Raw genomic sequence first — 115,343 nt, 5'->3', positions numbered from 1 at the left:
TTTGCTTTTCCCAATAAGAGGAATTGAGTTCCTCTTCACTGAGCTCAATAATGGGCTTTTCGGGTACAAAAGGCGTGATAACTGAACTCATCAGTTGTGCGACACCACGACCATGAGAAGCTGCAATACCATAAACTTTACCTAAAGCTAATGAATAAAAATCAGTCAATGCAGTGTCAGAGTTCATGCCATCGATTTTATTAGCCACCAAAAAAGTGGCTTTTTTGCGTTTACGTAAATGTTTAGCTATTTCTAAATCTGCTGGCAGCAGACCAGCACGGGCATCCAGTATAAAGAGCACAACGTCTGCTTCTTCAATCGCTAAAAAAGACTGATGTGTCATGTGTTTTTGAATATTTTCTATTCCTTCAATTCCATTTATACCCCCTGTATCAATAATAATAAATTTATGGTTTTCAATTTCAGCGTGGCCGTATTGGCGATCTCTGGTTAATCCTGGGAAATCGGCCACTAATGCATTAGCTGTCTGGGTTAATCTGTTAAAAAAGGTAGATTTACCTACATTTGGGCGTCCAATTAACGCAATAATAGGTATCATTGTCATTCTCACGACTTATTTTCATTTAAATTCTTTGTCAAATCTTGCCAAGTGGCGTAAAAATTTGAGGGATCAGTTATTTTAAAATAATGTACCCGCTATTTTTCCTGTTTGCTGATCTCTAATCGGTCGTTTATTTTATTAGATACTAGAATTTATTTTTGTACAAATGAATAAACAGTACCATCTCTGGCTTGGATAATCAGTCTACCCGATATTTCTATAGGAGCACTTAAAAATCCAGAACGATTGACTTTTTGTTGTGTGACAAAACGTCCGTCTTCGGTATTCAACCAGTGTAAATATCCTTCGGAATCTCCTACGACTAAGTAGCCATTATAAATCAGTGGGGCCGTTAAACTACGATGCAATAAATCGCTTTGTTTCCAAACTGGAATACCAGTATCAGATTTTAACGCGAGGAGTCGATCATTTTGATCTACAAGATAGATATAACCTGCATGTATTGCAAAATCATTCACTGATCCTAAGTTACGTTTCCACAAAATTTCTCCTGAATTTAGTTGCAGTGCAACGAAATTACCATTATAGGCGGCCGCATAAACAATACCATTTACTATGAGAGGTCTCATATCAACGTCATTAAGACGCTCAATTTCTGTTGAGCCTCTCACTTCAGAAATCACCTGTTGCCAAATAAGCTGCCCTTGATCCATCGTAACAGCACTGACACGACCGTTGTCACCACCAAAAACAGCGGTGCCCGATGAGATAGCAGGAGCTGATTCACCTCGTAATGAGAGTGTTGGTATGTCTAAATTCAAGGTCCAATCAATGCTTCCATTTATTTTATTTATTGCTTGAATTATTCCGTTACCAGTATGAATTAATATTAAATCACTACTGATAATAGGACGAGACAATACTTCACCTGCAACCTGGGTTTTCCAAACAACTCTGCCATCAGAAACATTGAGCGCAAAAAGGATAGCGTGTTCACTTCCAACATAGACAAGATCGCTATCGACCGCTAATCCTCCGGATAACATGGCAGAATCATTTTTAGTAGAGATAAAACCTGTTTTTTGAGATAAATTTGTTTGCCAAATCACCTTGCCTGTATCAAGTTTTAGCGATTTAACCCATCCATTACGGTCCGCAACAAATAAGGATGTATCGTTTCCGACAGGACGTAGATGAGAATAGTATTTTCCTATCCCTCGACCAACGGATGTACTCCACAGTGGATTTAAGGTAAATTGATTTTTGACTTCTGGTAAAGGTGATAGAGTGACCACATCTTTTTCGCTATTAAAAAATGCACAGCCATTAAGTAAAAAAAGACAGAACATTCCTAACCAAAATATTTTATAAAATTGCATGAAAACTTCCTTTAATCGGATAAATTATTCAATTTAAGACGTAATAATTGTGATGAAGCAATAGATGACTCTATACTTTTTTTGTACGCCGCTCGTGCGCCTGCTATATCATTTTTTTCTAATAAAATATCTCCTCGTATATTCTCAGCCATGCCTAGCCAAAAATCAGAGTATATATTATCTAAGCTTTTTAAAGCTTTATCGAATTGCTTTAACTGTAATTGTACTCGAGCTAAACGTAGATAAATTAACGAAAGCAGATTGTTATCTTTTGTATTGAGCAATGCCGATATCAGTTGTTGCTCCGCTTTATCAAAAGCCTGATTTTCAACGAATTTTTTCGCTAATTGCAACGCGATAAATCCCGAATAATTATTGTAATTTTTTTGAATAAATTTTTCAGCCTTTGAGATGTTTGGCTCACTTATGTCTTTATCATTGAGAAAAAGCTGACTGATATCTTGATAAGAGGAAGAAGAAATTGACACGAAGCTGCTTTGATAGTTTTGCCAATAACGCCAAGCGAAAAGCGCTAGTACGCCTATTAATAGGCCCAGTGCAAGTGCTTTCCGGTTTTTACGTAAAAAAATTCGAAAAGCTTCAGTTTCAATACTTTGAGTTGAAGATCTGTTCAAAATGCATCCCTTGTAGTTAAAATTTATTCAATGAAAATTTTATTAAGAAATAAGATAAGATCTTCTTGCATTAATAAATTCTGTTCTCCTGTAAGAAGGTTTTTGATCACAATTTTTTGTTTTGCTATTTCGTTCTCACCTAATATTAAGGCAAAAGTCGCGCTGCATTTGTTAGCCGAAGATAATTGTTTAGATATTTTTTGCTTACCGTAGTGCAGCTTTAATTTTAGTTGAGGCAAACTGTCACGAATTTTTTCTGCTAATTTTATTGCCTTAGCTCGAGAAGTATTGTTTTCAGAAACGAAATAAACATCCAATTTTGGAGAAAGGTAAAAATCAGGGTTCACCTTTTTAACCAACAAAACTAACCGCTCAAGCCCAATAGCAAAACCTACTGCTGGGGTTGAATCTTTTCCTCCTAATTGTTCGACCAGACCATCATAGCGCCCCCCTGCACAAATAGCTCCTTGAGATCCTAAATGATTGGTCACCCATTCAAATACCGTTTTGTTGTAGTAATCTAACCCTCTTACCAAGTATGGATTGACACGATAAGAGATGCCCGATTCATTCAAAAATTGACAGAGTGTTAAAAAATGCTGTTTCGATTCATCATTGAGATATTCGGACAATAGGGGGGCATCTGCGAGTATTTTTTGAACAACCTGATCTTTCGAATCTAATAGCCGTAATGAATTTTTGTGCATTCGATGAATTGCTTCTTCAGTCAATTGAGCTTTATTTTTTTCTAAAAATTTCAACAAAGATTCACGATACCTTGAACGCTCTTCTATCGAACCAATTGAATTTAATTCCAATTGAACATAATTTAAAATCCCTAGCTTCTTCCAGAATCGGGCGGTCATTAAAATAAGTTCTGCATCAATATCTGGCCCATACAAACCAAATACTTCTACACCTAATTGATGGAACTGACGGTAACGGCCTTTTTGTGGTCTTTCGTAACGAAACATGGAGCCAATATACCAAAAACGTTGTTCCTTATTGTGAAAAAGACCATGCTCAACACCGGCACGAACGCAGCCTGCTGTCCCTTCGGGACGCAAGGTTACACTTTCACTATTGCGGTCATCAAAGGTATACATCTCTTTTTCTACTACATCAGTGACTTCACCAATCGCTCGTTTAAACAATGTTGTAGTTTCTATGATTGGGATGCGAATTTCGTTATAACAGTGGGTTGCAAGTATATTTTTCAAAGTATTTTCAATTTGCTCCCATAATTCGGAATCTGGAGGCAGACAATCATTCATTCCGCGAATGGCCTGTAACTTTTTCATCACATCTGTCATATTTTCATTACTTCCGAAAAGATCAAAGTTGATTTATTTGAATCCGATTTTTTTTATCTAATAAGGCTGCTTTGGCACGAATTTTGGCTTCGAGTTGATCAATGATTTGTTGATTATCAAGTCGACCTTTACGTTCACCCTCTTCGAAAAAGCCACTTTTGTTACGTGCTCCAGTGACGCCTAAAGTAGACACTAACGCCTCACCTGGGCCATTAACAACACAACCAATAATAGAAACATCCATAGGAGTGACGATATCTTCTAGACGTTTTTCAAGCGCATTAACGGTACCAATAACATCAAATTCCTGACGCGAACAGGTTGGGCACGCAATAAAGTTAATACCTCGAGACCTGATACGCAAAGATTTCAAGATATCAAAGCCGGCTTTGATTTCTTCTGTTGGATCGGCGGCCAAAGAAATGCGCAAAGTATCTCCTATTCCTTCAGAGAGAAGGATTCCTAAACCTATCGCGGATTTTATAGAGCCACTACGAGCCCCCCCCGCTTCTGTTATGCCTAAATGTAAGGGTTGATCGATACGAGTTGCTAAAAGGCGGTATGAATGGATAGCTAAAAAAACATCTGATGCTTTTACACTGATTTTAAATTGATCAAAATTGAGGCGTTCTAAAAACGAGACTTGGCGCATTGCCGATTCTAATAGTGCCTCTGGTGTCGGTTCTTTGTATTTCTCTTGAATGTCTTTTTCTAATGAACCGCCGTTAATACCGATTCGGATTGGAATCCCGTGATGACGTGCACTGGCAACAACATCGCGAATACGAAGTTCACTACCAATATTACCAGGATTAATGCGTAAGCAATCTACACCATACTCTGCTACTTTTAGAGCAATACGATAGTCAAAATGAATATCAGCAACTAATGGAACAGAAGCTTGTTGTTTGATCTGGTTAAACGCTTCCGCAGCCTCCATAGTGGGTACAGAAACCCTTACAATATCTGCACCAACAGATTGCAATGCTTTAATTTGAGCTACCGTCGCAGCCACATCTGTGGTTTTTGTATTGGTCATGGATTGAACGCTGATCGGTGCATTCTCTCCAATAGGAACTTTCCCTACATAAATGCGGGTCGATTTGCGTCTAATGATGGAGGATAAGTTATACATGATATTCCCTTAAACGCCTGTAAGTCAAAAATTGCGCCCAATGTTGCCATTTACTTGAATATTAGAGTGTACTAAGTAGTAATTTAGGATCAATTGACTTTTTATTATTACTGTCGGCGACAGACAGGTTGTTTTTTTGAACCAAACCAAAATAGAGGCATGAGGTAGTTGAACTTCAGTCATCGGTGATGTTGAGTCGTTTTTTTTATTAATGAGTCTTGTGTCAACAATTTTACTGATGATTCGATATTCATGCTGTTAATTTCTGTTTTTTGAATTTTATTATTTTGACACCACCAAGCACCAGTTAATCAAAAAATTGTGAATAAAATAAACTAAGTAGATAGAATTAGACATCTATGCCATTCTTTGCTCTTTTTATTAGATAAAAATAAAGTTTATTAGATGTTTTTATTACCTAAATTTCTTCATTGAGTTTTGATAATAATGCTTCTCTTGGTAGATTCAATAATTTTGCATAAGAACGAATATAACCGAGCTCAAAAGCAGAAAAAAACTGGGCGTAAGATTGTTTTCTTCAATTTTTTGAATGGTAGACAATCTTAGGCATAAACGATCCGCTACCGTTTGTTGTGTTAATTTTGATGCTTCGCGAGCTTTTTTTAGGCGAGCTCCAATTGTTTCTATTGCAATTTTATGTTCAATACATCTAGTCTTCATGGGCTAAATAATCTTTATACTCTTTTGAGTGTGAGAAATCTCTCGCTAATTGTTTGCCGATATTTTGTACGCTGTCCTCATCTCCAAATTTATAGGATAAATAAATTTGTAACAATAGAACTTCAGCACAAACAGGTAAAACACTTTGATGCACATTTAACAAAAATTGAGCGTGGTCGTATTTTTTAAATTCAAATTGTTTTTTTGCTTTTTCTATGAGAAATCTGCCTTTTTCTGCATCATATTTTAAGGCTCTGCTTATCAGCATTTGAGCAAATTTATATTGCTTAGCTTCAAAAAAACAGTACCCTGCATTTTCTAAGTTGTCTGCAATTTCAATATAATCTGTTGAAAGTACTGCGGCACTAAACTGTTCCTGTGCAGAAGCATAATCTCCTTGTTTACATAAAAAAGTACCGTAATGATTCATCACCGTAGCATTTAACGGTGCTAATTTCAGAATTTTTTGATAACGTTGATGGGCGGCTTTATTTTCTCCCACGTTTTGTTCGTAGAGAGCCATACCTAACTGAGCTCGATAATCCTCTTCATTCTCAAGCAGTGCTTTTTCAAAATTTTGACGCGCCGCTTTGTAATCACCTTGTTTTAAATATTCTAAGCCCAACTGTAAACGTGTTTGCCGTGCTGCTTGTTCGCGTGATTTATCTGATATATGTGTACAACCCATTAAAAAAGAGCTGATCAAAAAAATTTTCCAAAATATATGAAGGGTCATATTTTAGTCTTGACCTTTTTTCGTATTGATTTTTTAAAAAAATTTTACGGTGTGAGGGGAATACTTAAAACATTTTAATACTCAATAATATATGGATTCACCATCTATTATTTTTTTTTAATGTACGTTTGGTGCGATCAATCACATCTCCTGCTAATTGACCACAAGCAGCATCAATATCATTCCCTCGGGTTTTACGTATAATCGTCGTGAAATCATATTGCATTAATACCTTTGCAAAACGATCTATCCGACTATTGGAGCTACGTCCATAGTCAGCACCAGGAAAAGGATTCCAAGGAATTAAATTAATTTTGCAGGGAGTATTTTTCAAACAATCAGCTAACTGATGAGCTTGTTTTAAACTGTCATTCACATGATTAAGCATGACGTATTCAATCGTCACTCTGCCTTGATTGGCATTAGATTTTGTCAAGTAACGGCGAACCGCTGCTAACAAGGTTTCAATATTATATTTACGATTAATGGGAACCAGTTCGTTGCGGATATCATCCGTCGGGGCATGAAGAGAAATCGCTAGTGCAACGTCTATCATATCACCTAATTTATCTAAAGCAGGCACAACACCAGAGGTGGACAATGTGACTCGTCGTTTAGATAAGCCAAAACCAAAGTCGTCCATCATAATAGCCATGGCTGGCACAACATTATTGATGTTCAGTAAGGGCTCTCCCATACCCATCATCACAACATTAGTGATAGGGCGTTGACCTTTTGATTTTAAAGAACCGATGATTTTAGCAGCACGCCAAACTTGGCCAATAATTTCGGAGACGCTCAGGTTTCGGTTAAAGCCTTGTTGAGCGGTAGAACAAAATCGACATTCAAGTGCACAGCCGACCTGTGAAGAAACACAGAGGGTTGCACGGTCTGATTCGGGTATGTAAACGGTTTCGACCTGTTGATCTCCCACTTTTATTGCCCATTTAATGGTGCCATCAGAAGAACTTTGTTCTTTCGCGACCTCTGGCGCACGAATTTCTGCTATTTTTTGTAATTTATCACGTAACTGTTTGTTGATATCTGTCATCAAAGAAAAATCATCATAACAATAATGATATATCCACTTCATGATTTGATCAGCCCGAAAAGGTTTTTCACCTATTTTGACAAAAAAATCCCGTAGTTTTTGTCGATTAAAATCCAGCAAGTTGATTTTTTTGTTAGTCGGTTTGATAGTCTGCAGTGTGCTTTCAGATGGGATTATGCTGACAGGAATATCTGATAACGAAACAGAATACGGTCTTAATTGAGACATAAAAAATGAGCGCCTTTTTTAAAAAATAGATCACAGAATGTTTATCTTTTAAATAAATGATTTTATCTGGAAAAAATTTCGTCAAATTTAAAAAAATAAGCAATCTCACGTTCAGCAGATGCAAGGGAATCTGAGCCATGAAGTGCATTGTCTGTCAGGCTGTCTCCAAAATCTGCACGAAGGGTTCCTGCTAAGGCTTTTTTAGGATCGGTTTCACCCATGATTTCACGATTTCGTTTGACTGCATTTTCGCCTTCAAGAACTTGGATCATAACTGGGCCTGATGTTATTGATTGAATTAAATTCGTAAAAAAATCGCGATTCTTGTGCTCTACGTAAAAACCTTCTGCTTGCTCTATCGTTAGAAGTAGCATTTTTGCTGAAATTATTTTCAATTTCGCTGTTTCAAAACGGGTATAAATTGCGCCGATTACATTTTTAGTAACCGCTTTCGGCTTGATGATAGAAAAAGTACGTTCTACTGCCATAGAAAATTCCTGATGATTGAGCTGATTTTTTATATCATATAAAGATAATTCAAAAAGATTAGCATAGGTTAAAATGAAAACCTTCTTTTATCAAAGTGAATCGAACTTAAGTTTTTAATTTTGAGATCTAGCTCTCTTTTTTTTAATTTAAAGCCTCAATTTTGAGTCAAAATAATACCGATTAAAGTCATCACAGGAGTTAAATCCCAGCATCGGAGTGTTCAGCGTTTAATTATTGCGATTTTTTGGTTGCGTTGGATTAACTGCTTGTAGGGCAATATGATAAAATTGAATTATTTTTATCATAAATAAACATATTGAATACATTATCGTTTATTTCATATCAATTTATAGAAAAATTGGAGTTTAAAAATGTACTTCAGTACTGGAACACTTATATTGACTGTAATGATTTTTTTATCATGTACTAATGCGAATGCGTGCGACGTGAAAGTTGCACCACAGAAGTCCCTTGAAAAAGGGTAAGGTTGATCCGAAACCTTATTGCCACTTACTCGGTGCAAGAGGAGTAATTCTCTTGTGCTAAGCGAGAATGAAAGCCTAACTAAAGTATTAAGCTGAATAAGAAATAGGGGCAAGGCAAAACTGAAATGGGTTGAATAAAGTGAATCTCCGTTATTAAAATGTCGTAAGCAAGTAAAACACGAAATCAGATGTGACGTGTTATGGGGAAGTTTAACGACAGTTAGAAACGGGTAAAGAAGAGTGTTCGTTCTTTACGACGGATCCCGTTCCCCGGCATAGAGGAGGCAGCCCACTCAATGTATCTTCATGGTGTGAAACACGGTAACCCCATTAATCTTTTAGTGTTGATGTAAATACTAAGAGACAGTGGGCATAAGACGTTCCAAAAAGCGAAGGCAATCAGCCGAAAGGCAACTGGAAATCATAACAGGATTGATAGAGGTAATTACTTTACTCTGAAAAGAGGCTGACGTGGAACGGGTGACTTACCCATATAATCCTTTACCAAGGTTATGAATTGATTTAGAAGAGTTAGATGCCTATGGCAAACGTAATAAATCAAAACTATGAACAACAACTGGAATGGCATGCTATTAACTGGCGTGTTGTGACAGCCATGATTAATAATCTAAGGCAAAGAATATATAGGGCTTCAGCAACAGGTGACTTAAAGAAAGTCAGAAATCTGCAAAAACTCATGATGAAATCAAGAGCTAACCATCTTCTGGCTATCAGGAAAGTCACTCAGGTCAATCGGGGAAAACACACGGCTGGAGTAGATAATCAGGTAATTAATGACCATAAAGGACGAGAACATCTTTATAAGTTATTAAGCCAAACAACTTCAGAAAAGGTTTATCCAGTAAAACGAGTTTACATAGCAAAAAAGAATGGAAAAAAACGCCCTCTTGGGATCCCAACCATTCTCGACCGCTGTAGACAAGCGATAGTTAAATCGGCGCTGGAACCTTATTGGGAAGCAAAATTTGAACCAGTCAGCTACGGATTTAGACCGGGGCGAAGTGCCCATGACGCAATACAAAAAATTTTCTGTATTGCCAGAGCACGAGGGACACGGCACTGGGTACTAGATGCAGATATTAAAGGCGCATTTGACAACATTGACCATAATTTTCTCATAAAAAAAATCGGGGGATTCCCCGAAAGAAACATGATTAAACAATGGTTACAAGCCGGTGTGCTGGAACATGGCAACTATATACCCAATGTTGCAGGTACTCCGCAAGGCGGGATTATCAGTCCACTACTGGCCAATATTGCACTCCACGGAATGGAGACCTTACTGGGTATTCAATACTGGAAAAACGGCACGCCAAAACAAGGGCAACCTTATGCAGTAGTTCGTTATGCGGATGATTTTGTCGTATTCGGTAAATCCCGTGAAGAGTGCGAAACTGCCAAAATAAAGTTGCAAATTTGGTTAGCTTAGAGAGGGTTAGCTCTTTCTGAAGAAAAAACCAGTATCAAACACTTGAAGGAAGGATTCGACTTCCTGGGATTTAATATACGACATTATGACAATCGCCACAGAAAACGGGGATATATATTGTTAACGAAGCCCTCAAAGGAGTCGATGAAAAGGTACAAACAGCAAATGAGAATGACCTGGAAAGGTATTATCGGTATGCCGACACAAGAAGGAATAAGACAACTGAATGCCAAGATAATAGGATGGTGTAATTACTATCGTATTGGTGCTTCAAAAAGAACATTCAGTGCATTAGACCAATGGATGTGGATCCGCCAACGTAGATATTTGTATCGACGTCATCCCAATAAACACTGGTGGTGGCGAAGAAAACACTACTTAGGCAAGATACCAGGTAGAGAAGACTATTCAGTATTTATGGATAAATCAACCGGTGGATTTCTTTGGAAGCATGCATGGACAAAAATACAGCGTCATTGGCTAGTTCCAAAAAATGCTTCCCCCGACAATCCGGAATTGCGTGACTATTGGCGTAATAGGCAGGCACGTAAACAGCCTTTTATTTACGGTGTCAAAGTTAACCTCTATAAGCGACAGAAAGGTTATTGTCCTCTCTGTGATCAAGAGTTGGACAATGGTGAACAATTGCATGTTCATCATATTCAGCCTAAAGCTGAAGGGGGTGACAACAAGCTGGCTAATCTAAGATTGTTACATGCTAATTGCCACAGACAATTACATAGCAAAAAAGGAAAAATGTTGAAGTGAGTAAGTTGCGTGAGCCGTATGCGGGGTAACTCGCACGTACGGTTCTTGAGGGAGTGGGCACTTGCGGCCTGCTTACCTAATCAACGTGAGCCTGTCAGCGACTTGTTTCCTGAATAGAATAGCGTCATTCGAGAACGATCCCGAAGTCACTAAAAAAACGTGAGTGGCTTCTTTATCTGCTTCCAATACGCCAATCATTTCCCTTGCCACTGCGATTCCAACCTGTTCTGTTTTCCAGTGTTTACATTGTGCAATGGCTTTCATGCCGTCCTTTTGCAGGATAATATCTTTCACGTTGTCTAGACCGTACTTTGTCGTTTGGGCTTCAAACCCTTTGCTTTTGAACAACTCCCTGACAAATTCCTCAAACTCACGCCAAGAGAGCGTTCGGATAAACTCCAAAGTTTCTTTGCTTTGCGTGGCTTGCCTAATAACGCCAGTGAACATGGTTTGTTGCTTATATCGGTACAGGGAGGTTGTTGCATAGAGGGCGATCAGATATAGCGTGATGGCGTGAATCAAGCCTACTATAAAATAGCCATAGGCATTTATGTGATCGCGGTTGAAGTAGGTATTAATGATGTTTTCACTACGAAATATCGCCAGTGCATCTCTAACCTCAAAAACACCGTAATGAACTATAAGCCGTGCAAAAACATAGTCATAGCCCATAAAAAATATTGCTAATATCGTAATGATAATAATAGGTATCGTCATATACGGATTTAAAAAAGGAGATTTTATTTTAACGTTGATTGTCGCCCACTCAGGGTTCCCTTTTTTGTAAAGCCGAACGACTTTCGCATACGGGGATAGGGTTATCACCCCCAAGTAAGGGATCACCAATCCAATCAATAAAACGATAAAGTGAAAATCCATGAAAACAGCACCCGCGATATAAAGAGCACACAGAAACAGATGTATATTCAGTGGCGGTGTTTTCTTCCTGTAACGTCTTCTTTTCATTTTTTACCTTGATTTTATTGCATGAACGTCAGTGTTTGAAAAGTCAACCTAGCACTCGCATCGATCACATGTATGCCTTCATTGGTGATTATTTGTTGCCCGTTCATGTATTGAATATATTCCGTTCCTAGCACAGTCCTCATATCCGCAGAAGCGACTTTACTGTATGTTTTTGCTAGCAAATAGGTGAGTGAATATCCTATGAAAAGCAGTTTTCACATTGCTGTTGCGGATAATGCGGTGAACAATACCGTGCTGGTGATTAAGTGTTCAATTGGCATAATCACCTTCGTTTTCATCGCAACTCATGTCAAATACGGACCACATAAGACCCGATGATGTATTATGCTTTTTCAGCAGCATGGAACACGGCATAGTTGAAAGGCTTACTTTCATTATAGTTTCCTGACTCCCATCCAAAAAATAAAAGTCTTTTATTTTTTGGTTATCTAGGTTCAGTTCGTTTCTCACTATCAACAATTCATCACTTTTTTTACTGAATCCAGTAAAATCCTGATATTTGCTGTTCGCGTAAGCCAATTCGGTATTGCGGGTATTTGTGTTTGCCCCGCAGCCCGTTAACAACAGACAAACAACACCGCATATAACCGTTAAATTAGATCGGATGCCTAACTTCACTCAATAATCCCTTCATGTAGAGCTTTTTAAACTCGCTCGCTTTTATCTCCCACCAGTCATTTTCATCTAACTTTTTGTAATTTATGTCATTATCAAAAATCAGAGTTGGATAAATAAGAATAAGTTCGTCTTCCACCAACCACGCCTGACTATGCGTTTCGATGCCAATGTGCTTCGCTATCGAAAACGCATCTAAGGTGTATGTCACGGCATGGCTGAACGAGTGATTTTCCTTGTTCCCGTAAGTGTCTTTTACTTTCATCGAATGTAAGGCGGACTGACTATATTCTGAGAGTTTTTGGTAGAAGTCTGAATGTTTACCCTGTTCTGTAAAAGACATGATTGAACCGACTTTGGAAATTTCCACAAAATCATTTACATTCACAATACCCAGTGATTGTGAGCGAAAAAAGAATATTGGGATCATTAAATCAATCCCCATAAATTTACCAAACCCAGCCCCAACACATGATATTTTTGTATTGGTTTTCCAGTCGTCATAGACGTTCAGAGCGTCTTTATACCTTTCCACCAGATTTTTATTACTGGTTTTAAAGGTTAATGAAATCATTGTTACTTCTCTCCTTTTTTTTGAGCATCACCCATTATATTTAATCCCAAGCGTCCAAAATCAAAATCCTCTTTAAAAAATGGGATGTTAATCGCGGTTTCCATGTAGCGACTGATAATGTTTTTTGTCGGCAATAAGCCCCTCAATTCTTTCGGTGTACCCACTGGATTTTCCCAATAGCGAGAATCCCAAGAATTATCTCTGTTGTCTCCCATGACAAAAACATACCCGTCTGGAACGTGCCAAGTGGTGTATATAGGCTCAATAAACGGTTTATTCCTGTCGGTCATATATTGATATGTTTTACCGTCACGATCTTGTATTCCTTCGTATATTATATTGAAATTGTTTTTTTCTTTTTCAATTCTAACGGGTTTTCTGTTAACCAGTATTTCTTTGTTCGTATTAAAAGAAACGGTATCCCCCGCAACTCCAACGATGCGTTTAACATAAATAAAGCTAGGAAACGCAGAAGGATGAAATATCACCACATCTCCCCTGTATAGCTTGTCACGGCGGTCTTTGTAGGGTAAGGAGAGCGTTAAATCGCCCGAATGGATGGTTGGAGACATTGAGGCTGTCGGCACAATGTAAAAATCAAGAAAGAATGATTTAACGATGCTTACAACTGCCATGCAAACTAATAGTGCGATAGAAAAAAAATGTATTTTCTTTTTTTTCAGGTAACGCCTCATTTCAAATAGGATCACCGCAACGGCAAGCACATACATGAGAATATTTTTCAGTTGATGATTCAATCATACGATAGTACCGAATAGTTTTTTGTTTTCTGGCGGTTTACCGCTTAATCTTCGCCCTTAATGATTAGATTTCTATGTTTTGCGTAGTCAACAATATATTCAATATATTTGATGAAAAAAGTTAATATCACAGGCTTTAGGTGGATTAGATTAAGCGTTCTGATTTTTCCATTATTCTCCAGCGTCAGTGAAAAATTCCTCGCATCCTCATGTGTAGAGGCTCGAATGATATTCGGGATCTCGCGCTTAATTGGCAGCATGAAGTAGGAATAGCAACAAATTGGAGGCACAAAAGCCAGAACCAGTGTGGTGCTTTTCGCCATAAACTCAAAAATAGGCACATGAAAAATCGTACCCACACAGTATAATATCAGCGCAATATAGAATATCTGACGGGAAATGACTCTCGCGGTTGGGATAGACCAAAACGCCCCATACGAAAAAACAAATAATAAAAAATACATTTTCAAAACTTTCATGTTATTCACTCCACCACTCAGGGGAAATCAAATTGTGACCGTCCACTTGCCATCCGTGCTTAATCAGGTTTCTTTTGGTGTGGGTTGGTTTATCAAAAAACAGCGACATTTCAATAACTCTTTGTTTTTCAGATTTATTTTCAGTTAAACTTACCAGCCAGATATACTTAAGCGCCATGTTGTAGGGCGTAGGGTGTCTGTCACCGCTGATAGTGTCCACTTAAATTTTAATGGGGACACTATCAGCGCTGGATTGACGATGATCTGATAAACGTCCCACACTAGGCGCTTCCGTGTAACTTGCTATTTTTTCGACAAAAAACGGTGCTTTCAGGGTGTTAAACCGTTTCGTATGTTCTGATGCCGTCCACAACCTTATCTCTCTCATGTTTTTTTCCAAATGAAAAGTTTAGCGCAGCAGCCTCTAAACGCTTGATACTCCGTTTGTCGTATTGTTGAGTCGTTACCACGCTGGCATGACCCAGAGCTTCTTTCACTGTCAGTATATCTTCGCCATTTTCCAGTAGTAATGAAGCGTAGGAGCGCCGTAAATCATGCGGTGTGAATGATTTAAGTGACAGTTTTGTAACGAGTTGTTTAATAATAAAGCCAATTCCGTTTGTGGTAAGCCTGTCACTGGTTACATCATCGTTTTTTCTGATCCGAGTAAATAGTGGTCCACTATGATCGCCCCTCACCGAGTCTACCCACAGACACATTCGCTTAGCCGTTTCAGGCGGCATATAGTTGATCCGCTCCTTGTTGCCTTTCCCGTGTATGTCGATTTTGTTATTTTCAAAATCAATATGGTCTATATCGAGGTCAGCCACTTCTGAACGCCTCAACCCACAGCCGAACATGAGCGATATGAGCGCAGCATCCCGTATCGCAGCTCCCGTAGTCTGAATATCCAAAAAAGTAAAAAGCTGTTTAATTTCAGCACATTCCAGCATTCTACCCCGACTTATCCGTGCGCCCCTAATTCTCTTTATGTTTTTTACATCATGGTAATTGTCTGCATCCATCAGTCGTGACGCTCTGGCTTCTTCGGCAACCCCTTTAATAGCACAGAGAATGAGGTTAATGGTATTTGGGGCTTTGTGTTCGTTCAGTAGCCGTTGGAGAACCACCTGTATCATATCCCTCGTCAGCGAGGACCAGTCAAAATGCAACGGTTCGTTGCACCCGAACATCGAAGAAACGCTAGTCAGACAGGAACGCATCGTTTTTTGGCTCTTCTTCGATCTCAACCGTAACAAATAACTCAGTGCAGGATTGTTCGGTGATTTCGTTTCGTTTTTTACATGGCCGATTGTTGTTACAGCATCACATAAAATCAACTCATTCATAACGCTCTCCGTGAACCCGAAATCTTCACTCGAAAAAAAGAAAATTTTTGCCGTATAAATTCTCTAAAATTCCTCTACTACCCCCCTAAAACGCTCATAGAATTTTCCTTACTGTATTAAACGGTTCATTTACTCAGTAAATATATCTATGTTAAGATAGATTCCATTTAAACGAGTAAATTGACTATTTTTAGGGAGGCGGTGTGCTACTCGGCTATGCGAGAGTGTCTACAGACGATCAAAATTTACATTTACAACTCGATGCACTCAATCTGGCTGGATGCGAAAAAATCTTCGAAGACCGTTTCAGCGGAGCGAAATCAGAACGCCCTGGTTTGCAAAATATTTTAGATTATGCCCGCTCTGGCGATACTATCGTCGTCTGGCGTTTAGATCGCTTCAGCCGTTCGCTCAAAGATTTGATTGACATCGTGACTCTTTTGGGATCAAAAGAGATTGGTCTAAAAAGTCTTCAGGAAGCCATCGATACTTCATCGAGCTCTGGTAAGCTCATTTTTCATCTCTTCGGGGCTTTGGCAGAATTTGAGCGAAACCTTATCAGAGAAAGAACTCAGGCGGGCCTCAAAGCGGCTCGTGCTCGAGGTCGGCACGGAGGGAGACCCAAAGCCTTGAGTCAAGATAAACAAGCTCTGTCGGTGAAGCTGTACGATGATAAAAAGCATACGGTTTATCAGATTTGCGAAATGATGGGGATTTCAAAGCCGACGCTGTATAAATATATCGAGGCTGCTAAAGGCAATCAATGAGGTATGCAGATTTAAAAACAGATCCTCGGGTTCTTATGGCCAAGATGATGTTAAGCGTGTTTTTGAATAACCAAATCAACCCCTTCATTCAGTAGTTCATTGATTGAAACCCCTTGCGCCTGCGCTGTCACAGTAAGTGCTTTATGTCGCTCAGGGGTCAATCGGGTGGTTACCTTACCTTTAAAGGTTTTGTAAGGATTTACCCCATCTTTAGAGCATTCATCAAAAAAAATCGCCAGTGATTTTGTGCCCTCTTTTTTTAATTCTTCCACGCTGTAAGCGTAAAAATCAGCCCCTCCATTGAGGCCGATAAACTCACCGCGAAACATTTCGATCTCAGGGTCAAAGTTGATGACGGCAACATGGCCCTCAATTTTAAGTGTATTGTTCATGGTCTGATTCCTAAGCTATCTAGCCACACCCGAATGGAATTAACTGCCCCTTTGTCAGTAGTTGGTTTTGGGTGGGGTCTATGAAAGATTTTTTTTTGTTTTTTTAGCAATACGGCAATCCTCGAGCCTTCTCTTTCGTGAACTTCTGCACCAAGAGCGATGAAAAGAGATTCAATATCTTTCCATTTTATCGATCCGTTCACCGGACGGGCGAACACATCTGATAGTATTTTTTGGTGTCGTTTGTTCATGTGTTTATAGTATCACAATTTGATATCATTCAAAGCATTTTTTGTGTCATTTTTCTATATATATTTTAAATTATCAGTAATTTTGTTATTAAAGTTTTTATCTGTTTTAATTATTTTATAGATAGATTGAAGCAATCTTGCAGATATATATCAGCAATATAGTAACAATCTTGTTATTAGTATTTTTATATGTCTTAATGATTTTTCAGATGAATTGCAGCAATCATGCAGCATGATAAAAAGGAAAAACCTATGGCGTGGATTATTGCTTTTATCTCACAAAAAGGCGGTGTGAGTAAAAGTACTCTGAGCAGAGCATTAGCAAGAGAAGCCACAGAGGGAGGATTGCGCACAAAGATTGCCGATCTAGATATTGAGCAAGATACTTCTGTTCAATGGCACAGGAGACGTTTAAAAGCGAATATTCACCCTCGGGTTTCTGTAGAGGCATTTTCAACCGCCGCTCACGCCCTTTCAGTCTCAGAAGACTATGATTTACTTATCCTTGACGGCCCCGCTCGAGCCAGTAAAGGAACGCTCGAAATATCTCAGGTAGCTAATCTCGTTGTACAACCTACAGGGGCTTCTTTAGACGATCTTGTTCCTGCTATTAAAGTGTTTCATGGATTGGTAAAAGCAGGCATTCGAAAAGACAAACTCGTTTTTGCTTTAGGTCGAATAGGTACTGATTCTGAAGAGACTGATGCAAGAGCTTATATCGCAGAAGCGAGTTATGAAGTGTTAGAAGGTTGTTTGTTTGAAAGGCCTGCTTATAGACAAGCTCAAAATAAGGGTTATTCAGTAACAGAAACCCGTTATAAAGGACTTAATGAGAAAGCAGATCAATTAATTCAATCCTTAATTAATAAGGTAGGTGAGTATGGCTGATTTTTCAAAAATGAAACGAAAAGGATTGGGAACTCCGCCTTCTTTTGACGAAGCGGCGACTAGTTTGAATTCATCTGAAATAGCGCCTGATCCTACCTTAATTAAAAAATTTTCTTATGTAAGAAGAGATGCAAGAAGGACTAGAAGAACAAACCGAACGCTTCCTTTTGCGACGCGTGTGAGTCCTGAATTTGATGCTGAACTCCGTGATATAGCGGAAGAAAAAAATTTAAAATTGGTGGAGTTACTTGAAGAAATGTTATCTGCATATAAGAAACAAAACAATTTATAAAAAATTTCGTTAATTGAATTTAAAAAAAGAGAAAAATGTGACTGAAATATTAATAACCATCACTAAAAAATGAATCTCAATTTTATTATTAAAAATAATACTCAAATTTTATTTAATTATTTTTCTTTTTTTTATCAAAAATCATTTTTTGAATATCTTTTAATGTCACTTTTATACCTGCGCTTTCAAGTGCAGATTTAATATCTTCTGAAACGTACCCTTTATTTAAAGCTAATTTGATTATTTGCGCCTTTAAATTTTCCAAGACATCGTCTTTATTTAGTCTTATCTTTTTGAGGTCAGGTAATTCCTCTAGCATCTCTTTTGCTTTTTCAACTTGTTCGACCGTATAATATTTCTTAGAAGTCATTTCGTTTTTTCCGTTAAAAAGAAACACATTTTACCTGGTTTTTTATTTCATACTCATTGCTTATTTTTTACCACTCAAATCATACTCACTTCCCGCCTGATTATTTCAATTTCTTCGCTATAAATCTTTTTATTTTTAATAAATTTTTATCTATTAAATAAATATTTAACATTTAAAATGTTTACATAAAACTGATTTAAACTCAATCATAACGACAAAAATTTCACCTGTACAGAAGATGTATTTTACCTTCATGACATTATAAAAAAATTAAGCCATAATATCAAAATTGCTATTTAACAAAAGGATAAGATATGTTTTGAAGCACCGCTTGCAAGCAACCGGCCCTTCAAAACTCTTGGTCAGGGCTTCACCCCGACACCCCAATTAAGAAAGAATTCTTATTTACTCCATAGAAAATAACGCCATGAGCCAAAGTGAAAAACGAAAAAGAACGGCCCTTATTCCCAGTATTCGTTGCTTTCCAGAAGAAAAAGAGCATCTCAAAGAGAAAGCCCAATCGGCAGGTTTGAATTTAAGTACTTACCTCATTCGCTGTGGGTTAAATCGCAGAATAAAAACTCACTTTGATCCGGAATTAGTGATGGAATTGAGTCGATTAGGGTCTCTACAGCAACGTCTTTTTGATGAAGGGAAAGGGGTTATAAGCGAAGAATATGCACAAGTTTTCGTGGCTATCCAGGAAGCTATTTTAACCTTAGGGCGGGCAGAATAAATGATTGTGGGTAAGGCAAAAAAACGGAGGGATGGAAAATCAAGTTTTCTCACTTTATTGGCCTATACGACGACTCGTGATGACCATCATCATGATGACGTGATTGATCCAGAGAGCCAAAAAGCCCGTTTATCTCAATCAAAAGAAGCCATTTTTGAACGCTTAATGGGTTACATTCATCGCAACGGAGATGCGGATAAAAGCCTTATCACTGAGAGATTTCCTGATGGTCGGCATCAGGTTCTTTTTGATCAGGTTTTATGCGAAACGAATACACTGAGCGTGGCCACAGCGGCGGTAGAAATGTAAGCGGTGGCTTTAAAAAATACGCGTTGTAAAGATCCCGTTTATCACTTTTTTTTATCCTGGCCGGAGACGGACTCTCCGACGGTAGAGCAAATTTTTGAAAGTGCGCGTCATAGTCTTGATGCATTAGGGATGTCTGAACATCAGTATGTCACGGCCATTCATAGAGACACAGATCACCTTCATTGTCATGTTGCCGTGAATCGGATCCATCCTGTGACTTATAAAGTTGCCGATGATGCCTATGATATTTCTAAATTACATAAAGCCAGTAGAGAAATGGAATTAAAGTATGGCTGGACGAGAACTCATGGGTGCTATGTGATTAACGACCATCATCAGGTTGTTCGTTCGTACTCTCATCAAAAACCCATGCCTATTGAGGCTAAGAAACTGGAATATTATTCAGATAAGGAAAGCTTTTATGGTTATGCGGTGCGTGAATGTCGTGAAGAGATTTCAAAGATTCTGGGAGAAAAAAACCTCTATTGGGAGCGATTCCATGCTGTTTTGATTAGGGCGGGACTGGAACTGAAAAAGAAGGACCGAGGTTTGGCTATTTATGATCGCGTACATCCTGAACAGACTCCTTTGAAGGCCAGCAGTTTACATCCTCAACTCACTCTTTCGAAATTAGTGCCTCGCCTTGGCGAATTTGAAAGTGCGCCCCGAGTGATGGAATTTAAAAATGAACAAGGGGAGGTGACCTTAACAAACTATATGGTGAGTTCACATTATGATGATCGACTTCATTTGCGTGATCATCAAGCTCGAATGACTCGCCGATTAGAACGTGCTGAGGCCCGAGAAGAGTTAAAATTGCGTTATCAACATGACAAAAAAGAAGCGAAATGCCCTTCTTTTGACGCAAAAAATCGTTTCAGAACTCTTTCCATGACCTTTCGTTTCCGAAGAGCCCATGTGTGTGTTGCGGTGCGCGATCCTTTAATGAGAAAACTGGCCTATCATGTGTTGGCTTTTGAGCGAGAAAAAGCGATGGCCGAGTTGCGTTTAAAATTAAAGGAAGAGCGGGAGAACTGGTATCGTTCTCCAGAAAATAGGCGACTGTCTTATCGTGTTTGGGTGGAACAGCAGGCGTTAAAAGGGGATAAAGCGGCCATTAGCCAGTTAAGAGGGTGGGCTTACCAAGCGAAGCGGGATGAGCGCACGGCTTACCTCAGTGATACGGTCATTGAATGTGCCGTTTCAGATGATATTGCGCCGGTTGAGCTCAAAGGCTATACCCATCATATCCACCGTGACGGGGCGATTGTATACAAAAAGGAAGGAATCACCCAAATGATTGACCGAGGGGAAACCATTGAGATGGCCAGACCGTTTGAAAACGAGGGGGACAATATGGTGGCGGGGTTACATTTGGCAGAGCAAAAAAGTGGAGAGAAACGGGTTTTCTCGGGTCCGCGGGAGTACGTTGAGAAAGCGTGTTCGTTGGTTCGAGATTTCAATGAAATGGGTCAGACTGCCTTGAGGTTAACAGACCCTATTCAGCAGAAACGGGTCTGTGAAATGCGGTCTCAAGATAAACCCGCTCCCATTGTATTTGATTCTCCGAATTTGACTCCCTGAGCGCATCGCCCCTTTTTATTTTTATCATTTGTTGGAAATGGGTTGTTGTTTGTTGATATTTCGTTAAAAATGGGCAGAGATAGCGTATTTATCGGGCGGTATATTTGATAACAATTTGAAAGGATAAAGGATGAATAAAACTGAGTTAATTGAGCAAGTCCGAGACAAGTCTGGCCTGACGAAGGCGCAATCAACCGAGGCGGTCACCGCTGTTTTTTCGAGTATTATCGAAGCATTGGGGAAAAAAGAGCCGGTGCAAATCATCAGATTTGGGACTTTTAAAGTCCGCCATCGCAAAGAGCGGATATCTCGTAATCCCAAAACGGGTGAAAAAATCAAAACCCCTGCTCGTGAAGTCGCTGTGTTTTCTGCGGGGAAAAGTCTGAAAGACTCCGTTCATTTACAAGCGCCCAAACAAACTAAAGTGGCTAAAAAATCAAAAAGCGGAGCGAAGAAAAAGTCATCGTCCTTGTCATCTAGGAAAAAGTGACTTCCATGAAAATGTTTCTGCCGCACGACGCTTTGTTTAAGCAGTTTTTGGGAGATATTGCCCTCGCCCGCAATTTTTTTGAAGTGCATCTTCCGGCGGATGTTTTGAGTCAAGTCTGCCTGTCTTCGTTGAAAAGGGTGTCGGGTTCTTTTGTTGAGCCGACTTTGAAGCAATCTCATTCCGATATGGTGTATTCGTTTGAAACCCCGACGGGAAAGGACGGGTATTTATATTGTTTGCTGGAGCACGTGCGACGTGAAAGTTGCACCACAGAAGTCCCTTGAATCAGGGTAAGGTTGATCCGAAACCTTATTGTCACTTTCTCGGTGCAAGAGGAGTAATTCTCTTGTTCTAAGCGAGAATGAAAGCCTAACTAAAGTATTAAGCTGAATAAGAAATAGGGGCTAGGCAAAATTGAAATGGGCTGAATAAAGTGAATCTCCGTGATTAAAATGTCGTCAGCAACGAAAACACGAAATCAGATGTGACGTGTTAAGGGGAAATTTAACGACAGTTAGAAACGGGTAAAGAAGAGTGTTCGTTCTTTACAACGGATCCCGTTCCCCGGCATAGAGGAGGCAACCCATTCAATGTATCTTCATGGTGTGAAACACGGTAACCCCATTAATCTCTTCATGTTCATGTAAATATGAAAGAGACAGTGGGCATAAGACGTTCCAAGAAGCGAAGGCTATCATCCGAAAGGGAACGGGAAATCATAACAGGATTGATAGAGGTAACTACCTCACTCTGAAAAGAGGCTGACGTGGAACGGGTGACTTACCCATAGGATCCTTTATTAAGATTATGAATTGATTTAGAAGAGTTAGATGTCAATGACAAACGTAATAAATCAAAACCATGAACAACTGGAATGGCACGCCATCAACTGGCGTGTTGTGACAACCATGATTAATAATCTAAGACAAAGGATATATAGGGCTTCAGCAACAGGTGACTTAAAGAAAGTCAGAAATTTGCAAAAACTCATGATGAAATCAAGAGCTAATCATCTTCTGGCTATCAGGAAAGTCACACAGATCAATCGGGGAAAACACACAGCTGGAGTAGATAATCAGGTCATTGATGACCATAAAGGACGAGAACACCTTTATAAGTTATTAAGCCAAACAACTTCAGAAAAGATTTATCCAGTAAAACGGGTCTACATAGCAAAAAGAATAGGAAAAAGCGCCCTCTTGGGATCCCAACTATTCTCGAACGATGTAAACAAGCGATAGTTAAATCAGCGCTGGAACCTTATTGGGAAGCAAAATTTGAACCAGTCAGTTACGGATTTAGACCAGGACGAAGTGCTCATGACGCAATACAAAAAATTTTCTGTATTGCCAGGGCACGGGGGACAAGGCATTGGGTACTGGATGCAGATATTAAAAGCGCATTTGACAACATTGACCATAATTTTCTCATAAAAACAATCGGGGGATTTCCCGAAAGAAACATGATTAAAAAATGGCTACAAGCCGGTGTGCTGGAACATGGCAACTATATACCCAGTGTTGCAGGTACTCCATAAGGAGGGATTATCAGTCCACTACTGGCCAATATTGCACTCCACGGAATGGAAACCTTGCTGGGTATTCAATACTGGAAAAATGGCAAGCCAAAACAAGGCCAACCTTATGCAGTAGTGCGCTATGCGGATGATTTTGTTGTATTAGGTAAATCCCGTGAAGAATGCGAAACAGCTAAAATAAAGTTGCGAAGTTGGTTAGCACAGAGAGGGTTAGCCCTTTCGGAAGAAAAAACCAGTATCAAACACCTGAAGGAAGGATTCGACTTCTTGGGATTTAATATACGACATTATGAAAATCGCCACAGAAAGCGGGGATATGTGTTGTTAATGAAACCGTCAAAGGAGTCGATTAAAAGGTACAGACAGCAAATGAGAATGACCTGGAAAAGGATCATTGGCATGCCGACAAAAGAAGGCATAATGCAGCTGAATGAAAAAATAATAGGATGGTGTAATTACTATCGTATTGGTGCGTCAAAACAGACATTCAGTGCAATAGACCAATGGATGTGGATTCGCCAATGTAGATATCTGTATCGACGTCATCCCAATAAACATTGGTGGTGGCGAAGAAAACACTATTTAGGCAAGATACCAGGTAGAGAAGACTATTCAGTATTTATGGATAAATCAAACGGTGGATTTCTCTGGAAGCATGCATGGACAAAAATACAGCGTCATTGGCTAGTTACCAAGAATGCTTCCCCCGATAATCCTGAATTGCGTGATTATTGGCGTCATAGGCAGGCACGTAAGCAGCCTTTTATTTACGGTGTCAAAGTTAACCTCTATAAGCGACAGAAAGGTTATTGTCCTCTCTGTGATCAAGAGCTGGACAATGGTGAACAATTACATGTTCATAATATTCAGCCCAAAGCTGAAGGGGGTGATAACAAGCTAGCTAATTTAAGATTGTTACATGCTAATTGCCACAGACAATTACATAGCAAAAAAGGAAAAATGTTGAAGTCAGTAAGTTGCGTGAGCCGTATGCGGGGTAACTCGCACGTACGGTTCTTGAGGGAGTGGGCACTTTCGGCCTGCTTACCTAATCAGAGCAAACCTGAAAAACTGATGGCGTTTAGGCTTTTGAGGTATGCGGTGGCAGCCATGCAACGGCACCTGGAGCAGGGCAACGACACCTTGCCGGTGGTCGTGCCAGTTATTCTACCATGGAGAAACGAGTCCTTACCCGTACAGTCTGGATTGGTTCGATTATTTTGATGACAAAGAAGCCGCGCGGAGATTAGATTCTGAGCCTTTTACTTTGGTAGATGTGACGGTTATTCCCGAAGAAGACATTCTGAAGCATGGGATGATTGCCTGGCTTGAACTGGTCCAGAAACTGGTCCGAGTTCGTGACATGATGGACATCGCGCCTTATCTTATTCGTCTGGATAAGCGTTTCCCGTTAAACGATGACCTGTTTAAAAGTTTGTTGTATTATCTCTTTCAAGAGGGAGAAACGGCCTCTCGCCCGTTATTTTTTGAGGCCCTTTCTTCGACCACTCAACGGGAGAATGTGATGACGATAGCAGAAGAGCTGAGAAAGGAAGGCTTAGAAGAAGGTTTAAAACAGGGGATACAGCAGGGTAAAGAAGAGGGCCTGAAACAGGCTACCCTGACCATCGCCAAAAAGCTGATGGCCGATGGAGAAAGTCCAGAAAAAATCCAAAAATATACGGGGCTACCTGTGGAAGACATCGCTCGGTTATTTCATTGATGAGGCTTCATAAAAAAGCGCATGAACTCCATCCCCTTTGAAAAAACGCTGACCTTAGGCCCCAGAAGGTCAGAAAGCAAAACCCCCTGTTTGATGAATCCACGTAGGGGCGCTTCTCCCTGTGCACCCCTTATTGCCTTAAAAAAGAAACCGAAGCAAAAAGAGCCAGAGAAAGTGGCTGAGACCAAACGTCTTCCGTTAGTTTCCCCTAAAGTCAAAAAAAAACCGCACAAGCAGCCTAATGTCTCTTTTGAGCATGCAGTAGAGACCCTTTCTGCTTATTGGCCCGCCTTGTTTGGTCATGGGCTCAAATTAATGAAAATAGACCTCCTTGAGGATTTGTATGAGGACATCAACACACAGGAGTTACCGCTTTCAAAAAAAGGGCTCCGCCGCTGCATTAGAGCGATAGCGCGCTCTCGTGATTATCTTGAACAAGGGGTTCTGGGGGCTCAACGGTATGATAAGCACGGTCAGCCCTGTGGGCAGGTGACCGAGGAGCAATCTCAGTTTGCCCAAAAATGCCTCAAGAAAAGCTGTTTTTCTGAAGATTTGAGGGGGCCTGACCCGTGAGATTCGTCAGGGTGTTGAGTGTTCGAGTGTAATCTCTTTAGGCTCTTTGTCTGCTCTGTATTGCCCTTCGGTTATTTTTAAGGAATGACGCGCCGCTTCGAACAGGATTATTCCTCGCTCCTCGTGGGTGTAAGACAGGTCGTTACGGTGGTCCAAATTCTGTGTTATTTCACAGAGATGATGGAGTGTTTTATCGAACAGCTTGACGTTCAAAGTGCCTTTATTCTCTTGAGTGTCAGCTGTTTTTAAGCGTTGTAAAATTCCCTGTACCTCTTGTTTAAAAGCGGCTCCTTTGTGCCTGAGCTCTGGAACAACCTCACATAATGCGTCGAAATCAGGGCGTTTGAGCTCTATAAACCGGTTAATCCGCATAGGAAGCTTTGAGGACAATTTTTCCTCATCTGGAATAAAAATCGCGGCACTTCGTACCACGGCATCCTGAAATACGATGACGCCCTCCCCCTTGTTGAGGGCTTTGAGTTCCGTGAGTTCAATGTTATCGCGTTCACGAATGTGATGGGTATCGGCGTCTTCATACCGACTGCCACTGAGACTGCCTTTACGCTTAACGGAAGACAGCTCGCTGTAATACCCTTTTCCTGCGGCAGAACGAATCAGATTAAAGGTGTCCTGGGCATCCTCTAAGGCCATAAACCATTTGGTCCGCTGATTGGCGCTCACCGTCAAAAATTCGCGCATCGATTTGTCCATCATGGATTGCACATCCTGTGCGGCTATCATGAGCATGTATTGCAAAGAGCGCATTTGAGCGGCTGTTTTGTCAAGACCTGAGGCAAAATAAGCGCCCAATTCGTCAAAAATAATCGGGTAAGGAAATTTTTGAGCAAATTTTTGGCTGAGTAGCACGTCCTCTCTTTTTCCTTCTAACTGTCCGCCTAAATCTTGACTGAGCGTGTGCGACGTGAAAGTTGCACCACAGAAGTCCCTTGAAAAAGGGTAAGGTTGATCCGAAACCTTATTGCCACTTACTCGGTGCAAGAGGAGTAATTCTCTTGTGCTAAGCGAGAATGAAAGCCTAACTAAAGTATTAAGCTGAATAAGAAATAGGGGCAAGGCAAAACTGAAATGGGTTGAATAAAGTGAATCTCCGTTATTAAAATGTCGTAAGCAAGTAAAACACGAAATCAGATGTGACGTGTTATGGGGAAGTTTAACGACAGTTAGAAACGGGTAAAGAAGAGTGTTCGTTCTTTACGACGGATCCCGTTCCCCGGCATAGAGGAGGCAGCCCACTCAATGTATCTTCATGGTGTGAAACACGGTAACCCCATTAATCTTTTAGTGTTGATGTAAATACTAAGAGACAGTGGGCATAAGACGTTCCAAAAAGCGAAGGCAATCAGCCGAAAGGCAACTGGAAATCATAACAGGATTGATAGAGGTAATTACTTTACTCTGAAAAGAGGCTGACGTGGAACGGGTGACTTACCCATATAATCCTTTACCAAGGTTATGAATTGATTTAGAAGAGTTAGATGCCTATGGCAAACGTAATAAATCAAAACTATGAACAACAACTGGAATGGCATGCTATTAACTGGCGTGTTGTGACAGCCATGATTAATAATCTAAGGCAAAGAATATATAGGGCTTCAGCAACAGGTGACTTAAAGAAAGTCAGAAATCTGCAAAAACTCATGATGAAATCAAGAGCTAACCATCTTCTGGCTATCAGGAAAGTCACTCAGGTCAATCGGGGAAAACACACGGCTGGAGTAGATAATCAGGTAATTAATGACCATAAAGGACGAGAACATCTTTATAAGTTATTAAGCCAAACAACTTCAGAAAAGGTTTATCCAGTAAAACGAGTTTACATAGCAAAAAAGAATGGAAAAAAACGCCCTCTTGGGATCCCAACCATTCTCGACCGCTGTAGACAAGCGATAGTTAAATCGGCGCTGGAACCTTATTGGGAAGCAAAATTTGAACCAGTCAGCTACGGATTTAGACCGGGGCGAAGTGCCCATGACGCAATACAAAAAATTTTCTGTATTGCCAGAGCACGAGGGACACGGCACTGGGTACTAGATGCAGATATTAAAGGCGCATTTGACAACATTGACCATAATTTTCTCATAAAAAAAATCGGGGGATTCCCCGAAAGAAACATGATTAAACAATGGTTACAAGCCGGTGTGCTGGAACATGGCAACTATATACCCAATGTTGCAGGTACTCCGCAAGGCGGGATTATCAGTCCACTACTGGCCAATATTGCACTCCACGGAATGGAGACCTTACTGGGTATTCAATACTGGAAAAACGGCACGCCAAAACAAGGGCAACCTTATGCAGTAGTTCGTTATGCGGATGATTTTGTCGTATTCGGTAAATCCCGTGAAGAGTGCGAAACTGCCAAAATAAAGTTGCAAATTTGGTTAGCTCAGAGAGAGTTAGCTCTTTCTGAAGAAAAAACCAGTATCAAACACTTGAAGGAAGGATTCGACTTCCTGGGATTTAATATACGACATTATGACAATCGCCACAGAAAACGGGGATATATATTGTTAACGAAGCCCTCAAAGGAGTCGATGAAAAGGTACAAACAGCAAATGAGAATGACCTGGAAAGGTATTATCGGTATGCCGACACAAGAAGGAATAAGACAACTGAATGCCAAGATAATAGGATGGTGTAATTACTATCGTATTGGTGCTTCAAAAAGAACATTCAGTGCATTAGACCAATGGATGTGGATCCGCCAACGTAGATATTTGTATCGACGTCATCCCAATAAACACTGGTGGTGGCGAAGAAAACACTACTTAGGCAAGATACCAGGTAGAGAAGACTATTCAGTATTTATGGATAAATCAACCGGTGGATTTCTTTGGAAGCATGCATGGACAAAAATACAGCGTCATTGGCTAGTTCCAAAAAATGCTTCCCCCGACAATCCGGAATTGCGTGACTATTGGCGTAATAGGCAGGCACGTAAACAGCCTTTTATTTACGGTGTCAAAGTTAACCTCTATAAGCGACAGAAAGGTTATTGTCCTCTCTGTGATCAAGAGTTGGACAATGGTGAACAATTGCATGTTCATCATATTCAGCCTAAAGCTGAAGGGGGTGACAACAAGCTGGCTAATCTAAGATTGTTACATGCTAATTGCCACAGACAATTACATAGCAAAAAAGGAAAAATGTTGAAGTGAGTAAGTTGCGTGAGCCGTATGCGGGGTAACTCGCACGTACGGTTCTTGAGGGAGTGGGCACTTGCGGCCTGCTTACCTAATCCACTCAATGAAAAAATGCGTACTTGGCTTCGTATTGAATATTTATTAAAACAATTGCTGTATCAAAAAAATTTCAAAAATATTGCATCTGCTTTAACCTTTTTCCGCGCAGCTTCAGATTTAATAGATATACTGGAGCGCTTCGAAATTCGAGGCGATTTATTGAAAAAACTAGAACATCAACAACAAAAATTATCAAATTGGCTCTGCGCACCTAACACAGATAAAGATCTGATTGACTCTTTAATCACAAAATTAGAAGACTCTACGAACGCACTCATATCGGCACCTCGTATTCGAGATCATCTAAAAGCAGATCGCTTAATCATATCGGTTCGACAACGTTTAAGTATTGCCGGGGGATGTTGTAGCTTTGATTTGCCGGCATTACATCTATGGCTGCATTTACCTGATGAAGATCAAACTCAGTATATCGATCATATCATTCACACTTTAAAACCTTTACATCATGCACTGATGATGATTTTAGATTTCGTTCGTCAGTCTGGTTCGCTTGAGATGGTAAATAGTTCGAATGGATTTTTTAAAGGAAATACAGAAAAAGGGGAGTTATTGAGGTTACGTATTCCATTAAAACATCGTGTTTATCCAAAAATTTCGGGTCATAAAAACCGTTATGTGATTCATTTTATCCCCTTAGAGCCTGAACAGAGTCGTTCTGTAGATAATTTTTCATTTGAACTGGCGTGCTGCTAAATATGCTGAATCTGGAACAGGTTTAAAACGAAAATATTTACATACGTATGACGACGCTACGCCTTATAAGATTGGCAATCGAGTTGATTATGACGCCATTGGTCAAAAAATTATTGGAAAATAAAAAGACAGTTCAATCAAAGAAGCATTTTAAGCAAGCAGGTTAGAAATCACATTTTTTAATTTTTCTTGATCTTCTGCAAATTTACGGATGCCCTCAGAGAGTTTCTCGACAGCCATGGGATCCTGATTGTGTTGCCAGTAAAATTCAGATTCTGTAAGGGGCGTTGGCTTTTCTTTCAGGGCACCCCGAAACACTAACTTCTGCTCCACAGTACCTTGTTGCTCTGATAATTCCTGCAATAAGGCGGGTGAGATCGTTAAGCGGTCACAACCGGCCAATTCTAAAATTTCAGCTGTATTACGAAAACTAGCACCCATTACCACGGTCTCATAACCGTGTTTTTTATAATAATGATAAATTTTTTGTACAGAAAGAACACGTGCGACGTGAAAGTTGCACCACAGAAGTCCCTTGAAAAAGGGTAAGGTTGATCCGAAACCTTATTGCCACTTACTCGGTGCAAGAGGAGTAATTCTCTTGTGCTAAGCGAGAATGAAAGCCTAACTAAAGTATTAAGCTGAATAAGAAATAGGGGCAAGGCAAAACTGAAATGGGTTGAATAAAGTGAATCTCCGTTATTAAAATGTCGTAAGCAAGTAAAACACGAAATCAGATGTGACGTGTTATGGGGAAGTTTAACGACAGTTAGAAACGGGTAAAGAAGAGTGTTCGTTCTTTACGACGGATCCCGTTCCCCGGCATAGAGGAGGCAGCCCACTCAATGTATCTTCATGGTGTGAAACACGGTAACCCCATTAATCTTTTAGTGTTGATGTAAATACTAAGAGACAGTGGGCATAAGACGTTCCAAAAAGCGAAGGCAATCAGCCGAAAGGCAACTGGAAATCATAACAGGATTGATAGAGGTAATTACTTTACTCTGAAAAGAGGCTGACGTGGAACGGGTGACTTACCCATATAATCCTTTACCAAGGTTATGAATTGATTTAGAAGAGTTAGATGCCTATGGCAAACGTAATAAATCAAAACTATGAACAACAACTGGAATGGCATGCTATTAACTGGCGTGTTGTGACAGCCATGATTAATAATCTAAGGCAAAGAATATATAGGGCTTCAGCAACAGGTGACTTAAAGAAAGTCAGAAATCTGCAAAAACTCATGATGAAATCAAGAGCTAACCATCTTCTGGCTATCAGGAAAGTCACTCAGGTCAATCGGGGAAAACACACGGCTGGAGTAGATAATCAGGTAATTAATGACCATAAAGGACGAGAACATCTTTATAAGTTATTAAGCCAAACAACTTCAGAAAAGGTTTATCCAGTAAAACGAGTTTACATAGCAAAAAAGAATGGAAAAAAACGCCCTCTTGGGATCCCAACCATTCTCGACCGCTGTAGACAAGCGATAGTTAAATCGGCGCTGGAACCTTATTGGGAAGCAAAATTTGAACCAGTCAGCTACGGATTTAGACCGGGGCGAAGTGCCCATGACGCAATACAAAAAATTTTCTGTATTGCCAGAGCACGAGGGACACGGCACTGGGTACTAGATGCAGATATTAAAGGCGCATTTGACAACATTGACCATAATTTTCTCATAAAAAAAATCGGGGGATTCCCCGAAAGAAACATGATTAAACAATGGTTACAAGCCGGTGTGCTGGAACATGGCAACTATATACCCAATGTTGCAGGTACTCCGCAAGGCGGGATTATCAGTCCACTACTGGCCAATATTGCACTCCACGGAATGGAGACCTTACTGGGTATTCAATACTGGAAAAACGGCACGCCAAAACAAGGGCAACCTTATGCAGTAGTTCGTTATGCGGATGATTTTGTCGTATTCGGTAAATCCCGTGAAGAGTGCGAAACTGCCAAAATAAAGTTGCAAATTTGGTTAGCTCAGAGAGGGTTAGCTCTTTCTGAAGAAAAAACCAGTATCAAACACTTGAAGGAAGGATTCGACTTCCTGGGATTTAATATACGACATTATGACAATCGCCACAGAAAACGGGGATATATATTGTTAACGAAGCCCTCAAAGGAGTCGATGAAAAGGTACAAACAGCAAATGAGAATGACCTGGAAAGGTATTATCGGTATGCCGACACAAGAAGGAATAAGACAACTGAATGCCAAGATAATAGGATGGTGTAATTACTATCGTATTGGTGCTTCAAAAAGAACATTCAGTGCATTAGACCAATGGATGTGGATCCGCCAACGTAGATATTTGTATCGACGTCATCCCAATAAACACTGGTGGTGGCGAAGAAAACACTACTTAGGCAAGATACCAGGTAGAGAAGACTATTCAGTATTTATGGATAAATCAACCGGTGGATTTCTTTGGAAGCATGCATGGACAAAAATACAGCGTCATTGGCTAGTTCCAAAAAATGCTTCCCCCGACAATCCGGAATTGCGTGACTATTGGCGTAATAGGCAGGCACGTAAACAGCCTTTTATTTACGGTGTCAAAGTTAACCTCTATAAGCGACAGAAAGGTTATTGTCCTCTCTGTGATCAAGAGTTGGACAATGGTGAACAATTGCATGTTCATCATATTCAGCCTAAAGCTGAAGGGGGTGACAACAAGCTGGCTAATCTAAGATTGTTACATGCTAATTGCCACAGACAATTACATAGCAAAAAAGGAAAAATGTTGAAGTGAGTAAGTTGCGTGAGCCGTATGCGGGGTAACTCGCACGTACGGTTCTTGAGGGAGTGGGCACTTGCGGCCTGCTTACCTAATCAGGATCTTGAGTAGGTAAAAACTCTTTCGTATCACTATTCTTTTTATACCAGTCAAGAATACGACCAACAAAAGGTGAAATCAGAAAAACGCCTGCCTCTGCACAAGCACGTGCCTGAGCAAAAGAAAATAACAGGGTCAGATTACAACGAATCCCTAATTTTTCCAGGGCTTCAGCAGCACGGATGCCTTGCCAAGTCGCAGCCAGTTTAATCAAGATACGATCTTTATGAATATCGGCTTCATGATAAAGTGAGATTAACTTTTGAGCTTTTTCAATACTGGCGTGGATATCATAAGACAGACAAGCATCCACTTCGGTCGAAATACGACCAGGAATCAATTTTAAAATTTCTACCCCAATGTCGACAGCGAGTTTATCGGTAGCGTCAATCTGATGTTGTTTTGGATCTGAGCTTTGCCTTTTAGCCCAAGCCACGGATCGATCGATCAAGTGGCGATATGCTGGAATTTTTGTGGCATTTAAAATTAATGAAGGATTCGTGGTCGTGTCTTCGGGTTGATAAGATTGTATCGCTGAGATATCACCCGTATCCGCCACAATAGTGCTGAATTGGCGTAAAGCTTGTAATTTATTCATCATATTCACACTCTCATTCTTTTACGAGCAACATTTACGAACTATTCTGGTTTGAGTTTCAAGAAAAAAATGTATTTGATATTAACATTTTTAGGCATCAGTGAAATAAATCAATCAAAAATAAGGGGATTGCAAAAATAAAACGAGATTCAATAAAAACATTATAAATCAATTTTTTATTTATATTTAAAGTTTTTCCAGATACGATTATCTCTCAGATAATCTGTATATTTCTTGACACATTAAAAAGTCAGCCATAGAATTCTGCGTCCTCGTATTTTGCGATGACTGCATACAAAAAATTAGGAGTTCTCTAAAGAATGCCAACAATTACTCAACTGATTCGCAAACAACGCGTTAAGAAGTCTGTGAAGAGCAAGGCTCCTGCACTAGCAGCTTCTCCTCAGAAACGTGGGGTATGTAAACGTGTGTACACCACCACCCCTAGAAAGCCTAACTCTGCAATGCGTAAAGTTTGTACTGTGGTCTTTACTAACGGTTATGAATGTATTTGTTACATCGGTGGTGAGGGTCATAATGTGCAGGAACACGGTGTTCTTTTGGTTAAAGGGGGGGGGGTTAAAGATTTGCCCGGGGTTAAATATCATATCGTTCGCGGCGCCCTTGACTGTTCTGGTGTCAAAGATCGTAAACAGGCTCGTTCAAAATATGGTGCAGCAAGGCCAAAGGCTTGATAATCACTTCGTTAAGTAAGGCCAGACATTTCACTTTCATATCAAAATAAATGTTCAGAGTTTTGGGTAACCCTGAATTAACAACGGAGTTATTTTAATGCCACGTCGTCGTATTGTTGGTCAACGTAAAATTTTACCAGATCCTAAATTTTCATCTGAATTGTTAGCAAAATTTATTAATATCCTGATGGTTAGTGGTAAAAAATCCCTCTCAGAATCTATAGTATACACTGCGTTGGAAATACTAGTTCAACGTTCTTCTAAAAGTCATCTAGACGCTTTTGAAGCGGCTTTAAACAATGTGCGTCCCACAGTTGAGGTGAAGTCCAGGCGTGTTGGGGGTTCTACCTATCAGGTGCCTATCGAGGTTCGTCCAGTTCGACGTAATGCTTTGGCCATGCGCTGGATTGTAGAAGCAGCCCGTAAACGTGGCGATAAATCTATGGCACTACGTCTGGCAAACGAATTGGCTGATGCGATGGAGAAAAAAGGGTCTGCTGTAAAAAAATGTGAGGATGTTCACCGTACGGCAGAAGCCAATAAAGCTTTTGCACATTATCGTTGGTAGTGTTTCACCGCTCGAAAATTTTGCTGAAATAAGCGTATTTAATACAATATAAATGAGCAGTGAGTTTCCCTTAAAAAATCAGTAAGCGTAGGTGAAGCTCGAAGAGGCTTTTAGGAAAAATAGAGGATAAAATGGCCCGTAAAACCCCGATTAAGCACTACCGCAACATCGGTATTAGCGCTCATATCGACGCTGGTAAAACAACGACGACTGAACGTATCTTGCTTTATACTGGTGTGAATCACAAAATTGGTGAAGTGCATGATGGTGCAGCCACCATGGACTGGATGGAGCAAGAAAAAGAACGGGGTATTACCATTACTTCTGCTGCCACGACTGCTTTTTGGTCTGGTATGGCGAAACAGTTTGAGCCGCATCGAATCAATATCATTGATACTCCTGGGCACGTTGATTTTACTATTGAAGTAGAACGTTCGATGCGCGTTTTGGACGGCGCCGTGATGGTCTACTGTGCAGTAGGTGGAGTCCAACCTCAGTCTGAAACTGTATGGCGACAAGCCAATAAATATCATGTTCCACGTATTGCATTTGTCAATAAAATGGATCGTATGGGCGCTAATTTTTTACGCGTGGTGGAACAAATAAAAACCCGGTTGGCAGCAAATCCCGTTCCTATTCAATTGGCCATAGGTTCAGAAGAAAAATTTACCGGTGTGATTGATCTCGTAAAAATGAAGGCTATTCACTGGAATGAAAAAGATCAAGGTTTAACCTTTGAATATCAGGATGTGCCTGATGATATGCAGCAACTGGCTGAAAAGTGGCGCCAAAATATGATTGAATCTGCGGCAGAAGCTTCGGAAGAATTAATGGATAAATATTTGGGTGGCGAAGAGTTAACGGAAGAAGAAATAAAGCAAGGCTTACGTCAGAGAGCATTAAAAAATGAAATTATTTTGGTGACATGCGGTTCTGCATTTAAAAACAAAGGTGTTCAGGCAATGCTAGATGCCGTTATAGAATATCTTCCAGCGCCTATCGATGTTGAAGCTATAAAAGGAGTTCTAGATGATAAAGGGACTCCCGTTATACGTCATTCAAAAGACGAAGAACCTTTTTCCGCATTGGCTTTCAAAATTGCAACTGACCCTTTTGTCGGTAATCTGACATTTTTCCGTGTTTATTCTGGTGTTGTGAATTCTGGCGACACTGTATTGAACTCTGTTAAAGGACAAAAAGAACGTATTGGTCGTATCGTACAAATGCATGCCAATAAACGTGAAGAGATCAAAGAAGTTCGTGCAGGTGACATCGCAGCGGCGATTGGTTTGAAAGATGCTACTACTGGCGATACCTTATGTGATTTAGCTCACCCTGTTATTTTAGAACGCATGGAATTTCCAGAGCCTGTTATTTCTGTTGCATTGGAGCCAAAAACCAAAGCAGATCAAGAAAAAATGGGAATTGCATTAGGTCGTTTGGCGAAAGAAGATCCTTCTTTTCGTGTGTGGACAGATGAAGAATCTAGTCAAACCATTATCGCAGGAATGGGCGAACTTCATTTGGATATTTTGGTTGACCGTATGAAACGTGAATTTAACGTAGAGGCTAATGTAGGGAAACCTCAGGTGGCTTATCGTGAAACCATCCGTAAGACAGTCGAACAAGAAGGTAAATTTATTCGTCAATCAGGTGGTCGGGGTCAATATGGTCATGTCTGGTTACGCATTGAACCTCTAGAACCAGGTGGCAAAGGATATGAATTTTTAAATGAAATTGTCGGGGGTGTGATACCGAAAGAGTACATACCTGCTGTGGATAAAGGGGTACAGGAACAACTAAAAAATGGCGTGCTGGCTGCTTATCCTGTTGTAGATGTGCGGGTTGCCGTTTTTGATGGTTCTTACCACGATGTCGACTCTTCTGAGATCGCTTTTAAAGTTGCAGGGGCTATGGCTTTTAAAGAAGGTTTTATGAAGGCAAAACCTGTACTTCTTGAACCTATTATGAAAATTGAAGTGGAAACACCAGAAGAGTACATGGGCGATGTGATTGGCGATTTAAACCGTCGCCGTGGAGTGATTGACGGTATGGATGATACATCCACAGGCAAAACAATTCGTGCACAGGTTCCTTTATCAGAAATGTTTGGGTATGCTACGGATCTTCGTTCCCAGACCCAAGGGCGTGCCTCTTATTCTATGGAGTTTCTACAATACAGTGAAGCGCCTGCTAATGTTTCTAAAACCATTATTGAATCACGTAATACTAAGTAAGTTTTAAGATAATATTAAATTTCGTATTTTTTCTTCCATTTATAAAAAGCGTTATTAAAGAGCGCAAGAGTTAAGGAATATCACTGTGTCTAAAGAAAAATTTGAACGTAAAAAACCACATATAAACGTGGGAACAATAGGTCACGTTGACCATGGTAAAACAACCTTAACAGCGGCTATTACCACTGTTCTGTCTAAAAAATATGGGGGTCAGGCTCGTGCGTTTGACCAAATTGATAATGCACCAGAAGAAAAAGCCCGGGGCATTACCATCAATACCTCTCATGTTGAATACGAAACTCCAACTCGTCACTATGCGCATGTCGACTGCCCGGGACATGCCGATTACGTTAAAAACATGATAACAGGTGCGGCGCAGATGGATGGGGCTATTTTAGTCGTGGCCGCTACAGACGGCCCGATGCCTCAAACTCGTGAGCACATTTTGTTAGCACGTCAGGTAGGGGTTCCTTACATTCTTGTTTTCTTAAACAAATGCGACATGGTGGATGATGCAGAGTTATTAGAACTCGTAGAAATGGAGGTGAGGGAACTGTTGTCTCAATATGACTTCCCGGGTGATGATACACCGATAATACAAGGCTCAGCCCTGAAGGCGTTAGAGGGAGATGAGGCATATCAAGAAAAGATTGTAGAGCTGGCAAATGCTCTAGATAAATACATTCCTGAGCCACAACGTGATATTGATAAACCATTTTTACTGCCCATAGAAGATGTATTTTCTATTTCAGGGCGAGGCACGGTGGTCACAGGTCGTGTAGAAAGAGGAATGATCAAAACCTCAGATTCAGTAGAAATTGTGGGGATTAAAGATACGGTAACAACGACCTGCACAGGAATAGAAATGTTTCGCAAACTGTTAGATGAAGGGCGAGCGGGAGAAAACGTTGGTGTTCTTTTGAGAGGCATTAAGCGAGAAGAGATTGAACGAGGCCAAGTACTGGCGAAGCCAGGATCTATAAACCCCCATACTAAGTTTGAAGCTGAAGTGTATATTTTAACAAAAGAAGAAGGAGGACGTCATACTCCCTTTTTTAAAGGTTACCGTCCCCAATTTTATTTCCGTACAACAGATGTGACGGGGACAATTGAGCTTCCAGAAGGGGTAGAAATGGTGATGCCTGGTGATAACATTAAAATGCTAGTGACTCTGATTCATCCGATTGCAATGGACGACGGTCTCCGCTTTGCTATCAGGGAAGGGGGACGTACCGTAGGTGCGGGGGTGGTTGCTAAAGTTATTAAATAAATTTGATGTAGTTCTCTATAAAGGGGCATCAATCGATGCCCTTTTTTCCTTGGATACACCTTTAAGGATTTGGTTTTATGGGTGCAAATAGCGAAACTCAAAAAAATAAGCCTCGTCTAGATATGGTGAAATGGCTCATTGTTTTTTTACTATTGATAACGGCGATTTTAGGTAATTACTATTACCAAAATGTTAACTTACCGCTGCGTGCATTTATCATTGTTATTATTATTTCTATTGCAGGCGGAATGGCACTGCTCACCAAAAAAGGCAAAGCGAGTTTAGAATTTGCTCGTGAAGCACGTATAGAAATGCGAAAGGTCATTTGGCCGACTCGTCAGGAGACGCTTCAAACTACTTTAATTGTTGCATTAATAACACTAGTGATGTCACTTATTTTATGGGGAATTGATAGTATTTTAGTCCGCCTCATTTCCTTTATTACTGGCCTGAGGTTCTAAGATGTCTGAAGTAACGAAAAAACGTTGGTATGTTGTTCAGGCTTTTTCCGGATTTGAAAGCAGAGTAAAGCAATCTTTACATGAACATATTAAGTTGCATAGCATGGAGGATTATTTTGGCGATGTGATGGTTCCGACAGAAGAGGTCGTTGAAGTCCGCTCTGGGCAACGCCGAAAAAGTGAACGCAAATTTTTTCCAGGCTATGTATTAGTACAAATGATCATGAATGATGCAAGCTGGCATCTCGTACGGAGTGTACCCAGAGTCATGGGTTTTATTGGTGGAATTGTGCCTACTCCTATTACCGATAAAGAAGCGGATGCCATCATCAATCGTTTACAGCAGACCACAGATAAACCAAGACCAAAAACATTATTTGAACCCGGTGAATTAGTTCGTGTTAATGAGGGCCCTTTCGCTGAATTTAACGGTACTGTCGAAGAAGTCGATTATGAGAAAAGCCGCCTAAAAGTTTCTGTTTCTATTTTTGGTCGAGCAACTCCGGTTGAGCTCGATTTTAGTCAAATAGAAAAAGGGTAACTATTTTTTATTAAAATTTTGGCCAGTTTTAAAATATAAATCATCATTTGAATCTTGCCGAAGATATCAAATCACAATACAATTGAGCGCTTTTTATTTTTTATCATGAGTTCATGCCATTTTTTTTGGCATTAAAAGTAAAAATTTTTTAATAAAATTCCCGTAAAAATCAAAAAAATAATTGGATACTCGTTATAAAAAAAGCACAAAATTTATTGAGATGATCGAAGCTTCATATAAATACAGGGTTATGCTCGTTTTTTAAAAACGTACCAAGTCAACTAACATAATTAAATCAACGATTTAATTTATTAAATTTGTAAAACATGGGGAGCCCCAAAAAGGCGCTATAACCCAAATTAAGGAAATTATAAATGGCTAAAAAAATACAGGCTATTGTTAAGCTTCAAGTTTCAGCTGGAATGGCTAACCCAAGTCCTCCGGTCGGGCCTGCTTTAGGTCAGCAGGGGGTGAATATTATGGAATTTTGCAAAGCCTTTAATGCGAAGACTGAACCTTTAGAAAAGGGTTTACCAATCCCTGTTGTCATTACTGTCTATGCTGATCGTTCTTTTACTTTTGAAACTAAAACCGTTCCTGCTGCAGTTTTATTGCTAAAAGCAGCGGGTGTTAAATCGGGTTCTCCAAAACCAAATACAAATAAAATAGGTAAAGTCACTAAAACTCAAGTTCGTGAAATTGCGGAAACCAAGCAGGCAGATATGACGGGGACCAGTATTGATGCAAACATTCAGTCTATATTAGGCACGGCTCGATCCATGGGATTAGAGGTGGAGGAATAGTAAAATGTCAAAATTAAGCAAACGTATGCGTGTTATCCGTGAAAAGGTAGATACTGCTAAGCAATATGATCTTGATGATGCCTTCCTTTTGTTGAAAAAGCTCGCCACCGCCAAATTTACAGAAAGTGTTGATGTGGCTGTAAATTTAGGGATTGATGCACGTAAATCTGATCAAAATGTAAGAGGTGCCACTGTTTTGCCGCATGGTACAGGCCGTTCTGTCCGTGTTGCAGTATTTACTCAAGGAGCAAATGCCGAAGCGGCGAACAATGCAGGTGCAGAACTGGTTGGAATGGATGATTTAGCCGCTCAAATTAGAAATGGTGAAATGAATTTTGATGTTGTGATTGCTTCTCCTGATGCAATGCGTGTTGTTGGTCAATTAGGCCAAATTCTTGGCCCACGCGGCTTAATGCCAAATCCAAAAGTAGGGACAGTGACTCCTAATATCGCAGAAGCAGTTACAAATGCTAAGGCAGGACAAATTCGTTATCGTAACGACAAAAACGGTATTATCCACACTACAATTGGCAAAATTGATTTTGATGCTCATAAATTGAAAGAGAATTTGGAAGCTCTCATTTCCGCATTAAAAAAAGCCAAGCCAGCTACAGCAAAAGGGCTTTATATCAAAAAAATCAGCTTATCAACCACTATGGGGGCAGGTCTTATGATTGATCAAAGTGCTTTGTCTTCTCTTGTTTAACCTTTAGTGATTTTTATTATTTGTGCTCAATGTCAAGACAAATAAATTTTAGAGCTATCGTTATCGATTCAAGATGTGGGTAAAGTTCGATGCTAATGTAACCTTAGCCACTAACATTAAGTAATTGGATTTTCGGCTGAAGCTTTATCTATTAAAGCCGCCGTTCAAGATCGCTAGGTGCAAAAAAAGTGCTTAATTGCCTGCGTAGACGGTGACAGAGCAGCCATAAAAGATAAATTTTATTTTTTTGCTCGATTCTGTTCACCATGTTTCAGAACCCGTGTGAGGTTCGTTTTTTTAATGAATCTCGGGTGATGTCAATGTCGGGTTCCCCGCCTAAATTAGGAGCAAAAATTAATGCCATTAAATCTTCAAGACAAAAAAGCCATTGTTGATGAGGTCAAAGAGATTGCCAAAGGTGCACTTTCTGCTGTAGTTGCTGATACTCGAGGGGTGACTGTTGCTAAAATGACAGGCCTACGTAAAGCAGCTCGGGAGGCAGGTGTATACATGCGTGTTGTTCGCAATACTTTAATGCGTCGCGTTGTTTTCAGTACTGATTTTGAATGCTTGCAAGACACCTTTGTGGGCCCAACTTTGATTGCATTCTCTACTGAACACCCTGGCGCCGCGGCCCGTTTGTTTAAAGAATTCGCCAAACTCAATAAAGAATTTGAAATCAAAGCTGCGGCTTTTGAAGGCACTCTGATTCCCGTATCAGATATTGATCGTTTAGCCACCTTACCTACTTATGAGGAGGCAATTGCACGACTCATGGCAACATTAAAAGAGGCTTCTGTAGGTAAGCTTGTTCGAACACTCGCGGCTTTAAAAGCAAAAAGAGAAGCTATTTAACCAATTTTACTTTCATCTATTAAACATAGATTCAATTTTAGGAATACTTTTTATGTCTATCGATCAAAAAAAACTTGTAGATATTACTAATTCTATTAGAGAAATGACCATCACAAACGTACTAGATCTGATCTCCATCATGGAAAAAGAATTTGGCGTTTCTGCAGCAGCAGCTGTTGCTGTTGCAGCTGCCCCTGCAGAAGCAGTTGAAGAAAAAACAGAATTTGACGTTATATTGAAATCCTTCGGTGAGAACAAAGTGGCTGTGATTAAAGCGGTACGTGGTGCGACAGGATTAGGCCTAAAAGAGGCAAAAGAATTGGTCGAAGCTGCTCCAAAAAATGTGAAAGAAGGCATTAATAAAGAAGAAGCAGAAAGCTTGAAAAAAACGCTTGAAGAAGCCGGTGCTGATGTTGATATTAAATAAAAATCGATATCCAATACGCTAAAACCTCATATGTTCAAGGAATGTTAAGAGCAATGTTCTTCAGAAAGCCTCGATAGTTCATTCAATGAATACAGGGTGTTCGTCGTTGTTAAAAATGTGAAGCAATCTTCGTCCTTGAAGGCGTCTATTACCTATAAATTGACGTATTTTAAGATCAAAAGCCATCCTGAATTGAAGAATATGACGGGCATCAAGTATTCGAAGAGTGATAGTAAACATTAAAAGACACATTTTCGATATTTCATCGACAGTTATCCAAAAAAATCGTGTTGTATAAATCGCCCTTTTTTAAGCATTCGTTAAACATTTTTTGGGATAGCACGAATAAAAAACCATTTTGTCTGTGTTGTAATGAAAAATTTTATTCATTGCCTTAAAAGGGCAGACTAGGTCATTGAAAAGCGAGCTGAGGAACCTATGGTCTACTCCTATACCGAGAAAAAACGGATTCGTAAAAATTTTGGAAAGCGTCCACAAGTATTAGATATACCTTATCTGCTTTCTATCCAGCTCGATTCATTTCAAAAATTTATTGAGCAAGATCCCAAAGGGCAACAAGGTCTAGAAGCTGCATTTCGTTCTGTTTTTCCTATTCAGAGTTACAGTGCCCACTCTGAATTACAGTATGTCAATTATCGTCTTGGTGAACCTGTATTTGATGTTAAAGAATGCCAAATTCGCGGGGCAACCTACTCTGCACCTTTGCGAGTTAAATTACGCCTTGTTGTTTATGAAAAAGAGGCGCCCGAAGGTACAGTTAAAGACATCAAAGAACAAGAGGTCTATATGGGAGAAATCCCACTGATGACTGAAAATGGTACTTTTGTTGTTAACGGTACTGAAAGGGTGGTGGTCTCTCAGTTGCATCGTAGCCCCGGTGTTTTTTTTGACAGTGATAAAGGTAAAACGCATTCATCGGGCAAAGTTCTTTACAATGCAAGAGTGATTCCTTATCGCGGATCTTGGTTAGATTTAGAGTTTGATCCAAAAGATAATCTATTTGTACGTATTGACCGTCGCCGTAAACTCCCTGCAACGATCATTTTGCGCGCATTGGATTATAGCACCACTGACATTTTGAATTTATTTTTTGAAAAAGTACGCTTTGAAATTTGTAACGACAAATTAGAAATGAATTTAGTTCCAGAACGTCTTCGTGGTGAAACAGCTTCTTTTGATATTCAAATCAATGGAAAAATTTATGTTGAAAAGGGTCGCCGTGTTACTGCTCGCCATATTCGTCAACTTGATAAAGACCAAATTCAGCGTATTGAAGTCCCTGTCGAATACATTATTGGTAAAGTTGTCGCACAAGATTATATCGATGAAAATACAGGTGAATTGATATGTTCTGCTAATACAGAACTTTCATTTGATTTGTTGGCTAAACTCAGCCAAGCCGGTCATCAGCAAATTGAAACCATATTCACTAATGATTTAGATCATGGTGATTATATCTCTCAAACTTTGAAGGTTGATCCCACCACCGATCGCTTAAGTGCTTTGGTTGAAATTTATCGTATGATGCGTCCAGGCGAACCTCCAACACGTGAAGCAGCTGAAAATTTATTCGAAAATTTATTCTTCTCTGAAGAGCGTTATGACTTATCCGCAGTGGGTCGAATGAAATTTAATCGATCATTATTACGTGATGAAATCGAAGGATCAGGCATTTTAAGTAAAGAAGACATTATTGAAGTAATGAAAAAATTGATTGGTATTCGTAATGGTAAAGGTGAAATTGACGATATTGATCATCTAGGTAACCGTCGCATCCGTTCTGTTGGCGAAATGGCAGAGAATCAGTTTCGTATTGGTTTAGTGCGTGTTGAAAGAGCGGTTAAAGAACGTCTTTCTTTAGGCGATCTTGATACCCTAATGCCACAAGATATGATCAACGCTAAGCCCATTTCTGCGGCAGTCAAAGAATTTTTTGGCTCTAGCCAGCTCTCTCAATTTATGGATCAAAATAATCCATTATCTGAAATTACACATAAGCGCCGTATTTCTGCTTTAGGTCCAGGCGGATTGACGCGAGAACGAGCAGGTTTTGAAGTTCGAGATGTTCATCCTACCCATTACGGTAAAGTCTGTCCTATTGAAACGCCTGAAGGTCCAAACATCGGTTTAATTAACTCTTTATCTGTGTATGCGTGCACGAACGAATACGGTTTTTTAGAAACGCCCTATCGAAGTGTACATGAAGGTGCAGTCACCAATGAAATTCATTATTTATCCGCCATCGAAGAAGGCAACTTTGTTATCGCTCAGGCGAACTCAAATCTGGACGATAACGGTTATTTTATTGAAGATTTAGTGACGTGCCGTAATAAAGGTGAATCCAGCTTGTTTAGAAAAGAACAAGTCGACTATATGGATGTTTCAACGCAACAGATTGTCTCTGTAGGGGCGTCTTTAATTCCATTCCTAGAACACGATGATGCTAACCGTGCTCTCATGGGTGCGAACATGCAACGCCAAGCTGTTCCTACTTTACGTGCGGATAAACCTTTGGTCGGTACAGGTATGGAACGCGCTGTGGCTGTTGATTCAGGTGTCACTTGCGTTGCTAAGCGAGGAGGCAGTGTTCAGTATGTTGATGCATCCCGTATTGTCATAAAGGTCAATGAAAACGAAATGCATCCCGGCGAAGCCGGGATTGATATTTACAATCTCAACAAATATACGCGTTCCAACCAAAATACCTGCATCAACCAAATACCCTGTATCAATCTCGGGGAACTGGTTGAACGAGGTAATGTACTTGCCGACGGCCCTTCAACAGATTTAGGTGAACTTGCATTAGGCCAAAATATGCGAGTGGCTTTCATGCCTTGGAATGGATACAACTTTGAAGACTCCATCTTGGTTTCTGAACGCGTTATGCAAGAAGATCGTTTTACCACTATTCAAATTCAAGAATTGGCTTGTATTTCTCGTGATACCAAATTAGGCTCTGAAGAGGTCACCGCAGACATTCCTAACGTTGGAGAAGCCGCGCTGTCTAAACTAGACGAATCCGGAATTGTATACATAGGTGCAGAAGTCAATGGTGGTGATATTTTAGTAGGTAAAGTCACGCCTAAAGGTGAAACTCAATTAAGTCCAGAAGAAAAATTGCTACGCGCCATTTTTGGAGAGAAAGCCTCTGATGTAAAAGATTCTTCTTTGCGTGTGCCTAATGGTGTTTCTGCTACTGTGATTGATGTACAAATTTTCACACGAGATGGTGTAGAAAAAGACAAACGTGCATTAGAAATTGAAGAAATGGAGCTCAAACAAGTCAAAAAAGATCTCTCCGAAGAATTAAAAATTCTAGAAGCGGCTTTATTTGGGCGCATCAAAGCGGTTCTTATTTCTGGCGGTATCACATCTGAAAAACTAAGTCGATTACCTTGTGAGCGGTGGTTGGAGCTGCCTCTTTCTGAAGAACAAAAACAAGAGCAGCTTGAGCAATTGGCCGAACAATACGATGAAATGAAAGCTGAGTTTGATAAAAAAATGGAGGTTAAACGCCGAAAAATTACCCAAGGTGATGATTTGGCTCCAGGGGTCCTTAAAATTGTTAAAGTTTATTTGGCAGTCAAACGTCAGATTCAGCCAGGCGATAAAATGGCGGGGCGTCATGGCAATAAAGGCGTTATTTCTAAAATCAATCCTGTAGAAGATATGCCTTATGATGAAGAAGGCAATCCAGTCGATATCGTATTAAGTCCATTAGGTGTACCTTCACGAATGAATATTGGTCAAATTTTAGAGACCCATTTAGGGATGGCCGCCAAGGGGATTGGAAACAAAATCAATGAAATGCTAAAAAAGAATGAACGTGTCTCCAAGCTGCGTAAATTTATTCAAAAAGCCTATGATCTCGGGGATGGTGTTTGTCAAACAGTAGATTTAAGTACTTTTTCTGACAAAGAAATATTGTCTTTAGCTGAGAACCTGAAAAAAGGCATGACTATTGCAACCCCTGTTTTTGATGGTGCCAAAGAAAAAGAAATCAAACAATTGTTAAAATTGGCAGATCTCCCTACTTCTGGTCAAATTAATTTGTTTGATGGGCGAACCGGTGAACAATTTGAGCGCCCTGTGACAGTCGGTTATATGTACATGCTCAAATTAAATCATCTCGTGGATGATAAAATGCACTCTCGCTCTACCGGCTCTTACAGTCTAGTGACTCAACAGCCTCTGGGGGGTAAAGCGCAATTTGGTGGGCAACGGTTTGGTGAAATGGAAGTCTGGGCACTAGAAGCCTATGGTGCCGCTTACACATTACAAGAGATGCTTACAGTGAAATCCGATGATGTCAACGGGCGCACCAAGATGTATAAAAACATTGTTGATGGTGATCACCGTATGGAGGCGGGTATACCTGAATCCTTTAACGTACTATTAAAGGAAATTCGTTCGCTTGGCATTAACATTGAATTAGAAGAATGAATTTACTAGACCTTTTGCAAAACCTGGAGAGGGCTTTTGATTCAAGGTACCGGCAGCTCAGGTACTTTCGTTTACATAGAGTAGATGGAAATACCGAGCACCACCCAATCCTGAGGCCACATTCCGAGGTCGATTTTGAAAGAGGTCTTTTTTTTGGACCGTAGGCTTTTAAATTTTGAAGCTACGATCAGTGCGTTAGTCACAGTTGCATTCAAGCTTAGGTTTGGGTATTTCTCAGTCTTAACTCCGACAGGGGCCAATACGTGAAAGATTTAATAAAATTTATTAAGGCACAAAATAAAACTGAAGAGTTTGATGCGATTAAAATTGCCTTGGCATCTCCAGATATGATTCGTTCGTGGTCATTTGGTGAAGTTAAAAAACCAGAGACCATTAATTACCGTACCTTTAAGCCGGAACGGGATGGGCTTTTTTGTGCCCGTATCTTTGGCCCGGTGAAGGATTATGAGTGTTTATGTGGTAAGTATAAGCGTTTAAAACATCGTGGGGTCATTTGTGAAAAATGTGGTGTCGAAGTGACACAAACTAAAGTACGTCGCGATCGTATGGGCCATATCGAATTGGCTTCACCCACTGCACACATCTGGTTTTTAAAATCTTTACCGTCTCGTATTGGCCTTTTATTAGATATGCCTTTACGTGACATCGAGCGTGTATTGTATTTTGAATCCTATATTGTGGTTGAAGGTGGCATGACCAACCTTGAACGCCGGCAAATCCTCACCGAAGAACAATATCTAGATGCACTTGAAGAATTTGGTGATGAATTTGATGCAAAAATGGGGGCAGAAGCCATCCAGTTTCTTCTCAAAAATTTAGATTTAAAAGCAGAATGTCAGCTTTTACGAGAAGAATTAAATGAAACAAATTCTGAAACCAAGCGCAAAAAATTAACGAAACGTATCAAATTGTTGGAAGCCTTTATTCAATCTGGTAACAAACCTGAATGGATGGTGCTCACCGTCTTACCTGTACTACCCCCTGACTTGCGTCCATTGGTACCTTTAGACGGAGGCCGCTTTGCAACTTCTGATCTCAATGATCTTTATCGCAGGGTCATCAATCGTAATAACCGATTAAAACGTCTTCTTGATTTAGCAGCTCCTGACATTATCGTGCGTAATGAAAAACGGATGTTACAAGAAGCGGTTGACGCTCTTCTGGATAACGGCCGTCGTGGGCGGGCTATTATGGGCTCCAACAAACGCCCATTGAAATCTTTGGCAGACATGATAAAAGGAAAGCAAGGACGTTTTCGTCAAAATTTATTAGGTAAACGTGTGGATTACTCAGGCCGTTCTGTTATTACGGTTGGACCTTATTTACGCTTGCATCAATGTGGTTTGCCAAAAAAAATGGCACTTGAGCTGTTCAAACCTTTTATTTATGGAAAACTTGAGTTACATGGTTATGCGACCACCATTAAAGCCGCAAAAAAAATGGTAGAGCGTGAAGAAGCAGTAGTATGGGATATTTTAGACGACGTCATTCGTGAACATCCTGTATTGCTCAATCGTGCGCCCACATTACACCGTCTGGGCATTCAGGCATTTGAGCCTGTTTTAATTGAAGGCAAAGCCATTCAGCTGCATCCTCTGGTTTGCGCGGCTTATAACGCAGATTTTGATGGCGATCAAATGGCCGTACATGTCCCCCTGACTCTAGAAGCACAGCTTGAAGCACGTGCACTGATGATGTCGACCAACAACATTTTATCGCCTGCTAACGGCGAGCCTATTATAGTGCCTTCTCAAGACGTTGTTTTGGGCCTTTACTACATGACCCGCGACTGTGTGAACGCCAAAGGGGAAGGCATGCTTTTAAGAAGCCCTAGAGAGGCAGAGCTGGTATATCGTTCAGGCGTTGCTTCTTTACATGCTAAGGTTAAAGTTCGCATTTCTGAAGAAATCAGGAACACTGAAGGAGATGTTTTTTCGCAAACAACCCTGGTGGATACAACTATTGGGCGGGCTATTTTATGGATGATTGTACCTAAAGGTTTACCTTATTCCATGGTCAATCAACCTTTGAATAAAAAAAGCATCTCAAAAATGTTAAACAGCTGTTATCGTATTTTGGGATTAAAATCTACGGTGGTTTTCGCTGATAAAATTATGTATACCGGTTTTGCTTACGCTGCGCGATCAGGGGTTTCTGTTGGAATCGACGACATGGTGATCCCGATTAAAAAAGCAGAAATTATTTCGGAAGCCGAATCAGAAGTGGCGGAAATACAGGAGCAATTTCAGTCAGGTTTAGTCACAGCAGGTGAACGTTATAATAAAGTCATCGATATCTGGGCAGCGGCTAATGAACGCGTTGCCAAAGCGATGATGGAAAATCTGTCTGTTGAAAACGTACTAAACCGTGAGGGTGTTGAAGAGCAACAGGTGTCTTTTAACAGCATATTCATGATGGCCGATTCAGGCGCAAGAGGGTCTGCAGCTCAAATTCGGCAATTAGCAGGCATGCGTGGCTTAATGGCAAAACCAGATGGTTCCATTATTGAAACGCCGATTACAGCCAATTTCCGTGAAGGCTTAAATGTACTGCAATACTTTATTTCGACGCATGGTGCGCGTAAGGGATTGGCTGATACGGCATTGAAAACGGCGAATTCTGGTTATCTGACGAGGCGTTTGGTCGATGTTGCACAAGATTTGGTGGTCACTGAAGATGATTGTGGAACACATGACGGTATTCTAATGACACCTGTTATTGAAGGAGGAGACGTTAAAGAGCCCCTAAGAGAGCGTGTATTAGGCCGAGTGACCGCCGAAGAAGTCCTGAAACCAGGAACGGCAGATATCTTAATTCCCCGTAATACTTTACTGAGTGAAAAATGCTGTGATCTACTAGAAGAGCACTCAGTAGATAGCGTCAAAGTTCGTTCAGTCGTCAGTTGTGAAACTGATTTTGGCGTTTGCGCCCATTGTTATGGCCGAGATCTCGCTCGGGGTCATATCATCAATAAAGGGGAAGCAGTAGGTGTTATTGCCGCGCAATCTATCGGTGAACCAGGCACGCAGCTCACGATGCGTACTTTCCACATAGGAGGGGCAGCATCCAGAGCAGCGGCAGAATCTAGTATTCAAGTCAAAAGCAAAGGGAATCTGAAGTTAGACAATGCCAAATTCGTGATGAATGCCTCAGGTAAACTGGTCATCACTTCTCGTAATACAGAATTGAAATTACTCGATGATTTTGGGCGTACCAAAGAAAGCTACAGAGTGCCTTATGGTGCAGTCATGGCTAAAGGTGATGGAGCGGAAGTGACTTCTGGAGAAACGGTGGCCAACTGGGATCCTCACACCATGCCTGTCATCACTGAAGTCAGTGGTTTCATTCGCTTTGCTGACATGGTCGATAGTCAAACCATTATCAGACAAACAGATGAGCTCACGGGGCTATCATCCCTGGTTGTGCTTGATAGTTCAGAGCGTATCGGAAGTGGGAAAGATTTACGACCGGCATTAAAAATAGTGGATGCCGAAGGTGAGGGCGTCTTGATCCCAGGTGCGGATATACCGGCTCAATATTTTTTACCGGGTAAAGCGATTGTTCAATTAGAAGATGGGATTCAAATTACTGCTGGCGACACCTTGGCCCGTATTCCTCAAGAATCTGGTGGTACTAAAGACATCACAGGGGGGCTTCCAAGGGTGGCAGATTTATTTGAAGCGCGCCGACCCAAAGAGCCTGCTATTTTAGCTGAAATCAGCGGTATTATTTCCTTCGGTAAAGAAACGAAAGGCAAACTTCGTTTAGTGATTTCACCTTTGGATGGCAGTGATGCCTATGAGGAGATGATCCCAAAATGGCGTCAACTCAACGTCTTTGAGGGAGAGGTTGTTGAACGTGGTGATGTCGTATCTGATGGCCCAGAATCCGCCCACGATATTCTTCGTCTGAGAGGGGTACATGCTGTCACTCGTTATATTACTAATGAAGTACAAGAGGTCTATCGTCTTCAGGGGGTTAAAATAAACGATAAGCATATTGAAGTGATCGTGCGCCAGATGCTACGAAAAGCGACCATAGTGAGCTCAGGAAGTACAGATCTTCTAGAGGGTGAACAAGTAGAAGTATCAAGCGTTAAGCTTGCAAATCGTAAGCTTGAATCTGAGGGTAAGATCCCTGCTATTTACATTCATGATTTATTGGGGATCACAAAAGCCTCTTTGGCAACAGAGTCCTTCATTTCGGCTGCCTCCTTTCAAGAAACCACTAGAGTACTCACAGATGCGGCGGTATCAGGTAAAAGAGACGGACTTCGTGGTTTAAAAGAGAATGTCATTGTGGGCCGTTTAATTCCCGCTGGTACTGGTTATGCTTACCATCAGAATCGTAAGCACCAAAAACAAAAAGAAGAAAAAGGGGCATCAGATGATCTGCAAATCAGTGCCGATGAAGCGAGTGCTCACTTGGCTGAATTACTGAATGCAGGGTTTAATCAGGCTAACTAGAGATACTCGGCTCATTATAAAGAAACGAGTGTTTTAGCGATTTTTTATGTATTTTTTCGTGAAACCTCCCATTGATAGCCTTTGGCTTTTATAGACAAATCCCTCGATTCAATCGAGGGATTTTTTATTAATGCGACCCAACCTCATTTAAAAATGATATTTAACGCCCAGCACCCCTCGAGTATCTCTGTAGCTTTTTTTGCCTATTTGATGCGCCACATGGCCCCACAAATATAAATACTCATTCATTTTCGCTTCCACTCCGGTTTTGAATTCAGCGATGTGACGGTTGCCCTGAATCTCATGTGTTGAGTCGTTCATGCGGATGGCCACGTGTTTGAGATTATGTATCCAATTCGCTTCAATAAAGGGTTCAAACTCGCGATGTTTTCCTTCATCCTGTGGGCTGTGCCCGAGCAAATGCGCACGTAAACCGAGCCGGATCTGGAGATGTCCGCTTCGACCGGTCACCAGGGTGCCGTTGGTTTCAGTGTGGTCCTGCGGCTTGACGTCCATCCAGGTCAGCTGGGCGGTGGGCTGAACCCAAAAAGAGTGAAGTATGCCAGAGCGTGAGAGAACCTCCGCGACCTTAAAGGCATATCCGCTCTCCACAGACGCGCTTAACCCCCTGCTTTTGTACGACTCGGTGGGCAGCTCTTGCCCCGTGACGGCATTGTAAAACCAGTGATAAAGCGCCCAGGTATCGACGTAAAAACGAGAAGCGTCGTCGTCGCTCTGATACCAGGTAGCATAGGCCCCTGCGCTGTAGCCTCTGACCTTGCCTTGGGAGGACAACTCGCTGTCATCGTGATGGGCGGGTGTTCTGGTCTCGTCCATATCCGCCCATAAACCCCACATGGTAACGGTTCAGGCCGTCTGAAGACCACTGGGCGATGTCTCCGCCGAGCATCATGATATAGCGGTGAGATTGAGCGTGGGTGTCTGACATGGAGGCGGTATGATGACCTCCCACGGCCCTTATCCACATGGCGGGGGCCGGCCTTTCGCTTGCCTGAGGCTGTGTATACTGAATTTCTCCCAGACGTTCATGTAATGTCATTTGAAACATCGTATTGGCCGCGTGAAGATTGTGGGCATAGCTCAAACGCTCAGGTCGGAGTGTACCTGAGATAACAGGAGGAGCAGGAGGAGCAGGAGTGGAGAGAGAATTATTGGGGACCTCAGGTCTGGAGACAAGATACCAGCTGGTTTCATCTCTTCCCGATTGACTCCCTTTTTGCAGTTGGTAATCATAAGCCCCTGCAACAATACGCCCCTCCTGAACAAATCTTCCCTCAGATTCTTTTCCTTTTATCTCAATAATTTTAATCCCTTCTTTTGTTTTAGCCCCTTTCCCCCCCACATTGTGCACTTTGACACGGGTGGTTTCTTTTGAGTTGTTGTTTATAATCAATCTATCTGTGGGGGAATCATCACCTCCTAAGCGCGTATTAAAGGTTATTGTTCCATTATTACCGCGATAATCGTTTGTTGTTATTGTATTAAAAATGTTGTTCTGAGATGTAAATACAATATTTCCTTCATTTTTTAACTGTTCCAAAATGGAATGACCTGTGACCGACCATGTGCTGGTAGGGTCGACGGACAAATTGATCGCCTTGAACCACCCATTTAACTCACTCTCGTTTGATAAACTCACACTGGCTTTACTGACATTGTCCGCTAAAATATTGCCGTACAGTTTTGTTTGTTTCACCTCCAAATTGACCTCTCCATTATCAACGACATTAAGGGCGTATCCACTTCCGGGAGGGGAGGTAATCACATTGTTTAGAACAACTGCGATTGTTCCGCCTTTTGACAGAATGAGATCACCGCCGGCCTTTAAGGAACCCCCTTTAATTTGAAGCACACTCTCTCTTTTTTCTTCAGTGTCTGGGGGTTTTCCATAAACAATTGCTGAATCTGTTTTGATTGTTTCGATATGAGAATCATTGATTTTTAATGTACTGTTAGGGAGCAGCCTTAGCGCATGAGATAATGCTCCTGTGGTAGTCACGCTGCTGTTTTTATCAATACTTATTAAAGCCCCGCTTTGAACTGTGACACCTCCGCTGTCGTCACCATGGATGTTTATTGTCAGTTGATTGGCCGTTAAATTTGAATGAGCTCCCTTTGCCCAAAGGCCGTCAAAATTATTCCCTGTGCCGGTAATCGCGCTACCTTCGTGTATAATGCCCGTTGCGCCTCTAGAGACCCTGACACCGGCGGGAGATCTGACACCACTGCCTTTTTCAGCATTCATCGTTATTGTCATCTCATCCATCTCAAAATTTGTTCCATGTCCGCTGGCCCAAACACCGTAAATATTGTCTCCCTTACCGTTAATAGTGTTGCTACCCTTGAAAATTACTTTTGCCCCATTTTCTGCTTTGACAGCAATACTTTTTTCATCATTCACGTTGATATTTATATTATTGATGGCCAGCGTTGTATTTTTTCCCTGAGCCAAAAGGCCGATAAATTTTTTCTCTTTGCCGGTAATGGTGCCATTATTGATATCTACATTTGCACCGTCGATCACTTTGACACCGTAAGAATTTTCTTTTGTTGTTGTAATATCGATTTTATTTGAAACAATATTGGTGCCTGGTTTTGAGGCGTAAAAACCAGAAAAATCAGAATCTTCGCCGATAATGATGCTATTGTTAATGGTTATCTGTGCTTTTTCTGTCGCCATGATACCGTAATCAAAATCTACTCCTGTGATATGAATTTTATCTGCATGAATTTTTGTATTTTTATCAGAGGCATACAACCCAGCAATCCCATCTTTAACTGTGATTTGAATCGGTTTATCCTCGCCCCCTTTCAAAGTTAAAGTGGAGGCATCAGACACGTTAATTGCATCGTATTCAACAGTGAATACTGATACTTTTAGAGCCCCTTCATTTATCACTTTAGCTTGGTTCGTTATTTCTATCCCCTGAGTGTAATACGCCTTATCTTTCAGTATTGTATCTTCTTCAAAAATCTTTGGTTCTGCAAAACCGGGGCCACTTTGTATCATAAGGGTAAGCACATAAAGCGTGATGGTGTGTTTTACTATTTTTTGATATCGCATAATTTTAACTCTATTTAATGGGTCTTTCCGTTTGTTTATAGGTGATGAGGAAGGAGGTGAGAAAGTTAAAATTGATAAAGTGATTCTGAATTCATCATTCATTTTTTTATTTTTTTATTTTTTTATAATTATTTTACAATAATATATAAAAATACATATTTCATTTAAATATATATTTTTTTTACAAAAAAAAGAATATTTCCTGTTTTGTGATCAATAGGGTGAAAAATATCTTAAATGGGAGCGCGTCATCTGTGCTCTGCGGTTCTTTCAAAAGATTTTTGTCACCACGTGAGCCCAGTGATCTTTCTGACTGATACCCGGATTGAGCTTGAGTAGGTGATCAACAGGTTTAATCAGATTTTAAACGCCGTTTTGAACCTGAAGTGGTGGTTGTAGGCAGGCTCCGATGAAGCTTTTGTTCCAGTGCCTGTATTTCGTTTTCGGGGTGCAAGCGCATTTTTCGCATCACCGGTAAAATTTTTAGCAAAGAAGGATAAGATTTTGTTTGTAAAAAAATTTTCTCGGCCAAACGTAATACTTCAGGATGTTCTGGGGCTTTTTTTAAGAGAGGATAAATACCTGTTTGCGCCAAATCAATGTCGCCTCGGCTGAGCTGAATACGAACGCGAGTGATATTAAGTGTCAATCGATTTTTTTCTGCCTGTTTTCTCCCTGTAAATTTTTGTTTTATATATTGCTCTGCTTGAGCAAGATATTGGTCACTATCGGCATGACGGCTTTCTTTTTCAGTGGCCATTGCGGCGAGTAAATAGTTGAATATGGGGTTTTCTGCCTGTTTTATCTGAGACATCAGTTTCGTTTCTACCTTTTGAAAATCTCCCTCCAGAAATTTTATCAAGGCTTCTTTTTCTTGTTTTAGCGATTTTCGATGGATAAACCTACGCCGAAGATTAAAAATACTCTTTAAAAATTGCGTAATAAAAAAGAAAAAAAGAAAAAAAGTGACTAATAAAATGATCATCGCTGTCACTGTGGTTTCAATATCATAATGATCGACCCGGATGAGCACGTATCCTTGATCTGAGGAAAAAACAAGAAAGCTGACGATGGCGACCAAAGGAAAAAATACTGACAGTAAAATACGCCACATTTTTATTGCTCTTCAATAGAAGAAAAAGGAGGGCTTTGAATAAATGCATGAGACCTTTTTTTTAGTAAGGCAGGGCTTTTTAGGTACTCGGGCATTTGTATTGAAATGTCTTGTTGCTGCAAATTTTTTAAATCTTCCAAAAATAATTGGTTGTGAATATCTTTAGCGTCAAAATAGGTGTTTATCCAGGTAGAGAGAATACCAAGCGACTGATGATAGATTTTATTTTGATTTCGGGCGGCAGCTTGCGCGGCAATCAGCAGATGAGAGCGAATATTTTCTCTTAAATAAATCGTTTCATCTGGCGATAAAAATGGCTCTGCCTTAGTGTCTCGGCGACGAACAGTGATCCATGAAGATAAAAAATGATCCCAATTTTTTTGGATATTTTTTCGCCACTCAGAAAGTGAATTTGAAACAGGGGAAGGTTGCTCTTTCATAGGGTCCCCTCTTTCGGGGAGCACAGATAAAGGCAGATGATCGATTTGATCGGACATTTGATTCAGCTTAAAAATGATGCCATCAATATCAACCTGATGGAGAGCAGATAAAGCGCTGATATCTGACATCAGTGCCTGGCGTACTTGAATGAGACCCGGCTGATTAAGCTTGGCCAGATTTTCATCGGCACTTTTAAGCAAAAAAATCGCGCTGTTAATGTCTTTGTCCCTCCATAATTTACGCTCTGCCATTTTTACCCAAAAATCTGCCTCAAAAAAACGCCAAATTTGATCTGGATCCCCAGAAATATTGGCCATTTTTTTTTCTAATTCAGAAAGTTTATCTGTCGATTGCTTTGTTTGAAGCGCCAAATGTTTTAAAGCATCATCCTGTTTTTTTAGCTGTGATTTGAGATCTTTTTTTTCGTTTTCTTGATTTTTTTGTAATCTGATGAATTCTTCCTGTAATGATTGGCTTTCTTTCTGCTGCTTTTGAGCATAATAGTAAAGCGCAGCACTCAGGCAGAGAATCAGGCTATAAAACAACAGTATCCGTAACCGCCCCGTTTTTTTTTGAGATATTTTAGAGGCACTTGATCCTTCAATATAGGTATTATCTTTTTTTGTTATCTGAATTTTTTCTTGTTTCATATATAAGTGTCCTAATCATTAGGCTGGTGTGCATTAAATCGAGAGCACCGTATGAAGTAGGGATTCATTACTTGCATTTTCAGCTATCTGAATATGATGCCAACCCAGATGAGTGGCTATATTCGCCAAACGTGCACTGACCACTATTAAACGGGATTTTATGAGCCAGGCAAAACGCGCTTCTTCAGGAACCAGAGCATAGATACGATGTAACATTTCTTCGCTGGTCACCACAACAGTATCTACTTTTAACCGCTGCCATTGAATACTTTTTTGCGCGCCATCATAGTGAACAGGATGACGTTGATAACACTCGCAATAAATGATCTGAGCCCCCCGTTTTTTCAAGCGGTCACCTAATAATTCTCTGCCTCCATTTCCTCTGAGTATCAGTGCTGTTTTTTTGTTGATGAATTGTAAATTCGCTAAAGCCAATAGGCCTTCGCTGGTTTCTTGATTCAACGGATATCGAATTTTAAAGGGGTTGATCTTCTGCCATGCTTGTGCCGTATTTCGACCAATCGCATAATAAAAAATAGATGGAGGCCAAGAAAGAGGATTGTTTTTAAAAAAAGAGGCTAAGTAATCAATCGCAGTTTTTGACACAACAAATATCATATCTTCTTCTCGCATCTGTGTTATCCGTTGAGACAACTCCATCAGATCTCGCCCTTGAGAAAATTCAATTAAGGGATAATGATAGGCCGTATGTCCGTGCGCCTGAATAAATTGAACCAATTCTTCCCCCATTGGTGAAGGTCGGGTGACTAAAACAACCATAAAACCCTCTATTGTCGATTCAGTTGTGCCAAAATTGCTTCTGCTCCTCGAGATAACAACTCATTCGCTAATTCAAACCCGATCTTTTCCGCTGAATCAAAATTCCCTCGTCTTTCACCATCAATGATCAGCTGGCCATCAGGAGCACCAACAAAAGCCCTGAGCCATAACTCGTCATTTTCTATTTCAGCATAGCTACCAATAGGGGTCTGGCAGCCCCCTTCAAGACGCTTTAGTAGGGCTCGTTCACAAGAGATCTTCAATTGAGACGGTCGATGATTTAAAGTCGCCACTCGTTGAAGTGTGACAGTATCGTCTAATCGGCATTCAATCCCTATTGCACCTTGACCTGCTGCCGGCAATGATGTTTCTGGCCTGAGAATCTGAGTCATGCGATTTTCCAACCCGAGACGTTTTAAACCCGCGACTGCTAACACAATGGCATCGTAATCTCCTTGATCCAGTTTTTTCAAACGAGCCCCTACATTACCTCGTAAATCTCGAACAACGATACCGGGATAATTTTTGTATAATTGGCATTGCCTCCTTAAGCTGGACGTTCCCACTACGCTGCCTTCAGGCAATTGAGCCACATCATGATATCGCAAAGAAAGAAACGCATCTCTGGGATCCTCTCGCTCACAAACTGCGACTAATCCCAATCCCTCTGGGAAATAAAGAGGCATATCTTTTATAGAATGCACGGCAATATCCGCACGATTGTCTAAAACAGCCCGTTCTAATTCTTTTACAAAAAGCCCTTTTCCTCCTGTTTTTGATAAAGCTGTGCCGAGTATATTATCGCCTTGAGTGACCATAGGTAGTAATATCACCTTCAAATCAGGGTGAAAAAATTCTAAACCTGTTTTCACATAGTGCGCCTGCCAAAGTGCCAGGGGGCTTTGTCTTGTAGCAAGACGAATCATGTTGTTTGACATAAAAAGCGACTTTTTTTCGAAAAATGTAATAAACAAGAATACATTTTATGTAAATGAGATTTTATTCAATAATTCATGCAGTATAATCACCAGACTATGATAAAGAAAAAAACATACAAACCCGGCTCAGCCACGATCGCACAAAATAAACGTGCTCGCCACGAATACTTTATTGAAGAAGAATTTGAAGCAGGTGTAGTTTTACAAGGTTGGGAAGTCAAAGCGCTTCGAGCCGGTAAAGTCAATATCAGTGACAGCTACGTTCTCTTAAAAAAAGGCGAGGCTTTTTTATTAGGCGCCACCATCACACCTCTTAACGTGGCATCTACTCACACTGTCTGTGAATCCATGCGTACCCGAAAATTACTCCTGAAACAACGTGAAATAGATTCTTTATTTGGTCGTATCAATCGAGAAGGCTATACGGTCGTTGCTCTTTCGATGTATTGGAAAAATGCTTGGAGCAAAATTAAAATCGCCGTGGCGAAAGGGAAGAAAACACATGATAAACGAGACAGCATTAAAGATCGCGACTGGAAAATCAATAAAGATCGCATTATGAAAAATGCGAACCGATAGCGATTTTGTAAAAATCGTAGGATTCAACAGTAATAATCGATTTTGAAAAAACTTGATTGATTCATGCTCTGTCTATTTGATACACTCTGTCCACTTTTGGGGCTGATTCTGGATTCGACGGGATAAGCAAAGCCCAAGGTGCATGCCGAGGGGCGGTTGCCTCGTAAAAAACCGTGAAAAAATAGTTGCAAAAATTAATAAAAACAGACCCGCTGCTAACGGCTACATGCCTGTAGCTGCTTTAGCCGCTTAATCAGCTTAAAAAACTGAGGGTCTCCTTTCTCCCTAGCCTCCGCTCTTAGGACGGGGATCCAGAAAGGTCAAATAAAAAGAGATCGCGTTAAGACCTTGCTTAGGGTTAAATCGTTAAATTCAATTAAGCTCATCTGTTAATAGAGTGTCCCTCCTCTGCTTTCAGATAAAATTAAGGATGGACTAAGCATGTAGTGCCGACGGTGTAGTTATTTCGGACGGGGGTTCAAATCCCCCCAGCTCCACCAAATAAACGATTGGTCGTCGCAAAAAAATACTGACAAACCGAAAAAGACCCACGCATTTATTGTGTGGGTCTTTTATTGCCTGTTTCTTTCGGTTTGGCCAGGCTTTCTTGGATTTCCCCTTTTTCAGGAAGATTTTCATATGATTTCTAATCTTGCGTAAGCGACGACTAACCATTTTAATTGGTTACCAGAAAAGGCAACCTGGACACGAGCATGTTGACCACTGCCTTCTAAATCTTTGACGGTGCCTTCCCCAAACTTAGGATGTCTCACACGTTGATCTAAAGAAAAATGCCCCTCGTTTTCATTACTCTCATTTTGATGGCTGTGGATTTTATATTTTGATTTGTCTGTAAAACGGGAATGAAATGGCTGAGAAATGATTGACCCTAATCTTACCTGTTGTATGCAGTCTTTTGGTAATTCGTCAATGAAACGAGAGGGAATATTTCTCACTTCTTCTCCATAAAGTCGACGTCTTTCCGCATAAGATAAGGTCAATTCTTTCATTGCACGCGTTAAGCCAACATAAGCCAGACGACGCTCTTCTTCCAACCTTCCACTTTCATTCAAGGCCATTTTACTAGGAAACATGCCTTCTTCCATTCCAACAATAAAGATTTTAAAAAATTCCAAACCTTTAGCAGAATGCAGCGTCATCATTTGTACTGAGTCTTGGGAAGCGTCAGCCTGACCTTCACCTGCTTCCAGAACCGCATCGGAAAGAAAAGCCTGTAATGGTGACAAAGTGTCATCTTCATACTGACGATAATCATACTGTTGTGTCGCATTGACCAGCTCTTCTAAATTTTCAATACGTCCTTGCGCTCTTTCGCCTTTTTCTTCTTGATACATTAACCAAAGCCCAGAATCTTTGATGACTCTGTCTGTTTGTAAATGTAACGGCATTTCTGATGTTTCATAAGCCAATGAATCAATTAACTCAATAAAACGCCTCAAACCTGAAGCAGCTCGGCCCGCCAATATTTTTTCATGCAACAAAATTTGAATGGTTTCCCAAAGCGTTTTTTCACGATCTCTTGCAGCCTGACGCAATACAGATAAGGTGCGCTCACCAATACCACGAGCGGGTGTATTAATCACTCTTTCAAATGAGGCATCATCATGGCGATTAGAAATCAAACGCAGATATGCAAGCGCGTCTTTAATTTCTTGCCTTTCAAAAAAACGATGACCCCCGTAAATACGGTGAGGAATATTTCCTTGTAAAAACGCTTCTTCTAATACTCGAGACTGTGCATTACTACGATATAAAATGGCACAATCTTTTAATTGGCCTCCTTTCTCGTGCCACTTTTTAATTTGATGAGCCACAAAACGGGCTTCATCTAATTCATTAAAAGCATGATAAAGAGAAATGGGCTCCCCTTCTTTTTGAGCAGTCCATAAATTTTTGCCCATTCGCCCTTCATTATTGGCAATCAAGGTATTGGCTGCCGTTAAAATATGAGGAGTTGAACGATAATTTTGTTCGAGTCTTACTGTTTCAGCACCTTCAAAATCTTTTAAAAAGCTCTGAATATTCCCCACCTGCGCCCCGCGCCAGCCATAAATAGATTGATCATCATCTCCCACGATCATCACTTTTGCCCTTTTTTCAGCCAATGCACGGATCCAGGCATATTGGACAGTATTGGTGTCCTGAAATTCATCAACCAAAATATGACTCCATCTCTGCTGATAGTGATCCAGGATATTGGTGTGATTGAGCCATAACTCATAGGCACGTAATAACAGCTCTGAAAAATCGACTAATCCAGCTCTATCAGTGGCTTCTTGATAGGATTGGTAAATATCTCGCCAGGTATTTTCAATGAAATTAGAGTGATTTTTAGTATGTTGAGGGCGATGTCCCTGATCTTTTTTATGATTGATGTACCACATGGCTTGCCGTGGAGCCCAACGCTTTTCATCTAAATTCAATGATTTAATAATTTTTTTGAGCAAGCGTAATTGATCATCGTTATCGATAATTTGAAAATCTTTTGGCAAATTCGCTTCCAGATAATGCATTCTTAAAAGACGATGGGCTAATCCATGAAAAGTGCCAGTCCACATGCCATCTTGCATTGATCCCATCAAAGCCGACACACGATGACGCATTTCGGCAGCGGCTTTATTAGTAAAGGTGACGGAAAGAATGGAATAAGGAGAAACATGTTCAACTGAAAGTAACCAGGCAATTCGGTGCACCAACACTCTGGTTTTTCCACTTCCTGCGCCGGCCAGTACTAATATATGATCAGCAGATGAGGTCACCGCAGTACGTTGTTTTTCATTTAAAGTATTGATTAATTTAGAATAATCCATAAATAGCCTTTATTCATTCTTTCGTACAAAAATTGACATCTCTTGAAGTTCATGGCTTAAAGCTCATATGAATTACTCCGTCATAAACATGGTCTGCAGGCCCTGTCATATAAAGGCAATGGCCTGTTCCTTTCCAGCAGATGTCGAGATTGCCTCCTTTTTGTTCAACATGAACTTTTTCATCCAGCAGATCCTGCTGAACCCCTATCGAGACTGCAGCACAAGCCCCACTGCCGCAGGCCTGAGTTTCTCCAGCGCCACGTTCATAAACGCGCAGATGAATATGCTTTCGATCAATGATTTGCATAAATCCGACATTTGTCCCTTCGGGAAAAGACGGATGGCACCCCAATAAAGGGCCAATCAATTTAATCTGATCGGAGTCAAGCTTTTCCACCTGTATAATACAATGTGGATTACCCATAGACACAATCCCACAAAGTAGTTTTTGTTCAGCGACATCTAATTCATAAATTTTTTTTATTGTTTTTGAACGAAAAGGGATAGTTTGAGGGAAAAAATCAGGCTCACCCATATTAACGCAAATTTGATTTTTCTCTTCTAGATGAATTTGCATTTTTACGGTCTTGGTACTCACCTGAATATTTTTTTTATTCGTTAAGCCTTTTAAGTGAACAAAACGCCCCAAGCAACGAGCACCGTTACCACATTGAAATACTTCACTACCATCTGCATTAAAAATACGATAATGAAAATCCAATTCTGGACTATTAGGAGGTTCCAGCAACAATAGCTGATCAAAACCAATACCAGTATGCCGATTCGCTAATCGACAGATAAACTCTGATCGTAGATGAACATTTTGGGTTACAGCATCAATGATGACAAAATCATTACCCAGGCTGCACATTTTTGAAAACCGCATACGTTAACTCTGCTAAACCTTGATGATGAAATTTTTTTTAACCTGATGAGCGGATGTTTGAGCTGTTTCTTTTGGCAGGTGTTCTATGGGTGGAAAATACAATGGCCCTTTTAAACCACAAGAGGTGATTATCAGTGTGATTGATAAAATGAATAATTTTTTTTTCATTATTTTAAGCTCTATCCTTGATATGAAATTATTTTAATCGATCAAAATGTGAAAAGAATATCCTGGATATTTTCTATTTTTTTTAACGCTGTCTTGAGAAAGACATCTCTGTGGTATCGAAGCAATTTGTATCTTAATTACCTGTTTCATCGCTCTTTTAATGTGCTTTAATTTTAAAGAACAGAATCACAGTTCCTCTCTATTAGCTAGCAGGAGACTTTTTCGAGGTAAACCAGGCTCTGGTCTAAATGCTTCAGAAAATATTCGTCCTTATCTGGAAGAGAATGTCGAAAGAAGGGAATAATTGAAAAAAATTTTAAAGTGATACTTGAGTTTTACTTATATACGTTAACACGATCACGCAATTTTTTTCCTGGTTTAAAATGTAAAACATATTTACTCTTTACTTTCACCCCAGAATCACCCGTTTTAGGGTTACGTGCAGTGCGTGGACGACGGTATCGAAGAGAGAAACTCCCTAATCCCCGAATTTCAATTCGCTCCCCCTCAGATAATTTTTCTGACATATATTGTAAAATTCGCTTTACTATTTCGTGAATCATTTCAGGATCCGTAGAATCCAGGCGTTTAACAAGCCTTTCAACAAAATCAGATTTCGTCATATTACCTCAGGTTTTTTAGTGAGGGGGTATAATACCCCCTTTTGTTATTAATCACCTTTTGTCGCTATTTTAAAGGCTTCAGTCATAGCGTTAGGGGTGTTAGAAAAATTTGCTTCCTCTTTTTTATTATTTTTAGCTGCTGATACAGACTCTTTTTTTTCAGTTTCATCTTTCAATGGAGCCAAGGTAACAAGACGGGTTTTACGATCACAACCTGTGTATTTAGCTTCAATGGTATGACCCACTTCTATGGATCCCATAGGGAAGTCAACAGAGGTCTCAGGTAAATCTGACAGATTAATACAGCCCTTGACACCATTTTCTGTTAGTGTAACAAAAATTTTTTTATCATGAATTTCAGTAATTTGACCACTAACTAGCGTGCCTTTTTTATTTAAAGAAATATACTGGTCAAGCGGATCTTCTGATAACTGTTTTATACTCAAAGAGATCCTCTCGCGATCTGCGATCACTTCTGATAGTACAGCCTCAATTTCTTGGCCTTTTTTGTATTCACGAACCGCTTCTTGACCTGAAACATTCCATGAAATATCGGATAAGTGAACCAAACCATCAATGTTGTCTTCTAAACCAATAAAGATGCCAAAATCAGTAATGGATTTAATCTTACCTTTAACAATATCGCCTTTATTATGATTTGCATCAAATTTTTTCCAGGGATTTTCTGTGCATTGTTTTAATCCGAGAGAGATACGACGACGCTGTTCATCGATATCTAATACTTTCACTTTGACACTATCTTGAACAGACACAACCTTAGAAGGATGAATATTTTTATTGGTCCAATCCATTTCTGAAACATGAACTAATCCTTCAACACCTGGTTCTATTTCAACAAAACAGCCGTAATCAGGCAGATTAGTGACGCGGCCGGTGATTTCATCATTGACTTTGTAACGCTCTGAGATACCCACCCATGGATCTGGAGAAAGTTGTTTTAAGCCGAGTGAAATACGAATTTCATCTCCGCGGCGTTCGATTTTCAGAATTTTGACAGTGATTTGATCCGAGATACTCACGACTTCACTTGGATGTTTAACACGTTTCAATGACATATCAGTGATGTGTAATAAACCATCAATCCCACCTAATTCAACAAATGCACCATAGTCAGTCAGATTTTTAACGGTACCTGAAACTTCTTGACCTACTTTTAGCCTTTCCAATAATTGTTCACGTTCTGCGCTGTTTTCTGATTTGATGACGTCTCGACGTGAAACAACCACATTATTGCGTTTTTTATCCAGTTTAATAATTTTACATTGATGCTCTTTATTCTCAAGATGCGAAGTATCGCGTACAGGATGTACGTCAACCAAAGAGCCAGGTAGAAAGGCTCTAATACCATCCATATCAACAGTAAAACCTCCTTTGACTTTACCGGTAATCATTCCAGTCACAAATGTGCCATTGGTATAAGCTTCTTCTAATTTTTTCCATACTTCCTGGCGCTTGGCTTTTTCACGAGATAATAAAGTTTCACCAAAACCGTCTTCCATAGAATCCAGGGCAAGGTCAACTTCATCTCCTATTTGAATTTCTACTACTCCTTGTGCACTTTTAAATTGCTCTAAAGGAATAGAGGATTCGGATTTTAAACCAGCATCAATCCGTACAATGTCTTTTTCAATAGAAATGACGGTACCACGAATCATGGATCCTGGACGTATTTCAATTGTTTTTAGTGATTCTTCAAAAAGTTGAGCAAAAGATTCTGTCATATTAATGATCTTGAGGAGTGTTTAATTTAACACCCACCTGGCATCCTGCTTGATGGGGTTGTGATAAAAGGTCTGCTTCAGTTCCTTTGAGCAGATCCGAGATATTGATTTCATTTGTTCTAAAAAGTGAGCCATTTTTTTGCGTGCTCTAACACTTGTTCAACCACTTCCTGAGCTGGCATATGAGTAGAATCTATTATTAATGCGTCCGAGGCTGGTAATAAAGGAGCAATTTGTCTAGTAGCGTCACGATCATCTCGATCGTTCATTTTAGATAAAATGCTGCTGAAATTAACATTAAACCCTTTTTTTTGCAACTCGATCATCCGCCGCCGAGCACGTTCTTGGGGGGATGCATGAAGGAATATTTTGATAAAAGCATCTGGGAAAACCAAAGTGCCCATATCTCTACCATCAGCAATTAAACCAGGTGCTTTTTGAAACGCCCGCTGTCGCTTGAGCAATGCTTCTCGTACTTTCGGAAAAGAGGCCAATTGAGACGCAGAATGAGCCACTAATTCAGTGCGAATTTTATCGCTGACATCTTCTTTATCTAAAATAACCCGTAAGCATCGATTTTGTGACTGAAAAGAAACATCAAGATGAATAGCCAGAGGAATTAAATCCGCTTCCATACTGAAATCGATTTGATGCCGCAGAGCAGCTAATGCAAGTACTCGATAAATAGCCCCTGAGTCTAGAAGATGCCATCCCAGATAGTCTGCTAATGCTTGACACAGTGTCCCTTTCCCTGCTCCACTAGGCCCATCAACCGTTAATACTTGGTTTACTTTTTTCATTTTTTCTCTTCATGACCAAATATATTAAGAATTTTTATACAGTACCGCTAAGATAAGCCAGTTTTTGAAAAAAATCAGGAAAGGTTTTTGAAGTGCACCTTGGATTTAAAATGCGTATTGGCATATCTGACAGAGCCATTAATGAAAAAGACATTGCTATACGATGGTCGTTGTAGGTCTGAATTTCAGCTGCTTTTAAATTTTTTGGAGAAATAATTTCGATATAATCTTGCCCTTCTTTGATTTGTGCCCCCAATTTTCTTAATTCAGCCGACATCGCAGAAAGGCGGTCTGTCTCTTTAAGACGCCAATTATAAATATTTTGAATCCTTGTAGGGCCTTCGGAAAATAACGCCGTCGTTGCGAGTGTCATGGCGGCATCCGGCATACTGTTCATATCCATATCTATGCCTTTTAATCGTCCAGGACGACATTCAATATAATCCTCTCCCCAATGAATGAAGGCCCCCATTTTTTGTAACACATCTGCAAATTGAACATCCCCTTGTATGCTTTTTTGACCGACACCTATCACACGGACACAACCTCCTTTGATGGCTGCTGCGGCTAAAAAATACGACGCCGCTGTTGCATCCCCTTCGATTCGATAGTGTCCAGGTGATTTAAATTTTTGATGGGCCTTAATGTTGAAGGTGCGGTAATGTTTATGCGTCACACTGATCCCAAAAACACGCATTAAATGCAATGTCATCTCTACATAAGGTTTAGACACCAGAAAGCCTTGCACTTCAATAGCGGTATCTTGTTCGGCCAAAGGCGCCATAATCAATAAAGCGGTCAAAAATTGACTTGAGATATTCCCTCGGAGGGTTAAATTTCCGCCACGAAAACCGCCACGAAGGCGAAGAGGAGGAGAATTTTTTTTTTCTAAATAGGTGATTTGAGCATTACCTTGACGTAACGCGTCGACCAGAGGATCCATGGGCCTTTCTTTCATTCGTGCTCCCCCTGTCAATACTACATCAGATTGACCTAATGAAAGAACGGCCGTCAGAAAACGCATCACAGTACCTGCATTGCCGGTCATTAATTCAATCGGATGAGGGGTGTTTAACGGCCCGTTGACTCCTTCTACTTCACAGCAGGTGCCATTTTTTGAAACAGTATAACGGACTCCAAGCGCTTTGAGGGCTTCTAGCATATATCGAGTATCGTCACTGTCTAAAAAGTTGGTCAGCCGAGTTTTTCCAGCAGCCAAAGCGGATAATAAAAGAACACGATTAGAAATACTTTTTGAACCTGGTAAATAAACTGTTCCATTGATCTTTCCGATAGGTTCTAAATTGAGAGATTTTGACATATAAAGAATGATTATTTTAAATGATATAAAAGTGTTAAAAAAATTAGGCCTGTTTTTTGTATTGCTCCAAATACTGCCGTTGAAAAATACACATACGGATCGCAGTACGATATTCGCCATCAACAAAAAACTCTTCTTTCAATTCTCCTTCTTTTTTAAATCCTAATTTTTCATAAATATGAATGGCTTTTTGATTATCTTTATCCACAATAAGATATAGCTTATATAAATTGAGCACTGAAAAAGCATGTTTCATCACTAATTTCGTCGCAATAGTTGCAAAGCTTTTTCCCTCATAAGCAGGATCGATAACAATGAAAAATTCCGCCCGTCTGTGGAGATGATTTATCTCTAGTAATCCCACTAACCCGACTTTGATTCGATTATTTTCGGCCTTGTTATTTTCAATAATAAAGCGGCGCTCCGTTTGATCGTGAATATGTTTATCATACAGATCCGACAATTCCATAAAGGCTTCATAAGGCTCCTCAAACCAGTAACGCATGACGCTGGCGTTATTGTCTAATTGATGAACAAAATAAAGATCATCTCTTTCTAAAGGACGTAATCTAATGTCAGTTATGGAACACATGTTGAATCCTTTTTTTCAGTAAGAGGTTGGCCGTCTAACCAAGCGATCCCTGACCTCATTTCTAAACGTCCTTGCATAAACCAGTCGACCACTTTTGGATAAATATGGTGTTCCTGAACTTTGATACGCTCCATAAGGGTCTTTTCAGAATCATCGGGGAACACCGATATTCTGGACTGCAAAATCACAGGGCCTCCATCCAGCTTTTCAGTCACAAAGTGTACTGAAGATCCATGCTCCTTATCACCGTTGGCAAGAACCCGCTGATGGGTGTGTAACCCTGGATATTTAGGAAGAAGCGAAGGATGGATGTTCAGTATTTTTCCCTTATAGTGTTGAACAAATGTGGGAGTAAGAATACGCATATAGCCGGCTAACGCAATCAAATCAGGTTGATAAGAATCGATTTTTTGAATGAGGTTTAAATCAAACTCAATGTGATCGGGCTGAGTTTTTGCTTCTAAAATTTGAATCGGAATTTTTGCTTGTTTTGCTCGTTCTAATCCATAAGCATTAAGTTGATTACTAAAAACACCGCAAATTTTACCCCGTATTTTTCCGGCTTTTTGAGCGTTTATCAATGCCTGAAGGTTGCTCCCTTCGCCTGAGATCAATATCACTATATTTTTTTTCAACGGAATGTTTTTCATCATTTATATTTCAATTATTGAGTATGCTTTTTTTAAAAATTATTCGCTCAGAACTGGTTTTTGATGAATCTACCCTGCCTATTCTCCAGGCTTTTTCACCGACACTGGTTAAAAAATCAAGGGTTTTATCTGCCTGATTTTCAGGCAAAGCTATGATCATGCCTACGCCACAATTAAAGGTACGATACATTTCTTGCTTATTGATATTTCCTGTTTTTTGTAACCAATCAAAAATACAGGGCCATTGCCAGCTGGATTCTTCAATCAGCACGCAGGTATTTTTAGGCAAGACTCGGGGGATATTTTCAAAAAATCCCCCTCCAGTCAGGTGAGCAATAGCATGAATGTCCACGTTTTGCGTTTCTATTAACGTAAGAATAGATTTAACGTAAATTCTTGTCGGCTCTAATAAATGATCGGCCAGACTTTTTCCATTTAACATCCATGTTTCAGGATCTTTTTTGCTCAAATTCAAAACCTGACGTACTAAAGAGTACCCATTAGAATGTAAACCACTAGAAGCCAATGCCAACAAAGTGTCTCCGGATTTTACGTTTTGATGGCCATTGATCAGTTTGGATTTTTCGACAACACCCAAACAAAAACCCGCCAGATCATAATCTTTAGCTTGATACATACCCGGCATCTCAGCGGTTTCGCCTCCTACTAACGCACAGCCTGCCTGTTGACAGCCTTCAGCAATACCTGCAATAACACAGGCTGCAGTTTCAACATCCAGCTGACCTGTTGCAAAATAATCTAGAAAAAACAGCGGTTCAGCTCCTTGAACGATCAAATCATTGACACACATGGCGACCAAATCGATACCGATGGTTTCGTGGCGTTTCAAATCAATGGCCAAACGTAACTTAGTGCCCACGCCGTCAGTCCCTGACACCAAAATGGGCTCACGGTATTTTTGTGGCAACGCGCAAAGTGCGCCGAATCCTCCTAATCCTCCTATGACTTCGGGCCGGTGGGTTTGTTTGACTGCTTTTTTAATACGCTCAACCAGGAGATAGCCGGCATGAATGTCGACGCCCGCATCTTTATAATTAAGAGAAACATGATCGGTCACGGAGAGATCCTCTGAGTAAATGACGAGAGTTTGATGTATAAAACAAAATTTTAAAAGAGCTATGAAAGAACTTTCAAATAGAAATAGAGCGTTTATTATTTATGAACATATGATTTTAGATGGTTTTAAATCGCCATAATTTGTCCAAGCCTTTTTTGATGCCAATTCTTGGTGTCGCGATGTATTTGGGTTGATGCTCTGAGAGTATCACGTTCATAAAAGGTGCAAGGTAAAATAGTATTTTTCATCATTAATAAAGAGGTTTTAAATGTAAGAAAGCCATATTTATTTATATTTTATCTCCTTTTCCTACTGAAAATAGGGATTTTTGGAACATAAATGAACACAAAAACAGGATGCCATAGAAAAATATTTTGAATTTAAATCGGATAAACTTAATTTTTTTGTTGCATAGAAGGCTTTCACTCCCTAAAATGCGCCCACTTGAGCCGGTATAGCTCAGCTGGTAGAGCACCTGACTTGTAATCAGGGGGTCCCGAGTTCGATTCTTGGTGCCGGCACCATAAATAACATGATGCACCATACCATTTCATCGTTAGGCGTTCTTATTATTTTTAATACTTTGGTGGGATTCCCGAGTGGTTAAAGGGAGCAGACTGTAAATCTGCCGTCATCGACTTCGAAGGTTCGAATCCTTCTCCCACCACCATATTGAGTCTTATTTTAAATAAAACTTTCTATACCGAGTTCCGGCATGCGGGCATCGTATAATGGTTATTACCTCAGCCTTCCAAGCTGATGATGTGGGTTCGATTCCCACTGCCCGCTCCAACAAATTGTGTTGATATTGTGTTGATATAGCTCAGTAGGTAGAGCACACCCTTGGTAAGGGTGAGGTCGGCAGTTCGAATCTGCCTATCAGCACCATTTCCCCTCTCTCTGATCCTTTCTTCTGTTTGATTTTGACTTGGTGTAAGACGTTAACCTATAAGCATCATTAACCCAGACCTTTCGTTTAGAGCGAGAGCTTGATGTCTTGCTTCATAGACTTTTTTTAAATATTTATAAAGCATCATGATGATGCATTATTATAATCATTCTCATAAAGACGATCTGGGGGATTTGCCTAAAGGAAAAAAACAGGAGAATGAAGCGGGCAGAGGAAACCCCTCTTCATGGTGATTGATCTTGGAAATGGCGGTGCGGACGGGATTCGAACCCGCGACCCCCGGCGTGACAGGCCGGTATTCTAACCAACTGAACTACCGCACCAAAATGTATTTTGGTTTAGAACGGGCGCGATGATACGGTTGCACCTTAATAAGGTCAACTGTTTTTTGAATTTATTGGCTTTCTTTTTTAAATAGAGAGACAGACTGCCGATTCTTCTGTTAGGTGGCAGATCGCCATATGCAAGAGCCTTCTTTCTTTTCTAAGAGATCCAGACTTGCTTGATGCTCATCAAGCTCATCACAGCTGGCGTAAATGATCTTTAATTGAGATGAAGTTTTGACCCGCTTTGGACGCACTGTCATGTTACGAATGTCTGTCTCGTCCGTTTCGTCTGAAAAAGAAAATAACGTTTGCCCGCCGGTCATGGCTAAATACACTTCTGCTAAAATCTGCGCATCAAGCAATGCCCCGTGTAAAGTACGTTTGCTGTTATCTATCTGATAACGATCGCATAAAGCATCTAAACTATTGCGTTTACCAGGAAATAAACGGCGGGCGAGTGCTAAAGTATCGGTGACCGTACAAAAAGTGTTTGTTTTTGGGATATTTTGCTGGAGCGCCGAAAATTCATAATCCATAAAACCAATATCAAAAGCGGCATTATGGATGATTAATTCAGAACCGCGTATAAATTCAAAAAATTGAGAGAAAATTTCAGAAAAGCGCGGTTTATCGGATAAAAATTCATCACTAATACCATGAATTTGATAGGCTTCGGGATCCACCTGACGGTTGGGCCTCACATACGTATGAAAAGTCTTGCCTGTGAGGCGACGGTTAATGACTTCAACCGCCCCAATCTCGATAATATTGTGGCCCTCATAATGAGGGCCTGTTTTATTTAGTCCGGTGGTTTCAGTATCCAAAACAATTTGTCGGGTCATGGGCGTGTTCTCAGGAAGAATTTGTGCGAAAATAAAATTTTTATACAATTTTATCACACACAATGAAACAGGTAGAGATTTTCACAGATGGTTCCTGTCTTGGTAATCCGGGCGCAGGGGGATACGCCAGTATTTTACGTTATCAACAGCATGAAAAAATATTCAGCCAGGGTTATCGGCTGACCACCAATAATCGAATGGAATTGATGGCCAGCATTGTCGCCCTTCAGGCTTTAAAATCGCCCTGCACAGTGACACTTTTTACGGACAGTCAGTATGTTCGTCAGGGGATCACCCAATGGGTCGTTCATTGGAAAAAACGCGGCTGGAAAACGAGTGAGCGTAAAGAGGTCAAAAATATTGATCTATGGAAAGCATTGGATGCCGAGATTCAAAAGCATCAAATAAATTGGCAATGGGTCAAAGGTCATGCGGGTCATCCAGAGAACGAGCGCTGTGATAAGCTGGCTCGTTTAGCCGCGAGTTCGCCTACTCAAGAAGATAGGGGTTATCAGGGATCATGTTAGAAAAAAGAGAAAGTGATCGTTAAGCCGTTTCTTTTTTCGCTTCTCGCTCTGTTTGATCAATCTCAAACATAAAAAAACAACAATAAATTTTCTAATATTGTTTTTGAAATAAACGCGTTTTCCATGCCAAATAGAACAAGCCGAGAGCCGCCCATATAAAACCTAACTTCATAGAGCTGCTTTCAAGGTTAATCCATAACATAGTGACAGTCGCGACCCCTAATCCAGGTAAAATAAGATAATGCCAAAGATTAAATAGACCTCTATGGCGCTTTTCATGATAATAAAACTGAAAAATGACCGATAAATTGACAAAGGTAAAAGCAATCAAGGCCCCGAAATTAATTAATGCGGTGGCCGTGACCAAATCAAAAGTAACGGCAGATAAGGCAACAATACCAACGAATACTATGTTAAGACTCGGAGTTCGCCATTTTGGATGCACGTAGCCGAAAATTTTGTTGGAAAACACCCCATCGCGTCCCATCACATAAAGTAAACGTGAAACCCCTGCTTGAGCCGCCATTCCTGATGCCAAAACAGTCACACAAGAAAAACATAAAATGATGGATTGGAATAATTTCCCAGCCACAAACAGCATAATATCGGGTTGAGAGGCATCAGGATTGATAAAACGTGAAACATCAGGGAAATACAATTGTAAAAAATAAGCCACAAAAATAAAAATAAGGCCACCTATCATGGTCGTTAGAAAAATGGCTTTGGGGATCACTGAAACAGCATCTTTCGTTTCTTCAGATAAAGAGCTGATGCCGTCAAAACCAAGAAAAGAAAAGCATAATATGGTGGCACCTGTGATCATGGGTATCAAATAAACTTCATCTGAATAAAAAGGACGAATGCTGATTAAGGTGCCTTCTCCTTCCCCCTGATAAATTCCATTCATCAATAATCCAACGAAGATCAGCATAATAGCGATCTGAATGAATACAATAAGACTGTTAATGTTGGCGATGACGTTAATGCCGCGAAGATTGAGCAGAGTCGTTAAACAAGTTAATCCTGCAACGAACATCCAAGGGGGTACATGAGGGAAAATCGCGGAAAGATAAATTTTCGCCAACAGAATATTGATCATTGGCATAAATAAATAATCTAATAACGAAGACCAGCCAACCATAAACCCAAGGTGGGGATGGATGGATTTCTGGACATAAGTATAAGCCGAGCCCGCAGAAGGAAAACGTTTAACCATCTTGCCATAGCTGAGGGCAGTAAAAAGGATGGCAATTAACGCAATAATATAGGATGCAGGAACATGCCCCTGTGTCAAAGATGAGACGATACCAAAGGTATCAAAAATGGTCATGGGTTGAAGATAGGCCAACCCCATCATCACGACTTGCATTAAGGTCAAGGTTTTTCTGAGTTGTATACGGTTATTACTGGCTGTTTGGTTGATGCCTGACAGAGTGAGTGACATATTTTTCTCCTAAAAACCTTATCTGATATTTCATCTCAAAAATGCGTTGAGGATAATGAGATTTTTTTAAAAACTGTGTCAGATCTTTTGATCGTCTTGCCATTGTGGAAACTTCATCTCTGAGTATTGAACGAACTTTGTGCCATGTAAAAGTTTATATCCAAACCAGATAGAAAAAAATAAAGGCAAGCCAATATAAGTCGCGGTCACTGAATACCAATCAATGCTATCTGCCAAAAAAGCCTGATAGTTCTGGCCGAGTGTGATCATCAAACAAACAAAAAAAGCAAAGATGGGCCCCCATGGGAAAAAGCTCGACTGATAGGGTAATGCATTCAAAGAGCGATTTTGAAAAATGTATCCTTTTCTAAAACGATAATGACTGATGGCAATGCCAAGCCAGGCGATAAATCCCGTCATTCCTGATGTATTTAATAACCACAAATAGACAGTTTGATTTCCAAACATTGAACTGAAAAAACACAGAGCAGAGACCAAAGTGGTGGCACAAAGCGCATGACGAGGAACGCCATTATCAGATAATCGCGCAAAAATTTTGGGGGCTTTTCCTTCACTTGCCAAGGTAAACAGCATGCGTGTCGCGGCATACATCCCCGAGTTACCCGCAGATAAAACGGCCGTGAGGATCACGGCATTCATGAGGGCCGCAGCAGATAATAATCCTGCATTTTGAAAAACTAAAGTAAAGGGGCTGACACTAATGTCTTTGATGTCATTGTGTAATAAATGGGGATCAGTATAAGGAATGATCAGACTGATGATAAGAATCGCGAGGATGTAAAAAAGTAAAATTCGCCAAAACACTTTACGGATGGCACAGGGAATATTTTTAGCCGGCTCCTGAGATTCACCTGCGGCGACACCCACTAATTCAGTGCCCTGAAAAGAAAACCCCACGATCATGGCCACCCCAATCATAGCTGAGAATCCTCCCACAAAAGGCGCTTCTCCTAGAGTCCAATTATCCCAGCCTGTGACTTTGTTGCCTTTAAGAACGCCTAATATCATCAACAAACCAAGAATAATAAACACAATCACGGTGGTGACTTTAATCAAGGAAAACCAATATTCAGATTCAGCAAACCCTTTCACAGAGAGATAATTCAACATAAAAATAAGAGCGAGAAATAAAGCGCTCCAAATCCAGCTTGGGGTATCAGGAAACCAATAATGCATCACCAATTGAGAGGCCACTAAATCAACGGCAATGGTCACCGCCCAGTTGTACCAATAATTCCAGCCGAGAGCAAAACCAAAACCTTCTTCAACATATTTTGCGCCATAGGTTGCAAAGGAACCAGAAACAGGCATAAAGGCCGCCAGTTCTCCTAAACTGGTCATTAAAAAATAGACCATCAAACCAATTAAGAAATAAGAGAGTAAGGCTCCGCCTGGTCCCGCTTGAGAAATCGTTGCGCCAGAAGCAACAAAAAGCCCTGTACCAATAGATCCGCCCACCGCAATCATCGCCAGGTGACGCGATTTGAGTGCCCTTTGCAACTTTTTTGGTCGATGGGTTACCGTCTTGTTGATATTTTTTTCAAGCATTTTTAATCCCAAAAAATAATGTGTAAAAAACTTCTTGGCTCTAAAAATATAGAGGTATAAAGTCAAATTGGGGAGGGATTGTAACAATTCATGGCCTGCTGGCCAGATGAATTTGGGTTAACATTTCAAAGAAATGGCCATTCTTAAATTAATTTACGTAGCTGATTGCGACACGGCCTGTCAGTTTGCTCACCAACTCATAAGCAGTGTATCCGATATAAGACGCCACTTTTTCTAACGACAATTGATCGCCCCACAGTACAGCTCTATCCCCCACCTTATCAGTCGCATCCCTGCCTAAATCCACTGAAATCATATCCATCGACACTCGACCCACAATAGGCACTTGACGATCATTGATCCATACGGGCGTGCCTGTAGGAGCACTTTGTGGGTAACCATCGCCATAGCCAATCGCCAACACACCCAGGAAAGTGGCAGTTTGACTGATCCATTCCCCTGCGTAGCCTACGGTTTCCCCTGCCTTATGCTCACGCACTGCAATTAAAGGGGATTGCAAAGTCATCACCGGCAATAAGCCATAATCACGACCAATAAAATGTTCAAAAGGAGAGATCCCATAAAGGGCGATACCAGGGCGTACAACGTCTCGATGTGATTGAGGGCAAAGCAAAATAGCACCGGAGGCCGCAATCGATTTTTGCCCTGGTTTGCCTTGAACAAACGCATCAAAAGAACGGATTTGCTGGTCTGTTACAACAGGATGATGAGGATTCACGTCAGAAAGATGGGTGATGATATGAATGGGCTTGGCCACATTAGGACAATTTTGTAAACGTTGATAAAAGGCGTCTGCTTGCTCAAGACGTACACCTAAACGGTGCATGCCAGTATCTATTTTCATCCAAACTCGGACAGGTTCAGGTAGACGCACTTTTTCTAACGCCACCAGCTGTTCAAAATTGTGTATCACCGTTTCAATATGATTCACTTGCAATACAGCTAAATCTTCTAGAGAAAAAAAACCTTCTAACAACAAGATAGGCTTGATGATCCCACCCGAACGCAATGTTAATGCCTCTTCTATGCGAGCGACAGAAAAGTAATCTGCGTTTTTAAGCGCCTGCGCCACTGTCAGTAATCCGTGACCATAAGCATTCGCTTTAACGACAGCCATTAAACGGCTTTTAGGGGCGTATTGTTGAATTTTTTCAAGATTATGCCGAAGTGACTTAAGGTTAATGATCGCGGTGGCGCCTTTCATTGAGCACCTTGCGTTTTGTCAATGATAATCATCATATTGAGTGCCCGCATAATTATCAAATCGAGAGAACTGACCACTAAATGTCAAACGTATAGAGCCTGTCGGGCCATTTCTGTGTTTACCTAAAATAATCTCAGCAATCCCTTTCATTTCGCTATTTTCGTTATAAACCTCATCACGATAAATAAACATAATTAAATCCGCATCTTGCTCGATCGAGCCTGATTCTCTCAAATCAGAATTGACAGGCCGTTTTTCCGCTCGTTGTTCTAACCCTCTATTGAGCTGAGATAACGCCATGACCGGAACCTGTAATTCTTTTGCCAATGCTTTTAGTGAGCGGGATATTTCTGAAATTTCTAATGTTCGATTCTCCGCTAAAGCCGGGACACGCATTAATTGAAGATAATCAATCATAATGAGGCTTAAGCCATCGTTTTCACGAAAAATTCGCCGAGCACGAGAACGAATCTCTGTAGGGCTCAAAGCAGAAGAATCATCAATATACATATTCCCTTTTTCTAATAGCATTCCCATCGCACTGCTGATACGAGCCCAATCACCGTCTGCTAGTTTACCGGTACGCATACGGGTCTGATCAATACGAGAAAAGGATGAGAGCATACGTATCATCAACTGATGAGCAGGCATTTCTAAACTAAAAATCAAAACAGGTTTTTCTTGTGTCATGAGTGCATTTTCACAGATATTCATGGCAAATGTGGTTTTTCCCATAGAAGGGCGAGCCGCCACAATAATAAGATCGGATTTTTGCAAGCCTAACGTTTTTTCATCAAGATCCCGATATCCTGTTGACACACCGGTCACACCATCATGTGGATGACGAACAAGGTGTTCAATACGATTGACTGTCTCTGTTAACACATCATCAATCGTCTTGGGCCCGTCATTTTGCCTTTGTCGGTTCTCAGCAATTTTAAATACCCTGGATTCCGCAAAATCGAGCAAATCTGTACTGCTGAGGCCTTGAGGTTCATAGCAGGCATCCGCAATTTCATGTGTCACTGAAAGCATTTCACGGACGATGGCTCTCTCTCTCACAATATCGGCATAAGCAGAAATATTAGCGGTACTAGGGATATTTTTAGCCAATTCGGCTAAATAGGCGAATCCTCCTACTTTTTCTAAATCTCCCTTTTGCTCTAAAGCATCAGACAAAGTCACCAAATCAATCGGCGCATTTTTTTGAACGAGACGTTGCATGGCCATAAAGATCCTGCGATGAGGCAAACTAAAAAAATCGATGTTGCCTACACGTTCAGAAACGTTATCCCAACGTTCGTTATCTAACATCAGACCCCCGAGCACAGACTGCTCGGCTTCTATAGAATGGGGGGGCAATTTTAGCATTTCTATCTGCTGATCTTTTAGCATTGTTGTCTGTGATTTTTTAGTGGCCATTATTTTACCATTAATATCAGTAGTGCTTGAGATGGGACTTATAAAAGAAGAGGATGACATTTGATACTGATCCCAAAACACAATAGGCTGGCAATGACCCTGCCGATAAAGATGGGCACTGACTTAGACATCAATGATCTTCATGTTTTATCGGGGCATTGTTGATCACTCTCCGGAAGTTTTATTTGACCTCAACCCCTTTTGCTTGCAAATCTGCGTGATAATAAGAAGAACGAACAAAAGGGCCACAAGCCGCATGCGTAAAACCCATTGCCATGGCTTGTTTTTTCATTTCTTCGAATTTCGCAGGGCTCATATAACGCTGTACAGGAAGATGATGCCGACTGGGTTGCAAATATTGACCTAGCGTCAACATGGTCACGCCGTGCTGACGCAAATCAGACATAACGGAGATAATTTCATCATCTGTTTCACCTAAACCGACCATCAAACCAGATTTGGTCGGTATCTCAGGATTCTGAGATTTAAAACGGGCTAATAATTCCAATGAGCGTTTGTAATTCGCACCTGGCCGTACCTGCCGATAAACCCGCGGCACATTTTCTAAGTTATGATTAAACACATCAGGGGGAGTGAGCGTTAAAATTTCCAGTGCGCGATTCACCCGACCACGAAAATCAGGCACTAATATTTCAATTTTGATCGCAGGATTTTTTTGGCGAATTTCAAAAATGCAATCAGAAAAATGTTGGGCTCCGCCGTCACGTAAATCATCTCTGTCTACAGAAGTGATGACAACGTAACTTAACCCCATGTCTTGAATGGTTTGGGCTAATTTTTTGGGCTCATCTTGATCGGGGGCGTTAGGCCGGCCGTGTGCCACATCACAAAAAGGGCATCGACGAGTGCAAATAGCGCCCAAAATCATGAAAGTGGCCGTGCCATGACTAAAACATTCCGATAAATTCGGACAAGAAGCCTCTTCACAAACAGAATGCAGTCCATTTTTACGCATCGCGGCCTTGATATTTTGGATACGGGTAGAATCAGCAGGCAGCCTGATTCTTAACCATCCTGGTTTGGGCAGAATTTCTGGGGCTTCGGCGAGCAGCGTTTTTATTGGGATTAATCGTGTTTTTTCTGCATCACGGTATTTTATCCCTTGCTTCATTACTCCTTGTTTTATTAATGTACTTTTAGTCATAGTCATGTTGATTTCCAGTGAGGCAATAGGTCTGGATAAGAAAACGCCTGAACAAATTGATGGACCAAAATCGGCTGTACGCTTTTAGGAGTACAGATTTCGTTTAAATCTCGCATTTGTATCATTTTCATCCCTGCATAACCACAAGGGTTGATGAAAAGAAAAGGCGAAAGATCCATAGAAACATTCAGAGCGCATCCATGAAAAGCACAGCCTTTACGAATTCGTAGCCCTACAGAACATATTTTTTGCGGCGTGCCATCCTCTTTCATCACATACACTCCAGGTGCTCGAGGCTGTGTTTGAGCGATAATTCCAAAATGCTCTAACGTTTTTATCACTGTATTTTCAAGTTTTGTTACCAATTCACGGACTCCAATCTGTTTTCGTTTCAAATTGATCATCACATACAAAATTTGTTGGCCTGGCCCGTGATAGGTGATTTGCCCACCCCGATCACTTTGAATAACTGGAATGTTTCCGGGGTTGAGCAGGTGCTCCGCTTTGCCCGCTTGCCCTTGTGTAAAAACCGGCGGATGTTCTACTAACCAGATTTCATCAGGGGTACTTGAAGACCGCTGATCCGTAAAATCGCGCATCGCCTCATAGATAGGATAATAGGGCTGTAATCCAAGATCTCGTACCACAAGATTTTTTGGATATACCGTGCTTTTGTTGTTTAGTATTATCGTCATTTATTGATCATTTTATAACACCATTCGAACAAATTTCAGCGCTGACAGCTCTTGGTAAAGGGTTTCTACCTGTTTGATATCAGTCACCAAAACGGTTACTGATATCGAATGATAGGTCCCTTTGTGACTTGGTTGAATTTTAGGATCATAGTTACCAGGAATATAATTCTGGATGGTCGTCATCACTTGTTCCAGCAATTGAGGTTTTGAAAAACCGATGACCTTGTAGGTCAAGGCGCAAGGAAATTTGAGAAGCTCATTTAATTTGCTGTTCATTCTTAATGTCCTTTTTAAAACCGATTAACCAAACCAACGATGAAACATCAGTTTCATATAATCAAGCATGCGGCTAAAGAAGCCCCCTTCTTTCACTTCATGGAGAACGACCAATGGACGAGGTTCTTCAATAATTTTTCCGTTCAGTTCAAAATGAATACTCCCGACGATCTGATTTTTTTTTAATGGGGCACGTAGTTCTGACTGATTTAGGACAAAGCTGAGCTTAAGATGTTTGCCCTGATCTTTAGGAAGGGTTAAGTAAATGTTTTTATCGACACCCAATTGAGCCGTATTCACATCACCAAACCAAACGGGCCTGGAGGCAAATACGTCTCCTGCTTTTAATGGCTCAACGGTTTCAAAAAAACGAAAGCCCCAGGACAACAATTTTTTGCTTTCGGCTTCACGCTCTTTAAAAGTACGCCCACCTAATACGACTGAGATCAAACGCATAGGCCCCTGAGTAGCAGAAGCCACGAGGTTATAGCCTGCTGCATTGGTATGGCCTGTTTTGATACCATCTACATTAAGGCTTTTATCCCACAATAGTCCATTACGATTCAATTGCCGAATCTGATTAAAGGTAAACTCTTTTTCTTTATAAATCGCATATTCATCCGGAACATCATGAATCAATGCTCGGCCCATCAATGCCATATCACGAGCTGAAGTATATTGGCCTTCTGAATCTAGACCATGAACATTTTTAAAGTGCGTGTTTTTTAGACCCATCTCTTGAGCATAAGCGTTCATTAAATGCACAAACGAATCTTGGCTCCCTGCCACATAATTTGCCATGGCAACACAAGCATCATTACCAGACTGTAAGGTGATCCCCCTCGTCAGTTGTGCGACTGAAACCTGATCGCCGGGTTTTAAAAACATTAACGATGAGCCTTTAAATTCAGGGTTTCCTGTGGACACGGCGTCTTTACCAACAGTGACTATATCATTCACGCCAATTTTTTCTGATTTAATCGCTTGACCAATAACGTAACTGGTCATCATTTTTGTCAGGCTGGCGGGCATACGGTGTTCATCGGCATTTTTTTCTGCCAGAATTTTCCCTGAGTTGTAATCCATTAAAATATAAGAAACAGCCTTTATTTCTGGCGGAACAGGAATCAAGTTGCTAAGAAGAATACTGTCAGAATAAGCCAAAGTGGTTAAATGCATCCCCATGATCACGAGGGGAAAATGAAAAATAATTTTTTTTATAAAATGAAAAAAAATGGCAAACTTGATTATCACGAGATCGTCATCCAAAAATGATATGAGATGGAACTTACAAATTCTTTGACAACATTTTTCGATGTGTATGTATTGACATCACAATACCAAAACCTGCCATCAAAACTATTAATGCTGAACCTCCATAACTAATCAGAGGCAGAGGAACACCAACGACCGGTAAAAGACCGCTGACCATACCTATATTAACAAAAACATAAACAAAAAAAATCAGCATGAGGGAACCGACCATGACCCGTCCAAAGGTTGTCTGCGCTTGAGCTGCAATCATTAAACCGCGAATAATCACACATAAATAAAGAGCGAATAAAATTAAAACCCCTGTCAATCCTAATTCTTCGGCCAATACCGAAAAAATAAAATCGGTATGTCGTTCAGGTAAAAACTCTAGCTGTGACTGTGTTCCATTCAACCATCCTTTCCCATGAATGCCGCCAGATCCAATGGCAATTTTTGATTGAATAATATGATAACCCGCACCCAGTGGATCGCGTTCTGGATGCAATAGCATCATGACTCTATCGTGCTGATAATCATGCATCAGAAAAAACCATAAAATGGGGATAAATGCGAATAGAAATAGTAGCAAAATTCCGATTAATCGCCCGTTCATGCCAGCCAAAAATAATACAAAAAAGCCAGAGACTGCAATCAAAATGGCGGTACCAAGATCAGGCTGAGAAGCGACTAATAGTGTAGGAAGTGCTATCAAGCATACAGCTATGGCGGTATTTTTTAATGAAGGAGGGCAAATATCACGATTGATAAAACATGCCACCATAAGAGGTACGGCAATTTTAGCAATTTCTGAGGGTTGAAAACGAATTATGCCTAAATCCAACCAACGTTGAGCCCCTTTACTGATTTGTCCAAAAACATCCACCAATATTAATAAAACGATACAAATAAAGTAGAGATAAGGGGCAAATCTTTCATAAAATCGCGGGGAAATGTTCGCCATGAAGAGCATGACAAGTAAACCGATCATAATTTGTGCCATTTTACGCTCCATCATGGCAATATTTTGACCACTGGCGCTCCACATCACAAAAATACTATAAATCAAGAGTATTAAAATAAAAATCATCAGGGGGACATCTATATGAATTTTGTTCCAAAATGCCTGTTTTTTTTGCTCTAAGCGGCTCATATGATTTAAGTATCCTGGTTCGTATCTTTTAAAACTGCAGCAGTAGGTGTCGTCTTATGATTGTGTACAAAAATATGATCCAGGATATGGCGAGTTATGGTGGCTATAGGCTGCCCGACGCCTCCATTTTCAAGCACCACTGCGACGGCGACGGTAGGATTATCAAAAGGGGCAAAAGCAGTCATTAACTTATGATCACGTAAATGTTTGGCCACTTTGTTGACATTATAGGTTTCGTAGCTGTAGACCTGGGCTGTTCCTGATTTTACTGCTGGTTTATAAGACGTTCCGATAAAACTTTTGTATGCAGTCCCATTAGGTCTATTGGCAACACCATACATTCCGTCTTTTATCAGATCCCAATAATTAGAGTGAATATCGGTCATTTGGATATGATCTTTTTGACGATAGGGAAGCCATAGATGAGAGCTCTTGGTTCCAAGAAGTAAATGAGGAATTTTAACAGTACCATTATTAATTAATGTCATTAAAACTTTCACCATTTGTATCGGAGTAGCCGTCCAATATCCTTGACCAATGCCCACAGAAATAGTGTCACCTTGATACCAGGGTTTTTTATACTTTTTTTCTTTCCATTCTCGATTTGGCATGACACCCGCGTTTTCTTCTGATAAATCTATACCGGTATATTCGCCAAAACCAAATTTTTTCATCCATTCACAAAGTTTATCGATACCCATATTGTAAGCAATTTGATAAAAAAAAGTATCAGCCGACTCTTCAATCGCTTTGGTTACATTTAAATGTCCATGACCTCCTTTTTTCCAGTCACGAAAGCGTTTTTCTGATCCCGGCAGCTGCCAGACATCAGTATAAAATGAAGTGCTATTTTTATTTATAACACCAGAGCTCAGAGCAGAAACAGCGATATACGGTTTTACGGTAGACGCGGGGGGATAGACACCTTGGGTAGCGCGATTGATCAAAGGACGATCAGGATCGTTGAGTAAGCTTTGATACTGTTTACTGGAAATACCATTGACGAAAAGATTGGTGTCATAACTTGGGCTAGAGACTAAAGCCAAAACTGCTCCAGAATTCGGATCTGTGACTATGGCGGCAGCACGGCTACCTTCAATCAGTTTTTGAATATAAATTTGTAATTTGAGATCTATGGTTAAATAAATATTTTTTCCAGCTTGAGGAGGATGTTCATTCAGCTGTCTTATGGTACGTCCTCGATTGTTGATCTCAACTTCTTCATAACCTGTTTTACCATGTAATAAAGATTCATAATAACGCTCTATTCCTAATTTGCCGATATCAGGGCTTGCCGCATAATTCAACAAGTGTCCTTTTTTTTCTAACTCTTCTTTGTCTTTGGCATTAATTTTGGCGACATAACCGATAACGTGGGTTAAAGCAGAGCTATAAGGGTAATAGCGTCTTTGATAGACTTTAATTGCGACACCAGGAAAATGAAACTGATTCACAGAAAAACGAGCGATTTCTGCCTCTGTTAAAACTGATTTCACTAAAATTGGCATGAAAGCTTTTGAATGTTGACGTTCTTTTTTAAAATTAGCGATATCTTCGTCTGTAACATTGACTATTTTTTTTAAGTTTTTCAGGGTTTCATCAATATCTTTGACTTTATTCGGTGTCAATTCTAATTGATAAATCGTACGATTTAACGCCAAGGCTACGCCGTTTCGGTCATAAATCAGGCCTCTACTTGGCGCAATAGGAACTAGTTTGATCCGGTTCTCATTGGAGCGGGTACGATAATCGTGATAATTCACCACCTGCAAATGATACAGGTTCGTTATCAAAATCGATATCAGTAAAAAAACGATCACAAAAGCTATTAATATACGGCGAACGAATAACGCGGTTTCAGCTGAATAATCCCGAAAAGGGTTTAGGTTTTTTTTTATCATCATTAAAAAAGTTTACTGCCAGATGATTAAACAATAATACTTTTTGCCACGACGCAATAAAGTATATCTATCTAATAATCGATCTTCACTGGTAAAAATATATTCAGGTTTGAGTTGTTTTTTACCATTGACACTGATAGAAGAAGATTGAATTAAAGTTCGAGCCTGAGAACGTGAAGGTGCAAGCTGGGCACTAACCAGTGCTTTTTGCAGTTCAGCATCTGTTTCTAACCTCACGATTGGGATGCCATCTTGTGCCAGCTGTGAAAAATCTTCCTCTCGCATATCATGTGGGTTGCCTGTAAATAAACTAGCAGTAATGCGTTGTGCAGCAGAAAGACCTTCTTTACCATGTACCATTTCTGTTATCTCATTTGCTAACACATACTGTGCTTGAGGCGCTTTATCATTTTTTTTATCTTGCTCTTCCAAAGCATCAATGGCATTTAAATCGATAAAAGTAAATAATTTGAGAAAACGGTAAACATCCGCATCGGCAGTATTGAGCCAAAATTGATAGAACTGATAGGGGCTTGTTTTTTTTGCATCTAACCAGATTGTATTTCCTTCGGTTTTACCAAATTTGCTTCCATCCGCCTTAGTGATTAAAGGTACTGTTAAGCCGTATACAGATCGCCTGTTTAAACGATGTGTCAAATCAATCCCAGAGGTGATATTTCCCCATTGATCTGAGCCACCAATTTGAAGTTCTACCTTATGATTTTTATTTAAATAAGCAAAATCATAACTTTGTAGTAAATTATAGGAAAATTCAGTAAAAGAAATTCCGCTGTCGGTACGAGATAATCGTTGTTTTACCGCCTCTTTGTTCATCATTTGATTGACGGAAAAATGTTTTCCAATATCCCGCAAAAAAGTCAATACATTGATATGACTAAACCAATTGTGATTATTTTCTATTGTAGCGCTGTGATTACCGCAATCAAAATCAAGAAAGGGTTCGACTTGTTCGCGTATTTTATTGACCCATTGATGTACTGTATCAATATCGTTTAATTTTCTTTCGCCGGCTTTAAAACTGGGATCACCAATCAGACCAGTGGCGCCTCCAACCAATATGATGGGTTTGTGACCTACAAGTTGAAAACGTTTTAAACATAATAAAGGCACTAAATGCCCCAAGTGAAGGCTATCTGCAGTAGGATCAAAGCCACAATATAAAGAAATCTGCCCCTGATAAAGGCGTTCGGAAAGCCTTGTTTTGTCTGTCACTTGAGCTATCAGCCCACGTTGTTCTAGTTGTTCAATCAGGTTATTGCTGATCATTAAAAACTCCGATTACTTGATCATAAATTTTAAATTAGGCTTTCTCGTTTGCGCTGATACTTCGGACAAAAGATTTGAAACACAGCCTGTTATGGGCTCAAACGGTCAATTGTCCATTCATTTTCTTTTTTTTGATAGATAAAACGGTCATGCAAGCGATGGAGACCTCCTTGCCAAAACTCTACCGAATGAAAACGAACTCGAAATCCACCCCAAAAATGAGGTAAAGGAACTTCACCTTCCTGAAATTTTTGTTTGAATTCCAAAAAACGATTTTCCAACACTTCACGTGTTGCAATGATCTCTGATTGGGGGGACGCCCAAGCAGCAATCTGACTTTCTTTTGGACGACTTTGAAAATACTCGCGAGATTCTTGAGTCGATATAGGTTCTGCTTGACCTAAAAAAATCACCTGTCTGTCTAGCATGTACCAAGGAAAAAGCAAGCTAGTATTACGATTTTTTTTTAAATGTTGTGCTTTTCGGCTATTAAAATGAGTAAAAAATACCAGTCCTTCTTTATCATAATATTTTAGCAATACTATGCGTTGAAAAGGCTGGCCGCTAGAATCTACAGTTGCAACACACATCGCTGCAGGATCCGAAAGACCAGCGTCACATGCGTCTTTTAACCAATCTTTAAATAGATCCAATGGACAAGAACTGAGACCGCTACGTCTGAGTACTGTGTTTTTATATTCTCGTCGAAGATCATGAACAGGTACGTTATTTATTTTATTGTTTTCACTCATAATGATCCTTTAATCACTTAACGTGCTTGGCGGCTTCATTTGGATAATGATAAAATATCTCTGATTGAGTAATGATTTTTATAGTCAAAAAGTCATTTTTAATGGTTAAGTCTTATTTGAGTATACTATTGTGGTCAGTTAAAATGCTTTTTCAATAGGAAATAGTTATGTTAAAACCCTTATTTACCGTTTTTATTTTGGCGACAACTTTAACAGGTTGTGTTGGTCCTAGCTCTTTATCAGGAGATGTTTTTAGTGCTTCAGAGGCCAAAAAAGTACAAAATGTCAGCTATGGCGTTATCATTTCAATACGTCCGATCACCATTCAAAAAGATGGTGATCGAATCCCGTTGGGCGCTATTGGTGGTTCTGTATTGGGCGGATTATTAGGTAATACCGTTGGAGGAGGTACAGGCAGAACGTTAGCAACAGGAGCAGGCGCGGTTGCTGGTGGTGTAGCAGGTCACAGTGTTCAGAATTTTTTAAATAAATCTAAAGGGGTTCAATTAGAAATACGTAAAGAAAATAATGATATTATTTCAGTAGTACAAGAACAGGGCTCTACTCAGTTTTTTGTCAATCAGCGTGTGATGATAGCCAGCATTGGTAACAGTGTCACTGTAAGCCCTCATTATTAATATTAATAATGATATTAATGCATTATTGAATAAAAAAATTAAGCAGGGTTTTAAACGAACCCTGAGCTTATTTTTTAATCGAAAAATAACTTTAAATATCATCATATTATTAATGAATAAGTTAATTAACATAAAGACATTTTAAATTATTTTTATATACACAGTTATGTACAAAATTATTTTTGATACCTCTTTGATATCTTTGGCAAAATACCAAGAACAAAACTGCTATGTCTCACAAAGCCACTTCAGTTAAGAGTTAATAACTTCCTCCAACGCTGCTAATATTATGGCGTTACCTTTATTCTGTGTGTTAACAAAGATTATTAAATTTAATTCTACAATATTATTTCTTTTATTGTTTATATTTATATTTTTTTCTGTCTGTGGCGCTCATTATGGAAAGTATTTTTTTACCGGATGTCTGTCTGCAGTTTTATTTAATAAATATGAAATAAAAAATGATTGGATAAGAATAATTGTTTTTTTGTTAGGCATTGCTTCATTAATAAGTTCATTTTTTATAAGTGGTGATTATTATGGAAATCCTGTTTTTATTTCTATATCTACTTTCTTTTTGAGTTTAGTTTTGTCAAAACCCGTTTCTTTATCAAATAAATTGTTTATATACTGTGGTGAAACGTCATACAGTATATATTTATGTCACATTATATTAATGGTTTGTGTTAGTTACCTTGTATATTTGTTATTTGGTGTGGTAGATATTAATAGTTATACTGCTATTTTAATTTATTCAATATCTGCATTATTAATAGCTGTGATTTCATTCTTTTCATATAAGTATATAGAGTATCCTTAAATACCGTTATCACCTTCTGAACTGGTATAGGCGTTGAGCCTTACCCACTCAAGCTTAATGTCAAGATACCCCTGTTCGATAACGGTTTTACCCAGATAGCCTCTGCCAATCCGCTAAAGGTGGTGATAAGTTTTTTGTTTTTTTCATCTGAACAGGCGAACCAGTCAAAAACCTGCCGAATCACTTGACTGATTGGTCAGATAACGCGACTCACTATTTCAGCGGCTCGAATGATGCCTTTGATGATTCTACTAAATGCGTTTTCAATTTTTGGAAAATTATCAAGCAGTCTTTTGCGTAGATTTTCTATCTCGCTACTCAATCCGCCTGCTAAATTTGACCCGACTTTATCGCGAAAATACCAAATAAACTCGTCAATCCTTTCATCGAGGTCATAAACTGGTTTGACTTTTTGGCGGCAAACTCCGCATTAAATACGGTTTGCCTGGGCATAGTCTGATAGTCCGCAGAAAAGCGATTAATGTCTCCCGTGCATCGGCATCAGGTTATTTTCATCAATGTCTAACCGTTGGGCGTATTGATTGGCGCGATAATAGGGCATGGATGCCAGTTTATTACCCACACGGGTTGAAGAGGGCGCGCTCATGTCCTGTAAGTTGCCATTGGCATCACGGGTCTGCACCCCTGCTGCTCCTTAAAAACCGCGCCAGATTTTCAAGTGACCCTCTTGCGGCTTCGCTTTACTGCCGGTGAGACTGGCTGCATAGCCTAATGTTTTTATGCCGGCGACACTAGCGCCCGTGCTGTCGACATACTCCTCTTTACGTGAACCAAAGCCAATCACCATCTCAAAGAGACATAAAGAACAGGCCAACACAATTGGTGTTCAGCTTAAGCCCATTTCGCGGCTCTTTTCGGTAATGCCATTTTCACGCCTTTGCCAGCATGTCATTATCCAGTCAACCTACGCTTCCTGTTCAGGAAACAGCAAAAAAGGTACAGTCACCGGTAATCCCTAATCAATATTACGCGGGTCTGTGGTCATGCCCCAGTCAATAAATAAATTGCGCCGGTAGAAATCGGTATTTTGCTTATAGAAGTTTGATACTTTCCGGTTACTCACGAAGACGTTGTGGCCGCTCAGCGCGCCATTCAAACACCTGAACATAATCCAGTTTTTTAAAGTCAAAAGGGAACGGTAATGGCATGGGAATTTATCCGGAAAAAAGGCGCGGTAAAAAAATATATTGCACATAACTGTATATATAAAAAACAGAAAACAGGAAATTAATTCATATACTACATTTTGATATTAAAATAGTATTTTTAATTTAATATTATTCTTTTTGTGAATAAATAAACTGTTATTTATTATGTAACAGTAGTATTTTTTATATCTTGCAAATCTTTAATGTTTTTTTCAATTTTTTCTATCAAATTTGATAATAGTTTAATTTCTACTTCAGAAATTCCTTGCAAAATATCTTTGCTTGTTTCATGAATAACATTTTCTACTTTTTTAATAGTGTCACTGGCTTCACTTGTCAGCTTTATACGCTTGGCTCGTCGATCGTTCGAGCAACAATGCCTGGTAATTAAAGCTTTGTCTTCCAATTGATCAAGAGTCCTCACCAATGAAGGCTGTTCTATACCAATTGCTTTCGCTAACTGTATTTGAGTTTGAGATTGTTCAAGCGGTAAACGGTTAACATTATACAATGTCACCCAGTGTGATTGGGTTAAATCCAGTGGTTTTAGTTTTTCATCGATTAAAGCCCGCCATAAGCGCACTAATCGAGCTAAATCAGATCCTAGTGTCGATTCCAATCTCTCCTCCTTAATCATTATCATTCTGTTCTGATTCCTAAAATCAAATTCATTCTGAATGATAAAAATATAAATTTATCCACTAAAAATGTAATTTTTACATTTAATATATTAAATATACTATAAAAATAATTAAATTTCATTTAAATAAATTTAACACAAACAATCAATTTCTATTTAAAGCACGTATTCAAGTAATAATAATGTATTTTTTTTAAAAAAATCAACAATTATAATACATATTATAAAAAATTAAGTCAGGAAAAATAAAAACAAAGATGTTTTTAGTTTTTAATTTTAGAATTTTTATAGAGTAGATATATACATGAAAATTATGGCTGTTGAATTAAATGAAGATTGGAAAACCAACTGTCTTGAACGATAATTTATGAAGCCATCTGATGGTACGACTCATTTTAATGGAATAAAAAGTCAGTCAGAAAGCGCATTTAAAATGCTTTTGAATGGCTGTTTATATCATCATACGATCAGTGCCAGTAAATCTTTCAACGCTTTTATGATGATATGTTAGTCTTAAAATATGCATGTTAAGCTGGGTTTTTTAAGGATGATAAAAAATGAAAACAGACATTATCCTATCAAAAAGGGTGATTTTATAAAAACAATTGAAACTCATATGATTAAATATGATAAAGGAATCTCCCAAACAGGCCAAGAGTCACACTGGGCATTAAAGGTGTCAATTTAGTGGGCGCTTTTATGCCATGCTGGCTGACAATGACCACACTTTCCAGCGTCCACCCACTTAAATGCTGAGCACGATCCGAGTGATGACTGACAGTATATTAATGACGATTTTCTCTGTTTGATGCATTTTCTCACTCCTTTACATTTAGATAAATATTTTATTAGCCTTGAAAATTTTATTTTTCTGTTGTTTAAAATTTTTTTATTTTTATAAAGTGTATATTCTTTGTTCACAATTATTTTAAATTTAAATTAAATTGTTTTTATTTAAAAAATTAAAATGAATTTATTTAAAATAAATAAAAAACAGGATATGTATAAAAATATTACCAAGCAGTATAACTTTAATAAGTCGTACAAAAAAATAGTAAATATAATTGATAAAATCGTTGATTATATGAAATTCACTTTAATAAGAAATAATAGTACAGCTAAACTTAATAAAAAATGTGGAAAATTAACAGAAAAATTTACTTCTTTAAAGAAGTAGTTATCAAGTAAAGAAATAAAAAATACTAAAATTAAATTAAAAAAACTTTAAAAAAAGCCATTTTTACGAAGAAATTATTAAAAGCAGCAAAAAATAAGAATAAGAAGATAAAAAATATGACAGCAGAAGAAATTTTGCAGAAAAGTGTTGAATTTCGTCATAAATCTAACTTAGAAAACATAAAAAAATAGATTTTATGATTAAAGAAAATGAAATCTGTCTTTATTGGTTTTAAATTTTTGAATGTTTAAAAATTTTTCCCTTATAATTTTACATATATAAACAGTTGAGTTAAATTAATTGTGGTCCCGTGAACCGAAATATCGGGTATTTTATCTCATCTGGCTTTTATTGGATTTTTTTATTTTTTTTCAAACGCCTCTAAATATGCCCATCGGGCAAAGGCCTCTTCCAGAGCTCGTTCAGAATCCCTTAATGTGTTCAGTTTCTGTTGTGTTTCGTTCTGAGGTTTTGAAAAAAAATCAGGGGCGCTGACCTCAGATTGCAAAAGAGCGATTTTTTCTTCTAATGCTTCTAATTCCATAGGTAATTGTTCCAGTTCTTTTTTTTGCTGATAACTCAGTTTATGTACTGAAGTTTGATGTGTTTTCGAGCTTCCAGGTGTACCCCTCTGTTTTTGTATGGGCAATGGCGATGGAGGCGCCTCTATTTTTTGATGCATGGATTTGGAAGCCGCTCGTTGTTGATGAGCATCAGAATATCCCCCAATAAAACGATTGATTTGCCCATCGCCTTCAAAAATCCAACATTCTGTCACCGCATTATCCACGAATTGTCGATCATGACTGACCAATAATACAGTGCCTTGATAGGCTTCTATCATTTCTTCTAACAGTTCCAATGTTTCAATATCTAAATCATTGGTGGGCTCGTCTAAAATAAGCAGATTGCTGGGTTTTAAAAACAGTTTGGCAAGTAATAAACGATGACGCTCTCCCCCTGAGAGCACTTTGACCGGTGTCATCGCTCGTTTAGGATGGAATAAAAAATCTTGTAAATAACCCAAAACGTGACGCGAGCGCCCGTTAATCATCACTTCTTGTTTCCCTTCTGCCAAGTTGTCCAGCACCGTTTTTTGTGGATCTAATTCTGCCCGATGCTGATCAAAATAGGCCACATCAAGATGCGTACCGCGATATATTTTTCCACTTTGTGCTTTCAATTCGCCAAGCATCAACTTTAATAACGTGGTTTTACCGCACCCATTCGGACCCACAAGTGCAATTTTATCTCCTCTCAACACCTGAACAGAAAAATCATCGACCAGGATTTTGTCTGATAATGTATAAGAAACATTTTCTAATTCAAAAACCATTTTTCCTGAACGCTTTTGCTCTTCCCATTGTATTTTTGCCTTACCCATGACTTCTCTGCGTTCAGAACGTTGTTGTCTTAATGATTTTAACGCTCTTACCCGACCTTCATTGCGCGTTTGGCGGGCTTTAATCCCCTGGCGGATCCAGATCTCTTCTTGAGCCAATTTGCGATCAAATTCCGCATTTTGAAGTTCTTCAACCCGTAAGGCGTCTTCTTTTTTCTCCAAATACAAGGCGTAATTTCCTGGCCAAGAAGTCAATTTCCCGCGATCCAGATCCACAATACGGGTCGCGATGGTGCTGATAAACGAACGATCATGGGAAATAAAAACCAGGCTGCCTTCAAAATTTTTTAAAAATTCTTCTAACCATTGAATGCTTTGAATATCCAGGTGATTGGTAGGTTCATCCAATAATAACACTTCAGGAGCGCTGACGAGGGCTCTTCCTAAAGCCGCTTTACGTAGCCAACCGCCCGATAAAGAAGATAACTTTTGCTCAGCAGATAACCCTAACTGTTTGAGCACGTCATGAATGCGTGCCTCTAATTGCCATAAATCTTGATGATCTAAGATATTTTGCAATGTCGCCAATTGTTCCAAATTTTTTTCTCTGGGATCCGTTTCTATTTTATTTAAAATATCTTGGTAGGTTTTTAAATGAGCGGCCTGTTCTTTCACACCTTCAGAAATAAAATCAAATACAGTGCCCGCCACCTCTCGAGGAGGATCCTGCTGTAAGCGTGCCACCACCAGATCTTGTTGATAAACCATTTGCCCATCATCAAGTGACATTTCTTTGTTTAAAATTTTTAACAGCGTGGATTTTCCTGTGCCGTTACGTCCCACCAAACAGACCCGTTCATTGGGTTCAACATGTAATTGGGTGTGATCCAATAAGGGGGCGTCGCTGAATGAAAGGTAAGCCCCCGATAAGCTGATTAATGACATGGTTGTTTTGGTTCCTTATTTTTTTTTGTTAATAGCCAGCAATGATGCATTGGCCGATGATGAGCAAAATCCATCGATTCTGTTTGTCTTCTGAGATCTTTTGCTTCAAACCCTAAAAAGGCGATTTGAGATAAATCAAGATGAAAACCTCGTTTATTACAAGAAAAAATCAGTTTTCCTTGAGAACGCAGTAGCGTTTTGATCGTTTTTATCAGTAATAAATAATCTCGTTGAACTTCAAAAGTGCTTTTCATCCGCTTTGAATTTGAAAAAGTCGGGGGATCAAGAAAAATGAAATCAAATTGCTCATCTTTTTGATGCTGGAGCCAAGTGAAACAATCCTCCTGGATAAAACGATGCCGTGATCCCGTCAATCCATTGGTGTTGAGATTTTTTTTTGCCCATTCCAAATAAGTACGGGACATATCGACACTGGTGGTACTTCGCGCGCCGCCCAATCCCGCATGAACAGTGGCACTGCCGGTGTAAGCGAATAGATTTAAAAAATCTTTTCCTTGGCTGAGTTTCGCGAGCATTTGGCGAGTAAGACGATGATCTAAAAACAGCCCAGTGTCCAGATAATCGGTTAAGTTAACCCATAAACGTGCATGGTATTCTTTGACTAAAACGAGCTCTTCTTTTTGAGCTAATTTCACATATTGTTGTTTGCCGGATTGAGGCTGACGAATTTTGAGGATCAGCTGATTGGGCGCTAATTTCAGCACGGCCAAGCTGGCTTGAATCATATCTTGCAAGCGTCTTCGCGTTTTTTTTTCATCAATCGTTTTAGGCGCTTTATATTCTTGAAGGATAACCTTATCACCATAGCGATCTAAAGCCACGTTATAATCCGGCAAATCCGCATCATATAAACGATAACAGTCAATGCCTTCTTTTTGTGCCCATTTGCCCCGTTGACGGCTATTTTTACGCAGCCGATTCGCAAAATCTTCAGCAGGGATTGTCAGGGGATCATCTCTTAAAGAATAATTTTTTTGATAACAATCAAGCGCGCCATTTTTCGCTTTAAATTGCCGATCAGCGCGTAATGACAAAAAGCTCAGTAAATCAGATGAGCCACTGAAAATGGAGGCTTTCCAACCTCCGAACACGGTTTTCATCACGCGCCCTAAGGTGGTGTAAAGCACCATTAATTCAGGCTCACTCGAAAGCCGTTCTCCATAAGGAGGGTTACAAACCAGTGTTCCTGCCGATTTTTTATCCCACAGATTGATCAGCGGGAAATTCACCACCAGCTGGCTCACCTCTTGAACGGATAATTTGATGAGATCTTCTAAGCCTGCTTCATGAACATTGTTTTTTGCGATCCTGATCGCTTGGGGATCTTGATCTGCGCCAAAAAAATAAGGTGCTGTATTTTTCAAACCATCAGCCGCCCGAAGCTGAGCTTTTTTAAGCAAATCGCCCCATAAAACAGGATCAAATCCCTTCCAGGCTTGAAAGCCCCAATGCGAACGCTTTAACCCAGGCGCTTGATCGGCGGCCATCATGGCGGCTTCAATCAGTAATGTGCCCGAGCCGCACATCGGATCCACCAAAGGTGTGCCTTTTTGCCAGCCAGACCTCATTATAATTGCCGCGGCCAAGTTTTCTTTTAATGGCGCTTGACCGCCTTGAGCCCGATATCCCCGTTGATGCAAACCCTGTGCTCCACTGAAATCTAGTGAAATATGTGCTTTATCTCCTTGCAGGAAAACATGAATGCGGATATCTGGACGTGATGTTGAAACAGAAGGACGATCATTGTGTTCTTTCATAAAGTGATCTACAACAGCGTCTTTCACCTTTAGTGCGCCATATTGCGTATTTCGGATGGCGTCATTCATACCTTTAAAATGCACCGAAAAAGTGTTATCGATAGAAAATAAGTTGAGCCAATCAATCTCTCGAGCACCCAGATAGAGATCTTGATCACGCTGAATTGAAAATGTGGCAAGCGGCAATAAAATTCGGGAAGCAAGACGGCTCCACAATAAGCTTTGATACAAAAGCCGATCATCGCCTTGAAAATAAAGGCCTCCCTGAACAATTTGACAATCCGTTGCACCTAATTCGATCAATTCATTTTTAAGGAGTTCTTCTAAACCGTACGCGGTACTGGCAAAAAAATCAGTCATATATAAAGTGCGTTTTTATGGATAGGAAAAATGGAATATGGATATATCTTTCAAGATGATACCTTTTTATCATCGAGTAGCGAAAAATTAATCATCAATGTTTTGGAGAAAATGAGATGTCCTCCCCTCACGAAAAAAAATCAGAGCTGAGCTCAATACCTTCGATAACGGACACCACAAATCAAGTCTGTATCGAATTTAATGGCCGTTGTTTTTTGGGCAATAAGCAGCATGTGCTATTGGAACAGTTAGAAGAGCAAGGCATAGAGATCCCTTATTCTTGTCGCGCTGGGATCTGTCGTTTTTGTCAAATAAAAATAATAATAGGAGAAGTGAAAACATTAACTCAAGATGCCATGGATAAAGACGGCAATATTCTTTCTTGTTGTTGCATCCCTAAAGGAAATTTAACGCTTTCGGATTAAAGCAAAATAAAAAACGTCCAGAAAAAAATCTCTCGTTCATTCACATCAAATATGATGAATGATCTTTTTAATTAAAGCAGGCCCCTGAAAAATCAGCCCCGAATAAAGCTGTAATAAAGATGCCCCAGCAGCAATTTTTTCACGCGCGGCCATCAATGAGTCAATCCCCCCGACACCGATGATAGGAATGCGACCTTTTAATTCTTTTGATAAAAGTCGAATGGTCTCGTTGCTGCTTGGCTGTAAAGGCCGTCCGCTTAGCCCTCCTGATTGCTGGCAGTGATTCAAACCTTGAATTAAAGAATGATCTAAAGTCGTATTGGTCGCAATGACGCCATCAATCTCATGTTTGAGAAACGCATCTGCAAGTTTAATGAGTTCTTCTTCACTTAAATCCGGGGATATTTTGACTGCTACAGGCACATATCGATCATGTTGCTCGTGTAATTGAGTCTGTTTTTTTTTGACTGAAGTCAACATATCTTCTAAAAGATCGCCATATTGTAATTGACGCAATTTTTCAGTGTTAGGTGATGAAATATTCACTGCGATATAACCCGCATAAGGGTAAACTTTATCCATACAGATGAGATAATCTTCTTTGCTGACTTCTAAAGGGGTTTCTTTATTTTTCCCGATATTAATCCCCAATACACCCCCAAATCGGGAACGTTTAATATTATTAATTAAATAATCCACCCCTAAGTTGTTAAAACCCATACGGTTGATCAACGCTTCTGCTTCTGTGACTCGAAATAATCGAGGCTTTTGATTCCCTTGTTGAGGCAGAGGGGTCACAGTCCCAACTTCAATAAAACCAAATCCCATTGCCCCTAATACATCGATACAATCGCCATTTTTATCTAATCCAGCCGCTAATCCCAGAGGATTTTTAAAGGAGAGGCCCATACAATCAACCGATTTCGTCGGAACAGACTGACTGATTAAAAATTGTAATGGTGTGCCTGTAATACGTTTAAGATGACGAAAAGTAAATTCATGACTGTGTTCAGGATCTAGTTGAAACAGTATTTTTTTTAAACATGAGTAGAACATTATTTTCTCCACCGGTATGTCATATCAAATGCTTTTGAATCAAAGAAACGAAAGAAAAAAACTCTTTCATCACCTGACGATAAACATCCCGCTTAAAAGACACCACCTGGCGTACTGGATACCAAAAGCTTACCCAGCACCAGCCATCAAATTCTGGGGCTTTTGTGCATTCTACATTGATATTGCTATCGTCACAGGTTAACTCTAATAAAAACCATCGTTGTTTTTGGCCAATACAGACTGGGTCTGTATTCCATCGTACTAAATGTTTGGGTAATTTGTAACGCAACCAGTAATGAGTGGAAGTCAATATTCGAACATCTTTTTTATTTAGCCCCAGTTCTTCAAATAACTCACGATACATTGCCTCCTCAGGCGATTCAGTCAAATGAATTCCTCCTTGAGGAAATTGCCAGGAATACTGCCCATAACGCTTAGCCCATAAAACTTGCCCTTTTTTGTTACAAATTACGATACCGACATTTAAGCGGTAGCCATCATTATCAATCACTTATTACCTCAATAAGTTCATTATTCAAAAATGCCTTGATTTTCTCATACTCGATAGAAAGGGTAAACTATTGAAAAAAAATTAGCCGACCATCCTCTCTCCATGTAAGCAAAGATATCAGTTTGATCATTTCGAAAGGCTTTAGAGTGCGGATTTTAAAAAAATCAAATATCTTCTCGTAGATAAGGCTCTATTTCACCTTTCCGGCGTGTTTTGAGCAACTTTAGGCTCCAAATATATTGTGATGGGTAACGAATTAAAAAAATTTCGAGCTCTTTATTGATATGACGTGCCACCTCGGCATCCTCTGCTGCCAGCAACTGATTCATAGGGGGGCGAATAAAAATATCCATCCTGTGAGTACGATAATTATAGACCGGAAATATGGGAATAACGACGGCGTTGCATATTTTCATTAAACGTCCTAAGGTCGGTAAAGTGGCCTTGTAAGTATCAAAAAAATCAACAAAAATACTTTTTTCAGGGCCATAATCTTCATCTGGCGCATAGTGCCCCCAAAATCCTTGTTGTATCGCATGAATAAACGGTTTAATTGTATCTTTACGAGCATGCATATATGCCCCAAAACGCATTCGTGCAGAATTCCATAAATAATCAAATAGGGGATTACGTTGTTGGTGAAACATAGCGGTGATCGGTTTGCCCTCGCTGGTCAATAACATACCGGGAATATCTATTGACCAAGCGTGGGGAAGAAGAAGAATGATGTTCGTCTTCTTTTTTTCAATCTCATCTAAAATAAAGCGATCATGCCAATGTACTCGTGAGGCCAAGAATTGAGGACCTCGAAGACAAAGATCCAATATAAGCATAATCGGCTGTGTTGAATTGCAAAACATCTCATCAATGATTTTTTCACGCTGAACCTCAGTGAGATTCGACATGCAATAAATGAGGTTGATACGAGCCCGCCGACGCGCTCCTTTAGCACATTTTCCTACCAGAAAACCAATGAAAGCCATGAGGCCATCACGCCATTTAATAGGTAAATAGCTTAAAAGTACCAACAAACCAACACCGAACCAGATCCCCCAATAACGGGGATGTAAAAAAGCTTTGTCAAAACGCGGAATAAAACCAGCATGATTATTTTTTTTGTGCATAAAATTTACGGCTCGATTGTTTTAAGCACAACTTAAATAGAGTTTAACTGCGCAATGGTGTTTTGACTCATTTGTAAATAATGACGAAGCGCTGAGCCCGTTAAATTTTTTGTAGCAGGTAATTTAACCGTGATCGGGTTAACCGGTTGTTGATTAATCCAGAATTCGTAGTGAAGATGAGGACCTGTAGAGCGACCTGTGCTACCAGATAACGCAATTCGATCACCACGTTTTACTTTTTGTCCTGGTTTAACCAGTAATTTATTTAAATGCATATAACGTGTGCTGTATTGGCGGCCATGCCGGATAGTTACAAGGTTTCCCGCGGCACCAGTGTGTTTGGCAACCAAAATTTCTCCATCCCCTGTGGCTAAAATGGGCGTTCCTATTGGCATTGAAAAATCGACACCTTTATGAGGCAAAATCCGGTTTGTCACTGGATTAAGACGCTTTGGATTAAAACCAGAAGAAACCTTGAACTGTTTTAACGTAGGGAAACGCATAAAACCCTGTGCCAGGCTTTCCCCTTTTTCATCGTAAAATAAACCATCTTCATCTCGTATCGCGTAATAGTTTTTGCCTCCTGAAAAAATTCGAACGCCCAGTAATCGGCTTTGATTATTTTCGCCATTTAAGTATTCGCGCGAGAATAACGTAAAAAATGGATCGTTTTTCTGTAATTTATTAAAATCGAGCTTCCACTGTAATGCCTTTACAACAGCGTGTATTTCAGAAGCATTTAATCCTGCTTTTTTTGCACTGTTGATGAAATTACCATCTAGATGCCCGTTCAAGAGGCTAGAACGCCATTCGCCTTTCTGAAGTATTTGAGTTTCTTTGAAATGATGGTCTAGGCGATCATAAATACGAGTTTCACTCCTGGAAACTCTCCAGGTTAATTGCTCTAAATTGCCATCTCCGTTAATTTTCCAGGAGATCTCCTGGCCTGTTTTTAAATGACGTAATGCGGGATTATTGGCCGACAGCAACGCAATATCTGAAATATCAATACCATATTGTGCTAAAACAGTTCCGAGGGTGTCCCCTGATGCAATGACATGCTCCTGAACGTTGTTGGCATGAATTTCTTGATCATTTAATTCATCTTCAGGTGTCTCATCAAATTTGGATTGATCTGATTGATCAATAAAGTCCGTATCTTGAGGTAAAGACGAAGTAGAAGGGATATGAGAAACCCGCGATTCCATTTTTTTTTGAGGAGAATGCATGAGAGTTTGTAACAAAATAAAAAATAAAATAAGGAAAGCGAATGAAATGAGCATCAAACGCTGGAGGCGCCCTAAATTGTGATAAACCAAAGCGATGTTCTGAGTTAATTTTTGCAATGGAAGATCCCTATTCGTTTTATTTTAAGCAAGCATAATATTGCATTGATAACTCAAGCAGAAATTTCATATAGCTGTCTTTATTCATTGGAATTTTGCTTCCTAATGGATCTAAAACTCCTGAGCGAACGGCTGTGCCCTGAGCCAAAGCATTAATAACGGCGGGCTTAAATTGAGGATCAGCAAAAATACAGACTGCTTTTTTAGCAGTGAGCTGAGATTTAATTTGATGTAAACGTTCTGCACCCGGCTGGATTGAAGGATTGAGCGTGAAGTAGCCCAAGGGAGAGAGATTAAACTGTTTTTCAAAATAACCATAAGCATCATGAAAAACAAAATATCCTTTTTTTCTAACAGGATAGAGCATATTCGCAATTTTTTGAATAGTTTTATTTTTTTGATTTTTAAAATTTTTTAGATTTTCATCTAATCTTTTTTTATCATTAGGATGTAATTTTAGTAGCTGATGGTGAATATTGATTGCGATTAATGTCCCTATTTCAGGTGATAGCCAAAGGTGCATATTATAAAAATTTGCACGATGCTCATGGTGGCCCGAATCTTGACTGGATATCAATAAACGCTGTACTTCAGGTAGTTCAGAAATGGTTATTTTTTTATTGACGGGTATGGATTTTAACGCTTTAGCTAAAAAGGCTTCCATTGTTGGATCAACCCAAACAATTAAACTGGCGTTATTAATGGCCTGAATATCCGATGGCCGCAACGCATAATCATGCGGAGAGGCACCTATCGGTAATAAAACTTTTACAGGCATAACGCCGTCTGAAATCGCTTCAGCAATAAAACCAAGGGGGCGTATCGAAGTCACAACTGCAGCCGATACCATTTTAAAACAACAGGTTGCGATTAAAACCACCGCACAAATAGCTTGATGCAAATTTATTTTTCTTTTTAAAAAATTGAAATGGAATAACATCATGAATATTCGCTCTGGTAAATTTAGTGTAATATTATAACATTATATGTATTCTCAAAATCAAATCATATGTCTTCATTAATCACTTTAAATAAAGTATCAGTTTTTTTTGGCGCAAAAAAAGTTTTATCAGACATTTCTTTTTCTCTCTATTCAGGAAAGATACTCACTTTAATCGGCCCTAACGGCGCAGGTAAATCTACTCTTGTACGTATTATATTAGGTTTGATTTCTCCAACCGAAGGAAGCGTGATCCGTCAATCTCATCTGCAAATAGGCTATGTTCCTCAAAAATTACATTTAGATCCGAATTTGCCTTTAACAGTAAAACGTTTTATGAGCTTAAAACCAAAAATAAAATTAGAGCATGTTTTATCTGCGTTGGAACGCGTTAAATCTTTGCACTTATTGAATGAACCTATGCAAAAATTATCGGGAGGAGAAAATCAAAGGATATTGCTGGCTAGAGCGCTTCTTAATAAACCCGCAATTTTGGTATTGGATGAGCCCACTCAAGGGGTCGATTCTAATGGTCAGTTGGCCCTATATGACTTAATAGAAAAGTTAAGAAATGAACTCAATTGTGCGGTTCTGATGGTCTCTCACGATTTGCATTTAGTGATGGCGCAAACAAACGAAGTCCTCTGCCTTAACCAACATATCTGCTGTTTTGGTGTCCCCAAAATGATTTCTGTGCATCCGGAATTTATCGCGATGTTTGGCAATTCGGGGGTTGAGCGTCTGGCCCTCTATCGTCATCATCATGATGCAAAAGAAGAAAAAAAATCGCCACACTGGCACTCAACTCATGATTGAATTACTTTTTCCTGGCTGGCTGGCTGGCATATTACTGGCCACTGCCGCAGGGCCGTTAGGCTCTTTTATCATTTGGCGACGCATGTCTTATTTTGGCGATACTCTCGCTCATGCTTCTTTATTGGGTGTCGCTTTCGGGTTGTTACTTAATGTTAATCTGTTTTATGCAGTGATTTTTATTACCTTATTATTGGCGTGCTTGCTTGTGTGGTTAGAGGGGCAATATCAACTCCCTGTGGATACTTTGTTGGGTATTTTAGCACACAGTGCTTTATCTCTTGGTTTGGTCATTGTCAGTTTAATGTCCAATGTCAGAATAGATCTCATGGCGTACTTATTTGGAGATTTATTATCCGTGACAATCGCTGATATTCTTTTAATTGCATCTGGAGTCATGCTCGTATTATTGTTATTACTTTGGAAGTGGCGTCAACTGCTTTCAATCACAATCAGTGCCGAGTTAGCTTATGTAGAAGGCATTAATTTAAAAAAAAATCAAATGCTTTTGATGTTCCTTGTGAGTCTGACCATTGCCCTTTCCATGAAATTTGTGGGTGTCTTGATCATCAGCTCGTTGTTAATTATCCCTTCTGCGACCGCTCGTCGTTTTGCTCACACACCTGAACAAATGGCAGGCACAGGTATTATAGTAGGTGTTTTAGCTGTGACCGGCGGGTTGGCTTTATCTGCTTTTTATGACACCCCTGCTGGCCCTTCTGTTGTGCTCTGTGCCACAGTAATGTTTTTACTGAGTTTATTAAAAAAATCCCAAAATCTTTGATGGTTTTTTATTTTATTTAAAAAAGCATTTATTGAGCGATAAAAATAAAATTTTTAATAAAAAACAAATTTTTTACAAAATTTAACTATTTTTTATTGATTTTTTATCTTCAATAATACATATCTAACCCTTAAAATAAAAAATATATTAATTTTATGTAATTAATTTTAATAAAAATATAAATAATAAAAATATAAAAAAATCTTAATTTAAGAAAAAAAAGAAAATGAAATAAAAAATGAGCTTTAATAATAATTAATAATTTATATTCTAATATTTATATTAAAATTGGCTTGTTATAAATAATTAATACATGAGATAATCTTTATTAGAATTTTTAAATAAAAATTAATTAATAATTAATCAGATTCTAAAATTTAGTTAATAAAATAAGAGAGCCGCCATTTTTATTTTTTAAATAATTTTAATGGATGCGAAAAGGTGTTTAAATATGAAAATATTTATTACCTATAATATAAAAAATCCATATAACAGAAAATAGGTATTCATTCATATGGAGACAAGTGAGATCGCATTTAAGTTAGAAGGGAGCGTTCTTTTTCCTCCTTCAGAACGCTGTTTATATGGTGCGGATGGTTCAGTGGCGATATTAACTGAAAATAATTTAAGATTTTTATTATTGCTTCTTAATGGTGTTACAGAAAAAGAAGAAATTATTAATCAGGTCTGGAAAGAACAAAGAGGAGCAGTCAGTGAGAGCAGTTATTACGGTCAACTGTATATGTTGAGAAAAGCATTTCTACAGGTAGGATTAAAAGAGTCTCTTATTCGCACCATTCCTAGAAAAGGAGTACAATACACTGGTAACGTCACTCGAATCCTTTGGTCTGATCATTGTGAAAAAATAGAAGAAAAAAATCATATTGAAATAAAAAACAATACTCAAAAAGAAAAAAAAATCATTATGAAATAACTCAACAATATTTGATGAAAAAAAATTTCACGCAAGGAAAACAAAATTATTTTTTCAATTCAAAATGGCAGAAATTAATTTCTATATTAGCCATTTTTGGAATTTGTTGGTTATCTTTTTTATTGATGTTAATTTTAATTATTCTTTTAAAATAAAGATAAAAAACAACATTTGATTTAAATCAAAAATATTTATAAAAATAAACATTTTTTACTTTAAAATTTAACTATCATTTAAAATAGTAAAAACAAAAAAGGTTACTCAAATTATTTATTAAACTCATGCCATATATATCCCTCTTTTTTTATCATTTCTATAGATGCCTCTGGGCCCCAAGTGCCCGCGGCGTAAAATTTTGGTGTGAGATATTCTGTTTCCCAAGCCTGTACGATAGAATCAACCCATTTCCAGGCCTCCTCAACTTCATCTCTACGAACAAAGAGAGACTGGATCCCTCGCATGGCTTCCAATAAAAGACGCTCATATGCATCTGGAATTTGTTGATTAAAAGTTTCAAAAAAACTCAAATCGAGCTTGGTCATTTGTAATCGATGCTTATGATTTAAGCCTGGTACTTTATTGAGTACCTGAATTTCTATCCCTTCATCAGGCTGCAAACGAATAATCAATTTATTTTGTGGGAGCGACTGATAAGAATGATGAAATAAATTCACAGGGGGAGGTTTAAAGTAAATCACCACTTCAGAACATTTTTCTTTCAAGCGTTTCCCTGTGCGCAAATAAAAAGGAACACCCGCCCAACGCCAATTATCGATATCTACACGAATAGAAACAAAAGTTTCAGTATTGCTGTTTTTGTTTGCACCCGTTTCTTCTAAATACCCTGGTACGTTTTTGCCATGAATAAAACCTGAAGTATATTGCCCCCGTACCGTATTTTTTTTTACATTCGATGCATTAATAGGGCGTAATGATCTCAGAACTTTCACTTTTTCGTCACGAATACGGTCGGTTGTGAGATCGACGGGCGGTGCCATAGCAATCATGGCTAACACTTGCAACAAGTGGCTTTGCACCATGTCTCTCATTTGTCCTACATTATCAAAATAACCCCATCGCCCTTCAATCCCGACTTTTTCCGCGACGGTAATTTGCACCTGATCAACAGTCCGGTTATCCCAATTTGCAGAAAAAAAAGAATTCGAAAAACGCAGTGCCAACAAATTTAGCACGGGCTCTTTCCCTAAATAATGATCAATACGATAGACCTGTGATTCATCAAAATATGTCGCCACTTGATCATTAATCGCTCTAGATGAACTCAAATTGGTGCCTAAGGGTTTTTCCATCACAACTCTAGTGGGCTTATTATTGAGCTTCGCTTGTGCCAATCCTTTACAAATGGATCCAAAAGTGTCAGGAGGCATTGCGAGATAATTGAGAGTGATCCGGTTTTTTTGGTCCAACATCATTTTTAAACGCACAAAATGGTCGTTTTCTCTCACATCTAAAGTGCAAAAATCAAGACGGGATTGAAATTTTTGCCAAAGGGGGTTTTCCAAATCCTTTATTAAAAAGGTGTGCAAGGATTCTTTGACAAATTCTGAGTAAGTATTTTTGTCCCAATCAGCGCGCCCCACACCTATGATACGAGTGTCTGGATGAAGGTAATTTGCTTTTTCGAGTTGATAAAGAGAAGGAAGAAGTTTTCGACGCGCTAAATCACCTTTCGCACCAAAAATCACAAGATCACAGGCTTGAGCGGCTTTATTGACAGCCATATTTGTTTCCTTTAGAGACACTATGACGACTGAATAAAAAAATAAAAAAATAAAAACAAAGATATCATGTTTGAGGTGACCGTCACCGTAGCGCTTGGTTTTGTCAGAACCAAAGCGAGTTGATGATCAATCGTCCAAGAAACTTTTTAATACATCTGAACGACTTGGGTGGCGTAATTTACGCAATGCTTTTGCTTCAATTTGACGAATACGCTCACGTGTGACATCAAACTGTTTACCCACTTCTTCTAAAGTATGGTCGGTGTTCATGTCGATACCAAAACGCATTCGTAATACTTTTGCTTCACGAGCCGTCAAACCTGCGAGTACATCGTTGGTGGCCAAACGCAAGCTTTCTGACGTCGCTGAATCCAAAGGCAGCTCTAGTGTTGTATCTTCAATAAAGTCTCCCAAATGTGAATCATCATCGTCACCAATCGGGGTTTCCATAGAAATAGGCTCTTTGGCTATTTTTAAAACTTTTCGGATTTTTTCTTCAGGCATCAACATGCGTTCTGCTAATTCTTCCGGTGCGGGCTCTCTGCCCATTTCTTGCAGCATTTGACGAGAAACACGATTGAGTTTGTTGATGGTCTCAATCATATGCACTGGAATACGGATGGTACGAGCCTGATCTGCAATCGAACGCGTGATGGCCTGACGTATCCACCAAGTGGCATAAGTTGAGAATTTGTAACCGCGACGGTATTCAAATTTATCGACGGCTTTCATCAAACCAATATTGCCTTCCTGGATCAAATCTAAAAATTGTAGGCCCCGATTCGTGTATTTTTTAGCAATAGAAATGACCAACCGTAAGTTGGCCTCAACCATTTCTTTTTTCGCCCGACGCGCCTTGGCCTCACCTATCGCCATACGACGATTAATATCCTTGACCTGCTCAATAGATAAACCGGTTTCTTCTTCTATTTGTCGTAATTTTTGCACGTTACTTTGAACGTCTTCCAATACATCATTGAGTTTTTCTACCCAAGGTTTTTTCATCGCTAATGCCGTTTTGAGCCAGCTATTGTTGGTTTCGTTATTCAAAAATAATTCTATGAAATTTTTCTTGGGCATTTTGCATTGTTCAACACAAAGCTTAAGAATCAATCGCTCTTGAACTCGCACTCGATCCATCATGGATCGCATACTGCTCACCAAATAATCAAATTGTTTTGGTACTAAACTGAACTGTTTAAAAATTTCCGCCAGCTTTAAAATTTCAGTGGCAGTGGTCAGATGATGCCGGCCCTTTTGCTTTATCGCTGTGCGAGTGCTTTCATATTGTGCCCGTAATTCAGAAAATTTTTGCTGTGCTAACTCAGGATCAATGCTGTTATCGTCCTCAACTTCGCTTGTGTCAGAGTCCTCTTCGTCATCAATTTCTGCATCTGAAAGCTCAGAGCCAACATGAATGGCACCAGGAAGTACGTTTTCCTGAATGTTAGGATCAACAAAACCATTGATTAAATCCGATAATCGGAGGGCGCCCAGCTCAACACGATCATATTGCTCTAACAAATAAGTGATGGCTTCGGGATATTCAGCCACCGAACATTGCACTTGATGAATGCCTTCTTCGATGCGTTTAGCAATGTCAATTTCACCTTCTCGTGTCAGTAATTCAACGGTGCCCATTTCACGCATATACATGCGCACAGGATCAGTGGTACGCCCAATTTCGGATTCAACACTCGAAAGCACCTGTGTGGCTGCTTCGACAGCATCATCATGAGTTTCTCCTGTATTTTCCGCCAGCATTAAATCATCTGCATCTGGGGCTTGTTCTACGACCTGTATGCCCATGTCGTTAATCATTTGAATGATGTCTTCAATTTGATCAGAATCAACAATATCTTCTGGCAGATGATCATTGACTTCCGCATAGGTCAAGTAACCCTGCTCTTTACCGCGGGCAATAAGTAATTTGAGTTGTGACTGTGGGTTTTGTTCCATAAGGCTGTCCACACTGGTATCTGGGTTGGTATTCATCGGCAAAAAATAGCCAACAATCGTTTTTTGGGCTGATATTTATCGCCGCTGCCCAAAAAAAAGCGGCCATGATAGAGTGGGTTCTCCTTGTTTATTGCCAATGAAGCTTTTTGATGCCTCATTTTTTTTTACTGAGGGTTTCTGTAATCAAACGAACTTCTTGTCGTTCCGATGTGTTTAAACCTAAAGGCGCCCTCGCTCGAGCAATAAGTATTTCTAATCTTTGTTGCAAAATCGAATCAAAGAGATGATTTAAAGCATCTGTAAAAATGATTTGTATCATTTTCTCTTCTTTAAACTCCATGTCTCCCCAAGCAGAGAGTTGTTCTAGCTGTTTTTGGCATTCCTTGCCGCGGTAAAGCTCCAGCAAGTGTGCTGTATTCAAACCAGGACATGCAAGACAATGCTCTAATAGCTCAATAAAAAGCGGTAATCCCGCGATGCGTGCCTGTTGAATATCTTCCAAGGAAGGCACCATTTTCGCTAAGCGTGGATTTTGTATCAGTAATGCAATCAATACACGCATCGTAGTGGGCTTTAATTGTTTCGAAGAAGGCATCTTGCTCACTCCCTTTTTGGGCAGTAATCTATCTAACAGATGATCTTCCAAGATGCCTAATTTTTTACCTAATTCTTGCCTTAAATAAAGCCGTAGTGTTTCTCCTGGTACTTGATTAATTAAAGGTAAAGCTAATGAACTCAATTTTGCGCGTCCTTCCGGGCGATTAAGTTCAATACCGAGCATCACGGTATCAAATAAAAACGCTGAAAAAGACTGAGCCTGTTCAATTCGCTGTTCAAACGCCACTTTCCCTTCTGAGCGAAGTAAGGTATCTGGATCTTCGCCTTCAGGTAAGAAGATAAAACGCAATTGGCGACCGTCATTCAGATAAGGTAATGCGGTTTCGAGAACACGCCATGCCGCTTTTCGACCTGCTTTATCTCCATCATAACAACAAACAATTTGATCGGTGGTTCGAAACATTAACTGAATATGTTCTTCAGTGGTGGCAGTGCCCAAAGAAGCGACGGCATAACGAATACCAAACTGCGCTAAAGTCAGCACATCCATATAACCTTCTACCACTAATAATAGCTTAAGATCAGATTGGCTGAGTTTTGCCTCATATAATCCATAGAGTTGGCGACCTTTATGAAAAATATCTGTTTCAGGTGAATTCAGATACTTTGGCATCTCTTGGTTTATAACACGGCCCCCAAAAGCGATCACGTTCCCTCTTTTGTCACGAATAGGGAACGTAATTCGTTCACGAAATCGATCGTAAATTCGCCCGTTATCACTGGTCACCAGCATCCCCGCGTCTTTTAGCTCAGACGTATTTTCATGGCCAAAATGATCCAGCAAATTACTCCAGCCCGGTAAAGCGAATCCTATAGAAAAAAGCTCAATGGTAGAGTCATTCAATCCACGTTGGGCTAAATAATGTCGCGCTTTATAAGCGGCCGGATCTTTCAGAGACTTTTGATAAAACGCATTGAGCTTTTCCATCCACTGATACAAATTGTACCTTTGATGACGGCGTTGTTGCACCTGTTCTTTTAAGGCATCCGTTTTTTCACTCGGCACTTCTAAACCATGAATTGAGGCCAATTCTTCAATACTTTCAACAAATTCGAGGCGTTCAAATTTCATTAAAAAATCGATCACATTACCGTGTGCTCCACAGCCAAAACAATGATAAAACTGCTTTTCATCGTTCACACTAAATGAAGGCGTTTTTTCATGATGAAAAGGGCAGCAGGCATAAAAATTTTTCCCTTTTTTTTTCAGAGGTAACCGCGCGTCTATCAGAGCAGCTATATCAGTGCGTGTTAACAAGTCATTGATAAATTTACGAGGAATTCGTCTAACCATAAGCGTTTAGTCGCCTGTAAAAAACGCGAAAAAGCTGCGCATTTTTGATTTAAAATGCACAGCCTAAATTCAATATCATTTTGTCTTGATTCGATCGATATCCAGGTTCATGAAAGCGAACACCTAACTCTGCATCAAATCTCAATATTATTGATCAGAAAAACGGAACGTGATGACGAATAAAACTTTAATCTTAATAAAGTCGAGTACGGCGGGCGTTTTCTCTGGCTAATTTCTTAGCATGACGTTTTATAGCAGAAGCACGAGCACGTTTACGTTCAGTGGTAGGTTTTTCATAAGACTCACGACGACGAACCTCAGCTAAAATACCTGCTTTTTCGCAAGAACGTTTAAATCGGCGAAGAGCGACATCAAAAGGTTCATTTTCACGTACTTTAATTATAGGCATATGCCTTTTACCCCAAAATCAACATTAAACTGACTTTACACCGGCTCCTGTGCCAGCATTCTTAAAAATAGTGCGGAATTCTACTGCAAAGACCGCTTTCTTGTAAAGCAGCGCCTTGTTCTTACTTTTATTTCCTAAGTTCCTGCCTACTGGTGATTGCGCTTTTCGGTGACTGTGGTGCGCTCTATTATCTCTGATTAAAAAAGTCTTAAAGGAAACTGTGCCGGCATCACAGATGGTCAAAAAACAACTTGAGCATTTATTTGAACCATCGGCAATCTATTTTAAAGATCTAATTAACCTCGCTACAATTTAGACAGATGGCATAACGATTTAATGGATCTTTTAAAGACTGAACAAAATCAGGAGAATGTCGATTGAATATGCTCACGATATCAGACAGCGGCGACTGCATTTTAAAAGCAAAAGGCAGAGCCGCATTTATCTGATCAAATAACATATCTCTGAAGTTAAGTTGATCACCAAACTGATAGAGTTGATAATTTTTTAGATTTGCTAATTCTGCCGCTTTTTCAACAGCGTCATCAAAATCACCGAGCTGGTCTATCAAACCATTATTTTTAGCATCCAAACCCGTCCAAACACGACCTTGAGCAATAGAGTCAATCTGCTTAGGATCTTGATGTCGAGCTGCTGCGACCAATTTAACAAAAGTTTTATAGCCATTCTCAACATTCATTTGCATGATTTTAGAAAATTCAGGCGATAAATTTTTGGTGATAGAAATATCAGATAAGGGCGAGGTACTAACGCCATCAGTTGAAACCCCAATGCTTTTTAACGAATTTTCAAAGGTATTGATCACACCAAAAATGCCAATAGAGCCAGTCAGAGTGCTTGGGCTGGCAATAATATAATCCGCAGGGGTAGAGATCCAATATCCCCCAGAAGCGCCCAATCCGCCCATCGAAACCACCAGCGGTTTTTTAGCTTCGTGCAATGTGGCTAATTCAGAGCGAATCAATTCTGAAGCTGAAACACTGCCACCGGGGCTGTTCACACGTAAAATCACCGCTTTAATTTTGGGGTTTAAACGTGCTTGACGAATTTCGTAGGCAGCATCCTCTCCGCCTACGTTATTTGGTGTTTTAAGACCGTCTGTAATCATGCCATTCACAAAAATAACGGCTATCTGATGGTCATTTTTTGTGGGGTCTATTTTAAGTTTAAGATTATACTCATAAATGCTAATAAAATTAAAATCTTCATTTTTTTGATCCCATCCAAAAACACGAACCAATTCTTTTTCGACTTCTGAACGAGAAGCTAATTGATCGACCCATTTGTTATTCAAAGCATACTGAGCGGTATTTCCACCGTTGGCTTCTAATCGACTCAATAACTCTGGGATTGCAGGGAAAAATTGTTCCGCCGTTAAATGACGATTTTTCGCCACAACTTCAAGATAATTTCGCCATAACTGATGAATCCAACGTTGATCTGCCTCTCGGGCATCAGGCGACATATCATCGCGCATAAAGGGTTCAACCGCAGATTTATAAGTCCCTACACGAAAAATATGACTGTTGATCTTTAGCTTATCTATAAGAGATTTATAGTAAAGCTGATGAGTTGCAAACCCGTGTATATCTACTGTTCCTTGGGGGCTTAAATAAATTTTATTGGCGAAGCTGGCAAGATAATATTGTTCCTGAGTATAGCTATCACCTATCGCATAGATGGGCTTTCCTGTCTCTCGAAATTCGAGAAGCGCCTTCCCAATATATTGTAAAGACGGTTGATCGATCGCGATTAAATGACTTAATGATAATACTAAGCCGTTGATATTATTATCGACTTTGGCTTGACGCAACATGTCTACGATATCAAACAGAGAATTTTCTTGAAGCTTATTTTTGTCCCGTTCTAATAATTTTTTGCTCCACTGGCGAAAAAGAGTATTGGTAGCGGGTTTATCTTGTACAACACCCGTTAAATCAACCAATAGTGCCCCTTTTACCGGCTCAAGGGGTTTATTTTGAAAATGGAGATAGGTCATCACTCCAATTATAATCAATAACAAAAAGCATAAATTTAGAACCAATACTCGCATAAAATTAATTGACCGCCATATCCAGCGAATAAAACCGCCCATGAATTGCCATACAGTACGCATTTATTTTCCTCAAAAATACAATCAGTTAGTTACAAAACCGTAATTTGCTTTCATCACAACTTAAATTCAGACCAAACAGGAGCATGATCAGACGGTTTTTCCATTCCACGGATCTCATAATCAATACCACTGTTAATAGCCAAGCGCGCTAAAGGGACGCTTGCCAGTAATAAATCAATGCGAAGCCCTCTATTTTCATCAAAACCTTTTGAACGATAATCAAACCACGAATATTGATGTTCATAGTCAGGGTAAGCAACTCGAAAGAGATCAATTAATCCCCAGGATTGAAGATGTTCAAACCAAGCACGTTCTTCTGGTAAAAAAGCACATTTACCGCTGCTCAACCAACGTTTTCGATTTTGTTCGCCAATGCCAATATCTCCATCGGTGGGGCAAATATTAAAATCTCCCATGATCAGCACATGTGATTGAACAGAAAAATGCTGTGTTAAATAGCGATGTAAATCTTCATAAAAACGGGCTTTGGCAGGAAATTTCGTGGGATGCAAACGACTTTCACCTTGCGGAAAATATCCATTGATCACAGTGATTGTGCCTTGAGGGGTTTTCAAATCGGCCATAATAATACGGCGTTGCGCATCTTCTTGATCTGTTGGAAAACCTCGCCGGATCGCTAAAGGCGAATCTTTAGTGAGTAATGCCACACCATAATGACCTTTTTGTCCATGATAAAAAACATGATAGCCATGACGACGAACTTCCTCCAGAGGGAACATATCGTCATGGACTTTTGTTTCCTGCAAACCAATGAGGTGCGGATCATGTTTTTCAATAATAGCAGCGAGTTGATGAGGGTGCGCCCTCAGCCCATTTATATTAAAAGAAACAAATTTCACTTTAGGATCCACTTTGAGTCAAAAACAGGCCGGTATGCTAACAGTCAATCGAGAGTGAAAAAAGACGGAGAAGCCGCATTTTTGATCGGCTTTGATCGGCATATACCCTGTTCAACTGAATGTATGGATCTTTAATGAAAAATGCACCTCATTTTTCATTAAAATAATGATTTTAAACAGAGTTTAGCCATCTCATTTTTTGGTCATATTCCCATGGTTCTTTACGGTTACTCTTAGGGCAAATTACCGGGATAAACCCTTCTCAATTGCAAGCACCCGCGTTTCATCGCTCTTATAAGCCTTATACTCAATATAAAATACAAAACAAATTTGACGAGCAATACTCTTATCTATAAATTGCCCTTTATGAAAAGTATCATTGTCCAGGTCCAGCGTTTAAATTTTGCCATGCAATCCAAAAACTTCAGTCAGACTACCTTAGAAAAGGCATCAAGAGTTTTTCAGCCCACTATTTTCAATTGCAAATTAAATAAAGATGCCTCAAAAGGTTCTAAAAAATTGTAGACATTTCCCATGTAAAAGTGAATCCTGATTCGCTTGCGCGATATGTAGGATACACGGGGCATGTTTTCAATATGTTGAACGAGTGTTAGAAATATTCATTTCTTTTAATTAATGTTCCAGCGATTTTGTCATGCATCTCTTCAGATAGCGACGTTATCGATAAAGCGATACAAACTTATTCTTGAAATGACATGTTTGGCCCTATATGAATCTATTAAAATCGCTGGCAACCGTCAGTTCCATGACCTTTTTTTCTCGGATATTAGGATTTACTCGTGATGCAATCGTTGCTAAAACATTCGGTGCAGGGGTGGCGACCGATGCGTTTTTCGTTGCTTTTAAATTACCGAATCTGTTAAGGCGTATTTTTGCTGAAGGGGCTTTTTCTCAAGCCTTTGTGCCGATTTTAGCAGAATATAAAAATCAAAAAGGAGAAGAGGCCACACGCACCTTTGTCGCTTACATTTCAGGCTTGCTAAGCTTGGTCTTAATCGTGATCACCGCATTAGGTATACTTGTCGCACCTTGGATTATTTACGTCACGGCGCCGGGTTTTTGTGATACACCCGATAAATTTGCCTTAACTTCTTCTTTACTACGTATTACCTTTCCTTATATTTTTTTGATTTCGTTGGCTTCTTTGGCGGGAGGATTACTCAATACCTGGAATCATTTTTCGATTCCTGCTTTTACGCCTACCCTCCTCAATATCAGCATGATAGGGTTTGCTTTATTTGCTGCTCCTTATTTTGATCCGCCTATATTGGCATTGGCTTGCGGGGTGTTGTTGGGAGGGGTCCTCCAGCTATTTTATCAATTGCCTTATTTGAAAAAAATCGGGATGCTCGTCTTACCCCGTATTGATTTAAAACATGCTGGAAGTTGGCGAGTGATGAAACAAATGTGCCCTGCTATTTTAGGGGTCTGCGTCAGTCAAATTTCTTTGATCATCAATACTATTTATGCTTCTTTTTTGGTCTCAGGTTCTGTTTCCTGGATGTATTATGCGGATCGTTTGATGGAATTTCCCGCGGGGATATTAGGCGCCGCATTAGGTACCATTTTATTACCTTCCCTTGCGAAAAGTTTTGCAAATGGCGAGATACTTGAATATTCCAGACTGATTGATACGGGTCTTCGGCTGTGTTTTTTATTGGCTTTGCCTGCAGCTTTTGCCTTAATCATCATTGCCAAACCTTTGACCCTGTCCTTATTTCAATATGGCAAATTCACCGCTTTTGACGCAGAAATGACACAAAGAGCGTTAATTGCCTATTCGATTGGTTTGCCAGGATTGATTATGATCAAAGTATTAGCCCCCGGATTTTATTCGCGCCAAGATATTAAAACGCCCGTGAAGATAGCGTTGCTCACATTATTCATGACTCAAATAATGAATCTGATCTTCATTGGTCCTTTAAAACACGCAGGTTTATCCCTCTCTATTAGTTTGGCTGCCTGCCTAAACGCCGCATTACTCTATTGGCAATTACGCAAAAAAAATATTTTTCAATCACAAAGCGGTTGGTGCCCATTTATCGCAAAATTATTGATGGCAGTTTCTGTGATGTGTTTAGTTTTGTTCGGACTCCTATCGATCATGCCCCCTTGGGATTTAGGAGGAATGGCCTACAGATTGTTCCGTTTGTCAGGTATTGTGATTGCAGGGGCCATCTCTTATTTTGCTGTTTTATTGATTTTAGGGGTCAGACTCAGACATTTTTTTCAGAGATTACATTAAACTTCCTTACATTCTCTCGACCGTCTCAATACCTAAATTCTTTAGCCCCAGCTTAAGAGTTTTTGCGGTCAGCCAGGCTAATTTTAATCGGCTCTGACGAATCTGTTCATTTTTGGCATTAAGAATAGGGCAATGCTCATAAAAAATAGAAAATCGGGTGGCTAAATCATAAAGATACGAACACATCAAATGAGGCGTACCATCCCGAGCCACAGTGCTGATCATTTCTTCAAACTGTAATAAAAGAATGGCCAAACTCCTTTCTTTTTCCTCTTGAATGATGACAGGCGACATGATCTTTTTTTCATCCAAGCCTGATTTTTTAAATAATGATGTCACGCGGCTATATGCATATTGAATATAGGGGGCTGTATTGCCTTCAAATGACAACATACGATCCCAATCAAAAATATAATCAGTGGTTCGATTTTTTGATAAATCCGCATATTTAACCGCCCCTATCGCCACAGCTTGAATCAGGTTATTTAAATCGGTTTCATTCAAATCTGGATTTTTCCCCCTAATTAATTGCCCTGCACGCTCTACTGCTTCATCCAGCAAATCTGATAATTTGACGGTGCCACCTGTACGAGTTTTAAAAGGCTTGCCATCTTTTCCAAGCATCATGCCGAACATATGATGCTCCAATGAAACAGATTCAGGCACATAACCTGCAAGGCGCGTAATTGTCCAAACTTGGGCTAAATGTTGATTCTGACGAGAATCGATATAATACAGAATACGGTCTGCCTTTAAGGTTTCACACCGATATTTGACACAAGCAATATCGGTGGTCGCATAAAGATAGCCCCCATCTTTTTTTTGAATCACCACGCCCATCGGCTCGCCGATTTTATTTTGATATTCTTCAAGGAAAACCAACACAGAACCTTGATCTTTGACCGCAACGCCTTTGGCGATCAAATCTTCAACAATATTCGGCAACATATCGTTATAGAGGCTTTCGCCCATCATATCCTCAGGGGTCAGAGTCACTTTGAGCCGTTCGTAAGATAGGTGATTTTGTGTCATTGTGATATCGACCAGTTTTCGCCACATCTCACGACAATAAGGATCCCCGCTCTGTAGTTTGACGACATAATCCCGCGCGCGTTGAGCAAAAATCTCATCCTCATCATAATGTTTTTTTGCTTCGCGATAAAAATGTTCTAAATCTGATAACACCATTTCTAGCGCGTGATCATGTTGAATTTTTTCTAGATAAGCTATCAGCATGCCAAACTGAGTTCCCCAATCACCGATATGATTAGCTCGAATAACATGATGGCCAAGAAAAGACAGAGTGCGCGCCATGGCATCGCCAATAATGGTTGAACGTAAATGACCGACATGCATTTCTTTGGCGACATTAGGCGCTGAGTAATCGATCACAATTCTTTGGGGTGTCACCGGAGTCAGTCCTAATTTTGGCCCGATAAAAACCGACTCTATTTTTTGAGAGATCCATTGCTCATTCAAAAAAATATTGATGAAACCTGGCCCTGCGATCTCTACTTTTTTCGCGATATCCGAAAGGTCTAGATGCTCAAGCACTCTTTCTGCTAATTCTCGGGGTGGGATTCGTTGTTTTTTGGCGGCGGACATCACACCATTGGCCTGATAATCCCCAAATTGGGCTTTAGTTGAAGGATGCAGCTGAGCATCGCTGTCATCAGGCGCACCGGCCATTATCAGGGCATGACGTATTCTGTCTGATAAAAATAGTTGAATATTCAAGAGATA

The 115,343-nt window shown here is 39.8% G+C and carries 103 protein-coding genes, 5 tRNA genes, 1 other RNA gene and 6 pseudogenes (1 of these 115 cut by a window edge); 44 read left to right on the top strand and 71 right to left on the bottom strand.

Going from position 1 to position 115,343, the window contains the following annotated elements; translation table 11 throughout:
• The 9 genes from der to ndk all read right to left on the bottom strand — a co-directional run.
• On the bottom strand, window positions 1–559 hold the 5' end (the start) of the coding sequence (gene der / locus HDEF_RS03620) for a ribosome biogenesis GTPase Der (RefSeq protein WP_015873305.1). Its footprint begins 932 nt before the window's first position; only the first 559 of its 1,491 coding nucleotides appear in the window; its start codon is at window positions 557–559; its stop codon lies beyond the left edge, outside the window.
• A gap of 155 nt (window positions 560–714) precedes the next feature.
• Window positions 715–1,902 (bottom strand): outer membrane protein assembly factor BamB, encoded by a 1,188-nt coding sequence (bamB, locus tag HDEF_RS03615; RefSeq protein WP_015873304.1) that lies wholly within the window; start codon window positions 1,900–1,902, stop codon window positions 715–717.
• Window positions 1,903–1,913: 11 nt separating this feature from the next.
• The gene (locus HDEF_RS03610; RefSeq protein WP_015873303.1) at window positions 1,914–2,537 is read right to left on the bottom strand and encodes a YfgM family protein; all 624 of its coding nucleotides are present in this window, start codon (window positions 2,535–2,537) and stop codon (window positions 1,914–1,916) included.
• 23 nt (window positions 2,538–2,560) lie between these two features.
• The gene (gene hisS, locus HDEF_RS03605; RefSeq protein WP_044612472.1) at window positions 2,561–3,841 is read right to left on the bottom strand and encodes a histidine--tRNA ligase; all 1,281 of its coding nucleotides are present in this window, start codon (window positions 3,839–3,841) and stop codon (window positions 2,561–2,563) included.
• A 31-nt stretch (window positions 3,842–3,872) separates the two neighbouring features.
• Window positions 3,873–4,985, bottom strand: coding sequence for a flavodoxin-dependent (E)-4-hydroxy-3-methylbut-2-enyl-diphosphate synthase (ispG, locus tag HDEF_RS03600; RefSeq protein WP_015873301.1), 1,113 nt, complete (start codon window positions 4,983–4,985; stop codon window positions 3,873–3,875).
• Window positions 4,986–5,450: 465 nt separating this feature from the next.
• Entirely contained in the window at window positions 5,451–5,666 is a 216-nt protein-coding gene (locus HDEF_RS13720; RefSeq protein ID WP_048901553.1) for a helix-turn-helix domain-containing protein, read from the bottom strand.
• Complete coding sequence (gene pilW / locus HDEF_RS03590) at window positions 5,656–6,402, bottom strand: type IV pilus biogenesis/stability protein PilW (RefSeq protein ID WP_015873300.1); 747 nt, start codon at window positions 6,400–6,402, stop codon at window positions 5,656–5,658. The genes HDEF_RS13720 and pilW overlap by 11 nt, the downstream gene beginning before the upstream one ends.
• Window positions 6,403–6,499: 97 nt before the next feature.
• On the bottom strand, window positions 6,500–7,681 hold the full coding sequence (gene rlmN, locus HDEF_RS03585; protein ID WP_015873299.1) for a dual-specificity RNA methyltransferase RlmN: 1,182 nt from the start codon (window positions 7,679–7,681) through the stop codon (window positions 6,500–6,502).
• A gap of 62 nt (window positions 7,682–7,743) precedes the next feature.
• Window positions 7,744–8,169 (bottom strand): nucleoside-diphosphate kinase, encoded by a 426-nt coding sequence (gene ndk, locus HDEF_RS03580; protein ID WP_015873297.1) that lies wholly within the window; start codon window positions 8,167–8,169, stop codon window positions 7,744–7,746.
• Window positions 8,170–9,190: 1,021 nt separating this feature from the next.
• On the opposite strand from ndk, the gene HDEF_RS12995 reads away from it, so the two are divergent.
• Window positions 9,191–10,105, top strand: a complete 915-nt coding sequence (locus tag HDEF_RS12995) for a reverse transcriptase domain-containing protein (RefSeq protein WP_234809448.1) — start codon at window positions 9,191–9,193, stop codon at window positions 10,103–10,105.
• Between the two features lie 42 nt (window positions 10,106–10,147).
• Window positions 10,148–10,873, top strand: coding sequence for a group II intron reverse transcriptase (locus HDEF_RS12990; protein WP_234809447.1), 726 nt, complete (start codon window positions 10,148–10,150; stop codon window positions 10,871–10,873).
• Between the two features lie 72 nt (window positions 10,874–10,945).
• On the opposite strand, the gene HDEF_RS10890 is transcribed toward HDEF_RS12990, so the two are convergent.
• The 8 genes from HDEF_RS10890 to HDEF_RS03545 all read right to left on the bottom strand — a co-directional run bounded on the left by HDEF_RS10890 (window position 10,946) and on the right by HDEF_RS03545 (window position 15,512).
• The gene (locus HDEF_RS10890) at window positions 10,946–11,752 is read right to left on the bottom strand and encodes a restriction endonuclease (RefSeq protein WP_234809446.1); all 807 of its coding nucleotides are present in this window, start codon (window positions 11,750–11,752) and stop codon (window positions 10,946–10,948) included.
• 101 nt (window positions 11,753–11,853) lie between these two features.
• The gene (locus HDEF_RS12985) at window positions 11,854–11,982 is read right to left on the bottom strand and encodes a hypothetical protein (RefSeq protein ID WP_280632022.1); all 129 of its coding nucleotides are present in this window, start codon (window positions 11,980–11,982) and stop codon (window positions 11,854–11,856) included.
• Between the two features lie 127 nt (window positions 11,983–12,109).
• A complete protein-coding gene (locus HDEF_RS03565) occupies window positions 12,110–12,478 on the bottom strand; it encodes a hypothetical protein (RefSeq protein WP_044612266.1) in 369 nt (122 codons plus the stop codon).
• Entirely contained in the window at window positions 12,456–13,049 is a 594-nt protein-coding gene (locus HDEF_RS03560; protein ID WP_015873295.1) for a hypothetical protein, read from the bottom strand. The genes HDEF_RS03565 and HDEF_RS03560 overlap by 23 nt, the downstream gene beginning before the upstream one ends.
• A 2-nt stretch (window positions 13,050–13,051) precedes the next feature.
• Complete coding sequence (gene lepB / locus HDEF_RS03555; protein ID WP_425475050.1) at window positions 13,052–13,744, bottom strand: signal peptidase I; 693 nt, start codon at window positions 13,742–13,744, stop codon at window positions 13,052–13,054.
• Between the two features lie 110 nt (window positions 13,745–13,854).
• Complete coding sequence (locus tag HDEF_RS03550) at window positions 13,855–14,289, bottom strand: hypothetical protein (RefSeq protein WP_044612264.1); 435 nt, start codon at window positions 14,287–14,289, stop codon at window positions 13,855–13,857.
• A gap of 1 nt (window position 14,290) precedes the next feature.
• The gene (locus HDEF_RS11935; protein ID WP_148207001.1) at window positions 14,291–14,509 is read right to left on the bottom strand and encodes a hypothetical protein; all 219 of its coding nucleotides are present in this window, start codon (window positions 14,507–14,509) and stop codon (window positions 14,291–14,293) included.
• A gap of 118 nt (window positions 14,510–14,627) precedes the next feature.
• Entirely contained in the window at window positions 14,628–15,512 is an 885-nt protein-coding gene (locus tag HDEF_RS03545; protein ID WP_238526176.1) for a tyrosine-type recombinase/integrase, read from the bottom strand.
• A gap of 329 nt (window positions 15,513–15,841) precedes the next feature.
• Between HDEF_RS03545 and HDEF_RS03540 the strand changes: the two genes are divergently transcribed.
• Window positions 15,842–16,405 carry a recombinase family protein gene (locus HDEF_RS03540; protein ID WP_015873291.1) on the top strand — a complete coding sequence of 188 codons (564 nt, stop codon included), beginning with the start codon at window positions 15,842–15,844 and terminating at the stop codon, window positions 16,403–16,405.
• 50 nt (window positions 16,406–16,455) lie between these two features.
• Here the strand turns inward: HDEF_RS03540 and HDEF_RS03535 are convergent, their stop codons facing one another.
• Both HDEF_RS03535 and HDEF_RS03530 read right to left on the bottom strand, forming a co-directional pair.
• Entirely contained in the window at window positions 16,456–16,797 is a 342-nt protein-coding gene (locus HDEF_RS03535; protein ID WP_015873290.1) for a type II toxin-antitoxin system HicB family antitoxin, read from the bottom strand.
• Window positions 16,794–17,048 (bottom strand): type II toxin-antitoxin system HicA family toxin, encoded by a 255-nt coding sequence (locus HDEF_RS03530; protein ID WP_015873289.1) that lies wholly within the window; start codon window positions 17,046–17,048, stop codon window positions 16,794–16,796. Before HDEF_RS03530 ends, HDEF_RS03535 begins: the two co-directional genes overlap by 4 nt.
• A gap of 252 nt (window positions 17,049–17,300) precedes the next feature.
• Between HDEF_RS03530 and HDEF_RS03525 the strand changes: the two genes are divergently transcribed.
• Entirely contained in the window at window positions 17,301–17,936 is a 636-nt protein-coding gene (locus HDEF_RS03525; RefSeq protein WP_015873288.1) for a ParA family protein, read from the top strand.
• Window positions 17,929–18,228, top strand: a complete 300-nt coding sequence (locus HDEF_RS03520) for a hypothetical protein (protein ID WP_015873287.1) — start codon at window positions 17,929–17,931, stop codon at window positions 18,226–18,228. The genes HDEF_RS03525 and HDEF_RS03520 overlap by 8 nt, the downstream gene beginning before the upstream one ends.
• Before the next feature lie 112 nt (window positions 18,229–18,340).
• Here HDEF_RS03520 and HDEF_RS03515 read toward each other — a convergent pair whose 3' ends face one another.
• A complete protein-coding gene (locus HDEF_RS03515) occupies window positions 18,341–18,598 on the bottom strand; it encodes a hypothetical protein (protein ID WP_044612469.1) in 258 nt (85 codons plus the stop codon).
• Between the two features lie 427 nt (window positions 18,599–19,025).
• Between HDEF_RS03515 and mobA the strand changes: the two genes are divergently transcribed.
• From mobA to HDEF_RS10875, 10 genes and pseudogenes are all read left to right on the top strand, one after another.
• Window positions 19,026–19,334, top strand: coding sequence for a plasmid mobilization protein MobA (gene mobA / locus HDEF_RS03510; RefSeq protein ID WP_015873284.1), 309 nt, complete (start codon window positions 19,026–19,028; stop codon window positions 19,332–19,334).
• Entirely contained in the window at window positions 19,335–19,643 is a 309-nt protein-coding gene (locus HDEF_RS12980; RefSeq protein ID WP_048901552.1) for a hypothetical protein, read from the top strand.
• A 3-nt stretch (window positions 19,644–19,646) separates the two neighbouring features.
• On the top strand, window positions 19,647–21,227 hold the full coding sequence (traI, locus tag HDEF_RS03505) for a TraI/MobA(P) family conjugative relaxase (RefSeq protein WP_048901551.1): 1,581 nt from the start codon (window positions 19,647–19,649) through the stop codon (window positions 21,225–21,227).
• A 130-nt stretch (window positions 21,228–21,357) separates the two neighbouring features.
• Window positions 21,358–21,717 (top strand): HU family DNA-binding protein, encoded by a 360-nt coding sequence (locus tag HDEF_RS03500; protein ID WP_015873283.1) that lies wholly within the window; start codon window positions 21,358–21,360, stop codon window positions 21,715–21,717.
• Between the two features lie 5 nt (window positions 21,718–21,722).
• Window positions 21,723–22,001 carry an Rpn family recombination-promoting nuclease/putative transposase gene (locus tag HDEF_RS03495; RefSeq protein ID WP_044612263.1) on the top strand — a complete coding sequence of 93 codons (279 nt, stop codon included), beginning with the start codon at window positions 21,723–21,725 and terminating at the stop codon, window positions 21,999–22,001.
• A gap of 546 nt (window positions 22,002–22,547) precedes the next feature.
• Entirely contained in the window at window positions 22,548–22,958 is a 411-nt protein-coding gene (locus HDEF_RS12975; protein WP_234809361.1) for a reverse transcriptase N-terminal domain-containing protein, read from the top strand.
• Window positions 22,922–23,476 (top strand): annotated as a pseudogene (locus HDEF_RS12970) (reverse transcriptase domain-containing protein); the annotation flags it as partial. The gene HDEF_RS12975 and the pseudogene HDEF_RS12970, both read left to right, overlap by 37 nt.
• A gap of 105 nt (window positions 23,477–23,581) precedes the next feature.
• On the top strand, window positions 23,582–24,478 hold the full coding sequence (locus tag HDEF_RS12965; protein WP_320408678.1) for a group II intron reverse transcriptase: 897 nt from the start codon (window positions 23,582–23,584) through the stop codon (window positions 24,476–24,478).
• Complete coding sequence (locus HDEF_RS03485) at window positions 24,456–24,977, top strand: Rpn family recombination-promoting nuclease/putative transposase (RefSeq protein ID WP_234809476.1); 522 nt, start codon at window positions 24,456–24,458, stop codon at window positions 24,975–24,977. The genes HDEF_RS12965 and HDEF_RS03485 overlap by 23 nt, the downstream gene beginning before the upstream one ends.
• Window positions 24,978–24,998: 21 nt before the next feature.
• Window positions 24,999–25,550, top strand: a complete 552-nt coding sequence (locus HDEF_RS10875) for a ProQ/FINO family protein (RefSeq protein WP_015873281.1) — start codon at window positions 24,999–25,001, stop codon at window positions 25,548–25,550.
• A 6-nt stretch (window positions 25,551–25,556) separates the two neighbouring features.
• Here HDEF_RS10875 and HDEF_RS03475 read toward each other — a convergent pair whose 3' ends face one another.
• Complete coding sequence (locus HDEF_RS03475) at window positions 25,557–26,549, bottom strand: type IV secretory system conjugative DNA transfer family protein (RefSeq protein WP_193432917.1); 993 nt, start codon at window positions 26,547–26,549, stop codon at window positions 25,557–25,559.
• Window positions 26,550–27,046: 497 nt separating this feature from the next.
• Here HDEF_RS03475 and ltrA (HDEF_RS03470) point away from each other — a divergent pair, with 497 nt between their 5' ends.
• Both ltrA (HDEF_RS03470) and zapD read left to right on the top strand, forming a co-directional pair.
• Window positions 27,047–28,729, top strand: a complete 1,683-nt coding sequence (gene ltrA, locus HDEF_RS03470; RefSeq protein WP_015873279.1) for a group II intron reverse transcriptase/maturase — start codon at window positions 27,047–27,049, stop codon at window positions 28,727–28,729.
• 18 nt (window positions 28,730–28,747) lie between these two features.
• Complete coding sequence (zapD, locus tag HDEF_RS03465; RefSeq protein WP_015873278.1) at window positions 28,748–29,527, top strand: cell division protein ZapD; 780 nt, start codon at window positions 28,748–28,750, stop codon at window positions 29,525–29,527.
• A 150-nt stretch (window positions 29,528–29,677) separates the two neighbouring features.
• Here zapD and HDEF_RS03460 read toward each other — a convergent pair.
• Window positions 29,678–30,028, bottom strand: a pseudogene (locus HDEF_RS03460) (transaldolase family protein); the annotation flags it as partial.
• Between the two features lie 583 nt (window positions 30,029–30,611).
• Here HDEF_RS03460 and ltrA (HDEF_RS03455) point away from each other — a divergent pair.
• A complete protein-coding gene (gene ltrA / locus HDEF_RS03455; protein WP_012738021.1) occupies window positions 30,612–32,294 on the top strand; it encodes a group II intron reverse transcriptase/maturase in 1,683 nt (560 codons plus the stop codon).
• Window positions 32,295–32,376: 82 nt separating this feature from the next.
• On the opposite strand, the pseudogene HDEF_RS03450 reads toward ltrA (HDEF_RS03455), so the two are convergent.
• Window positions 32,377–32,979 (bottom strand): annotated as a pseudogene (locus HDEF_RS03450) (transaldolase family protein); the annotation flags it as partial.
• A 317-nt stretch (window positions 32,980–33,296) separates the two neighbouring features.
• Here HDEF_RS03450 and rpsL point away from each other — a divergent pair.
• The 10 genes from rpsL to rplL all read left to right on the top strand — a co-directional run bounded on the left by rpsL (window position 33,297) and on the right by rplL (window position 41,539).
• Window positions 33,297–33,671 carry a 30S ribosomal protein S12 gene (gene rpsL, locus HDEF_RS03445; RefSeq protein WP_015873275.1) on the top strand — a complete coding sequence of 125 codons (375 nt, stop codon included), beginning with the start codon at window positions 33,297–33,299 and terminating at the stop codon, window positions 33,669–33,671.
• A gap of 97 nt (window positions 33,672–33,768) precedes the next feature.
• Window positions 33,769–34,239, top strand: a complete 471-nt coding sequence (rpsG, locus tag HDEF_RS03440) for a 30S ribosomal protein S7 (protein ID WP_015873274.1) — start codon at window positions 33,769–33,771, stop codon at window positions 34,237–34,239.
• 131 nt (window positions 34,240–34,370) lie between these two features.
• On the top strand, window positions 34,371–36,476 hold the full coding sequence (fusA, locus tag HDEF_RS03435) for an elongation factor G (RefSeq protein ID WP_015873273.1): 2,106 nt from the start codon (window positions 34,371–34,373) through the stop codon (window positions 36,474–36,476).
• Between the two features lie 85 nt (window positions 36,477–36,561).
• Window positions 36,562–37,746: an elongation factor Tu gene (tuf, locus tag HDEF_RS03430; RefSeq protein ID WP_015873272.1), complete on the top strand. Its 1,185-nt coding sequence runs from the start codon at window positions 36,562–36,564 to the stop codon at window positions 37,744–37,746.
• 77 nt (window positions 37,747–37,823) lie between these two features.
• Window positions 37,824–38,207 carry a preprotein translocase subunit SecE gene (secE, locus tag HDEF_RS03425; protein WP_015873271.1) on the top strand — a complete coding sequence of 128 codons (384 nt, stop codon included), beginning with the start codon at window positions 37,824–37,826 and terminating at the stop codon, window positions 38,205–38,207.
• Window position 38,208: 1 nt separating this feature from the next.
• The gene (nusG, locus tag HDEF_RS03420; RefSeq protein ID WP_015873270.1) at window positions 38,209–38,748 is read left to right on the top strand and encodes a transcription termination/antitermination protein NusG; all 540 of its coding nucleotides are present in this window, start codon (window positions 38,209–38,211) and stop codon (window positions 38,746–38,748) included.
• Between the two features lie 374 nt (window positions 38,749–39,122).
• Window positions 39,123–39,551, top strand: coding sequence for a 50S ribosomal protein L11 (rplK, locus tag HDEF_RS03415; RefSeq protein WP_015873269.1), 429 nt, complete (start codon window positions 39,123–39,125; stop codon window positions 39,549–39,551).
• 4 nt (window positions 39,552–39,555) lie between these two features.
• Window positions 39,556–40,257: a 50S ribosomal protein L1 gene (gene rplA, locus HDEF_RS03410; protein ID WP_015873268.1), complete on the top strand. Its 702-nt coding sequence runs from the start codon at window positions 39,556–39,558 to the stop codon at window positions 40,255–40,257.
• A gap of 357 nt (window positions 40,258–40,614) precedes the next feature.
• Window positions 40,615–41,112: a 50S ribosomal protein L10 gene (rplJ, locus tag HDEF_RS03405; protein WP_015873267.1), complete on the top strand. Its 498-nt coding sequence runs from the start codon at window positions 40,615–40,617 to the stop codon at window positions 41,110–41,112.
• A 52-nt stretch (window positions 41,113–41,164) separates the two neighbouring features.
• Window positions 41,165–41,539, top strand: coding sequence for a 50S ribosomal protein L7/L12 (rplL, locus tag HDEF_RS03400; RefSeq protein ID WP_015873266.1), 375 nt, complete (start codon window positions 41,165–41,167; stop codon window positions 41,537–41,539).
• A 78-nt stretch (window positions 41,540–41,617) separates the two neighbouring features.
• On the opposite strand, the gene HDEF_RS13860 is transcribed toward rplL, so the two are convergent.
• A complete protein-coding gene (locus HDEF_RS13860; protein WP_158530196.1) occupies window positions 41,618–41,779 on the bottom strand; it encodes a hypothetical protein in 162 nt (53 codons plus the stop codon).
• A gap of 198 nt (window positions 41,780–41,977) precedes the next feature.
• Between HDEF_RS13860 and rpoB the strand changes: the two genes are divergently transcribed.
• Both rpoB and rpoC read left to right on the top strand, forming a co-directional pair.
• Window positions 41,978–46,003: a DNA-directed RNA polymerase subunit beta gene (gene rpoB / locus HDEF_RS03395; RefSeq protein ID WP_015873265.1), complete on the top strand. Its 4,026-nt coding sequence runs from the start codon at window positions 41,978–41,980 to the stop codon at window positions 46,001–46,003.
• 263 nt (window positions 46,004–46,266) lie between these two features.
• Window positions 46,267–50,490 (top strand): DNA-directed RNA polymerase subunit beta', encoded by a 4,224-nt coding sequence (gene rpoC / locus HDEF_RS03390; protein ID WP_015873264.1) that lies wholly within the window; start codon window positions 46,267–46,269, stop codon window positions 50,488–50,490.
• A gap of 147 nt (window positions 50,491–50,637) precedes the next feature.
• On the opposite strand, the gene HDEF_RS13480 is transcribed toward rpoC, so the two are convergent.
• The 6 genes from HDEF_RS13480 to hemC all read right to left on the bottom strand — a co-directional run bounded on the left by HDEF_RS13480 (window position 50,638) and on the right by hemC (window position 57,498).
• Complete coding sequence (locus HDEF_RS13480; protein ID WP_148207000.1) at window positions 50,638–51,327, bottom strand: autotransporter outer membrane beta-barrel domain-containing protein; 690 nt, start codon at window positions 51,325–51,327, stop codon at window positions 50,638–50,640.
• Window positions 51,293–53,575 (bottom strand): autotransporter family protein, encoded by a 2,283-nt coding sequence (locus tag HDEF_RS13475; protein ID WP_015873262.1) that lies wholly within the window; start codon window positions 53,573–53,575, stop codon window positions 51,293–51,295. Before HDEF_RS13475 ends, HDEF_RS13480 begins: the two co-directional genes overlap by 35 nt.
• Window positions 53,576–53,927: 352 nt before the next feature.
• The gene (locus HDEF_RS03380) at window positions 53,928–54,689 is read right to left on the bottom strand and encodes a heme biosynthesis HemY N-terminal domain-containing protein (RefSeq protein WP_015873260.1); all 762 of its coding nucleotides are present in this window, start codon (window positions 54,687–54,689) and stop codon (window positions 53,928–53,930) included.
• Between the two features lie 2 nt (window positions 54,690–54,691).
• Window positions 54,692–55,780 carry a uroporphyrinogen-III C-methyltransferase gene (gene hemX, locus HDEF_RS03375; protein ID WP_015873259.1) on the bottom strand — a complete coding sequence of 363 codons (1,089 nt, stop codon included), beginning with the start codon at window positions 55,778–55,780 and terminating at the stop codon, window positions 54,692–54,694.
• A 33-nt stretch (window positions 55,781–55,813) separates the two neighbouring features.
• Window positions 55,814–56,560 (bottom strand): uroporphyrinogen-III synthase, encoded by a 747-nt coding sequence (gene hemD / locus HDEF_RS03370; RefSeq protein ID WP_015873258.1) that lies wholly within the window; start codon window positions 56,558–56,560, stop codon window positions 55,814–55,816.
• Window positions 56,561–56,568: 8 nt separating this feature from the next.
• Window positions 56,569–57,498 carry a hydroxymethylbilane synthase gene (gene hemC, locus HDEF_RS03365; protein WP_015873257.1) on the bottom strand — a complete coding sequence of 310 codons (930 nt, stop codon included), beginning with the start codon at window positions 57,496–57,498 and terminating at the stop codon, window positions 56,569–56,571.
• Between the two features lie 96 nt (window positions 57,499–57,594).
• On the opposite strand from hemC, the gene smpB reads away from it, so the two are divergent.
• Together smpB and ssrA are read left to right on the top strand one after the other, a co-directional pair.
• The gene (smpB, locus tag HDEF_RS03360) at window positions 57,595–58,077 is read left to right on the top strand and encodes an SsrA-binding protein SmpB (protein ID WP_015873256.1); all 483 of its coding nucleotides are present in this window, start codon (window positions 57,595–57,597) and stop codon (window positions 58,075–58,077) included.
• Window positions 58,078–58,175: 98 nt separating this feature from the next.
• Window positions 58,176–58,577: a transfer-messenger RNA gene (gene ssrA / locus HDEF_RS11185) on the top strand.
• A 135-nt stretch (window positions 58,578–58,712) separates the two neighbouring features.
• Here ssrA and uvrD read toward each other — a convergent pair.
• The 10 genes from uvrD to purM all read right to left on the bottom strand — a co-directional run bounded on the left by uvrD (window position 58,713) and on the right by purM (window position 68,768).
• Entirely contained in the window at window positions 58,713–60,908 is a 2,196-nt protein-coding gene (gene uvrD / locus HDEF_RS03350) for a DNA helicase II (RefSeq protein ID WP_015873254.1), read from the bottom strand.
• A 49-nt stretch (window positions 60,909–60,957) separates the two neighbouring features.
• Entirely contained in the window at window positions 60,958–61,794 is an 837-nt protein-coding gene (dapF, locus tag HDEF_RS03345) for a diaminopimelate epimerase (RefSeq protein WP_015873253.1), read from the bottom strand.
• A 12-nt stretch (window positions 61,795–61,806) separates the two neighbouring features.
• Window positions 61,807–61,962 carry an LPS translocon maturation chaperone LptM gene (gene lptM, locus HDEF_RS11305; protein WP_015873252.1) on the bottom strand — a complete coding sequence of 52 codons (156 nt, stop codon included), beginning with the start codon at window positions 61,960–61,962 and terminating at the stop codon, window positions 61,807–61,809.
• Between the two features lie 335 nt (window positions 61,963–62,297).
• A complete protein-coding gene (locus HDEF_RS03335; protein WP_015873251.1) occupies window positions 62,298–62,585 on the bottom strand; it encodes an HU family DNA-binding protein in 288 nt (95 codons plus the stop codon).
• 47 nt (window positions 62,586–62,632) lie between these two features.
• Window positions 62,633–64,327: a 30S ribosomal protein S1 gene (gene rpsA / locus HDEF_RS03330; RefSeq protein ID WP_015873250.1), complete on the bottom strand. Its 1,695-nt coding sequence runs from the start codon at window positions 64,325–64,327 to the stop codon at window positions 62,633–62,635.
• Between the two features lie 119 nt (window positions 64,328–64,446).
• On the bottom strand, window positions 64,447–65,127 hold the full coding sequence (gene cmk, locus HDEF_RS03325; protein WP_015873249.1) for a (d)CMP kinase: 681 nt from the start codon (window positions 65,125–65,127) through the stop codon (window positions 64,447–64,449).
• Window positions 65,128–65,161: 34 nt separating this feature from the next.
• On the bottom strand, window positions 65,162–66,448 hold the full coding sequence (gene aroA / locus HDEF_RS03320; RefSeq protein ID WP_015873248.1) for a 3-phosphoshikimate 1-carboxyvinyltransferase: 1,287 nt from the start codon (window positions 66,446–66,448) through the stop codon (window positions 65,162–65,164).
• 43 nt (window positions 66,449–66,491) lie between these two features.
• Entirely contained in the window at window positions 66,492–67,040 is a 549-nt protein-coding gene (gene speG, locus HDEF_RS03315) for a spermidine N1-acetyltransferase (protein ID WP_015873247.1), read from the bottom strand.
• Entirely contained in the window at window positions 67,028–67,690 is a 663-nt protein-coding gene (purN, locus tag HDEF_RS03310) for a phosphoribosylglycinamide formyltransferase (RefSeq protein ID WP_015873246.1), read from the bottom strand. The genes speG and purN overlap by 13 nt, the downstream gene beginning before the upstream one ends.
• 10 nt (window positions 67,691–67,700) lie before the next feature.
• Entirely contained in the window at window positions 67,701–68,768 is a 1,068-nt protein-coding gene (purM, locus tag HDEF_RS03305) for a phosphoribosylformylglycinamidine cyclo-ligase (RefSeq protein ID WP_015873245.1), read from the bottom strand.
• A gap of 448 nt (window positions 68,769–69,216) precedes the next feature.
• On the opposite strand from purM, the gene HDEF_RS03300 reads away from it, so the two are divergent.
• The 4 genes from HDEF_RS03300 to HDEF_RS03285 all read left to right on the top strand — a co-directional run bounded on the left by HDEF_RS03300 (window position 69,217) and on the right by HDEF_RS03285 (window position 69,656).
• Window positions 69,217–69,292, top strand: a tRNA-Thr gene (locus tag HDEF_RS03300).
• A gap of 61 nt (window positions 69,293–69,353) precedes the next feature.
• Window positions 69,354–69,438, top strand: a tRNA-Tyr gene (locus HDEF_RS03295).
• Window positions 69,439–69,485: 47 nt separating this feature from the next.
• A tRNA-Gly gene (locus tag HDEF_RS03290) sits at window positions 69,486–69,560 on the top strand.
• 20 nt (window positions 69,561–69,580) lie between these two features.
• A tRNA-Thr gene (locus HDEF_RS03285) sits at window positions 69,581–69,656 on the top strand.
• A gap of 268 nt (window positions 69,657–69,924) precedes the next feature.
• Here the strand turns inward: HDEF_RS03285 and HDEF_RS03280 are convergent.
• A tRNA-Asp gene (locus tag HDEF_RS03280) sits at window positions 69,925–70,001 on the bottom strand.
• 119 nt (window positions 70,002–70,120) lie between these two features.
• Complete coding sequence (gene dnaQ / locus HDEF_RS03275; protein ID WP_015873242.1) at window positions 70,121–70,846, bottom strand: DNA polymerase III subunit epsilon; 726 nt, start codon at window positions 70,844–70,846, stop codon at window positions 70,121–70,123.
• A 62-nt stretch (window positions 70,847–70,908) separates the two neighbouring features.
• Between dnaQ and rnhA the strand changes: the two genes are divergently transcribed.
• Window positions 70,909–71,373, top strand: coding sequence for a ribonuclease HI (rnhA, locus tag HDEF_RS03270; RefSeq protein ID WP_015873241.1), 465 nt, complete (start codon window positions 70,909–70,911; stop codon window positions 71,371–71,373).
• Window positions 71,374–71,464: 91 nt separating this feature from the next.
• Here rnhA and HDEF_RS03265 read toward each other — a convergent pair whose 3' ends face one another.
• From HDEF_RS03265 to pdxH, 12 genes are all read right to left on the bottom strand, one after another.
• Window positions 71,465–72,817, bottom strand: coding sequence for an APC family permease (locus HDEF_RS03265; RefSeq protein ID WP_015873240.1), 1,353 nt, complete (start codon window positions 72,815–72,817; stop codon window positions 71,465–71,467).
• Between the two features lie 78 nt (window positions 72,818–72,895).
• On the bottom strand, window positions 72,896–74,386 hold the full coding sequence (locus HDEF_RS03260) for an amino acid permease (protein ID WP_015873239.1): 1,491 nt from the start codon (window positions 74,384–74,386) through the stop codon (window positions 72,896–72,898).
• A 148-nt stretch (window positions 74,387–74,534) separates the two neighbouring features.
• Window positions 74,535–75,611 carry an alanine racemase gene (gene alr, locus HDEF_RS03255; RefSeq protein ID WP_015873238.1) on the bottom strand — a complete coding sequence of 359 codons (1,077 nt, stop codon included), beginning with the start codon at window positions 75,609–75,611 and terminating at the stop codon, window positions 74,535–74,537.
• 18 nt (window positions 75,612–75,629) lie between these two features.
• Entirely contained in the window at window positions 75,630–77,033 is a 1,404-nt protein-coding gene (gene dnaB, locus HDEF_RS03250; RefSeq protein WP_015873237.1) for a replicative DNA helicase, read from the bottom strand.
• A 181-nt stretch (window positions 77,034–77,214) separates the two neighbouring features.
• On the bottom strand, window positions 77,215–78,198 hold the full coding sequence (lipA, locus tag HDEF_RS03245) for a lipoyl synthase (protein WP_044612463.1): 984 nt from the start codon (window positions 78,196–78,198) through the stop codon (window positions 77,215–77,217).
• A 2-nt stretch (window positions 78,199–78,200) separates the two neighbouring features.
• Window positions 78,201–78,893: a lipoyl(octanoyl) transferase LipB gene (gene lipB / locus HDEF_RS03240; RefSeq protein ID WP_015873235.1), complete on the bottom strand. Its 693-nt coding sequence runs from the start codon at window positions 78,891–78,893 to the stop codon at window positions 78,201–78,203.
• Window positions 78,894–78,905: 12 nt separating this feature from the next.
• Window positions 78,906–79,169 carry a DUF493 family protein YbeD gene (ybeD, locus tag HDEF_RS03235; protein WP_015873234.1) on the bottom strand — a complete coding sequence of 88 codons (264 nt, stop codon included), beginning with the start codon at window positions 79,167–79,169 and terminating at the stop codon, window positions 78,906–78,908.
• A 24-nt stretch (window positions 79,170–79,193) separates the two neighbouring features.
• The gene (locus HDEF_RS03230) at window positions 79,194–80,348 is read right to left on the bottom strand and encodes a serine hydrolase (RefSeq protein WP_015873233.1); all 1,155 of its coding nucleotides are present in this window, start codon (window positions 80,346–80,348) and stop codon (window positions 79,194–79,196) included.
• Window positions 80,349–80,457: 109 nt separating this feature from the next.
• Window positions 80,458–81,573, bottom strand: a complete 1,116-nt coding sequence (gene mrdB / locus HDEF_RS03225; RefSeq protein ID WP_015873232.1) for a peptidoglycan glycosyltransferase MrdB — start codon at window positions 81,571–81,573, stop codon at window positions 80,458–80,460.
• Window positions 81,574–81,578: 5 nt separating this feature from the next.
• The gene (gene mrdA / locus HDEF_RS03220; RefSeq protein WP_044612462.1) at window positions 81,579–83,471 is read right to left on the bottom strand and encodes a peptidoglycan DD-transpeptidase MrdA; all 1,893 of its coding nucleotides are present in this window, start codon (window positions 83,469–83,471) and stop codon (window positions 81,579–81,581) included.
• A 15-nt stretch (window positions 83,472–83,486) separates the two neighbouring features.
• Window positions 83,487–84,761, bottom strand: a complete 1,275-nt coding sequence (gene tyrS / locus HDEF_RS03215; protein ID WP_015873230.1) for a tyrosine--tRNA ligase — start codon at window positions 84,759–84,761, stop codon at window positions 83,487–83,489.
• 89 nt (window positions 84,762–84,850) lie between these two features.
• A complete protein-coding gene (gene pdxH / locus HDEF_RS03210) occupies window positions 84,851–85,513 on the bottom strand; it encodes a pyridoxamine 5'-phosphate oxidase (protein WP_015873229.1) in 663 nt (220 codons plus the stop codon).
• Between the two features lie 167 nt (window positions 85,514–85,680).
• Between pdxH and HDEF_RS03205 the strand changes: the two genes are divergently transcribed.
• A complete protein-coding gene (locus HDEF_RS03205; protein ID WP_015873228.1) occupies window positions 85,681–86,151 on the top strand; it encodes an outer membrane lipoprotein in 471 nt (156 codons plus the stop codon).
• Window positions 86,152–86,440: 289 nt separating this feature from the next.
• Complete coding sequence (locus HDEF_RS13715) at window positions 86,441–86,971, top strand: acyltransferase family protein (protein ID WP_015873226.1); 531 nt, start codon at window positions 86,441–86,443, stop codon at window positions 86,969–86,971.
• A gap of 478 nt (window positions 86,972–87,449) precedes the next feature.
• Here HDEF_RS13715 and HDEF_RS12410 read toward each other — a convergent pair whose 3' ends face one another.
• From HDEF_RS12410 to rlmKL, 5 genes and pseudogenes are all read right to left on the bottom strand, one after another.
• Complete coding sequence (locus tag HDEF_RS12410; protein WP_158533938.1) at window positions 87,450–87,614, bottom strand: hypothetical protein; 165 nt, start codon at window positions 87,612–87,614, stop codon at window positions 87,450–87,452.
• A 114-nt stretch (window positions 87,615–87,728) separates the two neighbouring features.
• Window positions 87,729–88,140 (bottom strand): annotated as a pseudogene (locus tag HDEF_RS11300) (TerL protein); the annotation flags it as partial.
• A 163-nt stretch (window positions 88,141–88,303) separates the two neighbouring features.
• Complete coding sequence (gene slyA, locus HDEF_RS03195) at window positions 88,304–88,759, bottom strand: transcriptional regulator SlyA (protein WP_015873225.1); 456 nt, start codon at window positions 88,757–88,759, stop codon at window positions 88,304–88,306.
• 1,559 nt (window positions 88,760–90,318) lie between these two features.
• Window positions 90,319–92,244, bottom strand: coding sequence for an ABC transporter ATP-binding protein (locus HDEF_RS03185; RefSeq protein ID WP_015873219.1), 1,926 nt, complete (start codon window positions 92,242–92,244; stop codon window positions 90,319–90,321).
• Window positions 92,235–94,382, bottom strand: coding sequence for a bifunctional 23S rRNA (guanine(2069)-N(7))-methyltransferase RlmK/23S rRNA (guanine(2445)-N(2))-methyltransferase RlmL (gene rlmKL / locus HDEF_RS03180; RefSeq protein ID WP_015873218.1), 2,148 nt, complete (start codon window positions 94,380–94,382; stop codon window positions 92,235–92,237). Before rlmKL ends, HDEF_RS03185 begins: the two co-directional genes overlap by 10 nt.
• Before the next feature lie 191 nt (window positions 94,383–94,573).
• Here rlmKL and HDEF_RS03175 point away from each other — a divergent pair.
• Window positions 94,574–94,807, top strand: a pseudogene (locus HDEF_RS03175) (2Fe-2S iron-sulfur cluster-binding protein); the annotation flags it as partial.
• Between the two features lie 45 nt (window positions 94,808–94,852).
• Here the strand turns inward: HDEF_RS03175 and pyrD are convergent.
• From pyrD to znuA, 5 genes are all read right to left on the bottom strand, one after another.
• Window positions 94,853–95,863: a quinone-dependent dihydroorotate dehydrogenase gene (gene pyrD / locus HDEF_RS03170; protein ID WP_015873217.1), complete on the bottom strand. Its 1,011-nt coding sequence runs from the start codon at window positions 95,861–95,863 to the stop codon at window positions 94,853–94,855.
• A gap of 19 nt (window positions 95,864–95,882) precedes the next feature.
• Window positions 95,883–96,374, bottom strand: coding sequence for an RNA pyrophosphohydrolase (rppH, locus tag HDEF_RS03165; protein WP_015873216.1), 492 nt, complete (start codon window positions 96,372–96,374; stop codon window positions 95,883–95,885).
• A 164-nt stretch (window positions 96,375–96,538) separates the two neighbouring features.
• The gene (lpxM, locus tag HDEF_RS03160) at window positions 96,539–97,498 is read right to left on the bottom strand and encodes a lauroyl-Kdo(2)-lipid IV(A) myristoyltransferase (RefSeq protein WP_015873215.1); all 960 of its coding nucleotides are present in this window, start codon (window positions 97,496–97,498) and stop codon (window positions 96,539–96,541) included.
• Between the two features lie 32 nt (window positions 97,499–97,530).
• A complete protein-coding gene (mepM, locus tag HDEF_RS03155) occupies window positions 97,531–98,844 on the bottom strand; it encodes a murein DD-endopeptidase MepM (RefSeq protein WP_044612258.1) in 1,314 nt (437 codons plus the stop codon).
• Window positions 98,845–98,863: 19 nt separating this feature from the next.
• Window positions 98,864–99,784, bottom strand: a complete 921-nt coding sequence (gene znuA / locus HDEF_RS03150) for a zinc ABC transporter substrate-binding protein ZnuA (protein WP_015873213.1) — start codon at window positions 99,782–99,784, stop codon at window positions 98,864–98,866.
• Window positions 99,785–99,853: 69 nt separating this feature from the next.
• Here znuA and znuC point away from each other — a divergent pair, with 69 nt between their 5' ends.
• The 3 genes and pseudogenes from znuC to HDEF_RS12955 all read left to right on the top strand — a co-directional run.
• Window positions 99,854–100,600 (top strand): zinc ABC transporter ATP-binding protein ZnuC, encoded by a 747-nt coding sequence (gene znuC, locus HDEF_RS03145; protein WP_015873212.1) that lies wholly within the window; start codon window positions 99,854–99,856, stop codon window positions 100,598–100,600.
• A complete protein-coding gene (gene znuB, locus HDEF_RS03140) occupies window positions 100,593–101,381 on the top strand; it encodes a zinc ABC transporter permease subunit ZnuB (RefSeq protein WP_015873211.1) in 789 nt (262 codons plus the stop codon). The genes znuC and znuB overlap by 8 nt, the downstream gene beginning before the upstream one ends.
• 514 nt (window positions 101,382–101,895) lie before the next feature.
• Window positions 101,896–102,217 (top strand): annotated as a pseudogene (locus HDEF_RS12955) (winged helix-turn-helix domain-containing protein); the annotation flags it as partial.
• Between the two features lie 364 nt (window positions 102,218–102,581).
• Here the strand turns inward: HDEF_RS12955 and zwf are convergent.
• The 6 genes from zwf to xthA all read right to left on the bottom strand — a co-directional run bounded on the left by zwf (window position 102,582) and on the right by xthA (window position 111,334).
• A complete protein-coding gene (zwf, locus tag HDEF_RS03130; protein ID WP_015873208.1) occupies window positions 102,582–104,057 on the bottom strand; it encodes a glucose-6-phosphate dehydrogenase in 1,476 nt (491 codons plus the stop codon).
• Between the two features lie 126 nt (window positions 104,058–104,183).
• Complete coding sequence (rpoD, locus tag HDEF_RS03125) at window positions 104,184–106,052, bottom strand: RNA polymerase sigma factor RpoD (protein WP_086934977.1); 1,869 nt, start codon at window positions 106,050–106,052, stop codon at window positions 104,184–104,186.
• A gap of 118 nt (window positions 106,053–106,170) precedes the next feature.
• Window positions 106,171–107,928 (bottom strand): DNA primase, encoded by a 1,758-nt coding sequence (dnaG, locus tag HDEF_RS03120; RefSeq protein WP_015873206.1) that lies wholly within the window; start codon window positions 107,926–107,928, stop codon window positions 106,171–106,173.
• A 193-nt stretch (window positions 107,929–108,121) separates the two neighbouring features.
• Window positions 108,122–108,337, bottom strand: coding sequence for a 30S ribosomal protein S21 (gene rpsU / locus HDEF_RS03115; protein WP_015873205.1), 216 nt, complete (start codon window positions 108,335–108,337; stop codon window positions 108,122–108,124).
• 292 nt (window positions 108,338–108,629) lie between these two features.
• Window positions 108,630–110,474: a signal peptide peptidase SppA gene (gene sppA, locus HDEF_RS03110; protein WP_015873204.1), complete on the bottom strand. Its 1,845-nt coding sequence runs from the start codon at window positions 110,472–110,474 to the stop codon at window positions 108,630–108,632.
• 53 nt (window positions 110,475–110,527) lie between these two features.
• The gene (gene xthA, locus HDEF_RS03105; protein ID WP_015873203.1) at window positions 110,528–111,334 is read right to left on the bottom strand and encodes an exodeoxyribonuclease III; all 807 of its coding nucleotides are present in this window, start codon (window positions 111,332–111,334) and stop codon (window positions 110,528–110,530) included.
• 730 nt (window positions 111,335–112,064) lie between these two features.
• Between xthA and murJ the strand changes: the two genes are divergently transcribed.
• Entirely contained in the window at window positions 112,065–113,600 is a 1,536-nt protein-coding gene (murJ, locus tag HDEF_RS03100) for a murein biosynthesis integral membrane protein MurJ (protein ID WP_015873202.1), read from the top strand.
• A 6-nt stretch (window positions 113,601–113,606) separates the two neighbouring features.
• Here the strand turns inward: murJ and argS are convergent, their stop codons facing one another.
• Entirely contained in the window at window positions 113,607–115,337 is a 1,731-nt protein-coding gene (gene argS, locus HDEF_RS03095; protein WP_015873201.1) for an arginine--tRNA ligase, read from the bottom strand.
• Window positions 115,338–115,343 lie beyond the last annotated feature (6 nt).

Source organism: Candidatus Hamiltonella defensa 5AT (Acyrthosiphon pisum), assembly GCF_000021705.1.
GTDB classification, from domain to species: Bacteria; Pseudomonadota; Gammaproteobacteria; order Enterobacterales; family Enterobacteriaceae; genus Hamiltonella; species Hamiltonella defendens.
This window is presented reverse-complemented; position numbering and strand designations above follow the sequence as displayed.

Bases quoted from the DNA above. Each gene is read 5' to 3' on its own strand.
- bamB (WP_015873304.1), bottom strand. From the start codon at position 1,902: ATGCAATTTTATAAAATATTTTGGTTAGGAATGTTCTGTCTTTTTTTA.
- ispG (WP_015873301.1), bottom strand. From the start codon at position 4,985: ATGTATAACTTATCCTCCATCATTAGACGCAAATCGACCCGCATTTAT.
- HDEF_RS13720 (WP_048901553.1), bottom strand. From the start codon at position 5,666: ATGAAGACTAGATGTATTGAACATAAAATTGCAATAGAAACAATTGGA.
- pilW (WP_015873300.1), bottom strand. From the start codon at position 6,402: ATGACCCTTCATATATTTTGGAAAATTTTTTTGATCAGCTCTTTTTTA.
- rlmN (WP_015873299.1), bottom strand. From the start codon at position 7,681: ATGTCTCAATTAAGACCGTATTCTGTTTCGTTATCAGATATTCCTGTC.
- ndk (WP_015873297.1), bottom strand. From the start codon at position 8,169: ATGGCAGTAGAACGTACTTTTTCTATCATCAAGCCGAAAGCGGTTACT.
- HDEF_RS12995 (WP_234809448.1), top strand. From the start codon at position 9,191: ATGCCTATGGCAAACGTAATAAATCAAAACTATGAACAACAACTGGAA.
- HDEF_RS10890 (WP_234809446.1), bottom strand. From the start codon at position 11,752: ATGGATTTTCACTTTATCGTTTTATTGATTGGATTGGTGATCCCTTAC.
- HDEF_RS12985 (WP_280632022.1), bottom strand. From the start codon at position 11,982: ATGAGGACTGTGCTAGGAACGGAATATATTCAATACATGAACGGGCAA.
- HDEF_RS03560 (WP_015873295.1), bottom strand. From the start codon at position 13,049: ATGATTTCATTAACCTTTAAAACCAGTAATAAAAATCTGGTGGAAAGG.
- lepB (WP_425475050.1), bottom strand. From the start codon at position 13,744: ATGAGGCGTTACCTGAAAAAAAAGAAAATACATTTTTTTTCTATCGCA.
- HDEF_RS03550 (WP_044612264.1), bottom strand. From the start codon at position 14,289: ATGAAAGTTTTGAAAATGTATTTTTTATTATTTGTTTTTTCGTATGGG.
- HDEF_RS03545 (WP_238526176.1), bottom strand. From the start codon at position 15,512: ATGCGTTCCTGTCTGACTAGCGTTTCTTCGATGTTCGGGTGCAACGAA.
- HDEF_RS03535 (WP_015873290.1), bottom strand. From the start codon at position 16,797: ATGAACAATACACTTAAAATTGAGGGCCATGTTGCCGTCATCAACTTT.
- HDEF_RS03530 (WP_015873289.1), bottom strand. From the start codon at position 17,048: ATGAACAAACGACACCAAAAAATACTATCAGATGTGTTCGCCCGTCCG.
- HDEF_RS03525 (WP_015873288.1), top strand. From the start codon at position 17,301: ATGGCGTGGATTATTGCTTTTATCTCACAAAAAGGCGGTGTGAGTAAA.
- HDEF_RS03520 (WP_015873287.1), top strand. From the start codon at position 17,929: ATGGCTGATTTTTCAAAAATGAAACGAAAAGGATTGGGAACTCCGCCT.
- HDEF_RS03515 (WP_044612469.1), bottom strand. From the start codon at position 18,598: ATGACTTCTAAGAAATATTATACGGTCGAACAAGTTGAAAAAGCAAAA.
- mobA (WP_015873284.1), top strand. From the start codon at position 19,026: ATGAGCCAAAGTGAAAAACGAAAAAGAACGGCCCTTATTCCCAGTATT.
- HDEF_RS12980 (WP_048901552.1), top strand. From the start codon at position 19,335: ATGATTGTGGGTAAGGCAAAAAAACGGAGGGATGGAAAATCAAGTTTT.
- HDEF_RS03500 (WP_015873283.1), top strand. From the start codon at position 21,358: ATGAATAAAACTGAGTTAATTGAGCAAGTCCGAGACAAGTCTGGCCTG.
- HDEF_RS03495 (WP_044612263.1), top strand. From the start codon at position 21,723: ATGAAAATGTTTCTGCCGCACGACGCTTTGTTTAAGCAGTTTTTGGGA.
- HDEF_RS12975 (WP_234809361.1), top strand. From the start codon at position 22,548: ATGTCAATGACAAACGTAATAAATCAAAACCATGAACAACTGGAATGG.
- HDEF_RS12965 (WP_320408678.1), top strand. From the start codon at position 23,582: ATGAAACCGTCAAAGGAGTCGATTAAAAGGTACAGACAGCAAATGAGA.
- HDEF_RS10875 (WP_015873281.1), top strand. From the start codon at position 24,999: ATGAACTCCATCCCCTTTGAAAAAACGCTGACCTTAGGCCCCAGAAGG.
- ltrA (WP_015873279.1), top strand. From the start codon at position 27,047: ATGCCTATGGCAAACGTAATAAATCAAAACTATGAACAACAACTGGAA.
- zapD (WP_015873278.1), top strand. From the start codon at position 28,748: ATGCGGGGTAACTCGCACGTACGGTTCTTGAGGGAGTGGGCACTTGCG.
- ltrA (WP_012738021.1), top strand. From the start codon at position 30,612: ATGCCTATGGCAAACGTAATAAATCAAAACTATGAACAACAACTGGAA.
- rpsL (WP_015873275.1), top strand. From the start codon at position 33,297: ATGCCAACAATTACTCAACTGATTCGCAAACAACGCGTTAAGAAGTCT.
- rpsG (WP_015873274.1), top strand. From the start codon at position 33,769: ATGCCACGTCGTCGTATTGTTGGTCAACGTAAAATTTTACCAGATCCT.
- fusA (WP_015873273.1), top strand. From the start codon at position 34,371: ATGGCCCGTAAAACCCCGATTAAGCACTACCGCAACATCGGTATTAGC.
- secE (WP_015873271.1), top strand. From the start codon at position 37,824: ATGGGTGCAAATAGCGAAACTCAAAAAAATAAGCCTCGTCTAGATATG.
- nusG (WP_015873270.1), top strand. From the start codon at position 38,209: ATGTCTGAAGTAACGAAAAAACGTTGGTATGTTGTTCAGGCTTTTTCC.
- rplK (WP_015873269.1), top strand. From the start codon at position 39,123: ATGGCTAAAAAAATACAGGCTATTGTTAAGCTTCAAGTTTCAGCTGGA.
- rplA (WP_015873268.1), top strand. From the start codon at position 39,556: ATGTCAAAATTAAGCAAACGTATGCGTGTTATCCGTGAAAAGGTAGAT.
- rplJ (WP_015873267.1), top strand. From the start codon at position 40,615: ATGCCATTAAATCTTCAAGACAAAAAAGCCATTGTTGATGAGGTCAAA.
- rplL (WP_015873266.1), top strand. From the start codon at position 41,165: ATGTCTATCGATCAAAAAAAACTTGTAGATATTACTAATTCTATTAGA.
- HDEF_RS13860 (WP_158530196.1), bottom strand. From the start codon at position 41,779: ATGTTTACTATCACTCTTCGAATACTTGATGCCCGTCATATTCTTCAA.
- rpoB (WP_015873265.1), top strand. From the start codon at position 41,978: ATGGTCTACTCCTATACCGAGAAAAAACGGATTCGTAAAAATTTTGGA.
- HDEF_RS13480 (WP_148207000.1), bottom strand. From the start codon at position 51,327: ATGGACGAGACCAGAACACCCGCCCATCACGATGACAGCGAGTTGTCC.
- HDEF_RS13475 (WP_015873262.1), bottom strand. From the start codon at position 53,575: ATGCGATATCAAAAAATAGTAAAACACACCATCACGCTTTATGTGCTT.
- HDEF_RS03380 (WP_015873260.1), bottom strand. From the start codon at position 54,689: ATGTGGCGTATTTTACTGTCAGTATTTTTTCCTTTGGTCGCCATCGTC.
- hemX (WP_015873259.1), bottom strand. From the start codon at position 55,780: ATGAAACAAGAAAAAATTCAGATAACAAAAAAAGATAATACCTATATT.
- hemD (WP_015873258.1), bottom strand. From the start codon at position 56,560: ATGGTTGTTTTAGTCACCCGACCTTCACCAATGGGGGAAGAATTGGTT.
- hemC (WP_015873257.1), bottom strand. From the start codon at position 57,498: ATGTCAAACAACATGATTCGTCTTGCTACAAGACAAAGCCCCCTGGCA.
- smpB (WP_015873256.1), top strand. From the start codon at position 57,595: ATGATAAAGAAAAAAACATACAAACCCGGCTCAGCCACGATCGCACAA.
- uvrD (WP_015873254.1), bottom strand. From the start codon at position 60,908: ATGGATTATTCTAAATTAATCAATACTTTAAATGAAAAACAACGTACT.
- dapF (WP_015873253.1), bottom strand. From the start codon at position 61,794: ATGCGGTTTTCAAAAATGTGCAGCCTGGGTAATGATTTTGTCATCATT.
- lptM (WP_015873252.1), bottom strand. From the start codon at position 61,962: ATGAAAAAAAAATTATTCATTTTATCAATCACACTGATAATCACCTCT.
- HDEF_RS03335 (WP_015873251.1), bottom strand. From the start codon at position 62,585: ATGACGAAATCTGATTTTGTTGAAAGGCTTGTTAAACGCCTGGATTCT.
- rpsA (WP_015873250.1), bottom strand. From the start codon at position 64,327: ATGACAGAATCTTTTGCTCAACTTTTTGAAGAATCACTAAAAACAATT.
- cmk (WP_015873249.1), bottom strand. From the start codon at position 65,127: ATGAAAAAAGTAAACCAAGTATTAACGGTTGATGGGCCTAGTGGAGCA.
- aroA (WP_015873248.1), bottom strand. From the start codon at position 66,448: ATGTCAAAATCTCTCAATTTAGAACCTATCGGAAAGATCAATGGAACA.
- speG (WP_015873247.1), bottom strand. From the start codon at position 67,040: ATGTGTTCCATAACTGACATTAGATTACGTCCTTTAGAAAGAGATGAT.
- purN (WP_015873246.1), bottom strand. From the start codon at position 67,690: ATGAAAAACATTCCGTTGAAAAAAAATATAGTGATATTGATCTCAGGC.
- dnaQ (WP_015873242.1), bottom strand. From the start codon at position 70,846: ATGACCCGACAAATTGTTTTGGATACTGAAACCACCGGACTAAATAAA.
- rnhA (WP_015873241.1), top strand. From the start codon at position 70,909: ATGAAACAGGTAGAGATTTTCACAGATGGTTCCTGTCTTGGTAATCCG.
- HDEF_RS03265 (WP_015873240.1), bottom strand. From the start codon at position 72,817: ATGTCACTCACTCTGTCAGGCATCAACCAAACAGCCAGTAATAACCGT.
- HDEF_RS03260 (WP_015873239.1), bottom strand. From the start codon at position 74,386: ATGCTTGAAAAAAATATCAACAAGACGGTAACCCATCGACCAAAAAAG.
- alr (WP_015873238.1), bottom strand. From the start codon at position 75,611: ATGAAAGGCGCCACCGCGATCATTAACCTTAAGTCACTTCGGCATAAT.
- dnaB (WP_015873237.1), bottom strand. From the start codon at position 77,033: ATGGCCACTAAAAAATCACAGACAACAATGCTAAAAGATCAGCAGATA.
- lipA (WP_044612463.1), bottom strand. From the start codon at position 78,198: ATGACTAAAAGTACATTAATAAAACAAGGAGTAATGAAGCAAGGGATA.
- lipB (WP_015873235.1), bottom strand. From the start codon at position 78,893: ATGACGATAATACTAAACAACAAAAGCACGGTATATCCAAAAAATCTT.
- ybeD (WP_015873234.1), bottom strand. From the start codon at position 79,169: ATGAACAGCAAATTAAATGAGCTTCTCAAATTTCCTTGCGCCTTGACC.
- HDEF_RS03230 (WP_015873233.1), bottom strand. From the start codon at position 80,348: ATGCATTTAACCACTTTGGCTTATTCTGACAGTATTCTTCTTAGCAAC.
- mrdB (WP_015873232.1), bottom strand. From the start codon at position 81,573: ATGAGCCGCTTAGAGCAAAAAAAACAGGCATTTTGGAACAAAATTCAT.
- tyrS (WP_015873230.1), bottom strand. From the start codon at position 84,761: ATGATCAGCAATAACCTGATTGAACAACTAGAACAACGTGGGCTGATA.
- pdxH (WP_015873229.1), bottom strand. From the start codon at position 85,513: ATGAGTGAAAACAATAAAATAAATAACGTACCTGTTCATGATCTTCGA.
- HDEF_RS03205 (WP_015873228.1), top strand. From the start codon at position 85,681: ATGTTAAAACCCTTATTTACCGTTTTTATTTTGGCGACAACTTTAACA.
- HDEF_RS13715 (WP_015873226.1), top strand. From the start codon at position 86,441: ATGGCGTTACCTTTATTCTGTGTGTTAACAAAGATTATTAAATTTAAT.
- HDEF_RS03185 (WP_015873219.1), bottom strand. From the start codon at position 92,244: ATGTCATTAATCAGCTTATCGGGGGCTTACCTTTCATTCAGCGACGCC.
- rlmKL (WP_015873218.1), bottom strand. From the start codon at position 94,382: ATGACTGATTTTTTTGCCAGTACCGCGTACGGTTTAGAAGAACTCCTT.
- pyrD (WP_015873217.1), bottom strand. From the start codon at position 95,863: ATGTTCTACTCATGTTTAAAAAAAATACTGTTTCAACTAGATCCTGAA.
- lpxM (WP_015873215.1), bottom strand. From the start codon at position 97,498: ATGCACAAAAAAAATAATCATGCTGGTTTTATTCCGCGTTTTGACAAA.
- znuA (WP_015873213.1), bottom strand. From the start codon at position 99,784: ATGTTATTCCATTTCAATTTTTTAAAAAGAAAAATAAATTTGCATCAA.
- znuC (WP_015873212.1), top strand. From the start codon at position 99,854: ATGTCTTCATTAATCACTTTAAATAAAGTATCAGTTTTTTTTGGCGCA.
- znuB (WP_015873211.1), top strand. From the start codon at position 100,593: ATGATTGAATTACTTTTTCCTGGCTGGCTGGCTGGCATATTACTGGCC.
- zwf (WP_015873208.1), bottom strand. From the start codon at position 104,057: ATGGCTGTCAATAAAGCCGCTCAAGCCTGTGATCTTGTGATTTTTGGT.
- rpoD (WP_086934977.1), bottom strand. From the start codon at position 106,052: ATGAATACCAACCCAGATACCAGTGTGGACAGCCTTATGGAACAAAAC.
- dnaG (WP_015873206.1), bottom strand. From the start codon at position 107,928: ATGGTTAGACGAATTCCTCGTAAATTTATCAATGACTTGTTAACACGC.
- rpsU (WP_015873205.1), bottom strand. From the start codon at position 108,337: ATGCCTATAATTAAAGTACGTGAAAATGAACCTTTTGATGTCGCTCTT.
- sppA (WP_015873204.1), bottom strand. From the start codon at position 110,474: ATGCGTACTGTATGGCAATTCATGGGCGGTTTTATTCGCTGGATATGG.
- murJ (WP_015873202.1), top strand. From the start codon at position 112,065: ATGAATCTATTAAAATCGCTGGCAACCGTCAGTTCCATGACCTTTTTT.